90 protein-coding genes, 1 tRNA gene and 1 riboswitch (2 of these 92 running past the window's edge) are annotated in these 115,343 nt (G+C 62.9%); of the genes, 43 read left to right on the top strand and 48 right to left on the bottom strand.

What is annotated here, in order from left to right; genetic code table 11:
* The 3 genes from YH3_RS06740 to YH3_RS06730 form a co-directional block, all read left to right on the top strand.
* Positions 1 to 2,546, top strand: partial view of a serine hydrolase gene (locus tag YH3_RS06740; protein ID WP_064443156.1) — the 3' portion only. It extends 823 nt beyond the left edge of the window; only the last 2,546 of its 3,369 coding nucleotides appear in the window; its start codon lies off the left edge, out of view; it ends in the stop codon at positions 2,544 to 2,546.
* A 20-nt stretch (positions 2,547 to 2,566) separates the two neighbouring features.
* The gene (locus YH3_RS06735) at positions 2,567 to 3,964 is read left to right on the top strand and encodes a serine hydrolase (RefSeq protein WP_042453531.1); all 1,398 of its coding nucleotides are present in this window, start codon (positions 2,567 to 2,569) and stop codon (positions 3,962 to 3,964) included.
* Positions 3,965 to 4,051: 87 nt separating this feature from the next.
* Positions 4,052 to 5,440 carry a HAMP domain-containing sensor histidine kinase gene (locus YH3_RS06730; RefSeq protein WP_064443155.1) on the top strand — a complete coding sequence of 463 codons (1,389 nt, stop codon included), beginning with the start codon at positions 4,052 to 4,054 and terminating at the stop codon, positions 5,438 to 5,440.
* A 3-nt stretch (positions 5,441 to 5,443) separates the two neighbouring features.
* On the opposite strand, the gene YH3_RS06725 is transcribed toward YH3_RS06730, so the two are convergent.
* A complete protein-coding gene (locus YH3_RS06725; RefSeq protein WP_064443482.1) occupies positions 5,444 to 6,118 on the bottom strand; it encodes a response regulator transcription factor in 675 nt (224 codons plus the stop codon).
* 117 nt (positions 6,119 to 6,235) lie between these two features.
* Between YH3_RS06725 and YH3_RS06720 the strand changes: the two genes are divergently transcribed.
* Positions 6,236 to 7,069, top strand: a complete 834-nt coding sequence (locus YH3_RS06720; protein WP_207624134.1) for a phosphatase PAP2 family protein — start codon at positions 6,236 to 6,238, stop codon at positions 7,067 to 7,069.
* Here YH3_RS06720 and YH3_RS06715 read toward each other — a convergent pair.
* Positions 7,005 to 8,087, bottom strand: a complete 1,083-nt coding sequence (locus YH3_RS06715; protein ID WP_231917208.1) for an ABC transporter substrate-binding protein — start codon at positions 8,085 to 8,087, stop codon at positions 7,005 to 7,007. The genes YH3_RS06720 and YH3_RS06715 overlap by 65 nt on opposite strands.
* Before the next feature lie 42 nt (positions 8,088 to 8,129).
* On the opposite strand from YH3_RS06715, the gene YH3_RS06710 reads away from it, so the two are divergent.
* Positions 8,130 to 8,642 (top strand): MarR family winged helix-turn-helix transcriptional regulator, encoded by a 513-nt coding sequence (locus tag YH3_RS06710; protein ID WP_231917207.1) that lies wholly within the window; start codon positions 8,130 to 8,132, stop codon positions 8,640 to 8,642.
* 74 nt (positions 8,643 to 8,716) lie between these two features.
* On the opposite strand, the gene YH3_RS06705 is transcribed toward YH3_RS06710, so the two are convergent.
* Positions 8,717 to 10,285, bottom strand: coding sequence for a GMC oxidoreductase (locus YH3_RS06705; protein ID WP_007734403.1), 1,569 nt, complete (start codon positions 10,283 to 10,285; stop codon positions 8,717 to 8,719).
* A gap of 242 nt (positions 10,286 to 10,527) precedes the next feature.
* Positions 10,528 to 11,784 carry a phosphoribosylamine--glycine ligase gene (gene purD / locus YH3_RS06700; protein ID WP_007734401.1) on the bottom strand — a complete coding sequence of 419 codons (1,257 nt, stop codon included), beginning with the start codon at positions 11,782 to 11,784 and terminating at the stop codon, positions 10,528 to 10,530.
* Between the two features lie 171 nt (positions 11,785 to 11,955).
* Between purD and YH3_RS06695 the strand changes: the two genes are divergently transcribed.
* From YH3_RS06695 to YH3_RS06670, 6 genes are all read left to right on the top strand, one after another.
* Positions 11,956 to 13,578, top strand: a complete 1,623-nt coding sequence (locus YH3_RS06695; protein ID WP_064443154.1) for an ABC transporter substrate-binding protein — start codon at positions 11,956 to 11,958, stop codon at positions 13,576 to 13,578.
* Positions 13,575 to 14,609: an ABC transporter permease gene (locus tag YH3_RS06690; protein WP_082920574.1), complete on the top strand. Its 1,035-nt coding sequence runs from the start codon at positions 13,575 to 13,577 to the stop codon at positions 14,607 to 14,609. The genes YH3_RS06695 and YH3_RS06690 overlap by 4 nt, the downstream gene beginning before the upstream one ends.
* Positions 14,602 to 15,423, top strand: a complete 822-nt coding sequence (locus tag YH3_RS06685) for an ABC transporter permease (protein WP_020906350.1) — start codon at positions 14,602 to 14,604, stop codon at positions 15,421 to 15,423. Before YH3_RS06690 ends, YH3_RS06685 begins: the two co-directional genes overlap by 8 nt.
* Complete coding sequence (locus YH3_RS06680; protein WP_064443152.1) at positions 15,420 to 16,337, top strand: ABC transporter ATP-binding protein; 918 nt, start codon at positions 15,420 to 15,422, stop codon at positions 16,335 to 16,337. The genes YH3_RS06685 and YH3_RS06680 overlap by 4 nt, the downstream gene beginning before the upstream one ends.
* Position 16,338: 1 nt before the next feature.
* Complete coding sequence (locus YH3_RS06675; protein ID WP_064443151.1) at positions 16,339 to 16,986, top strand: ABC transporter ATP-binding protein; 648 nt, start codon at positions 16,339 to 16,341, stop codon at positions 16,984 to 16,986.
* Between the two features lie 70 nt (positions 16,987 to 17,056).
* Positions 17,057 to 18,358 (top strand): HNH endonuclease signature motif containing protein, encoded by a 1,302-nt coding sequence (locus tag YH3_RS06670; protein ID WP_064443150.1) that lies wholly within the window; start codon positions 17,057 to 17,059, stop codon positions 18,356 to 18,358.
* 85 nt (positions 18,359 to 18,443) lie between these two features.
* On the opposite strand, the gene YH3_RS06665 is transcribed toward YH3_RS06670, so the two are convergent.
* Together YH3_RS06665 and YH3_RS06660 are read right to left on the bottom strand one after the other, a co-directional pair.
* Positions 18,444 to 20,591, bottom strand: a complete 2,148-nt coding sequence (locus YH3_RS06665; protein ID WP_064443149.1) for a glycosyltransferase family 39 protein — start codon at positions 20,589 to 20,591, stop codon at positions 18,444 to 18,446.
* Positions 20,588 to 21,829 (bottom strand): glycosyltransferase, encoded by a 1,242-nt coding sequence (locus YH3_RS06660; RefSeq protein ID WP_007734387.1) that lies wholly within the window; start codon positions 21,827 to 21,829, stop codon positions 20,588 to 20,590. The genes YH3_RS06665 and YH3_RS06660 overlap by 4 nt, the downstream gene beginning before the upstream one ends.
* Positions 21,830 to 21,916: 87 nt before the next feature.
* Between YH3_RS06660 and YH3_RS06655 the strand changes: the two genes are divergently transcribed.
* From YH3_RS06655 to YH3_RS06645, 3 genes are all read left to right on the top strand, one after another.
* Positions 21,917 to 22,345, top strand: a complete 429-nt coding sequence (locus YH3_RS06655) for an HIT family protein (protein ID WP_042449536.1) — start codon at positions 21,917 to 21,919, stop codon at positions 22,343 to 22,345.
* A gap of 238 nt (positions 22,346 to 22,583) precedes the next feature.
* Positions 22,584 to 23,219, top strand: coding sequence for a ScbR family autoregulator-binding transcription factor (locus YH3_RS06650; protein WP_064443148.1), 636 nt, complete (start codon positions 22,584 to 22,586; stop codon positions 23,217 to 23,219).
* A gap of 156 nt (positions 23,220 to 23,375) precedes the next feature.
* A complete protein-coding gene (locus tag YH3_RS06645; RefSeq protein WP_054188096.1) occupies positions 23,376 to 24,272 on the top strand; it encodes a serine hydrolase in 897 nt (298 codons plus the stop codon).
* 71 nt (positions 24,273 to 24,343) lie between these two features.
* Here the strand turns inward: YH3_RS06645 and YH3_RS06640 are convergent, their stop codons facing one another.
* The 7 genes from YH3_RS06640 to YH3_RS06610 form a co-directional block, all read right to left on the bottom strand.
* Positions 24,344 to 25,963, bottom strand: a complete 1,620-nt coding sequence (locus YH3_RS06640) for a CdaR family transcriptional regulator (RefSeq protein WP_003945928.1) — start codon at positions 25,961 to 25,963, stop codon at positions 24,344 to 24,346.
* A gap of 47 nt (positions 25,964 to 26,010) precedes the next feature.
* The gene (gene menC, locus YH3_RS06635) at positions 26,011 to 27,126 is read right to left on the bottom strand and encodes an o-succinylbenzoate synthase (protein ID WP_064443147.1); all 1,116 of its coding nucleotides are present in this window, start codon (positions 27,124 to 27,126) and stop codon (positions 26,011 to 26,013) included.
* Positions 27,123 to 27,995 (bottom strand): GNAT family N-acetyltransferase, encoded by an 873-nt coding sequence (locus YH3_RS06630; RefSeq protein WP_063836232.1) that lies wholly within the window; start codon positions 27,993 to 27,995, stop codon positions 27,123 to 27,125. The genes menC and YH3_RS06630 overlap by 4 nt, the downstream gene beginning before the upstream one ends.
* A 68-nt stretch (positions 27,996 to 28,063) precedes the next feature.
* On the bottom strand, positions 28,064 to 29,158 hold the full coding sequence (locus YH3_RS06625) for a M20 family metallopeptidase (RefSeq protein WP_003945833.1): 1,095 nt from the start codon (positions 29,156 to 29,158) through the stop codon (positions 28,064 to 28,066).
* A gap of 161 nt (positions 29,159 to 29,319) precedes the next feature.
* The gene (locus YH3_RS06620) at positions 29,320 to 30,177 is read right to left on the bottom strand and encodes a tryptophan 2,3-dioxygenase (RefSeq protein ID WP_003945883.1); all 858 of its coding nucleotides are present in this window, start codon (positions 30,175 to 30,177) and stop codon (positions 29,320 to 29,322) included.
* 14 nt (positions 30,178 to 30,191) lie between these two features.
* A complete protein-coding gene (locus tag YH3_RS06615) occupies positions 30,192 to 31,472 on the bottom strand; it encodes an MFS transporter (protein ID WP_064443146.1) in 1,281 nt (426 codons plus the stop codon).
* Between the two features lie 208 nt (positions 31,473 to 31,680).
* Positions 31,681 to 32,526 (bottom strand): M55 family metallopeptidase, encoded by an 846-nt coding sequence (locus tag YH3_RS06610; RefSeq protein ID WP_007734371.1) that lies wholly within the window; start codon positions 32,524 to 32,526, stop codon positions 31,681 to 31,683.
* A gap of 203 nt (positions 32,527 to 32,729) precedes the next feature.
* Between YH3_RS06610 and YH3_RS06605 the strand changes: the two genes are divergently transcribed.
* A complete protein-coding gene (locus YH3_RS06605; protein ID WP_064443145.1) occupies positions 32,730 to 34,205 on the top strand; it encodes an amidohydrolase family protein in 1,476 nt (491 codons plus the stop codon).
* Positions 34,206 to 34,252: 47 nt separating this feature from the next.
* Positions 34,253 to 35,563, top strand: coding sequence for an alanine racemase (locus tag YH3_RS06600; protein WP_064443144.1), 1,311 nt, complete (start codon positions 34,253 to 34,255; stop codon positions 35,561 to 35,563).
* A gap of 24 nt (positions 35,564 to 35,587) precedes the next feature.
* On the opposite strand, the gene YH3_RS06595 is transcribed toward YH3_RS06600, so the two are convergent.
* Complete coding sequence (locus YH3_RS06595) at positions 35,588 to 37,039, bottom strand: cell wall metabolism sensor histidine kinase WalK (RefSeq protein ID WP_003945873.1); 1,452 nt, start codon at positions 37,037 to 37,039, stop codon at positions 35,588 to 35,590.
* A complete protein-coding gene (locus tag YH3_RS06590) occupies positions 37,036 to 37,752 on the bottom strand; it encodes a response regulator transcription factor (RefSeq protein WP_007734368.1) in 717 nt (238 codons plus the stop codon). The genes YH3_RS06595 and YH3_RS06590 overlap by 4 nt, the downstream gene beginning before the upstream one ends.
* Before the next feature lie 164 nt (positions 37,753 to 37,916).
* On the opposite strand from YH3_RS06590, the gene YH3_RS06585 reads away from it, so the two are divergent.
* The 6 genes from YH3_RS06585 (at position 37,917) to YH3_RS06565 (ending at position 42,251) form a co-directional block, all read left to right on the top strand.
* Positions 37,917 to 38,417 carry a hypothetical protein gene (locus YH3_RS06585; RefSeq protein ID WP_064443143.1) on the top strand — a complete coding sequence of 167 codons (501 nt, stop codon included), beginning with the start codon at positions 37,917 to 37,919 and terminating at the stop codon, positions 38,415 to 38,417.
* Complete coding sequence (locus tag YH3_RS36595; protein WP_238592530.1) at positions 38,404 to 38,721, top strand: hypothetical protein; 318 nt, start codon at positions 38,404 to 38,406, stop codon at positions 38,719 to 38,721. Before YH3_RS06585 ends, YH3_RS36595 begins: the two co-directional genes overlap by 14 nt.
* A 179-nt stretch (positions 38,722 to 38,900) precedes the next feature.
* The gene (locus tag YH3_RS36590; protein ID WP_238592529.1) at positions 38,901 to 39,674 is read left to right on the top strand and encodes a hypothetical protein; all 774 of its coding nucleotides are present in this window, start codon (positions 38,901 to 38,903) and stop codon (positions 39,672 to 39,674) included.
* A gap of 43 nt (positions 39,675 to 39,717) precedes the next feature.
* Positions 39,718 to 39,783: riboswitch (guanidine-III (ykkC-III) riboswitch) on the top strand.
* A 14-nt stretch (positions 39,784 to 39,797) separates the two neighbouring features.
* Entirely contained in the window at positions 39,798 to 40,112 is a 315-nt protein-coding gene (locus YH3_RS06575) for a multidrug efflux SMR transporter (protein ID WP_007734365.1), read from the top strand.
* Positions 40,113 to 40,159: 47 nt separating this feature from the next.
* The gene (locus YH3_RS06570; protein WP_003945831.1) at positions 40,160 to 40,975 is read left to right on the top strand and encodes a hypothetical protein; all 816 of its coding nucleotides are present in this window, start codon (positions 40,160 to 40,162) and stop codon (positions 40,973 to 40,975) included.
* Between the two features lie 478 nt (positions 40,976 to 41,453).
* Positions 41,454 to 42,251 carry a GAF and ANTAR domain-containing protein gene (locus YH3_RS06565; protein ID WP_003945473.1) on the top strand — a complete coding sequence of 266 codons (798 nt, stop codon included), beginning with the start codon at positions 41,454 to 41,456 and terminating at the stop codon, positions 42,249 to 42,251.
* Between the two features lie 70 nt (positions 42,252 to 42,321).
* Here YH3_RS06565 and YH3_RS06560 read toward each other — a convergent pair.
* Positions 42,322 to 42,393 (bottom strand) — tRNA-Thr (locus YH3_RS06560).
* A 122-nt stretch (positions 42,394 to 42,515) separates the two neighbouring features.
* Between YH3_RS06560 and YH3_RS06555 the strand changes: the two genes are divergently transcribed.
* Positions 42,516 to 43,943 carry a threonine/serine exporter ThrE family protein gene (locus YH3_RS06555; protein ID WP_007734361.1) on the top strand — a complete coding sequence of 476 codons (1,428 nt, stop codon included), beginning with the start codon at positions 42,516 to 42,518 and terminating at the stop codon, positions 43,941 to 43,943.
* Between the two features lie 91 nt (positions 43,944 to 44,034).
* On the opposite strand, the gene YH3_RS06550 is transcribed toward YH3_RS06555, so the two are convergent.
* The 4 genes from YH3_RS06550 to YH3_RS06535 form a co-directional block, all read right to left on the bottom strand.
* Entirely contained in the window at positions 44,035 to 44,283 is a 249-nt protein-coding gene (locus YH3_RS06550; RefSeq protein ID WP_003945538.1) for an MbtH family protein, read from the bottom strand.
* Positions 44,280 to 45,626 (bottom strand): lysine N(6)-hydroxylase/L-ornithine N(5)-oxygenase family protein, encoded by a 1,347-nt coding sequence (locus YH3_RS06545; protein ID WP_007734359.1) that lies wholly within the window; start codon positions 45,624 to 45,626, stop codon positions 44,280 to 44,282. Before YH3_RS06545 ends, YH3_RS06550 begins: the two co-directional genes overlap by 4 nt.
* A 150-nt stretch (positions 45,627 to 45,776) precedes the next feature.
* Positions 45,777 to 62,486, bottom strand: a complete 16,710-nt coding sequence (locus YH3_RS06540; protein WP_064443142.1) for a non-ribosomal peptide synthetase — start codon at positions 62,484 to 62,486, stop codon at positions 45,777 to 45,779.
* 85 nt (positions 62,487 to 62,571) lie between these two features.
* The gene (locus YH3_RS06535) at positions 62,572 to 63,156 is read right to left on the bottom strand and encodes a bifunctional 2-polyprenyl-6-hydroxyphenol methylase/3-demethylubiquinol 3-O-methyltransferase UbiG (RefSeq protein ID WP_054188087.1); all 585 of its coding nucleotides are present in this window, start codon (positions 63,154 to 63,156) and stop codon (positions 62,572 to 62,574) included.
* A gap of 143 nt (positions 63,157 to 63,299) precedes the next feature.
* Here YH3_RS06535 and YH3_RS06530 point away from each other — a divergent pair, with 143 nt between their 5' ends.
* From YH3_RS06530 to YH3_RS06520, 3 genes are all read left to right on the top strand, one after another.
* Entirely contained in the window at positions 63,300 to 65,447 is a 2,148-nt protein-coding gene (locus YH3_RS06530; RefSeq protein ID WP_082920538.1) for an MMPL family transporter, read from the top strand.
* Positions 65,448 to 65,550: 103 nt separating this feature from the next.
* Positions 65,551 to 65,961: a DUF302 domain-containing protein gene (locus YH3_RS06525; protein ID WP_003945447.1), complete on the top strand. Its 411-nt coding sequence runs from the start codon at positions 65,551 to 65,553 to the stop codon at positions 65,959 to 65,961.
* 90 nt (positions 65,962 to 66,051) lie between these two features.
* On the top strand, positions 66,052 to 66,321 hold the full coding sequence (locus YH3_RS06520; RefSeq protein ID WP_007734349.1) for a metal-sensitive transcriptional regulator: 270 nt from the start codon (positions 66,052 to 66,054) through the stop codon (positions 66,319 to 66,321).
* A gap of 59 nt (positions 66,322 to 66,380) precedes the next feature.
* Here YH3_RS06520 and YH3_RS06515 read toward each other — a convergent pair whose 3' ends face one another.
* On the bottom strand, positions 66,381 to 67,184 hold the full coding sequence (locus YH3_RS06515; RefSeq protein ID WP_003945829.1) for an alpha/beta fold hydrolase: 804 nt from the start codon (positions 67,182 to 67,184) through the stop codon (positions 66,381 to 66,383).
* Between the two features lie 110 nt (positions 67,185 to 67,294).
* Between YH3_RS06515 and YH3_RS06510 the strand changes: the two genes are divergently transcribed.
* Positions 67,295 to 68,230, top strand: a complete 936-nt coding sequence (locus tag YH3_RS06510) for a methionyl-tRNA formyltransferase (protein WP_007734348.1) — start codon at positions 67,295 to 67,297, stop codon at positions 68,228 to 68,230.
* A 44-nt stretch (positions 68,231 to 68,274) separates the two neighbouring features.
* Here YH3_RS06510 and YH3_RS06505 read toward each other — a convergent pair whose 3' ends face one another.
* Positions 68,275 to 70,050 (bottom strand): ABC transporter ATP-binding protein, encoded by a 1,776-nt coding sequence (locus YH3_RS06505; RefSeq protein ID WP_064443481.1) that lies wholly within the window; start codon positions 70,048 to 70,050, stop codon positions 68,275 to 68,277.
* Between the two features lie 23 nt (positions 70,051 to 70,073).
* Positions 70,074 to 71,828, bottom strand: a complete 1,755-nt coding sequence (locus YH3_RS06500; protein ID WP_082654893.1) for an ABC transporter ATP-binding protein — start codon at positions 71,826 to 71,828, stop codon at positions 70,074 to 70,076.
* Positions 71,829 to 71,984: 156 nt separating this feature from the next.
* Between YH3_RS06500 and YH3_RS35960 the strand changes: the two genes are divergently transcribed.
* Both YH3_RS35960 and YH3_RS06495 read left to right on the top strand, forming a co-directional pair.
* On the top strand, positions 71,985 to 72,158 hold the full coding sequence (locus YH3_RS35960; protein WP_164490548.1) for a hypothetical protein: 174 nt from the start codon (positions 71,985 to 71,987) through the stop codon (positions 72,156 to 72,158).
* Positions 72,159 to 72,261: 103 nt separating this feature from the next.
* Positions 72,262 to 73,725: a trehalose-6-phosphate synthase gene (locus tag YH3_RS06495; protein ID WP_085989962.1), complete on the top strand. Its 1,464-nt coding sequence runs from the start codon at positions 72,262 to 72,264 to the stop codon at positions 73,723 to 73,725.
* 88 nt (positions 73,726 to 73,813) lie between these two features.
* Here the strand turns inward: YH3_RS06495 and YH3_RS06490 are convergent, their stop codons facing one another.
* The 12 genes from YH3_RS06490 to YH3_RS06435 all read right to left on the bottom strand — a co-directional run bounded on the left by YH3_RS06490 (position 73,814) and on the right by YH3_RS06435 (position 85,772).
* A complete protein-coding gene (locus YH3_RS06490; RefSeq protein ID WP_007734345.1) occupies positions 73,814 to 74,362 on the bottom strand; it encodes a hypothetical protein in 549 nt (182 codons plus the stop codon).
* The gene (locus YH3_RS34855; protein WP_082920537.1) at positions 74,359 to 75,162 is read right to left on the bottom strand and encodes a hypothetical protein; all 804 of its coding nucleotides are present in this window, start codon (positions 75,160 to 75,162) and stop codon (positions 74,359 to 74,361) included. Before YH3_RS34855 ends, YH3_RS06490 begins: the two co-directional genes overlap by 4 nt.
* Positions 75,162 to 76,556 (bottom strand): MCE family protein, encoded by a 1,395-nt coding sequence (locus YH3_RS06480; RefSeq protein WP_064443140.1) that lies wholly within the window; start codon positions 76,554 to 76,556, stop codon positions 75,162 to 75,164. The genes YH3_RS34855 and YH3_RS06480 overlap by 1 nt, the downstream gene beginning before the upstream one ends.
* Positions 76,553 to 77,800 carry an MCE family protein gene (locus tag YH3_RS06475; protein WP_064443139.1) on the bottom strand — a complete coding sequence of 416 codons (1,248 nt, stop codon included), beginning with the start codon at positions 77,798 to 77,800 and terminating at the stop codon, positions 76,553 to 76,555. Before YH3_RS06475 ends, YH3_RS06480 begins: the two co-directional genes overlap by 4 nt.
* On the bottom strand, positions 77,800 to 79,104 hold the full coding sequence (locus YH3_RS06470) for an MCE family protein (RefSeq protein ID WP_082920536.1): 1,305 nt from the start codon (positions 79,102 to 79,104) through the stop codon (positions 77,800 to 77,802). Before YH3_RS06470 ends, YH3_RS06475 begins: the two co-directional genes overlap by 1 nt.
* Positions 79,101 to 80,159 (bottom strand): MCE family protein, encoded by a 1,059-nt coding sequence (locus tag YH3_RS06465; RefSeq protein WP_064443138.1) that lies wholly within the window; start codon positions 80,157 to 80,159, stop codon positions 79,101 to 79,103. The genes YH3_RS06470 and YH3_RS06465 overlap by 4 nt, the downstream gene beginning before the upstream one ends.
* The gene (locus tag YH3_RS06460) at positions 80,156 to 81,175 is read right to left on the bottom strand and encodes an MCE family protein (RefSeq protein ID WP_007734337.1); all 1,020 of its coding nucleotides are present in this window, start codon (positions 81,173 to 81,175) and stop codon (positions 80,156 to 80,158) included. Before YH3_RS06460 ends, YH3_RS06465 begins: the two co-directional genes overlap by 4 nt.
* Positions 81,175 to 82,359: an MCE family protein gene (locus YH3_RS06455; protein ID WP_042449518.1), complete on the bottom strand. Its 1,185-nt coding sequence runs from the start codon at positions 82,357 to 82,359 to the stop codon at positions 81,175 to 81,177. The genes YH3_RS06460 and YH3_RS06455 overlap by 1 nt, the downstream gene beginning before the upstream one ends.
* Positions 82,360 to 82,370: 11 nt before the next feature.
* Positions 82,371 to 83,222: an ABC transporter permease gene (locus YH3_RS06450; protein WP_003945759.1), complete on the bottom strand. Its 852-nt coding sequence runs from the start codon at positions 83,220 to 83,222 to the stop codon at positions 82,371 to 82,373.
* Between the two features lie 64 nt (positions 83,223 to 83,286).
* Positions 83,287 to 84,051 (bottom strand): ABC transporter permease, encoded by a 765-nt coding sequence (locus YH3_RS06445; RefSeq protein WP_003945687.1) that lies wholly within the window; start codon positions 84,049 to 84,051, stop codon positions 83,287 to 83,289.
* A 502-nt stretch (positions 84,052 to 84,553) separates the two neighbouring features.
* Positions 84,554 to 85,471 (bottom strand): 3-oxoacyl-ACP reductase, encoded by a 918-nt coding sequence (locus YH3_RS06440; RefSeq protein WP_003945439.1) that lies wholly within the window; start codon positions 85,469 to 85,471, stop codon positions 84,554 to 84,556.
* A gap of 109 nt (positions 85,472 to 85,580) precedes the next feature.
* The gene (locus tag YH3_RS06435) at positions 85,581 to 85,772 is read right to left on the bottom strand and encodes a ferredoxin (RefSeq protein WP_007734330.1); all 192 of its coding nucleotides are present in this window, start codon (positions 85,770 to 85,772) and stop codon (positions 85,581 to 85,583) included.
* A 265-nt stretch (positions 85,773 to 86,037) separates the two neighbouring features.
* Here YH3_RS06435 and YH3_RS06430 point away from each other — a divergent pair, with 265 nt between their 5' ends.
* From YH3_RS06430 to YH3_RS06420, 3 genes are all read left to right on the top strand, one after another.
* Entirely contained in the window at positions 86,038 to 87,219 is a 1,182-nt protein-coding gene (locus YH3_RS06430) for an acyl-CoA dehydrogenase family protein (protein WP_003945878.1), read from the top strand.
* Positions 87,220 to 87,231: 12 nt separating this feature from the next.
* A complete protein-coding gene (locus YH3_RS06425) occupies positions 87,232 to 88,353 on the top strand; it encodes an acyl-CoA dehydrogenase family protein (protein WP_064443137.1) in 1,122 nt (373 codons plus the stop codon).
* Between the two features lie 61 nt (positions 88,354 to 88,414).
* Positions 88,415 to 90,046: a long-chain-fatty-acid--CoA ligase gene (locus tag YH3_RS06420; RefSeq protein WP_064443136.1), complete on the top strand. Its 1,632-nt coding sequence runs from the start codon at positions 88,415 to 88,417 to the stop codon at positions 90,044 to 90,046.
* 9 nt (positions 90,047 to 90,055) lie between these two features.
* Here YH3_RS06420 and nagB read toward each other — a convergent pair whose 3' ends face one another.
* From nagB to YH3_RS06375, 9 genes are read right to left on the bottom strand one after another with little or no spacing between them, the layout of a single operon-like run.
* A complete protein-coding gene (nagB, locus tag YH3_RS06415; RefSeq protein WP_042449513.1) occupies positions 90,056 to 90,835 on the bottom strand; it encodes a glucosamine-6-phosphate deaminase in 780 nt (259 codons plus the stop codon).
* Between the two features lie 11 nt (positions 90,836 to 90,846).
* Positions 90,847 to 92,028 (bottom strand): N-acetylglucosamine-6-phosphate deacetylase, encoded by a 1,182-nt coding sequence (locus YH3_RS06410; RefSeq protein ID WP_064443135.1) that lies wholly within the window; start codon positions 92,026 to 92,028, stop codon positions 90,847 to 90,849.
* On the bottom strand, positions 92,028 to 92,720 hold the full coding sequence (locus YH3_RS06405; RefSeq protein WP_047269587.1) for a GDSL-type esterase/lipase family protein: 693 nt from the start codon (positions 92,718 to 92,720) through the stop codon (positions 92,028 to 92,030). The genes YH3_RS06410 and YH3_RS06405 overlap by 1 nt, the downstream gene beginning before the upstream one ends.
* Positions 92,717 to 93,424 (bottom strand): N-acetylmannosamine-6-phosphate 2-epimerase, encoded by a 708-nt coding sequence (locus YH3_RS06400; RefSeq protein ID WP_064443134.1) that lies wholly within the window; start codon positions 93,422 to 93,424, stop codon positions 92,717 to 92,719. The genes YH3_RS06405 and YH3_RS06400 overlap by 4 nt, the downstream gene beginning before the upstream one ends.
* The gene (locus YH3_RS06395; RefSeq protein ID WP_064443133.1) at positions 93,421 to 94,350 is read right to left on the bottom strand and encodes an ROK family protein; all 930 of its coding nucleotides are present in this window, start codon (positions 94,348 to 94,350) and stop codon (positions 93,421 to 93,423) included. Before YH3_RS06395 ends, YH3_RS06400 begins: the two co-directional genes overlap by 4 nt.
* Before the next feature lies 1 nt (position 94,351).
* Positions 94,352 to 95,281: a dihydrodipicolinate synthase family protein gene (locus YH3_RS06390; protein WP_064443132.1), complete on the bottom strand. Its 930-nt coding sequence runs from the start codon at positions 95,279 to 95,281 to the stop codon at positions 94,352 to 94,354.
* Positions 95,282 to 95,327: 46 nt separating this feature from the next.
* Positions 95,328 to 96,386, bottom strand: a complete 1,059-nt coding sequence (locus YH3_RS06385) for a Gfo/Idh/MocA family protein (protein ID WP_064443131.1) — start codon at positions 96,384 to 96,386, stop codon at positions 95,328 to 95,330.
* On the bottom strand, positions 96,383 to 97,378 hold the full coding sequence (locus YH3_RS06380) for a Gfo/Idh/MocA family protein (protein ID WP_064443130.1): 996 nt from the start codon (positions 97,376 to 97,378) through the stop codon (positions 96,383 to 96,385). Before YH3_RS06380 ends, YH3_RS06385 begins: the two co-directional genes overlap by 4 nt.
* The gene (locus YH3_RS06375) at positions 97,375 to 98,433 is read right to left on the bottom strand and encodes a Gfo/Idh/MocA family protein (protein ID WP_058227629.1); all 1,059 of its coding nucleotides are present in this window, start codon (positions 98,431 to 98,433) and stop codon (positions 97,375 to 97,377) included. Before YH3_RS06375 ends, YH3_RS06380 begins: the two co-directional genes overlap by 4 nt.
* 274 nt (positions 98,434 to 98,707) lie before the next feature.
* Between YH3_RS06375 and YH3_RS06370 the strand changes: the two genes are divergently transcribed.
* The 6 genes from YH3_RS06370 (at position 98,708) to YH3_RS35955 (ending at position 105,250) form a co-directional block, all read left to right on the top strand.
* Positions 98,708 to 100,333 carry an ABC transporter substrate-binding protein gene (locus tag YH3_RS06370; protein ID WP_064443478.1) on the top strand — a complete coding sequence of 542 codons (1,626 nt, stop codon included), beginning with the start codon at positions 98,708 to 98,710 and terminating at the stop codon, positions 100,331 to 100,333.
* A 43-nt stretch (positions 100,334 to 100,376) separates the two neighbouring features.
* A complete protein-coding gene (locus YH3_RS06365; protein ID WP_003945671.1) occupies positions 100,377 to 101,336 on the top strand; it encodes an ABC transporter permease in 960 nt (319 codons plus the stop codon).
* Positions 101,336 to 103,414 carry a dipeptide/oligopeptide/nickel ABC transporter permease/ATP-binding protein gene (locus YH3_RS06360; RefSeq protein WP_064443129.1) on the top strand — a complete coding sequence of 693 codons (2,079 nt, stop codon included), beginning with the start codon at positions 101,336 to 101,338 and terminating at the stop codon, positions 103,412 to 103,414. The genes YH3_RS06365 and YH3_RS06360 overlap by 1 nt, the downstream gene beginning before the upstream one ends.
* The gene (locus YH3_RS06355; protein WP_042449495.1) at positions 103,411 to 104,229 is read left to right on the top strand and encodes an ABC transporter ATP-binding protein; all 819 of its coding nucleotides are present in this window, start codon (positions 103,411 to 103,413) and stop codon (positions 104,227 to 104,229) included. The genes YH3_RS06360 and YH3_RS06355 overlap by 4 nt, the downstream gene beginning before the upstream one ends.
* Before the next feature lie 60 nt (positions 104,230 to 104,289).
* On the top strand, positions 104,290 to 105,027 hold the full coding sequence (locus YH3_RS06350; protein ID WP_007734278.1) for a FadR/GntR family transcriptional regulator: 738 nt from the start codon (positions 104,290 to 104,292) through the stop codon (positions 105,025 to 105,027).
* A gap of 67 nt (positions 105,028 to 105,094) precedes the next feature.
* Positions 105,095 to 105,250 (top strand): hypothetical protein, encoded by a 156-nt coding sequence (locus YH3_RS35955; RefSeq protein WP_003945810.1) that lies wholly within the window; start codon positions 105,095 to 105,097, stop codon positions 105,248 to 105,250.
* 55 nt (positions 105,251 to 105,305) lie between these two features.
* Here YH3_RS35955 and YH3_RS06345 read toward each other — a convergent pair whose 3' ends face one another.
* Complete coding sequence (locus YH3_RS06345) at positions 105,306 to 106,421, bottom strand: nitronate monooxygenase family protein (protein WP_003945863.1); 1,116 nt, start codon at positions 106,419 to 106,421, stop codon at positions 105,306 to 105,308.
* On the bottom strand, positions 106,421 to 108,094 hold the full coding sequence (locus tag YH3_RS06340) for an acyl-CoA synthetase (protein WP_039973409.1): 1,674 nt from the start codon (positions 108,092 to 108,094) through the stop codon (positions 106,421 to 106,423). Before YH3_RS06340 ends, YH3_RS06345 begins: the two co-directional genes overlap by 1 nt.
* Before the next feature lie 79 nt (positions 108,095 to 108,173).
* Between YH3_RS06340 and YH3_RS06335 the strand changes: the two genes are divergently transcribed.
* Entirely contained in the window at positions 108,174 to 108,998 is an 825-nt protein-coding gene (locus YH3_RS06335) for a crotonase/enoyl-CoA hydratase family protein (RefSeq protein ID WP_007734275.1), read from the top strand.
* 180 nt (positions 108,999 to 109,178) lie between these two features.
* Here the strand turns inward: YH3_RS06335 and YH3_RS06330 are convergent, their stop codons facing one another.
* Together YH3_RS06330 and YH3_RS06325 are read right to left on the bottom strand one after the other, a co-directional pair.
* Positions 109,179 to 110,138: a hypothetical protein gene (locus YH3_RS06330; protein ID WP_007734274.1), complete on the bottom strand. Its 960-nt coding sequence runs from the start codon at positions 110,136 to 110,138 to the stop codon at positions 109,179 to 109,181.
* A 205-nt stretch (positions 110,139 to 110,343) separates the two neighbouring features.
* On the bottom strand, positions 110,344 to 111,381 hold the full coding sequence (locus tag YH3_RS06325) for an LLM class F420-dependent oxidoreductase (protein WP_064443128.1): 1,038 nt from the start codon (positions 111,379 to 111,381) through the stop codon (positions 110,344 to 110,346).
* Positions 111,382 to 111,454: 73 nt separating this feature from the next.
* Here YH3_RS06325 and YH3_RS06320 point away from each other — a divergent pair, with 73 nt between their 5' ends.
* The 4 genes in view from YH3_RS06320 to YH3_RS06305 are tightly spaced (at most 36 nt apart) and all read left to right on the top strand, a layout consistent with a single transcriptional unit that may run on beyond the window.
* A complete protein-coding gene (locus tag YH3_RS06320; RefSeq protein WP_019746979.1) occupies positions 111,455 to 112,432 on the top strand; it encodes a Zn-ribbon domain-containing OB-fold protein in 978 nt (325 codons plus the stop codon).
* Between the two features lie 10 nt (positions 112,433 to 112,442).
* The gene (locus tag YH3_RS06315) at positions 112,443 to 113,513 is read left to right on the top strand and encodes a thiolase domain-containing protein (RefSeq protein WP_007734273.1); all 1,071 of its coding nucleotides are present in this window, start codon (positions 112,443 to 112,445) and stop codon (positions 113,511 to 113,513) included.
* Positions 113,513 to 114,694 (top strand): thiolase domain-containing protein, encoded by a 1,182-nt coding sequence (locus YH3_RS06310; RefSeq protein ID WP_007734272.1) that lies wholly within the window; start codon positions 113,513 to 113,515, stop codon positions 114,692 to 114,694. Before YH3_RS06315 ends, YH3_RS06310 begins: the two co-directional genes overlap by 1 nt.
* Before the next feature lie 36 nt (positions 114,695 to 114,730).
* Positions 114,731 to 115,343: the 5' portion of a TIGR03619 family F420-dependent LLM class oxidoreductase gene (locus YH3_RS06305; protein WP_019746978.1), read on the top strand. Its footprint extends 251 nt past the window's final position; 613 of the gene's 864 nt are visible here — the first part of the coding sequence; its start codon is at positions 114,731 to 114,733; the stop codon falls past the right edge of the window.

Here is a 115,343-nt window from a genome sequence, read left to right as displayed (position 1 = left end):
ACGTCACCCTCACAGCTCATCTCGATCGCAACGTGATGCCCGGTGCACCCGGTTACCCCGGCGGCACACCGGCACTGTCGAATACTCGCGACGAAATCGTGTTCTGCCTACGCGATCGTGGATGGACGCATCTGTACGCGGCCGACATCGAAACCGGCACCTCTCGATCCCTCGTCGCCAATCCCAACGAGGTCGTCTCGGCGCTCTCCGTTGCCCGTGACGCCCGCGTCGCCTCCGTCATCGTCACCACCCAGCAGTCCTTCGGCGAGGTCGCACTCGTCGATCTCGACAGCGGCGCGGTCACCACGCTGACGAAATTCACCGCAGAAGCACTCCCCGAGGTGACACTGTTTGCCGCCGAGGAACGCGAGTTCACCATCTCCGACGGCCGCACCGTGCATGGTTGGTTGCTGTCCGCTCCCGAAACCAGTGGCTCTGCACCCCTTCTGCTCGACATTCACGGCGGACCGCACAACGCGTGGACCGGCGTTGCAGATACCTATCACCCCGCCCACCAGGTTCTCGCCGCCCAGGGTTGGCGCATCCTGACCCTCAATCCACGTGGGTCGGACGGGTACGGCGCAGACTTCATGTACGCCGTCAACGGCGCCTGGGGTACCTCCGACCAAGCCGACTTCCTCGAGCCGATCGACGCGCTTGTCGCCGAGGGACTTGTCGACGGGGACCGTCTGGCGATCACCGGGTACAGCTACGGCGGATACAGTACGTGTCACCTGACGTCCGCGACGGATCGTTTTGCCGCTGCGGTTGCCGGCGGGCTGATCTGCGATTTCAACGCCATGGCCGGAGTCTGCGATTTCGGTCCGCACCTCGCGTCACTCGCCACCGGCACGACTGTTCCCGAGAACTCCGCCAAGCTGCTGGCAGCCTCACCGCTCGCCGCTGTGAAGAACGTGGTGACCCCGACGCTGATCCTCCACGGAAAGTCGGACGAGCGGTGCCCGCTGGGTCAAGCCGAGGCCTGGTTCGCCGCACTGCGCCAGCAGCATGTACCCACCCGCCTGGTGGCGTATCCCGGTGCAAGCCACGGGTTCCTCGTCAACGGCTCGATCTCGCACCGAATCGACTACAGCACACGACTCATCGAATGGGTCAAGCGATACACCTCCGCGAAGCTGCCCAAGACCGGCCTGGCCAACGCGTCTGCCGGAGCCGACGCGTGGAAGCGTTCGCTGGACGTACTGTGTGAGCGTTACGGCGTCACCGGTGCTCAATTCGGTATTCTCACACTCGATTCCAACGGCAAGGAAATCACCCGTACGACGGTGGCTTCCGGCGTGATCAATGCAGACACCGGGGTCGAGGTATCCACCGACTCCCTGTTCCAGATCGGATCCATCACCAAGGTATGGACCGCGATGCTGGTCATGCAGCTTGTCGACGAAGGCTTGCTCGACCTGGACGCGACCGTCCGGTCGATTCTGCCCGATTTCGCACTGCAGGACGAGGAAACAGCTGCCCGCATCACGGTTCGCGCACTTCTGAACCATCGCAACGGAATCGACGGTGACCTGTTCATCGACAAGGGTCGCGGCGACGACGTCGTCGAACGCTACGTCGAGGGCCTGCGTGACTTCCGTCAGGTTCATCCACTCGAGGACGGCTTCGCGTACTCGAACTCCGCGTACGTCCTTGCAGCTCGTATCGTCGAGGTTCTTCGCGGCGGCATCTGGGACGACATCCTCAAGGAGCGGATCATCGATCCGCTCGGCCTCGCGCACACACTCACGTTGACCGGAGATACACCGAGATACTCTGTGGCAGCGGGTCATACGGGGAACTCCGTCGTGATGCCCGTCTGGCCGATCACGCGCTCGATGGGGCCCGCGGGTTGCATCACTGCCAGCATCGGAGATCTACTCACGTTCGCGGAACTCGGTCTTCTCGAAGGACAGAGCGTCGACGGCGTACGGATCGTGTCGGAAAAGTCAGCCGCCGCGATGCGCACACCCGAAATCGACATCAGCGAACTGTTCCCGGACAAGTCGGGTTGGGGCTTGGGCTGGTTCCACGAAACCTGGTCGGGCGAAGAGATTTTCGGGCACGACGGCAGCACCATCGGCCAGCACGCGTATCTGCGCATCTTCCCCCGCCACAATGTCGCGATCGCACTGCTGACCAGCGGCGGCAAGGCCGACGGCCTCTACCGTGATCTCTTCACCGAAGCCGCGGCCGCGTTGGTCGGACTCGAACCTCCGCAAGCCCTCGCCCCGAACCCCGCGAGTGTGGAGTCGATTCCGGATTCGGTTCTGGGAAAGTACAGCTCGGGCGGAATAGCAATCGAGTTCCGTCGTGGAGAGTCCGCTGACGAAGCCGTGATCACCGTCATCGGCGACGTAATCCCGAATCCCGAGGAAGACGAAACAGCTCCGAAGAAGCCTGCAACGGTGGCCACTCTCGTACCGTCGCAGATCCCGGGGACCTGGACCACCCGTCAACCCGGGGCCGCCGGTTGGACGACGGTACGGCCGCACCGAGACGGAGTGTACGTCGGATTCCGCTTCCTACCACGGGTTAACGCGTGACGATGACCGATACACATACGATGACGGAAACACAGAACGCCGAAACACAGAACGCCAGCGAACTCGAGGAATCAAAGATGCAAGAACAGCTTCAAGAACTCGTCGATCAGTGGAGGGTCGAGGCAAACATCCCCGGCGTCTCGGTCGGCATCGTTCACGGCGACAAGGACATCGTCGTCACCAGTGGCATCGAGAGCGTCGAAACCCAACTCCCGGTCACCGACAAGACGATGTTCATGATCGGCTCCACCACAAAGGTGTTCGCCGCAACAGCCGCGATGGCACTCGTCGAGGACGGCCTACTCGATCTCGACACCCCGTTGGTCGAGTACGTCCCCGAACTGACCTTCGCCGACGAAACAGCCACGCGCACAGTCACGATGCGTCATCTCCTCACCCACACCGGCGGATTCACCGGCGACGCGGGCCTCTCGGCAGGCTGGGGCGAAGACGCCCTGGGACGCTCGGTTTCACGGCTGAACGAACTGCGACAAGAATTTCCCGTCGGAGAAGTCTTCTCCTACAGCAACTCCGGATTCGTTCTCGCCGGACATGTCGTGGCCAAGATCAGCGGACTGACCTTCGAAGAGCTGGTCAAGCAGCGCGTGCTCGACCCCCTCGACATGAAGAACTCGGCCTTCCTGCCCTGGGACGTGATGACCCACCGGTTCGCACTCGGTCACTACATCCGCGACGGTGTGCCGTTCGTGTCCAACGAAACCGGACTGGACCGCGGCATGATCCCTTGCGGCGGAATGTGGTCCTCGGTGCGAGACCAACTCGTCTGGGCACGTTACGCACTGTCTGGCGAACACCCCGGCGAAGGACAGCCGCTCGACGAGTCCACCCGGTTGTTGATGCAGAAGCCGCAGCGTCCCGCCGCGATGATGTTCGAGGAAGTCGGCCTGGGATGGCTGTTGACTCGGTACGGAACCACGCAGGTAGTGCGGCATGGCGGAAACGTGAGCAACCTCCAGGTCTCCGAGTTCATGACAGTGCCCGAGAAGAACTTCGCCGTCACCGTGCTGACCAACGCCCTCGGCGGCGGAATCGGCAAGAAGATCGTCGACTGGTGCATGGCCAACCTCACTGAACTACCCACGCCGGCATCCCTGGACGTGGTCGAGCCCGAACCCGCTGCCGTCGACGCAGTCCTGGGCAAGTATCAGGCCGGCTCACTGACGATGACCGTCGCCCCCGGTGACGAGGGAATCGGCATCCGGATGGGCAGCGCGCAGGATCTCGGTGAATACGAGGACATCGTCTGGCCGCCGGCAATCCCGATCGCCTTCCTCAACGACCGTGACTTCGCTGCGCGCGCCGACACCACCCGGGCGTTGGGACGCTTCGTCACCGACGACACCGGTCGCGCCGTGATGCTCGAATTCGGCGGCCGCACCGCCAAGCGAGTGGCCTGATCCTCTAGACGGGTGACGCGGTCCGATTACGGGACCGCGTCACCCGTCTTCGTAAATGCACAGCCGAGAAGGTACAGACTGGACGCCATGAACTTCATCGGCGAGTCGATTCTGCACCCCTCCCGGTGGAGCGTGCGTGCCCGTTCGACCGTGGCTTCGACACTCGTGATCGCCTTCTGCCTGGTGATCGCCGGGCTTGCACTGGTTTTCGTGCTGGCAAACTCCCTGCATCTGTCCGCGCTGAACGGCTCCGAAGCTCGCGCCACGCAATTGGTCCAGCAGCTCAACGGAAAAAACCCGGCCGATCTCGACCCTTCGCTTCTGTCCACAGACAGTCAGATCGGAATCGTGCAGATCGTCGACGCCGATCACCGAATAGTCGCCCAATCACCGGGAACCGACAGCGACCTCCTGTCCGAACGTTTTCTCGGCCCTGACGAGTCGGACGCTCTCGGAAGGGTCAAGAAGTCCGACGACGAGGACTACTGGCTGATCGGGCGAGGCGCTCAGACGGCGACCGGACCAGTCACCGTCTTCGTCGGCGCCGACCGCGAACCGGTTGAAACCGTGGTGACGACCGTTGCCGTTCTGCTGGCCATCGTCGGACCCCTGGTCCTGGGGCTGGCAGCGTTTGCCACCTACCGCCTCGTCGGTTCGGCCCTCGCTCCCGTCGAACGCATCCGCGCTCGGGTAGCATCGATTTCGAGTGGGCGTCAAGGTGAACGAGTGCCTGTCCCGTCAGGGAACGACGAGATAGCCCGACTGGCAACAACAATGAACGACATGCTGGCGCGCCTCGACGAAGGTGCGCTGGCCCAGCAACGATTTGTCAGCGATGCCTCACACGAGTTACGCAGTCCGCTGTCCACGATCACGACGGCCCTCGAACTGGCACACCGACGCCCGGATCTCCTCGACGACGCGCTGATCGAAGACGCACTACTTCCCGAGGCGCGCCGGATGCGGCAGTTGATCGAAGACCTGTTGATTCTCGCGCGCTCTGACGAAAGCGAACTCGAAAAGTTCGGCATCGTCGTCGACGTCGACCTCGATGACATCTTGTTCGCCGAGCAGAAAAGGATCGACGGTATCTCCGCAGTTACGGTCGCCGCTGCCGTGGCTCCGGTTCGGGTCTCCGGAGACCCGAGAGCATTGACGCGGATGGTGCGAAACCTCGTGGACAATGCAGTGCGGCATGCGGAGACCCTCGTGTATCTCGAGTGCTCCGAAGCCGGAAACGAAGCCCACATCGTGATCGAGGACGACGGGCCCGGAATCCCTGCAGCAGAACGCGAACGAATCTTCGGACGCTTCGTCCGCCTGGACCAGCCGCGGTCGAGGCAGGGAGGCGGGTCCGGACTTGGACTCGCCATCGCGTCGGAAATAGTTGCGGCGCACCACGGAACCATTTCCGTCAGCGAGAGGGCGGGCGGTGGAAGTCGATTCGAGGTGACGATTCCGGTACCGAACGACTGACGATCAGGTAGTGCCGACAAAGCGGTACCCGACGCCTCGGACCGTTTCGATGCTCTGAGTTCCGAACGGGAGGTCGAGCTTCTTACGAAGGTAACCGATATACACCTCGACGATGTTCTCGTCACCTTCGTAGTTGGTGTCCCAGACAGAGCGAACGATCTCGGTCTTCGTGACCACCACACCATTGTTGCGCATCAAGAATTCGAGAACGCTGTACTCCCTTGGCGTCAGGGTCAATTCGATTCCCGCTCTGCTCACCTGATGTTTGGCCGGGTCGAGGGACAGGTCTCCAACGGAGAGTATCGCCGGACGTTGTGGAGCGCCGCGACGCACCAGTGCGCGCAGCCGAGCGAGAAGCACGACAAACGAGAATGGCTTGACCAGGTAGTCGTCGGCGCCGAGATCGAATGCATCAGCCAGGTCGTATTCGCCGTCCTTTGCCGAGAGCATGAGGATCGGCGTCCAGATCTCCCGGGCGCGTAGATCCCGCACGATGTCGTACCCGTGTTTGCCCGGCAACATGATGTCGAGAACGATCACGTCGAATTCGTCACTGCACGCAGTCGCGAATCCGTCGTCACCGTTGAGTTCGACGGCGGTCACGAATCCCTCGGCCACCAATCCCCGCCGGATCGTCTCGGCCAGGCGCACTTCGTCTTCGACCACCAGTACTCGCACCACCGGCCCCGTTTCGTCGCCACGCAGTTGTTCGGATGCACCCAGTAGAGCAGACGGTAGACCCAGAGCCGAGTTCCGTTCAGCGTTTCTTCAGCTTCGGCTCGTCACACTGCATTCATGCCTGCAACTGTGTCGACCGTGCGAAACGTGGTCACCGAAGTCCTGACCGAGAGCACCACCGCAGAGATCGCGGTTGCCGCAATCGTGGTGGCCGCAGCTCTGTTCGCGTTCGGTTCGATCTACCGAGCTTCCGGCGTTCGGTCTACAGCCCTTCGCACGTGCGGACTCGTGCTTGCACTGGTGACGCTGTCGATCCAGGTGTATGGAAGCGGGTGGTTGACGAGCTTCGACGGGCCGGTGACCGACTGGATGGTCGATCATCGGAGCGGCGCCCTGAACCAGATCGCGGTCGCCGTCACAGATCTCGGTAGCCCGGTCGCCACCGCGCTACTCGGGATCACCTGCGGAGTGCTCATCTCCTGGCGAGCGCGTTCGGTCGTTCCGGGCTTGATCGTGATCGGAACCGTTGGCGGGGCGGCGGTCGCCAGCACGGTAATCAAAGCGCTCGTCGGTCGCGAACGTCCGCCGACCAACATCCAGGTTCTTCTCGAGACCGGCCACTCGTTCCCCTCCGGTCACGTGACGGGCACAGCAGCGCTGTTCGGCATTGCCGTTCTCGTTGTGAGCGTCGACCGAACACCGGCCGTCAAACGCCTTCTGATGCTCCTCGCCGTGACGGTCACCGTCGTCGTCGCGCTGACTCGCCTCTACTTGGGTGCGCACTGGCTCACCGACGTCATCGCCGGAGCCATTCTCGCGACGCTTGCAGTCACGGTGGGTGGAGCCCTCTTCCGATTCGTCGGCACTCACAACCAAGCTGAATCGACTACTGCTGCAATGCGCTCTGCAGAACCTTCAGCACTTCACGAGCCGCAGTCGGCCCGGTATTGAGGTAAAAGACGTCATCGTCAACAGCGACGGCGTGGTTGGCGACCACACCACGTAACTGCGCCCACAACGGCGCGTTCGTCAATGTCGCCGGGTCCCCGCCCTGCACGCCGTAGAAGATCCAGTCGGCGTCCGCCACGTTCAACTCTTCTTCACTGATGTCTCGGGAAGTGTCGTCGAACTGCTGCGACTGCGGACGGGTCAAGCCGGCATCCTCGGCGATACTGCCGGTGAACGAAGGAATACCGAAGATGCGCAGACGATTTCCGTTCTGGCGCGTGAACGACACCGTCGGCGGCGACGAGAGGGAAGCACCGAGGGCCGCGGCATCGGTATTGAAGGTATCCAGCAGTACCGTCGCCTGCTGCGTCTTACCTACCCCGTCGGCAACCAGCAGGAAGTCCTGCTTCCAGTAGACGCCGGTTCCCTGTGTTGCCACCGTGGGTGCGATGGCAGAAAGCTGGTCGTACAGCGAATCAGCGTCCTTTCCTGCAACATTCATCAAGATCAGGTCAGGATCGAGCGTGACGATCGCTTCGAAATTCGGTGTGAAGCGTCCACCTGCGTCAACGACATCACTTAGCTGAGTACGGAATTCGGGGTATGCAGACAACAAGTACGGAGGCACCAGGTCCGCACCGTCACCACGCGTCGAACCTGCGGGCACGACACCGAGCGACAGGAGAGCATCTGCTTGCCCGGTCGAGATGACGACAACCTTTTCGGGCTGCGATTCGATCGTGGTGTCCCCTTTGAAGTGTGAGACGGTACGAGGGAACTCGCCGTCCGACTTTCCGCTCCCCATTCCAACCGGGACTTCTCGCGGAGCGACAAACGCAGAGTCCGCCGGAGCCGACGCACTGATCTCGGCATCTGTGGGCGACGCGTCCTCGCTCGAGCAGCCACTGAGAGCTGCCACCAATGTCAGTGCGCCGATCAGCATTACACTGCGTGACTTCTTTCGAAAATTCATGATCGTGTCCCGTACGTCGTGAAGCATGACAGCTTCATCTTCCGTCATGGTTAGGTGACCCTACCCTTTGAAGAACTGTAAACTATATCTGTGTCAGATACAGTTCCAGGGCGTGGATCACACGAGGTCGATCGCTACTCCGATCGCGTGCCCACCGCGGAGGAAGCATCGAGATCACTCATCGCTGCGGCGTTCGAATTGCGTCGAGCGCTGCGGGAATACATGGATACGTCGGGTACCGACGCGACTCTGCCAGAGGCACAATCCGAAGTACTTCACGATGTCGCACACCATCCGGGCACTCGCATCGGGGCCGTGGCCGATCGCCTCTCCAGACGCCCGAACACCGTCAGCACGCTGGTGCGCATCCTCTCCGACAAAGACCTGATCGAGCGGCGACCCGATCCCACGGACGGCCGAGTGAGCACACTTTTCGTGAAGGACGAGCGAAGCGCGCGACGAGACCGTCGATCCGAACTACGCATCGGCGTTCTCGCCGAAGAATTGGCGGCCCTCGACGAGGGCGACCTCGACACATTGACCACTGCCGTCGGTATCCTCGACCGAGTCAATCGATCATTGCGAGATCACGCACCGCGGTGACACTCCGGGACATACAGAAGCGGTGCGGTGCAGCCCCTGCCGCACCGCACCGCACCTGCTGACGAGTTACCGCCCTAGTTCATGTCGTTCGCAATGATGTTCTCGATATTCCGTTCGGCCAGAGCGGTGATGGTGACGAACGGATTGACTCCCACATTGCCCGGTACGAGGGATCCGTCCATGACGTACAGACCCGGGTACTCCGGCAGACGACCGTAGCCGTCGGTCGCCTTGCCGAGCACACAACCGCCGAGGGGGTGGTACGTCAACTGATCGCCCCACGTCTGCGTCGGGCCGAAGAGGTCGGTCCGGTAGATCGTGCCTTCCTTCTTGTTGATCTTGTCGAAGAGCTTCTTCGCCATGTCGATCGACGGCTGGTTCTGCGAGCGCTGCCAGTTCAATCCGACTTTGCCTGTTGCCGAGTTGAATTGGAACTGAGCACGTTGCGGATTCTTGGCAATCGCCAAGTACAGGCTGACCCACAGTTCGGTACCGGCCGGGAAGGGTGCGATTTCCGCAAAGACGGGAGCGGATGTGTCGGCCCAGTTGTCGATACCCATCACGGGGATCGCGGACTGCTTCGCACCGGTGGCGTCCCACATGTGATTGGCGCGGCCCACCATCACGTTGCCGTTGTGACCCCATTCCTGTCCAACTGCACCCGGCAAATTCGCCAGCTGCCCTTGCGCTTTCATCGCGACCAGGAGCTTGCTGGTCCCGATACTGCCGGCCGCGAAGAAGACCTTGTCCGCCGTCACTGTCTTGGTGCCGACGGTATTGCCCTGCTCGTTGATCTGGTTCATCACCACTTGATAGCCACCGCCGGTCGCGGCCGGGGCAACCGAGGTCACGACGTGCAGAGCTGAAATGGTGAGCTTGCCGGTGGCGGATGCCGCAGCGAGGTACGTCTTGTCCAGAGATTTCTTTCCGGCATTGTTGCCGTAGATGACCTCACTGACCAGAGCAGACTTGGTGACCTGGCCGGCAGCTTCCTGCTTCATGTAGTTGAAGTCGTAGACATTCGGCACGAACGTTGTTGTGTAACCGGATCTCTCAGCGGTCTTTCGCCCCGTCCGCGCGAACTTGTAGTACTCGGTCGATTCGAACCAGGCCGGGTCGATGTTGTTGACTCCGAGCGCAGCGTTCGCGCGCGGGAAATACGTCGAGTACATCTCGTTGGAATCGACACCGGGCAGGATCTCTTCGAAGTAGTTACGCTTGGGTGTGACGGCCATACCGCCGTTGACCAGCGACCCACCGCCGACCCCTCGGCCCTGGTAGACCTTGATCCCGCCGAAGTCCTCGGCGTCGAGAACACCGACGTAGCGGCTGATGTTCTTGTCCACCGAGCCGCCGGAGAAGTGTGAAACCGGTTGAACTGTACGGTCTCTGAGCCAGAAGGACCGACCGTCGGGCGAGAGCATCGGGCAGAAGATCTTGCCGTCGGACCCTGGTGTGGTCCACGACTTCCCCATCTCGACCATGTGCGTGTCGATACCGGCCTGTGTCAGGCGAAGTGCCGCAACGGCACCGCCGTATCCACTGCCGATCACGAGCGCGGGGACACGGTCACCGTCGTTCAATGCTCGTCTGGGCGCAGCGGCCGCCGTGGTCCACGAGGACGAGAGTGCGGCGGCCCCCACAGCTAATCCTGTTGCTGCCAAGAAGTTTCTACGCGAGAGCGTGGAATTGGTACGTGCGTGCCGTTCGTTGGATCCAGCGCGAATGCTCAAGTGTGCCCTTCTCTTTCCGTGACCCCCGCGCTGAGATATACCGGGAGAAACCGAACGAGAAGTCCATACTCGTGGGTAACTTCGAGGAACCGTTGATTTTCCATGAAAAGGGCCGATGAACAGAAAGTTCACCGGCCCTCCGAAAGAACGAGTCAGGGAATTGAGATGCGACCTTCGACGGCGCCGAGTCCGATGTCCTTGCGGAAATGACCGCCGGGAAGCTTGACGTCGGCGATCTTTGCGTAGGCGTCGTCGCGAGCTTCGGTCAGATCCTTGCCCACTCCGACAACACTCAGCACACGCCCGCCGGCCGAGACGACGGCACCGTCTTCACGCTTCTTGGTACCGGCGTGCAGGACTCCGTCGGCGTCGGCTCCGGTGATCACGTCGCCGGTGCGTGGGGTTGACGGGTAGTTCTCCGCGGCAATCACGACCGTGACAGCGGAACCGTCGCGCCACTGCAACGGACCGACCGAATCGAGTGTTCCGGTCGAGGCTGCATTGAGTAGACCGCCCAGCGGCGTTTCGAGGAGAGCAAGCACGGCCTGAGTTTCGGGGTCACCGAACCGGCAGTTGAATTCGACGACGGCCGGGCCGTCGACACCGATCGCCAGACCGGCGTAGAGAAGGCCGGAGAAACTGCTACCGCGCGCGACCAACTCGGCAGCGACAGGCTTGACGACGTCGTCGACAATCTGCGTGACCATCTCGTCGGGCAGCCACGGCAATGGGGTGTACGCGCCCATGCCGCCGGTGTTGGGTCCGGAGTCTCCGTCGCCGACTCGCTTGTGGTCCTGAGCCGGGAGCAGCGGGATCACGGTTTCGCCGTCGACGAGGCAGAAGAGCGAAACTTCCGGACCGTCGAGGAAGGACTCGAGGAGAACCGGGTGTCCGGTCTCGAGCAGTTCTGCGGCATGATCGCGCGCGGCGAGACGATCCGTCGTGACGACTACGCCCTTACCCGCGGCCAGTCCGTCGTCCTTGACCACCCAGTTGGGACCGAAGCGGTCGAGTGCTTCGTCGAGCTTGGCCGGATTGTCGACGATCTCGCTGTGAGCGGTCTTGACGCCGGCGACAGCCATCACGTCCTTGGCGAAAGCCTTCGATCCCTCGATGCGGGCGGCGTCGGCCGAAGGCCCGAAGCAGGCGATACCTGCTGCGCGCACCGCGTCTGCGACACCGAGGACCAGCGGAACCTCGGGTCCGATGACGACGAGGTCGGCTTCGACCTTCTGGGCCAGCGCGGTAACCGCGTCACCCGAAGCGACGTCGATGGGGTGCTGCTCGGCGATTTTTGCGATCCCGGCATTGCCAGGCGCGCAGATCAGGGCCGTGACACCTGGATCGCGAGCAAGAGAGAGAAGGAGGGCATGTTCACGGGCTCCGGAGCCGATTACTAGTACGCGCACGGTGAACAGACTACGGCCTGCGATAACAGGGCTCTCGGAGTGCCACTGGCGGGGCCAAGGTCCCAGCGTTCGGCCTTTGTGCGAAATATCCGTTTCGAGATGAGATCATATGAATACCTGAATAGGTGAACAGATGTTTTCGTACACCTGTCCACCAAGGAAAGGACACCCGTGAAACTCCACAAACCAGGCGTTCTGACGCTCACCGCAACCGCCGCAATCGGCGCACTTCTGATCACGTCGTGCAGTAGCCCGACTGGCACCGACTCCTCGGGCAACAACGACGGCCTGGTCTTGGCCGACGGCTACGAGCTGGGCGGCTACAACCCGGTCGCAGGCTTCGGCGCTGCCGGTGAGGCCAAGATGTACGACGGCCTCGTCCGGCTCACAGGAGGGACCGGCATGCCGGGATTCGAGCCGTCTCTGGCCGCGGAGATGCCCACTGCCAATGCCGACGCGACAGTCTGGACGGTCAAGCTACGTGACGGCGTCACCTTCTCCGACGGATCGACCTTCGACGCCGACGACGTGGTTGCCACGTACAAGGCGATCCTCGATCCGGCTTCCGCCTCCGAAGCGCGGTCGTCGTACGACATGATCAGCGACGTCGTGGCCGTCGACGACAGCACAGTCGAGTTTCGTCTCGCCTACTCGTATGCGCCCCTGCTGACGAAGATGCTGATCGGCATGGTCCCGTCGGAATCCCTCGCGACACCCGGACTTGCCGCCGAATCGCCGTTGAACACCGCGCCTGTCGGTACGGGTCCGTACACACTCGTCGATCTCTCACCGGATCGAGCGGTCTTCGAGGCGAACGAGAACTACTGGGACGGTGCACCGGAGATCAAGAAGCTCACTCTCCTCTACGTTCCGGACGACAACACCCGCGCCCAACGTATGGTGTCCGGCGAGATCGACGGAACCAATCTCCCTCCACTGCTTGCCAATACGTTCTCGGGCAAAGACAACATGTCGGTGACTGCCCATCAGTCAGCGGACTGGCGCGGTCTCTCACTTCCGACGAACAATCCCGTGGCAGGCGACAAAGCCGTACGGATGGCGCTCAACCTCGCCGCCGATCGCCAGTCGATGATCGACAACGTCCTGGGCGGACACGGCCGCGTCGCCGCCACTCCGATCCCCGAGGTCTACGGCGATTCGTACAACCCGAACGCAACCTTCGCCTACGACCCGGCCGAGGCCGAGCGAATTCTCACCGAAGCGGGCTGGATCGAAGGTGCCGACGGAATCCGTTCGAAAGACGGTCAGCGGGCGCAGTTCACGATCATGTACAACTCCGTCGACACCGTTCGACGTGATCTCGCTCAGGCATTTGCCTCCGATGCTCTCGCTGTCGGCATCGAGGTGGATCTCGAAGCGCTCTCCTGGGACCGCATAGACCCTCGAATCAACCAGGATTCGACGCTTCTCGGTGGTGGAGACGAACCTTTCGATCCAGACACGCAGGCGTACGACGCGCTGAACTCGAAGTACATAGCGCCCGGGGTCGGCAGCATCTACGACAACGCCAGCGACTACTCCAATCCAGCAGTCGACGCAGGCCTGGAAGTAGGACGCCGCAGCCTGGATCAGGAAACGCGTGACGCCGCGTATCGCGACGTGCAGCAGGCGTACGTCGAGGATCCCGGATTTGTCATCCTCGTATTCCTCGACCATACGTACGTTTCGAAGGATTCCGACTGGCAGATGTCCGGACCTGTACTCGAGCCACACTCACACGGTGTGACCTGGGGCCCGTGGTGGTCACTGCAGACGTGGGCCAGAGGGCAATGACAGCGGTCGACGTTCGGGTAGACGCGCGGCAATCGCTCGACCACCGTGGCAACTCCCGCCGAAAGGCCATCCTCACGATGGTCGGTCGGCGGGCGTTGTTCATCGTGCCGGTGATCGCCGTGGTGTCCGCGGGACTCTTTGCCGCCGCCGCGGTCTCACCGTTCGATCCACTTGTCGGCTACCTGGGCACGCGATACATGACGACCAGCGACGCGGACAAAGCGTTGATCGCCGATCAGATGGGTTTCGACAACCCCTGGTACAGCACGTACTGGAATTGGCTCCAGGGCGTGTTCACCGGTGATCTCGGGATCTCCAGATCGTTCAATCAGCCTGTTTCCCAAGTTATCTCCGAGCGTCTGCCATGGACCCTGCTGCTGGTCGGTATCTCACTCCTCATCGCGATTCTCGCCTCGCTGACACTCGGTGTTCTCGCCGGAATACGCAGTGGAGGATTCTTGGACAAGACCGTGTCCGGGCTGAGCGTCGTGGTCCAAGGACTTCCGCCGTTTGTCTTGTCGCTGGGTGCCATCGCGCTCTTCGCGTTGACTCTCGGCTGGCTCCCGGTCGCCGGGTTGACCGACGGGGGTGCCGATCCCACACCGGGACAGGTGATCCGGCACTTGGTCCTACCGGTGACGGTCCTTTCCATCTCGCAGATGCCGTGGCTCCTACTCGCGGTCCGAGAATCCGTCGTGGGTTCGAAAAGTGAGGGATTTGTCGCGGGCGCCGTAGCACGCGGAATCCCGGCGCCGACCATCACGAAACGCCACATACTGCCGACCTCACTGGCGCCTTTCGTGAACATCGTCGGCGTGCGACTGCCCGAGCTGATAGTCGGGGCAGTGCTGGTGGAAGAGGTCTTCAGTTGGCCAGGGATCGCCGGCGCCATCGTCTCGTCAGCCCGTGACCTCGACATGGCACTGCTCGCGTTCCTCACCGTCGGTACGACATTGACGGTCATGCTCGGCTCACTGCTTGCCGACGTCCTCGTTGCAGTACTCGACCCGAGAGTGAGTACCGATGGCTGAACGACGCTTCAAGATCGCCCTCGGCGTGCTGATCCTCGTTGCGCTGTACGCGGCGTTGGTCCCATGGTTGGCCGACGTCGACGACCGAGTCACAGACTTCTCGGCGGCTCGCCTGGCTCCGTCGTTCGATCACCCCTTCGGAACGGACTCGGCGGGCCGAGATCTGTTCGTGCGCATAGCTGCAGGCATTCGAACCTCACTTCTGATCGCACTCGCCTGCGCGCTGCTCGCCACGGTGATCGGCGTCGCCGTCGGCACTACGGCCGGACTGGTCGGTGGCTGGGTGGACAGGTTCGTCATGCGCGGCACCGATGCCGTCAACGCACTCCCCCACCTGTTGCTCGGCATCGTCATCGTCGCGATGTTCCGTGGAAGCATTGCCGCCATCGTGCTTTCGATCGCACTGACCCACTGGACCCAAGTGGCCCGGATCATCCGCTCCGAGATCTTGAGTCTGCGCGAGCGTCCCTACATCGACGCCGCCATTCTCGCGGGAGCAAGTCGACGTCACGTGATCATGCGCCACCTCGTGCCGGCGACGGCGCCGCAGGCTTTGATCGCAGTCGTTCTCCTGCTGCCCCACGCCGTCTGGCACGAATCGACGTTGTCCTTCCTGGGATTCGGCCTTCCCCCGCACAAGCCCAGTCTCGGGACGCTTCTCGAAGAGGCACGCAGTTCTCTACTCCTCGGCGGTTGGTGGACGCTGGCATTCCCCGCCGCAGTTCTCGTGATCGCCACCGTCGCAGTTGCCGTCGCCGGTTCGGCCCTGCGGTCGATGCTCACACCACCTCGACCTTCGGAGTTGCGACTGTGAACCACGGCCTGCGCATCGAATCTCTCACCGTCAGGATCCCTCTACTCGGAGGATCGGTAGTTCACGCTGCGAGCGACATCGACCTCGACGTTCCAGCCGGCACGGTGACCGCACTTGTCGGGGAATCGGGGTGTGGCAAGTCGATCATCGCCACCTCGGTCATGAACATGTTGCCGCCGAATGCTTCTCGAACCGGAACGGTCACCGTCGGAACACCGGACCTCGAGATCGACGTCTTCTCCGGCACCGCGTTCCGTGGGCGGCACGTGGCTCTCGTTCCACAATCCGCCGCAACACATCTCACCCCCGTCCGGACTGCGCGATCGCAGCTACAGGAGACGATCGACGCACTCGGCAGCGATCACACTTGCGATGCCTTGGCACTTCGCGTCGGACTCGAACCGTCGGCCCTGGACTGCTACCCGCACGAACTGTCGGGCGGCATGGCGCAACGCGTGGCCATTGCCGGTGCGCTGGCCGGGAATCCGTCGGTGATCGTCGCAGACGAACCCACCGCCAACCTCGACCGCGAACTCACCGACCACGTCATGGGATTACTTCGAGAGTGCGCGGACGCCGGAGCGGCGGTCCTGCTCGTCACCCATGACCTGGCATCCCTTACCCGCAACGGTGTCGCGGATCGACTTGCCGTCATGTACGCATCACGCATCATGGAGACCGGTCCGGCCGCGCTGGTGTTCCAAGATCCGCTTCACGATTACACCCGAGACCTTCTCGGCGCCTTACCTTCCAGAGGTTTGACTCCCATGCCGGGATCGCCACCGCAACTCACCGATCTCCCCGAGGAGTGCGTCTATCACCTACGACGCCCGGAGTCGAAACAATCCGGTGGCCCGACCGAACTGGTCACATTGGGTGACCGCACGTACCGAACGCTGCGGAAGGTGGGCTGACATGAGTCTGCAAGCTCTGGGAATCACCAGCGGTTACCGTCGCAACCGGCCAGTTCTCGAGAACGTCTCGCTCGAGATTCCGTCGGGAAAGCTGATCGGCCTGACCGGGCCTTCGGGCACCGGAAAATCAACACTTGCAAGGATTCTCGCTTCGCTGGATGCACCGTGGTCAGGCGAAGTGCGGATCGACGGATCACCCGTTGTGGGTACCAAATTCTCGGTACCCGCGGCACTACGCGGCACGGTGTCCATGCTGTTTCAGTCACCTCGCGCATCGACCGACCCTCGGCAGACGCTCGCCTCGATCATCGGCCAACCCGGTGACATTGCCAGTAGGTCAATCGATGTGGCCGCGCTGGCAGCAGAAGTGGGCCTCACTCCCGATCTCTTGTCGCGCAGACCACACCAGGTGAGCGACGGCCAACTACAGCGCGCCTGCCTGGCGAGATCGCTGGCGCAACAACCGAAATACCTCATCTGTGACGAGGCGACGGCGATGCTCGACGCCGCCACGACGGCCGCGCTCATTCGGTTGATCGAGAGTCGCGCCGCCGAAACCGGCGTCGGTGTATTACTCATCAGCCATGATCGCGAATTACTCGGCGCCTGCTGCGACGTGGTCCACGACCTCGACGGTATCAGCGCTTAGCCCCTGCGAAATCGACCCTTGACCCGAACGTATGTTCGAGTATGATTTGGGCAGGGGATCGGGGGATTCAATGAGTGTCTTGTTGTCGGATGTGGTGTCTGGTTCTGCGGTGGGTTTGCGCGGACGCCTGTGGCAGTTGACTGCTGCGGAGTTGCGTGAGGCTGCTGTCGAGGCGAGTGCGGAGATTCTGCGCCTCGAGGCGGTGCGTGTGGCGGTGGTGGACGAGTTGTCGTTGCGCCCGGATGATCAGGTGATTGCGAGCCGCGGGGTGGGTGCGTGGTTGGCGGCTAACACGATGCTGCAGGTTCGGGACGGGAAGAAGATCGCCGCGTTAGGTTCAGCGTTGCGGCCGTTTCCGGCGGTGGCTGCTCGGTTCGATTGCGGGGATTGCTCGTTCGATCATGCCGTGTTGATCGTGGCGTTCTGTGAGTCACCGCCGAAGGGGATGCCGGAGGAGGCACTCCCGCGCTGTATCGATTTGTTGTTGGCTGCTGCGTCGGGTGTGGAGGCGACGACGACGAAGGTGCGGAACGTGATCGCGACGTTGGAGCGGTTGTTCGAGTCCGATGAGATCCCGCCCGCCGAGGATGTCGATCTCAACGAGTTGCGGATCGCGTCGACCTTGAATGGTCGGGTGGTGGTGCGTGGTGATTTCGACGCCCTGACCGGTGAGATGTTGTTGTCGGCGTTGTCGAGTCTGACGATGCCGACTCCGGCACCGGACGGGACGCCGGATTCTCGGTCGGCGGCGAAGCGGACTGCGGATGGGTTCACCGAACTGATTCGCCGCTATCTCGATTGCGCCAAGACCGGTACCGATGGTGGTCAGCGTCCGCATGTAAACGTGCACATCAATGCTCGGGATCTGGCTGAGCATCGGGACTGCGCCGCCACACCAACTGATGGTGGTGGAGTGGCTGTGTCTGATCTTGATGTCGGGCACATGCCGTGGCTCGGACCGCTGTCCGTTTCGCAGACAAGGCTTCTCGGGTGTGATTGTTTCCTCTCGACCGTGCTGCTCGACGATCACGGCGCGCCCTTGGATGCGCAACCAGGAAAGAGGTTGGTCACCGCCGAACAACGGACTGCGTTGATTGCCCGCGACAGAGGCTGCGCGTTCCCGGGTTGCACATGCGTGCCCGCCTGGACCGATGCGCACCATATCCGGCACTGGGCGAACGGCGGCCCGACGGTGATGAACAACCTGGTCCTGCTGTGCCGTTCACACCACCGACTGATGCACCGGAAATCAGGGTTCGTCGGGAAATGGGAAATCCGCATCGGCGCCGACAACAAACCCTGGTTCATCCCGCCACCCTCGATCGACCCCGGGCAGCAACCCAGGCCGGCGAACACCACCTTCAAAACCTGAGGACGAACCTCAGGCATACAACGTCACGCCAGGTCCGCATCGGAGGAAGCACCTCCGATGCGGACCTGGCGTGCGTTCCTGTTGGTCAGCCTGCAACCGTCAAGTCGTAGAGGGTTACTCCGTCCACCGTTGTGGCGGTGAAGTTTTCGGTCACCCACGTCGAGATGGCGGTAGCGGTGCCTTCGGCGTTCATACCTCCACCCATCCCACCGCCGGCGATGAAGAAGTGAATCTTGCCCTCTGCCACGTACTGCTGGAACTGCGCGAGCGTCGGCGACGGATCGCTCCCGTTGAACCCTCCGATAGCCATGACCGGTGACTGCGTCGCAAGCTGATAACCCGATGCGCTGTTGGACCCGATTGCCGCGGCTACCCACGTGAACTGGTCGGAGTTCTCTTCGAGAGCGGACACAACAGCGGCTCCCGGCGTGCTGCCCTGCAGTAGACCACCGACACCGCCTCCCATTGCGCCTCGCGTCCCGTCGGCGGTCGGCGTGGTACCGCCCGGAACTGTTGCACCACCGGGCATCTGACCCATTCCTACAGGGGGCGTGCCCGGCATTCCGGTCCCAGCCCCGTCAGTCCGACGGTTACCGCCATCAGCCGTGCCACCGAATCCACCGAAGCCTCCGCGGCCACCGCCGGGCCCGCCCATTCCACCTTCGACGCTCGGTCCGGCCGAAACTATGGAACCGGTATGCGGAGTGTTGATCGTGTCGATCGCGTATGCAGTCGGACCTGCCAGACCGGTGAAGATCGCTGCGAGAATCACTCCCACAGCCAATCGACCTCGCGTCACTGCCGGCATCAGCACTGCCACGGCGCTGACGATGCCGACCACCAGAATGGTCCAGCGAAGCCACGGTACGAACGAAGGCGAGCGTCCGAGCAGTACCCACGCCATCGCGACGGTTGCGGCCAAGGACACCGCCAGAATGATGCGAACCCAGAGGACGTCACGATGACGCCACGCCACTACCGATCCTGAACCGATCAGCGCGGCGATCGCCGGCGCAAGCGCAACGGTGTAGTAGGCGTGGAAGATTCCCGCCATGAAACTGAAGGTCAGTCCGGTCACCAACAGCCACAGTCCCCAGACGATGAATGACGCGCGCTGTGTATCAGCGCGGGGTGCCCTGCCTCGCAGCACGATTCCAGCCACCAGAAGTATCAGCGCAGCAGGAATCAACCAGGCGATCTGTCCGCCCTGGGCCGATTCGAACAGTCGGGTAATACCGGTACTCCCCCACATACCACCGCCGGCCGCACCACCTGGTGCCATACCTCCCCCGGCCATACCACCCGCGGCCTCGCCCATACCTGGGAAACCGCCCGCAGCAGCGCCGGCCGCGGCATCACCAGCACCGCGCATTCCGCCGCCGCCGACGCTTCCGGTCTCGTTGCCGCTCAAGCGCCCGAGCCCGTTGTAGCCGAGCGTCAGTTCGAGAATCGAATTGTTCTGTGAACCACCGATCCACGGACGCGAGTCGGCCGGCCACAGTTCGACGATTGCCAACCACCATCCGGCGGAGACGATCAGTCCGCCCAGTGCCGCGAACAGTTGGAGTACGCGCTTACCCAGTTTCGGCGGTCCGGCGATCAGATAGGTGAGCGCCAGCGGTGGAACCACCAACATGACCTGTAATTGCTTTGTCAGGAAACCGAATCCGCAGAAGATACCGACCAACACGAGCCAGCGGGTGCGGCCGTCCTGCACGGCGCGCATCATCGCCCACACTGCTGCGATCATCAGGAGCACCAGCAGAGCATCCGGGTTGTTGAACCGGAACATCAGCGCCGCTACGGGTGTGAGCGCAAGTACCAGGCCTGCGAGGAGGCCGGCGGCCGCACCGAAATACCGTCGAACCGTTCCCCACAACAGTGCAACCGATCCGACCCCGAGGAGTGCCTGCGGCACCAACATCGCCCAGGAATTGAGTCCGAAGATGCGAACCGACAGCGACATCAACCACAGGGACATGGGCGGCTTGTCGACGGTGATCGAGTTTGCAGCGTCCGAGGAGCCGAAGAAGAAAGCCTTCCACGACACCGAACCTGCCTGTACCGCAGCGGCATAGAACGAGTTGGCCCATCCGGACGCGCCCAGGCCCCAGATGTAGGCGACTCCGGTGCCCACCAACAACACTCCCAGTGCCCACGGTTCCCAGCGCACCTGACGTTGCGGTTCCGGCGCTGGCAGCGGCGCGGCGAGTGTCTCTGCAGTGGCGGTCATCGATTGGCTCCTACGGATTGTGCGGTGCGAAACACCCAGCGCAGTGCGATGAATCGACTGACTGTGGCAACAAGATTGGCGATGACGAGTACGGCAAGCTCCACGTGCTTGGAAGCATCGGGCGCCATGACGTCGAGCACGAACAACGATCCGCTGGTGAGCAGTAGACCGAACCCGAACACGAGCAGGCCCTGCATCTGGTGACGAGCGGATCCTTCCGACCCTCGGATCCCGAAGGTGAAGGCCCGGTTGGCGGCGGTGTTGAATACCGCGGTCACCAGCAATGCGACGGCGTTGGCCCACTGCGCACCCATGATCGAGTGCAGAGCGAGGTAGAGCAGCGCGTACGCGAGCGTCGAAATGACTCCCACCACGGCAAAGCGTGAGAGCTGCCCGACCATTCCTCGTGGAACTCCGGGAACCAACGGTTCACGTCCGAAACTAGCCCTGAGCTCGGCCAATGGAAGGGAACCAGTAGACAGTGCTCGCCCGACACGGACCACACCTTTGAGGTCGGCAACTGCCGTGGCAATGATGTCCACCCGACTGTCCGGGTCGTCCACCCAGTCGACAGGGACCTCGTGAATCCGCATGCCCGCTCGCTCGGCCAGCACCAGCAATTCGGTATCGAAGAACCACCCGGTGTCCTCCACCAGCGGAAGTAGTTGGCGTGCAACATCGACGCGCATGGCTTTGAATCCGCACTGGGCGTCGGAGAAGCGAGCATGCAGTGCGCTTCGGAGGATGAGGTTGTAGCTACGTGAGATGAACTCACGCTTGGGGCCGCGCACCACGCGGGACGATCGTGCCAGCCGGGAACCGATGGCGATGTCCGAGTGTCCGGAGAGCAACGGAGCAATCAACGGCATCAGGGCGTTGAGGTCGGTCGAGAGGTCGACGTCCATGTACGCGACCACGTCGGCATCGGAGTCGCTCCATACCTGCCGCAGTGCTCGACCACGACCCTTCGCATCCAGGTGGACGACCCGGACGTCGTCGAATTCTTCGGCGAGGGAACGGGCGAGTGCCAACGTGCCGTCGACACTGGCGTTGTCCGCGATGGTAATTCGTGCAGAGAATGGCACCTGCGTGCGTAAATGCCGGCGCAGGCGCCGCACGCACGTCTCGAGGCCTGCCTCTTCGTTGTATACCGGGACGACCACGTCCAGCACTACAGTCGTCGCGGAGACCTCCTCTGCGTCCGTGCTGCCCGCGGTCTGCATGGCTTCTGTCGTCATGCGTCCTAGATTTGTCGGGCCGGCTCCGACGAACCTGCGTCCAGCCTGGGAGTTTCCTGGCAACCGGACGCGGGCTAATCTCGGGGTATGCCTTCAGTCTTCAGTGCCATCATCAACGGGGATCTACCAGGACGTTTCGTGTGGGAGGACGAGGACGTCGTCGCGTTCTTGACCATCGCGCCGGTAACGCAGGGCCACGTGCTTGTGGTTCCGCGAGCCGAGGTCGATCAGTGGCAGGACGTGGATCCTGAACTCTTTGCCAAGGTCACCGCTGTTGCCCGCAACCTCGGCCAAGCCGTGCGTAAGGCGTTCGACGCGCCTCGGTCGGGTCTCCTCATCGCAGGTCTGGAAGTTCCGCATCTTCACGTTCATGTTTTCCCCGCATACGACATGGGGAACTTCGACATCAGTGGCGCCGACACCTCGCCGTCACCCGAATCTCTCGACGAGGCACAGACCAAACTCAAGTCGGCGCTACGCGACCTCGGCTTCGAGGCAACTGTCTCGACTCGTTGATCGCATACCTTCGACCGAATTTCGCTGGCCGATAACTGGACTCCCCGCCGCAGCCTCCAACGGAGGTTGCGGCGGTCGCATTTGTCGCTCCTACCGACCGTGACCTGCGATTGCACACCGAACAGTCCGTTTCGCGCTGTCGCGCGAGCACGAGATTCGCTGCTACCGTGGGTCGCTGGTCCGGGACCTAGGGCCCTAAAACTGGTTCACGTGTTAACAGTCGGAGGACAAGGGAGCAATGCAGGAACGTGCCAAGATCAGTCGCCGACAGATTCTTCAAGGTGCTGCTGATCGGTTCGAAGTCACGGGGTACGGCAGCACGAGCATGAATGACATCGTGTCCGCGGCGCAGATGACCAAGGGCGCGGTCTATTTTCACTTCTCGTCCAAAGACGAACTGGCTCAGGCGGTGATCGAAGAACAGCACCAGATCTCGATCAGTGCCTTCACCGCAGTTGCAGCCACAGGCGCACCGGCACTGGAACAGCTCGTCATGGTGTGCCACGAGATGGGCCGCCAACTCGTCGCAGAACCTATTGTTCGTGCGGGAATCCGACTTACCCTCGAGTTGGCCTCTGCCGACGGTTCGCAAGGCCCGTACGTCGCGTGGATCCGCGAGCTTCGAAAACTGGCCGAGGCCGCGAAGCTCGAAGGCGACATCCGCGACGATGTGGAGCCGGAATCGGTGGGTCGCGTGGTGATCTCGGCATTCACCGGCGTTCAACTGGTTTCGAACGTGCTCACCAGACGAAGCGATTTGAACGACCGTATCGACGAATTGTTCGCCCTCCTGTTGGCAGGCGTGGTCTCCGACAAGCGACGCAGCGCCGTCGCCGAACTGGTCGGATGTCGCCTCGAAACTTATGTGTCCTGATCCGGAGAACACCCCGACGCCCGGATGATTCGGCGCATCAGCACCGAACCGTGCGCCAACCTTCGTCGATTCGTACAAGACCCCCCGTCGTCGACTCACTATCGTCAGATCCACGAATAACCCAGATACATGGATACCGACGAAAGGGCTTCTCGAATGACCGAAACCGCCACGTACGTTGAGAGCGCACAGCAGGAGATCGCTGCTGTACTCGCCGAAGCGAAGACCGATGCCTACGTCCACGCACGCGACATCGATTCCGGCGAAGAGTTCGGCTACGGCGCGGACGAAGGTGTCATCCTCGCCTCCGTTTTCAAGATTCCTGTTGTGCTTCAGTACGCCCGTGAAGTAGCGGCAGGCACCCTTGATCCGACCGAGCACGCCACGGTGACCTCCGAGTTCCGCTCCGGCGGCATCGGTATCGGCGGCTGCGCCGACGACGTGACTGCAAGCTGGCGAGACCTCGCTCTGCTCATGATGAGCTTCAGCGACAACGCCGCCACGGATTTCTTGTACGAACGTCTCGGACTCGACAACATCGTCGCAACGCTGCGCGGGCTCGGTTTGGAGAAGACCAACTTGGTCCGTGACTGCCGAGGCCTCTTCAAGACGGTCTACGACGACCTCGGCGTCGACAAGGGCACCTTGCTGGAAATGCCCCCCATCGAAATTCTTCGGACAATTTCCGTCATGGATCCCGCCCGCTCCAATTCCAGTACTCCTCGTGAGATCACAATGTTGCTGGCTGCAATCTGGAGGGACGAAGCCGGCCCCGCATCGGCTTGTGAAGAGGTCCGAACCATCATGAGCAAGCAGGTCTGGCCGCACCGCCTTTCGTCCGGTTTCCCCGACGAGGTCACTGTCGCCGCCAAGACCGGAACGCTGGGACTGGTACGAAACGAAGCCGGCGTCGTGGCGTACCCGGACGGCAAGCGTTACGCCGTCGGTGTCTTCACCAAGTCCCACGAGCTCACCCACCGCGCCCCGAAGATCGACGCCTCCATCGGAACCGTCGGCCGCATCGCTGTCGAAGCACTTCGCAACAACAGCTGATCCGAACCCACTGACAAAGAATGCGGGTCGCGCTGAGAAATCAGTGCGACCCGCATTTTTCGGCTTTCGAGCTAACGTGGACCGCGCAGACGAAGATGCACCATCAACCGGAAGCGGACGTTGGGGTCGTCGAGATCCAACGCGGCCATACCCTTCAACTTGCTGAGGCGATACCGAAAGGTGTTGGGGTGCACGTGCAATGACGCCGCGGCGTCACCGACATCACCGAACGCGTTGAGCCACGCATCGAGAGTGTCCACGAACGAGGTCGCATGAGCGGCGTCGTGGCTGGCGATCGCCTCGATCGGTCCGAGGTCCGAGAACCCTTCGGCTGCAGCTTCCGACGCGATCTCCAACAGGATGGCATCGACGTGGACGCTACTGAAGGTGGCGACGCTGCCCGACGCTCGTCCCGCCAACAACACTTCGAGGGCATGTTCGGCGTCGCGCTTCGATCGGCTCAGCTGCGCCGGTCTGGTCACGACCCGGCCGATCCCGATGATCGTGTCGCCGGACGCTCCGGTGCGGTCCAGGAAGTCCGAGGCCACACGGAACGCCTGCAACTCGGCCTCGGCCGGGGAATGCCCTCGCACAGACAGCACCGCGTAGCCGGTTCCGTTGACCAAGGCTGCCGCCGACTGCGAGTGGACGGCGCCGAGGTGCATGGCCAGAGCGTCGGTCAGTCGCACCACGTGGGCGGCATCGTCCGGCTTCGACGATCCTTCGAAAGACCTACGACCCAAAGCCATCACGAGTGCGGGGCCGGTCCCGAGACCGAGGCGATTCATCGCGTCGACCGCACCTGACCCACCGTCGAGAAGGGTTGCGATCAGGTCTGCGCGCAGTCGGCGCTCGGCGTCGGCGCCGCCGCGCAACCGCAACATCTGCAGCGCGATCAACCCGGCAGAATCGCGCAACGCACGCATACGGTCGTCGGACATCGGCTCACCGGTTGCCACCCACATGGAGCCGAGGAACTCGTCGCCGGCTCTGATGGACACGGCGATACGACCCATTTTCGTACCGAGGGTCTCGGCCGAGACCCACACCGGATCGTCGCTGCGATAGAGCCGGTCGAAGACCCCGGCCTCTTCGAGCACTCGAATGTACTGGTCAGGAACTTGCCGCTCCAGAACGGTCGCGATACGTGGACCGTCTCCTTCTTCCTGGCGGCCGGAGAAGGCGATGACCCGTGAGCTGCGGTCCTCGATCGTGATCGGCGCATCGAGAAGTGCGCTGACAGCGTTGGCGAAGGCGAACAGATCGCCGGCCGGGCCACCTCCGCGTGAATGGATGTGCCCGACTTCGTTTCGGGCCGAGAGCACCGAATGAAGCAGGCTTGTCAGCTGAACCCACGAGACTCCACGCGCCAAGGCCAACAGCACGACGCCCGAGGCGATGACGGATTCGCGGTCCGCATCGCTGACCTCGGTGGTCACTCGCGCGACCACCACGCGTACTCCGCGCTCGGCCAGGCCGGCCACGGACTCCGCGATACGTTCGCCTCCGGTGACGCCGACGAGCAGCACCATGGAGTCCGGTGTCGAGGGTGAGTCGTCGTCGGGGTCGTGAATGACCACCGAGGCGATCTCCTGGACCGCCTCCGGGTCGCCGACAACCGGATTCAGCACCGTAGTTCCCACGTCTTCGAGAAGCCGCACCAAACTGATGCGAGGTCGTACGGTGCCCACGTCTATCACTCCTTCGTCCGGTGAACGAAGTGTGTCATAGTGATTCGTCAAAGCCGATCCATGCCGATCCATTCGACCGACGTGGTAATTGCTTCGAGCAGGGCGGGGATCGGTTCGACGCCGATACCCGGTCCTTCCGGAACCTTCACGTAACCGTTGTCGAGTACGAACGGCTCGGTGATGTCTTCGGCGAAGTACCGGTCGGAAGCCGATGTATCGCCTGGTAGGACAAATCCGGGGAGCGCGGCAAGCGCGACGTTGGCGGCCCTGCCGATTCCGGTCTCGAGCATTCCGCCGCACCACACGGCAATTCCGTTGGCCTTGCAGACGTCGTGGATACGACGCGATTCCAGATAACCGCCCACACGTCCCGGTTTGATGTTCACCACGCTGCACGCACCGATGGCCAGCGCGTCGGCCGTGACCTTCGCGGAGGTGATCGACTCGTCGAGGCAGACCGGCGTCCGCATCATCTCGGCCAGCCTGGCGTGGCCGCGCAGTTCCTCTTCGGGAAGCGGCTGCTCGATCAGCAGGAGGTCGAAGTCGTCGAGCCGCTGGAGATGGCGGGCGTCAGCCAGGGTGTACGCGGTGTTCGCGTCGACCTGGAGGAGTACGTCGTCGCCGAACCTCTCGCGGACTGCGCGAACCGGCTCGATGTCCCAGCCCGGTTCGATCTTCAGTTTGATGCGCAGGTATCCGGCATCGAGGAACCCGCCTACCTCCTCTAGCAGCTCATCGATCGAATTCTTGATACCCACCGAGACACCCGCGGGTACGCGATCGACCACCGCGCCCAGGTACGAAGACATGCTCGTCCCGGCAGCCCGTAACTCGGCGTCGAGAAATGCGGTTTCCAGTGCCGCTTTGGCCATGGGGTGCCCGGCGAACTGTTCCATCGTCGCGCTCAGTGCGTGCACGTCGGGATCGGTGAGTTGACCCAGAGACGGAATCAGGAACTTACGAAGGACTTCGGCGGCGCCGTCCGTGTATTCGGAGCAGTAGCGAGGCTCGGACATCGCCACGCACTCGCCCCAGCCCTCCGACTCCGAGGTGACTACCTTGACGAACAACACGTCCTTGGTGGTCTCGGTGCCGAACGAGGTACGGAACGGCGCTTTCAACGGCATTGCCGCCCGGCGTAATTCAACTCCGTCGATCTTCACGATGTAACCTCCGCTGTTGTCCTGCCTGCCTGTGTTCCCGGCGCACGGTCCAGCACGTACTTTCCGGTTCTGGTAACTGCGAGAACCACTCCGTTCTCGGCGAGCACACCACCGAGAGTCTCGCGGACTGCCAGGCGCCAGTCGTTCGCCGCCGCCGGGTCCGACTTACGCAGTGTGTACACGTCATTCGGTGTAGCCACCGTGACGAATCGATTCTTGGTCGACTTCAACACGGGCAGGCCGGCTTCGGAGACGGACAGCAGTTCGCTCGCCCCCAAGGACTCGGGAGTCGGGACTTCTCCCGAACCGGCGACGACGTCGGAAACCTTGCTGCTACCGATTTCCCAGTCGATCAGCAATCGGTCGCTGTCTGCGCCGCCGTTGAGACTGTCGTTCATCGGCGCGTAGAAACGCGGCAGATACTGGATCGGGAGCGCACCGAGTTTCGAGACGTTGAAGTAGGCATTGCGTGCGACGAGCGGGTCGAAAGTCCACCGCACGTGGAGAATTCCCCGTTCCAGTGCCCACGCTCGCTGGAACAGTTTCAACGCGAGGCCGATGTGCCCGTTCTGCACGTTCGGGAGGATCCCCGTGATGTGCGAATGCAAAGAACGATGTTGCGGTTCCTCGAAGAATGCAACCGAGCCGCCGATCAAGTCGCCGCCACGAAACGCGCCGGCGACGTAGTTACCGGAGTGTGCGAGCGCTTTCATCATGTCCCGATGGACGGGAGGGTTACCGCTCTCCGGCTGCCATACCTTCTCGAACAGACCGAATACCTGTTCCAACTCGGCATGCCCGGTGACGGTTTCGATAGTCACACATGCAAGCAGGGCGGCCTGCTCGGCCTGGCTGATTGCTTGCCGCATCCTTGAAGGCGATACACCTCCGAATGGTTGAACGGTCTTGCGTTGGACATTGTTCGGCGACGTCATAGTCACAGTCCTCCCTCCAGGATTCGAGTCACCAGACCGGCCAACAAGGTGGCGCGCGGGATCATCTGATCTATCTCTACGTGTTCTGTCGCTGCGTGGGCGCCACCGCCGACGGCACCGAGGCCGTCCAACGTGGGAGTTCCTACTGCGGCAGTGAAATTTCCGTCCGATGCACCGCCGACGGCGCAGTCGCGCAGCATCCCCAAACCGCTCTCACTGCTGACCTGGTGAGCGAGAAAGTACAGCTTCTCCGAAGACACTGATTCCAGTGGTCCACGGTTGGGGCCTCCGGACACCGAAATTCGACTTTCGGCCAGCGCCGGTGTCAGTGCACGGATCGAACGGTCGATGCGTTCCTGTTCCTTCGCCGACCACATGCGAACGTCACACCACAGTTGCGCTTGCGCTGCAACAGTATTGGTGGTCGTGCCGCCACTGATCACGGACGGCACCACCGACGTTCCCGCCGCCGGGTCCGCGAGCTCCACCACGGCCTGAATCTGGTGTGCGAGCTCCACTACAGCGTTCACACCTCGTTCCGGTTCCAGTCCGGCGTGTGCAGCGCGTCCCTCGATGTCGACGCAGTACAGCGACATACCCTTGCGCGCGGTCTTCACTGCGCCGTCGGCTGCGGCTTCGAGGACCAGCACCGCGTCGACCTGACGTGCTTGCTCCTCGATCAGTGCGCGCGAGGTCGGGGAGCCGATTTCCTCGTCGGAATTGAGGAGCACGACCACCCCGTCGAGCGACGGAAGCGATGCGAGCGCGTGGAAGAGCTGGACGATGCCGGCCTTCATGTCGAAGACTCCGGGTCCGGTGGCGATGTTGTCGGTGACAGACCAGGGCAACTCCGCGAGCGTTCCGAGCGGCCAGACGGTGTCGAAATGGCCCAGGAGCATCACCTTCGGCTCCGCGCCGAACGACCAACGCAAGTGCTGGCGCCCGTCGATGCGGATACGTTCGGGGGTGCTTCCGAGGTGGCGTTCGCCGATTTCGGCCACCACGTCCGCACATGCATCGACTGCGCCGAGATCGGAACTGGGCGACTCGGCGGTTACCAACGCCGCCAGGTCTGCCACCATTGATTTCTTGTCCACTCCGACGCTCTCCTGTCACCGACTTGCAACTTCGCAGTCAAGCTTGGTCGAAGCGACCCTGTCGGATCTTGTCCAAGACTCCTGTCCTTCGGGCTCGGATTCGTCGTGTGTCACGAACAGCTGGGTGTCATCAAGCAGCTGGGTGTCATCAAGCAGGTGTGTCAGGTACCGATCTCTGTTCGGGCGGCAAACAGCTCGGGAAAGAAGCTCAACTCCAGCGCACGTTGCAGGAAGCCGGCACCACCACTCGAACCGCCGGTCCCCTTCTTCATGCCGATCACCCGCAGCACGGTCCGAAGGTGCCGGAACCGCCACAGCTGAAAGCTCTCCTCGAGGTCGACCAACTCCTCGAACGCCTCGTACGCCGTCCAGTGCTGTTCGACGTTCTCGTAGATTGCTTTGACCAGCGGAATCAGTTCGTCGTTTCGCACGTAGGGCGCGCTGACGTCTCGTTCGAGAGCCGACGCCGGAACGTCGTACCCCTGCCTGGACAGGTACCGCCAGAACTCGTCGTACAGTGTCGGCTCCCCGAGCAGGGTCTCCAACAATCGATGGGCGGACGGATCCGATTCGAACACCTTCAGCATGCCCGCGTTCTTGTTTCCGAGCACGAATTCCACGGCGCGGTACTGGTACGACTGGAACCCCGACGAGTTGCCGAGAACGCCCCTGAACTCCGCATACTCCGCCGGCGTCAGTGTCGCCAACACCGACCACTGCTCGGTCAAGGTGGCCTGAATATGTTTGACACGTGCGATCCGCTTGAACGCAACCCGAATGTCGTCGGCAGCGATCGCTGCTCTGGCCGCCCGAATCTCGTGGAGAAACAGCTTGAGCCACAACTCGCTGGTCTGGTGCTGAATGATGAACAAGAGTTCGTCGTGGTGTTCCGGCTCGCTCACCGGGTGCTGCGAATCCAGGAGGGTGTCGAGTCCGAGGTAGGCCCCGTAACTCATCTTCCCGGAAAAATCGGTGACGACGTCGTCTTCGATCTTTCGTGTGCCGTCCGTTGCCGACATCTTCGGTCTCCTTGTCAGAATTTCGCCGGGGTCTGAGGAACGATCATGGCCACCAATGCGGCAGCGCTCGTCGCTCCGACCAGGACTCCGAATGCAGCCATGCACGAGAACTGGTCCACCATCCATCCCATCACGAGCGGGGTGATGAAACCGGCGAACTGACCACAACCGTTGATCAAACCCATTCCGGAACCGAGGAATTCGGCCGGAAGTGCCCGCAACGGCATCGCGAAGATCGACATCGAACACAGACCGCTGATGCCTAGAGCCAACGTCTCGTAGAACGTGAACATCGCGACGGTGTCAGCGGTGGTCATCAGGAACAAAAGGACTGCCGACGTGGCCATACACGGAACCAGAAGGATCCTGGCCCGGTCGTGGAAGTACTTGTCCACCAACCGCCCGCCCACAATCGTGGCCAGCGCCGTGACGATGAAGGGGATTGCGGCAAAGATTCCCGTGTCGATCAGCGAGAGTCCCTTGTCGTTGAGCAGATAACTCGGCACCCAGGTCATCAGCCCGTACGCGGACATGTTGGCCAGGCAGAACAGAATCGCGAACTTCCACACCGACGCGGACTTGAACACGGCGGCGCGAGAGTGCTCGCTCGCCAGAGGTTGCAAGGCTGCCTCGGGATCTTCCGAGATTTCGGTGTCCAGCGGTGCGGGCAGCACCAACCACACCACCGTGCCGATCACTGCGCCGACGATCGCCACCAGCCAGAACGCGTCACGCCACCCCACGGCCATGAGGACCGGCGCGATGATCAGCGGTGCGATACCGGGGCCGAGGTTGTTGGCGCCGAGCATGAAACCCATCGCGGTCGCTCTGGTTTTCGGACGCGTCCGCTCAGCCAAAGCCTTGAACGACGCCGCTGGAAAGAGCCCCTGGCTGATGCCGAACATCGCACGCATTACCATCAGCGAGACGAGACCCCACGCGAACCCTGTCAACGCTGTGAACACCGACCACAGGATCAAAGCAACGATCAACAGGGGCCTGGGTCCGAAGCGGTCGGCCAACATTCCGCCGGGGACCTGCCCGAGCATGTAGAAGATCGCGAATACCGAGACCACGCCACCCAACTGCGTACTGCTGAGCGAGAATTCGTCGCCGATCATCGGAAGCGCAAGCCCGATCATGACGCGATCCACCATGTCGATCAACCAGATGGTACTGAGCAGCCCCACCGTAACGGTGGTCGTGCGACGAATCGACTTGTTGTCCATCATTTTTCGAACCGAACCGTCGCTCACCCGCGACGGTGCTTCCACTGTGACGCGTTCCGCCTTCATCAAGCCTCCCGAATTGTCTTGTGTCGCATGGACTGGAACATTGAAAAGACTGATGAAGTGTGACAGCGAACACGTCTACCGCATTGGTCCGTTTCACCAATAGCCGAAGCAACGTTTGGTCGGTCGGAACATGTTCTGCCCCAGGAGATGACAAATGCCGCCGGCGCACACGGCGTCGGCGGCATTTCGCGATGGAGTCGCTACTTCATCACGTGCGATTGGCGACTGCCACGATCGTCGAGACGCCTGCGGCTGCAAGCCGGGCATTGACAGTGATCAGACCGAGAATGTCGTCGACGCTGCCGAGTGTGTGCGAAATCGTACGATCCGAAATCCGTCGCGAGCCGGGAACAGCCTCGGCGAGTTCAGCTCCCGTGGTGGTGGGGTGAACGATCTCGAGGGTCCATTCGTCACGCAGCTCGACCGGCTTCAGTGTGTCGGCCTTACGCACTGCGCGCTCGGCTCCTGCTCGGATCTGCTCGCACGCCAGCGACGGCGGCAGCGAATTGGTTGCCGACCATCCATGTGCCTTCTTGACCTCGACGGTCTCGGTTGTCGGCGAGGCCGCGTCGACCAAGCCGCAGATGATGTCGTCACCCGTCACCAGGCCGACGGGAACGCCCTGGGTGGCAGCGTAGAGGGTGTTGACGTCGGTCTCCGAGACGGACTTGCCGTCGAGGCGGACGTCGGCGAACAAGCTCGAGAACGTGTGCGCCAGGACGCCGGGCCCACCGGCTGGTGCGTGATAGCCGACAAACAGAGCGACGTCGTGATCGGACGTCAGTCCCTCCGCCATGCACTGCATCTTCGGTGTTCCGAAGATCAGACGCGCCCGTGGATCCAGGTCGGCGTGAAGCAGATTGTCCATCGTTCCGTGGCTGTCGTTGACCAGGACGCTCGTCGCACCGGCGTCGAACGCACCGGCGATCGCGGCATTGGTCTCGGCGGTCATGAGCATCTGCGCACGGTGGTAGCCGCCACCGCCGCGGATCGTCTGATCGAGCGTCGCGATACCCGCGATACCCTCCATGTCCACCGAAATATAGACGTGCATTCCTGTCCTCCATCGATCTCAATCGGCTGAATTGATAACTTCGCTTTCACCTTCACACTCGAGCGCATCCGTTTCTTGTCCGCTCGAACGGTGAGTCGGCCTCCATTTGGGACGTTCACACCAGAATCCGATACCCGAGCCGTGAAACCATCGGGACATTCGCCGGGCCAGGCGGTTCGACCAACGACAGGAGTGCAGCGCTGATGCAGGTCCACGACATCGTGTTCACCGGCGGCCGTGTCGTCGATCCCGCATCGGGGACCGACGAGGTTCGGGGCATCGCGATCACCGACGGCAAGGTCTCGGCGTGGGGTCGCGACGCGATCGAAGCCCGGCAGACGATCGACGTGACCGGTCAGGTCATCTGCCCCGGATTCATCGACCTGCACAGCCACGGACAGGAAATCGCCGAGCAGCGACTTCAGGCATTGGACGGAGTCACGACGGCCCTCGAACTGGAAGCCGGCGTCATTCCTGTTGCAAAGGCATATGCCCGGGCCGGCGCCGAGGGCCGCCCGATCAACTACGGCTACGCGACGTCGTGGGCGCACGCCCGAATGATCGAACTCTCAGGGGCCGATCCCGACGGCGACATCAGAACGCTCCTGCACCATCTCGGTTCCCCGAGCTGGCAGGGCGAGCCCACCGCCTCCCAGCGCGCCCACATTCTCGAACTCCTCGAAAACGATCTGGCCGCAGGCGCTCTCGGCATCGGCGTGGTGGTCGGGTACGCGCCGAAATCCGATCCGGTGGAGTACCTACAGGTGGCGGATCTCGCGGCCCGAGCCGGCGTTCCCACCTATACCCATGCGCGCCCGCTCATCTCGGCCGATCCGTCGAGCCCGGTGGATGGTGCCGTCGAAATCGCCCGTGCAGCAGCCGAAACCGGCGCACACATGCACTACTGCCACGTCAACAGCACCTCGGGAATGCACGTCGACCACGCGCTGTCGGTGGTGGCACAGGTTCAGGCAGCCGGATCGCGCGTCACGACGGAGGCGTATCCGTACGGTTCCGGGTCGACGGCCGTCGGAGCTGCGTTTCTCGATCCCGACAAGCTGCACCTGATGAATCTGACACCACGGTCGCTGACATTCGTACCCACCGGTGAACGTATCGCGGACCGCAAGCAGCTGGAACATCTTCGGGCCACCGACCCCGGTGGGTTGGTGCTGGTGGAGTTCCTCGACGAGAACGACACCGTGCAGCGCGAATTCCTCGAACGGGCGATGACTTTCGATCGCGCCGCCATCGCGAGCGACGCGATGCCACTGACCTGGCCCGGCCGTTCGCCTGCCGACGCATTGCAGTGGCCACTGCCGAAGAAGGCGCTCGGCCACCCCCGCGGCGCCGGCACCTATGCACGTGCGATTCGTACGCTGTACCGCGAGCGTCGGCTGCTGTCGCTGTCGGAGATCATCGCGCGCTGCTCGTTGATCCCTGCGCAGATTCTGGAGGAGTCGGTTCCCTCGATGGCGACGAAAGGCCGGATCAGCCCCGGTAGCGACGCGGACATCCTCGTTTTCGACCCCGAGCGAATCACCGACAACGCCACGTACATCGACGGCACCCGCCCCTCCACCGGTATCAGCCGCGTGCTGGTCGGCGGAGTACCCGTCGTCGAAGACGGTGTCGTGGTCCAGGACGCGTTGCCTGGTCGCCCGGTACGCCGCTCGTAGCCGGATCTCATTCTGACCTGCATAGTTCTGACAGAAAGTCACCACACATGAACACATCGTCTGCAATCAACGGCACAATCGATGCCATGACGGATTTCGCGAACCCCCCGATCGGTTGGCAGCACAAGGCCTTCGGCACCGACCTCGAAGGTCGCGACGGTTCCGACCTCGAGCCGCTGGGGATCTCGGCACTCGACGGCAACCTCCTGCTACCCGTGATGACACTCAACCGTGCAGCGATCGCGCACAATGTCGACCTCATGGCGCAGTTCTGCTCCGACCACGATGTGGATCTGGCGCCTCACGCGAAGACCACGATGAGCCCCGAACTGGTTCGACGGCAGCTCGACGCCGGGGCTTGGGCGATGACGGCGGCAACCGTTGCGCAGGCACGCATTCTGCGTGAGTTCGGTGTGGACACCATCATCATCGCCAGCCAGGTTCTCGATCCCGCCGGTATTCGGTGGATCTGCGACGCCCAGGCCACCGACCCCGATTTCTTCGTCACCACCCTCGTGGACTCGGTCGAGAGCGTCCGCCTGATGGAACAGTTGATCGCAAAAGTCTCACCGGCCAGCCGTATCCGGGTTCTCGTCGAACTCGGCTACGACAGCGGACGCGCGGGCGCTCGCACTGTCGAGCAAGCACTCGACGTCGCACGCGCAGCATCGCAGGCACCTTCGTTGATACTCACCGGAGTCGAGGGGTTCGAGGGCATGATGCCCGGAGCCTCGGTAGCAGCCCGCCGTATCTCCGTCGATTCGTATCTCAAATCCGCGCGGGTTTTCACGGAAATCTGTGTGGCCGAGAACCTGTTCGAGAACAACTCCGCGAAGGCTCCCCAGCCACTGGTCACTTTCGGCGGCAGTGCGTTTCACGATCTCGTTGTGCGCGAACTGGCCGGACGGTGGGCACTCGACAACGGTGTACGCATCGTGCTGCGCAGCGGTTGCTATATCACCCATGATCACGGTCTCTATGCCGAAACTTCGCCGTGGGCTGACGGTCCGCGAACTCTGCAGGGAGCCGCAGAGGTCTGGGGTGTAGTGCTCTCCATACCTGAACCCGGACGGGTGATCCTGGGCTTCGGCCGCCGCGATGTCGGTTCCGACGCAGGCTTTCCCATAGTCCTGTGGCGCCGACGCGACGGATCCAACCGATCAGCACGAGAGCTGACGATCACCGCACTCAACGACCAGCACGCGTACGTCGACGTTCCGGCTGCCTTCGACGTGAAGGTCGGCGATCTGCTCGGTTGCGGAATCTCGCATCCCTGCACCACATTCGACAAGTGGTCACTGATTCCCGAGGTCGATTCGGATTACCGCGTCGTCGGTACGGTGCACACCTACTTCTGAGGGGCCGGTTGCGGTAATCCGGCGTCAGTCGTCCTTCGGGTCACGCGGCAATTCGACGCGGAACGTCGTCCCCTGCCCGAGGGAGGTCTCGACGCTGACGGTTCCGTCGTGCGCTGCAACCAAAGCCGAAACGATGGACAGGCCGAGACCGGCGCCCCCGGTCTCACGGGTGCGAGAGGTGTCGGCGCGGTAGAAACGCTCGAAGATCCGCGCGGCATCCTCGTCACTCAAACCCTGACCGGTATCCGAAACCTCGACCACCGCGGAGTTCTCGGTCGTACCGACACGAACGGTGACCTGCGCATCCGGCGGCGTGTGTTTGATCGCGTTGCCCACCAGATTGGCGACTACCTGACGCAGCCTGGCCTCGTCACCATGCACTTCGGGCAGGCCTGGGCCGCCGGTCATCTGAAGTTCGACAGTTCGATCCGGTGCGATCGCTCGTGCCGCCTGTACCGAATCCGCCGCAACTGCAAGCAGATCCACAGGCTTGTTCTCGAGTGGACGCTGTTCGTCGAGTCTTGCCAGCATGAGCAGATCTTCGACCAGAAGTCCCATCCTCGACGCCTCGCCCTCGATCCGGTTCATCAGCGTTTCCGTATCAGTCATGGCGCCTTGGCGATACAACTCGGCGAACCCACGAATAGTCGTCAAGGGTGTGCGCAACTCATGGCTCGCGTCGCCGACAAACCTACGCATCTTCTCCTCGGAACGCCGGGCCGATTCCTCCGAAGCCTCGGTCGCGGCAAATGCGTGTTGAATCTGCGCGAGCATTCCGTTGAGCGCCACGGACAGTCGACCGACCTCGGTGCGGTCATCGCGCTCCGGAACACGTCGATGAAGGTCGCCGGCGGCAATGGCAGCGGCGGTCTCCTCCACCTCGACAAGCGGACGGAGGCTCCGACGAACCACGAAATACGCTGCGCCGCCGAGGATCAGCAGGACAACGAGGCCGATGCCGAGTTGCAGGCCGACCAAGTCGTCGACGGTCTGCTCGTTATCTGTCAGTCGCACACCGATAGTCGTGGTCGTGCCGTCGCGGACCGTCGTGAGAACCCGCCAGTTCACGTCCGAACCGTCGCTCGATCCGACGGTGATCGGGCCGTTGGTGGAATCTTTCGACAGGTCGGGTTCGGTCGTCGTCGACTTGTCGTTCAGGATGATCACCCGTCCGTCCGGGGTCACGGTCCGAACGAAGAAGGGGCTGGGTGGGCGGGTGCCCGGGCCGACGTCACTGGGCGGCTGCAGGTCTCTGCTGTGCGGCTTTGCCCAACCGTCGACCGCTTCGTACAGCGTTTTGTCGGTTCGCTGGGTCAGTGAATTCTCGAGAGCAGAAGTGACCGCTACACCCGACGCCAACAGACCCAGCGCGGCCAACACCAGCAAGGCCGCAACCAGGGTGAAGCGCAGCGGCAGTGAATGGAGACGGAAACGACCCCGCTTCGGAAGCTGATCGTTTTCCGCGGCGGCGATCATTGCCGCGGTTCACGCATCACGTAGCCGACCCCACGCAATGTGTGAATCAGCGGTGTCTCCCCCGTGTCCACCTTGCGCCGCAGGTAGGAAACGTAGGACTCGACAACTCCGACCTCCCCACCGAAGTCGTAATTCCAGACGTGGTCGAGAATCCGCGGTTTGCTGAGAACCGTCCCGGCGTTGACCATGAAGTATCGGAGCAGTGTGAACTCGGTGGGCGAGAGTGCAACCAACTCGCCCTTCTTCCAGACCTCGCGGGTGTCGTCGTCGAGTTCGATGTCGGCGAACTTCACCCGCGGCGACTGCTCCGGCGCGACACCGCGACCGGCGCGGCGCAGGATGACCCGCAACCGCGTCACGACTTCTTCGAGGCTGAACGGCTTGGTCACGTAGTCGTCCGCGCCGAGGGTCAGGCCGCTGATCTTGTCGTCGAGCGAATCCTTCGCCGTCAGAAACAGGACGGGCGCGTCCACACCGTCGGCGCGCAGGCGTCGAAGCAGACCGAAGCCGTCCATCCCGGGCATCATGACGTCGAGAACGATCGCGTCGGGACGGAATGTCCGTGCGACGTCCAGGCCTTGGGCGCCGCTCGAAGCAGTTGCCACCTCGAAACCCTGGAATCGGAGGCTCACGGAGAGCAACTCCACGATGGTGGGTTCGTCGTCGACAACGAGGATGCGGGCTTCGGGGGTCTTGTCGGTCACGAGAACCATCCTCTCCCCTGCCACTGGATTCCCGCTGTATGTTCCCTGGGAGCTTCCTGTGAACGGCCGAGTGCATGTGATGGACTAGGTACAGGTGAAAAGCCGGGTGCAGGTGAAAAGCCGGGTGCAGCTGAAAAGCTGGGGTGCAGGCCCACGAATCGGAAGGATGCGGCATGTCACTACCCCCACTGTGGAACATGGGGTGCTTGACCTGGCGTATTCCTCTGTTCACCAACAACTCCGATACCGGCGAGGATCCCGGCTTCGCGCCACCGGAGTCTTGGGCACAGGCCCTCGCAGGTGTTGCCCAAGATCTGCGTTGCCTGCGATTCGGACCTGAAGTTGTTGTCGACCGTTTGATCTGGGAATTTTCGATCAACAGCGACTACAACGTCACGATCGGCTGGCAAGGCACACGTGACATCAGCGGATTCAGCTACTTCAACGCACTGTCGATGGAGACTGCATTCGCGGACGCTGCGGTGTGGGTCGCCGACGCAGTTCAGACAAATTTGGCCGGCTACGACTTCGTTCAGTGGCCGAGTCGAGGACGCCATCTGCTGGTTCCTCGACTTCGGGACGGGGAACCGGTGTGGATTGATCCGCACGGCGATGTGACGATAAGTCGTATAGGCGAGTTGTGCAAGAATTCGACGAATTATGCAGCAACGTAGCCCAGTTCAAATCGCTCAGCTCTACGGTCCTGTGGCGTCCGCGCTGGTCGGCGGTGTGGTAGCCGCGTACGCAGTGGCCGAGTCCCGAGTTGACGACTTCTCCTTCTCCGACGCCGGCGTTATCTCGGTGGTGATCACGCCGCAGTGGGCGGGAGCAACTGCCGCGGTGGTTGCGGCCGTCGGCGTAGCGCTACTGCATCGCTGGGGACGTGGCGGTCTCGCGAGTGTCTTCGCTGTAGTCGGCGCCCTCGCCATCGCGCTACCTGCATTCGTCCCCGTCTCCGCCCAGATTTCGGTGACCTGAACGCAGTCGGAGCAGGCGCTTTCCTCGCGGCAGCGGCATTTCCGACGAAGGGGCACCGCGGAGCACAAACCGCTCTCGGACTCGGCGTAACCACGACGACCCTGTACTTCGGCGCAGCGGACTTGTGGCGCGATCGCGTCCCCAGGTGGTCGCTCACACTTCCGGGCGATTCCTACCCCGTGCCGTCCACGGTTCCCGTCTGGATTCTGCTCGCCGCAACTCTTCTCGTGGGTGGAGTCGCCGCACTCGCACGACCGAATCAGGAGCCGGGCGACATCGACGCACGCCTGGTGAAGCTGGGAGTTGTTCTGCCCCTGGTATTCACGGCCCTCTATGTGTGGTTGGGCTCGACGACATCACCTGGGTCATGGGTGATCGCGGTGGTATCGGCGGTTGCCGTTACCGTCGCACTGGCTTGGCGGCTGCCGCCACACGACGGTCGTTTCGTACTCGTCGGACTGGCAGTCAGTGCGATTTCGGTCAGCTCGATTTCCTTTCCATCCGACTGGACCTGGGCGATGCCCGCGGGAGCTGCTGCCCTGGCGTTGGGCGTCGTCGTCGGCTGGAGAAGACCGATGCCGCAACTCGGGCTGGGACTCCTTGCCGTGACTGCACTCTCGAGATTGCTGGATGCCGCCCCGACCACGGTTGCCTACGTCCTCGTCCTCCCGCTTGCGCTGGGACTGGCCGTCACGTCATGCATGCCTGTTGCCGTCGAAGCAGTCTCGAGCGGGGCGATGCTGCCCGTCGCTTTCACGTTGTTCTCGGTTTCACCGACCTTCTTGGACCCGGGCTCGCGGGAATTCGGGTGGTCTACCGGTCCGCTCGTCGAACACGGACCGGCCGCCGTGAACACGCCGATTCCTCTGACTGTTCTCGCTGCGACGGCGACGATCGTGGTGGCCGTGACGAGCATCCATCTGAAGCGAGTTCGAACGGCGGTGGTGACCTAAATCGCCAGCTGATCGGGTCGGAACGCAGAATTCTGTTGCTATGGTTGGGTGGTCAACGACGACATCCGGACGAGCGCACCGTACCCGGCCAGCGAAAAGACGGTGCCTTGGGAGTTGTTCACCATGGCATGGATCGTGCTCGTCATTTCCGGACTTTTCGAAGCTGTCTGGGCTACCGCACTCGGTAAGTCCGACGGATTCAGCAAGATGTCGCCCACCATCGTCTTCGTCCTCGGCCTGATCGTCAGTATGGCCGGCCTCGCGTATGCAATGCGTACCCTTCCCATCGGGACTTCCTACGCGATCTGGGTCGGCATCGGCGCCGCCCTGACCGTGGGATATGCGATGATCACCGGCGCGGAGTCCACCTCGATCGTCAAGATACTGCTGATCCTGGGCATCGTCGGCTGTGTCGTCGGTCTGAAGGTCCTCCACTGACCGGCGATCCTGGTGAGTGTTTGTGTGTTACCGGTTACAGTTAACGCATGAAACTGCTGGAGATGCTCACGCTTCCCCTACGCGCGGGCATTGCAGCCGCAGAGATCAGTTTGGGAATCGCCGAGCTGACGGTCACGACAGTTCGTATCGCCGTCGGTAATACCGGCGCCGTGACGGCGGGTGCTGCCGGCTTGGCAAGCCCCCGCGGACCCATGCAGATGATCCAGCAGTTGTCATCACTCACCGCTGACGATCGGCCCATCGGGCAGGCCTTGGCCCCCGGTGGGCCACTCGATCGACTTCTCTCTCCCGGCGGCCCGGTCGACAAACTGACTGCACCCGACGGCACTCTCGAACGACTACTCGCTCCCGGCGGACCACTCGAAAGACTTCTTGCCCCCGGCGGACCGCTGGATAGGGTGCTCGCCGAGAACGGCGCATTGGAACGCTTGCTCGCGCCGGACGGTCTCCTCGACCGAATGATGGCGGAGGACGGTCCGCTTGAACGCCTGACAGCGCAAGACGGTGCCGTCGAACGCCTGACTGCCAAGGACGGTGTCATCGATCGCGCACTGGCCGAAAACGGCATCCTCGAAACACTCCTGGCAGAGAACGGCGCCTTCGAACGGCTCATCGCCGAAGGCGGCCCGCTTGACCAGATCGTTGCACTGTCCGACACCTTGACTTCCCTCGCCCCCAACCTCGAGCGGATGAGCGCGAGTATCGAGGTCCTTCAGGAAACCGTCGGAATCCTCAGCGCTGCAGTCGGTCCACTCGGAGAACTTGCCGGCAAACTTCCCAATCGGTGGCTCAAGAGCAAGAGCGACCGCCCAGGGCCGGACCTTCCGATCGAATCGGCATAACAAACGGTTACTCGCCGATTACGCGGTCAGTTGTTGATCACGATGTTGAGGTTGATGATGATTCCGCCGAAAGTCAGGATCGTGTTGGCCAAGCCAACGGTCATTCCACTGTTCAGAGCCGCGATCAGTCCGTTCATCGTCGTATCCCCTTCACTGTCTACGGGTTACGCGTACAAGATTGTGCGCTGGCGCTGACAATAGGCCAAGTTCGTGACCTGCGCGCCATTGCGGAGAAAACTTGTACCCCGGTCGCAGTTTCCACGTTAACTGTTGCAGGACAACATAATTCCAAGATCGGCGCGCTACCCGCTAACGGCCGAATCAAACATCACGATTGGGCATACGCAGACCACTTCACATAACCGTCCGCCCCATCAGACACTTGTCCACCGAAACAGAGTGCACAACAGTTAGTCCGGTGCAACAATGAGACGAATCGGACATGCCTGCGACGTGATGGGGAAGGGTGGTTGAGACAATGACGGCGCCGCGCATCGCCAGAGGACACCGCGGCCCCACCGGGGGCCGAAATTCCGCGTCGCAGGACAGCCTGGACGCCGCCTCGGACGCCCTGCAATCGCTGTACGCGCACCTCGATCCACATGCCCAGGCCGAGCAATTTCTCGAACAAGTCTGCAGGCATGCCGTCGATCTCATCGCCGACGCCGACATGGCCGGAATTACCATCGGCGGTTCGGACACGACATTCCGAACCGTCGCCGCCACCCACCAACTTGTTCGCACCGTCGACTCGATCCAATTCCGACTGGACTACGGACCGAGTGTGACGTCGTCACGCACGGGAACCGTTGTCCGCGCACATGCCAGCGAAGCCCACAGCCGGTGGCCTCAATTCGCAAGCGCGGCAAAGGCAGTCGGCGCCGTCAGCTTCTTGTCCATGCCACTGCCTGGCCGGGAACGCCCGCTCGGAACCCTCAATCTCTACAGCCACGACCTCCGAGGTTTCACCGGCGCCGACGTGGCCTTGCTCCAACTGTTCGCCGTGACCTCGGCCTACGCGCTGCACAGCTCGCAGCGCCTCGACATCGCCAGAAAGCACGCAATGGACCTCGAGCGAGCACTCGAATCGCGAGGCGTCATCGAACAGGCCAAGGGCATCATCATGGGCACCCACCACGTCGACGCCGACCGAGCCTTCCGCATTCTCATCCAGGACTCGCAGCGCAGCAACGTCAAACTGCGAGTGATCGCCCAGCAGTACATCGACGGCGCGATCGACCCGCGCCAGGCTACGAACAAGCCCGAGACCAACTGAACCGGGCGCCTATCGGCACCTCAGCAAATACAGAGGCACCCACCACATTGGTGAGTGCCTCCTCTTTCGGAGCCTCCTGTCGGGATTGAACCGACGACCTTTCGCTTACAAGGCGAGTGCTCTACCACTGAGCTAAGGAGGCGAAGACCGACGCGTTGCCGCGACTGACTTTGCGGAGCCATCATATCCAAGCCGTCACGGTGGCCGCGCGCGGGTCACGTTAGATAGCGTGGGCCCCATGCGCAACTCCCACTCCGCCCCCTGATGGCGAAATTCACCGAAGTACTCACACGCCTGACGGGAAACCGGCAAGCCACCGTCGACACGGTCACGTCGGCTCCCGCACCGCTTCAACCGATCGACCTGACAGACGACGCCGTCGTCGCAGAGGTCCTGGACCTCGCGGTTCGGGTGGGCGAAGTCCTCCTCGCATCCGGAACCGCGGCCATGGACACCGCTGAGCAGGTGCAGTTCATCGCCGCCACGTACGGCCTTGCCCAGTGTGACGTCGACGTCACTTACAACTCGATTGTGCTCTCTGCCTATCGCGGCCCGACGCGACCGCCGGCGAGCACGATGCGCATCGTCCACTACCGCTCGATGGACTTCACGCGGCTGGCGGCCGTCGACCGTCTGACACGTCGTATCCGCCGTGAGGCGATCACACCGGACCAAGCGCACGACGCGCTCACAGCCATCACGACGGCGCCGCACCCGTACAACCGATGGACCGCGACCATGGCCTGGGCTGCGATGGCGGCTTCGGTCTCCGTCCTGCTCGGGGGTGGGTTCCTCGTTGCCACAGTCGCGTTTCTGACGACGATGGTCATCGATCGAGTCAACCGCGTACTGAACCGGTTCGGGTTGCCGTTCTTCTTCCAGCAGGTTGTCGGTGGTCTCATCGCGGCTGCGCCCGCCGCCACGCTCTATACATTTCAGGACCAGCTGGGGATCAGTATCCGGCCGTCGTTGGTCATCGCGGCCGGAGTGGTCGTTCTACTGTCCGGGCTGTCGTTGGTGGGCTCGGTCCAGGACGCGATCATGGGTGCACCCATTACAGCTGTCGCGCGATTCTTCGAAGTGGTGATGATGACGGGCGGCATCATCGCGGGCGTCGCAATCTCGTTGAGAATGACCGGGATGTTGGGTTCGACGCTTCCACCGATCAATGTGGAAGTCTCCACCATCACGCAGTTGCCGATCCTCATGCTCTCCGGTGCGTGTGCGTCGGTGTTCTACGCGCTCGCCTGCTACGCCGAGAGGCGTGCACTCACCGCGGCGTTCCTGGGCGGTGCGGCAGGCAGTGGTGTGTCGATCTTCGTGCAGACACTCGACGTCGGTCCCGTGATCGCCGCCGCAATCGCCGCAACCGTGGTCGGTCTTGCCGGTGGTCTGATGGCTCGCCGCGCACTGACGCCTCCGCTGGTTGTCGCGGTCGCAGGCATCACTCCGCTGCTCCCCGGTCTGTCGCTGTACCGAGGCCTGTACGCGCTGCTCAACGACCAGGTACTGATCGGGTTGACTGCCTTGCTGTCGGCGTTCGGTATCGGCTGTGCCCTGGCCGCGGGCGTCACGCTCGGCGAATGGGGAGCGCGCACGCTGCGTCGTCCACGGATTCTGATGCGCGTGGACTCGCTACGTCGCCCGATGGTCCGCAAGCGCAGGCGTCGAGTTCCCGTCACCGAGAAGTAGGCGTCGTTCAAGCAGAAAGAGCTGGGCACCTGACGGTGCCCAGCTCTTTTCTGTTCACTCGGGGTCTCTGGGGTTCCGAGCGGTGAGAGAATCAGCTCTCGACTGCGTGCTTTCCACCGGCAGCCTGATCGGCTTCCATGGCCTCACGCAGGCTCTTCGGACGCATGTCGGTCCAGTTGGCCTCGACGTATTCGAGGCACGCCTTGCGGCTGTCTTCACCGAACACCACTCGCCAGCCGGCGGGGACCTCGGAAAACGTGGGCCACAGCGAGTGCTGGTCCTCGTCGTTCACCAGCACGTAGAAGCGGCCGTCTTCGTCATCGAAAGGGTTAGTGCTCATCTCGCCTCACTCGTTACGTACGTGTCTTGTGCGCCCAGACTAGCAAGCGCACCAGTTCGGTTCTGGTGGCTCAGCACCGACGCCAGAATCTCCCCCGCCCGCACTGCCACGTTCGACAGCAGCGACGACGTCAATCCGTGAGTCTGTTCTGTCCCACCCTGCAGATAGATACCGCCTGTCACGTCCTCCGTTACAGCCAGTCGATAATCCCGACTGACGTTACGCGGAACGGACGAATCCGGCACGAGTTCACCCAACAAATCGTCCAGAGGTGCCGGGGTGAAACCCGTGGCCAGAATGAGTGCGTCGCACGCCAGCGTGTCGGTCAAGCCGTCGAGATTGCTACGGACAGCCAGTTCGATGCCGGATTCGGTCTCCACGGCACTCGTGATCTCCGAGGCCCGACGCATGAACAGTCGCCGCGGCCCACGAACCATCTCCTGATACTCGGTGGCATACAGCTTGTTGATCAGTTCGATGTCGACGACCGAGTAATTGGTACTGCGGTGCAAATCGAGAAGTCGGCGTCGTTCCGCGGCGTCTGCACCGTGCAGCTGATCGACGGCTTCGGGATCGAAGATGCGGTTCGCGTACGGGCTGTCGTCTGCCGGGCTGTAGCCGTAGCGGGCAAAAACGCTGTGAACTTCGGCGTTCGGGTAGTTCGCGTGCAGGTAGTCCACGATCTCCGCGGCACTCTGGCCGGCACCGAGAACGACGAACCGGTTGTGTACGGGCTCCGGCATTGCTTCGAGATGGAAGAGGAACTGGTGATTGTGGAAGCACCGCGACGAAGGCGTCGCCCACTCCGGGATCCGCTCTTTCAGGCCGGCTCCGACAACGATGTTGCGCGCGATCACCGTTTCACCGTCGGCGGTGCGAACCGCAAAGCGATCGACAACGCCGTCGGAGTTCTTGATGCCCTCGACCCCGTCGACGGTTGTACCGAACTGCACGTCCGCGTCGACTCGTCGAGCTGCCCAGCACAGGTAGTCGTTGAATTCGTGGCGCGTGGGGAAGAAGGTCTGGTGGTTGACGAAGTCGACCAGTCGACCCTGCTCGAACAGATACGAGAAGAAGCTGTATCCGCTCTGTGGATTCCGGAACGTCACCAGGTCCTTCGGAAACGCGATCTGCATGGTGGCACCGTCGAGCAGCATCCCGGGATGCCACGCGAACTGAGACTGCTTTTCGAAGAACCGCGCGTTCACCCGATCAACGGCCGCACAATTTGCATTGTGTTCTTCGACAGCAATGGCCAACGCGAGGTTGGCCGGACCGAACCCGACGCCGACGATGTCGACAATGGCAGGTTCGGCGCTGGAGTCTCTTGGTGATTCACTCATTACAGGTAGTCCATCCCCGACGGAACGACCTGGTACGGCCGCCAATCGATGTCCCGAAGTAAGTAGCAAAGGCTACCCTTAATGAGGTGAGGGTATCAACACTGTGAGCCCCCGTATAGCGGTCGACCCCACGGAGCGATGCGACGTATGTCATAGTTTCGCCCCCTCGCTCGCGTCATCCCCTTCGGCGGCGACTGCAGCCTCGATCACGTCGACCAACTGACCTGCCCATACGCGGACTGCACCCGCATCGACGCGGTCGGCACGGAACCCGAGAGTTGCAAAGACAGGCCCATCGCCCACCGGCTCGTAAAAACTCAACGTCACATCCGCATGGGGCACTCCCACCGGAATCGGTACGAGAGAACCGAAGTCGCCGAGCCCGTCCAAATCCGCCTGCTGGTGATGGATCACCATCACCTGAGGTCTCATGGACGCCGGATTACCCAGCGCCTGCTCGACATACACATATGAGACATCCTGATTGTTCAGCGCCTCCAGATTTCTTTCCCTCACTCGGCCCAGCAATTCTGCAAACGTCGGACTACCGGACGTATCCGTGCGCAGGAGAACAACATTGAAGAAGGACCCGATCATCGGTTCGAGACGAGGATCCGACCTGCCCGCAACCAATGAACCGATGGGAAGATCAGTACCCGCGCCGGCCTTCGTGAGAACGCTGGCCAGTGCGGCCTGCAGGACCATGAACATACTCGTGCCGGTGCGCGCAGCCAGGGCGTCGATTCCGGCGTGCAGACCCGCGTCGATGTCGACGGCGATCACGTCACCTCGAGGCTCCGAGTCACCTTCCGGCAACGGAAGATTCACACTGGTCGGTATTCCGTCGAGCGCATCCCGCCAATATGCAAGTTGCTTCGACGCTCGGCTGTCGACGTCTCGGGGGTCTCCCAACAGCTCGTCCGACCACACGGTGTAATCGGCGTACGTCAATGCAAGCTCGTCCCAAACCGGTTGATCTCCCTGCGACCGGGCTGCATAAGCAGAGACCAGATCTCCCAACAGCGGCACTACTGACCACTCGTCGACGGCGATGTAGTGCATGACGAGAAGCAGTGTCCTAGAGCCGTCTTCACCAAGCACCAGATGAACCCGCAACGGTGATTGCTCACGCAGATCCATCGGAAGTTGAGCCAGTTCGAACACCACTCGACCCACATCGCCGGCGCCGACATCGACCACATCGACAGTCGGACGCACCGATTCTCTTGCCACGACGATGCCGTCGACCTCGACGAAGGTGGTCCGCAGGGGTTCGTGCCGCGAAGTCACATCGTCCAAGGCGTGCCCGAGAATCTCCGGATCGATCTTCGATTTCAGGGTCAGCGCCAGAGCGTGGCTTGCTTGCGGTTGCGCGCCGGACACGCGGAACAACTCCCATTGACGACGTTGCGGCGCAGACAGACCCATCGTCTCGGGACGTTTCACCGCCGGCGCCAGGATCGGACGCCCACCTTCCGAACGCGCGACGACGGCCGCCAACTCCGCAACACTCGGCGCGTCGAATACGTCTCGAATACTGACGTCCACGCCGAACGCTTCCCGAATGCGACCGACCAGTTTCATCGAAGCCATCGAATGGCCGCCGAGTTCGAAGAAACTGTCGTGGACTCCGACGCTCGGTAGCTGCAGGATTTCCGCGAACGCAGCCGCAACCGTGGACTCCACTGCCGTGCGAGGAGCAACATCACCCGCCAGCTCCGACCAGTCCGGAGTGGGCAACGACTTGCGGTCGAGCTTTCCGTTGGGCGTCAACGGCAGCGGACCGTCAAGGGCGACAACCATGGTCGGAACCATGTAGTCGGGCAACGACAGTGCCGCGAGGTTCCGCACTGCCGTCGTGTCGACGACGACACCGGGTTCCGGTGACACGTAACCGACCAGGCGCGTGATTTCGCCCTGCCGATCCGCGACGACCGTTGCCTGCTTCACCGAAGGATGGGCACTGAGAGCTCCGATGATTTCGCCCAACTCGATTCGGAAACCGCGGATCTTGACCTGATCGTCGACGCGGCCGAGGAAGTCGATGTTCCCGTCAGTGCGCCACCGCGCGCGGTCCCCGGTGCGATACATGCGATCGCCCGCGGTGAAGGGATCGGCGATGAATCTCTGTGCCGTCAGATCGAATCGGCCCAGATAGCCTCTCGCCAGGCCGCGTCCCGCGATGTACAGCTCGCCGGATACTCCCGGCGGAACCGGACGCAGTTGATCGTCGAGCACGTACGCCTGTTCGTTGGGGTCAGGGATTCCGATGGGCACGGGACCGTTCCAACCGGGTTCTGCCTGCCACAGTGTGTTGTTCACCGTGGCTTCGGTGAGTCCGTACGCGGCAAGCAAATTCAGCCGCTCCGCCCATCGCCCGATCAGCTCCGGTGGCACCGTCTCGGTTCCGACCAACACGGTGCAGCCCTGCGGCACTTCACATCCTGCCGGCAGAGCGGCCAGCAACGAGGGAGGGATGATCGCGTGGGTGACACGATTGCTCGTCATGAAATCGGTCAGCGCCGGACCGGCAACTCGTGCATTCTGCGGCACGATCACCAGGGTGCTGCTCGTGCACAGTGCCATCGCCAGCTCGAATACCGCGACGTCGAAGCCGACCGAAGCGAACTGCATCACCACCGAACCCGGTACCAGTCGCATCCGAACCTCAGCTGTGGCAACAAGACTCGGAATACCGTCATGGGAGAGGACGGCTCCCTTCGGCTTTCCGGTCGATCCCGAGGTGTAGATGACATAGGCAGCGTGGCTGACGCCAACTGGTGGCCGGGGAGTTTCGACGATCACTGCCTCGTCCAGTTCCGCACGGATCAGCGGATCGTCCAGGAGAATTCGCTCGACGCCGACCACATCCTCGATCCGCGAGCTTTCCTCCGCAGTGGACAGAAGTACCGAGGCGCGGGAATCGGTGAGCATGTATGTGATGCGCTCGCTCGGGTGACTCAAATCCAGGGGTAGATACGCGGCCCCCAGCTTGAGCACGGCGAGGACCGACGCGACCATTTCCACCGAGCGCGGGACGGCAAGCCCCACCACGTCTTCGACCGACACTCCGCGGCGATACAGCACGCCGGCGATCCGATCACACTGCTCGGAGAGTTCGCGGTACGTGGCCTGCCCCGCCTCGTCGCGCACCGCAATCGCCTCGGGCGTAGCAACGACTCCACGCGCGAAAGCGTCGTAGAACGTCTCTTCCGGCACGTCGACGGCGGTGTCGTTGAACGAGGTGACAACTTGCTCGAGTTCGCCTGGCAAGAAGATGTCGATGTCGCCGATCTCGATGTCGGCCGATTCCACGACGGCCGCGATCACCGATTCCAATCGGTTCGAAATTCGCTGTGCCGTTTCGCGATCGAAGAGGTCGCTGCCGTACTCGAGCCGGACGTCGATGCAGCCTTCGTCGCCGAGGTACTCGGTGAAGTTGAACACCAGATCGAACTTGGCTGTGTACTCCTCGAGTTCGAACGAATCGCCGCCCGTCTCCTCCCGGCTGTGATAGCCGACCATGACCTGGAACAGCGGATTACGTGCCAAAGTACGCGACGGATTGAGGCGCTCCACCACCGTTTCGAAGGGAACGTCAGCGTTGGCGAAGGCCTCGAGATCTCCCTCGCGAACGCGATCCACCAACTCCCGGAACGTCGGATTACCTGACGTATCCGTGCGCAGCACAATCGTATTGACGAAGAAGCCGACCAGTTCGTCGAGTCCCTGCTCACTACGTCCGGCGACGGGAGCGCCGAGGGGAAGGTCCTCACCCGCTCCGAGCGCAGTCAGCAACGCCGCCGACGCCGCGTGCAGAACCATGAACATCGAACTCCGGCTCTCGCGCGCCAGATCTCGCAGTGCAGCAGTTGTCTCCACGCCCAACCGTGTCACCACTGCACCACCGGAGAAACTCGGTCTGGCCGGTCGACTCCGGTCGGCGGGAAGCAGCAGTTCTTCGGGGGCTCCGTCCAAACTCTTCGCCCAGAAGTCCAACTGCGTGCTCAGGATGCTCGACGGATCGTCAGGGCTGCCCAACAATTCCCGTTGCCACAGAGTGTAATCCGCGTACTGAACCGGAAGCGGTTCGAAAATTGGATCTTCGCCCTGGATCCGAGAGGAGTATGCCGACATCAGATCGCGCAGGAATGGCCGATCGGACCATTCGTCCGTAGTGATGTGATGCAGGACGATCACGACCACTACGGCACCGTCCACCTCGTCGCCGTCCACCCGGATCAGACGTGCGCGGATCGGAATCTCGTCAGACAGGTCGAACGGACGACCCACTGCCACGGCAATTTCACCGGCGACACCGGATTCGTCTCGATGAACTGTCTCGACCGGAATCGTCGCCGATTCGAGAATTATCTGCTCCGGCGATCCGTCCACCAACCGGAACACCGTACGCAGGGATTCGTGTCGTTCCACGACGTCGCCGAGCGCCGCGGCGAAGACGTCCGCGTCCAGTGCGCCGTCCAAACGGAGCACGATCGGGAAATTGTAGGCCGCGGAGTTCTCCTCCATCTGTCCGATCAGCCACAATCGCTGTTGAGCGGCAGAAAGAGGAAGGTGGTCCGGCCGCGGCTTCGCTACCAGCACCGGTCGCGTCGATCCCTGCTCGGCCACAATACGTTCCGCAAGTTCCGCCACCGTCGGCGCTTCGAAGAGATCACGCATGGTCAGACTGTTCGGAATGGCGATCCGAGCTCGACTGATCAGCTTGGTGGCCAGAAGCGAGTGCCCACCGAGGTCGAAGAAGTTGTCGTCGACCCCGATATCGTCCACATCGAGTACGTCGGAGAAGAGGTCGCAGAGGACCTCTTCCGTGTGGTTACGCGGTGCGATCGACTCCCCACTCCGCTCCCCCAGCACCGAATCGGCGGTGGGCAGTGCCTTGACGTCGAGCTTGCCGTTGACGGTCATCGGTAGTGTCTCCACCTCGATCACCACGGCCGGAACCATGTAGTCGGGTAGGAGAACTCGCGCCTGCGCGCGGTAGTCGTGCCCGGCGCCGAGTCGCACGGGTGTCACGTAGCCGACGAGCCTCTTGACTCCACCTGCCCCGACGTCGACCACCACTGCCGCTTGCCGCACATGTTCGTCGGATTCGAGAACGGAGACGATTTCGCTCGGCTCGATGCGGTGACCTCTGATCTTCACCTGATCGTCGGTGCGGCCGAGGAAGTCCAGGTTGCCGTCACCGCGTCGCCGCACGAGATCCCCGGTGCGGTACATACGTCCTCCGGTCCCAGCCGGATCTGCGACGAAGCGCTCGGACGTGAGCGCGAAGCGTCCGAGGTAGCCGCGAGCCAAACCGGCTCCGGCAATGTACAGTTCGCCGGCAACTCCATCGGGGACCGGACGCAGCCAGCCGTCGAGAATATGCGCGGCGGTGTTCCAGATCGGTTTGCCGACGGTCGGGGTGTCACTGTCGAACGTTCCGCCACCGAGCGTGTTGATCGTGTATTCCGTCGGACCGTAGAGGTTGTACCCCACGGTTCCCTCGGTGTCGCGCAGCCTGTTCCACACCGAATCCGGAACGGCTTCACCGCCGAGCAGGACCAACGGCGGGCGGTGGTGTCCCACACCGTCGTCGAGAAGCCCGCTGTCGATCAGGTGCGTCGCGTAGGTCGGTGTCACGTTGACGACGTCGATGTCCAGTGCGTCGCAGTATCCAACGAGTGCCTCGGCATCACGACGCAGATCCTCGTCGCAAATGTGCACCTCGTGGCCTTCCACGAGCCACAGAAGTTCCTCCCACGACATGTCGAAGGCAAAGGACACGGTGTGCGCGATCCGCAGGCGCCGGCCCGCCGCGGCGATCACGGGTTCGAAAATCGCCTCGCGGTGGTTGAACTGCATGTTCGTCAAGCCGCGGTAACCGGTGACCACGCCCTTGGGCTTGCCGGTCGAACCGGAGGTGTAGATGACGTACGCGGGGTGGTCGAGTCGATGCGGTGCCCCCGGAGCGAATGCTCCGAGTTCCGACGCGGAGAGTGCCCGCGCCGAGATCGTCAGTCTCCTTGCTGCTGTATCGGGTTCGTCGATCACGATAGTGCGGACGTCGGCACCTTCGAACCTCGGTGAGGCCGAAACGGTTGTCAGCAACACGACAGGATCCGCGTCGTCGATCATCACGGCCAACCGTTCGGCCGGATGGTCGAGTTCGAGGGGTAGGTAGGCAGCACCCGTGCGCAATACCGCGAAGAGCGCGACGACCATGTCCACCGAACGTGGTAGGCCAAGAGCGACAATCTTTTCCGGGCCGGCGCCCCAATTGATCAGCAACCGCGCCATCCGGTTGATCTCGCCGTCGAGATCGGCGTAGGTCATCCGGCGCTTCCCGAACACGAGTGCCGTGTCGTTCGGTTGCGCCGACGCGACTTCTTCGAACAGGTCGGCAATGGTGCGCTCTGGCAACTCCCGGATCTGCGTCTGCTGCGCTACTGCGGGAACCGGAGACGCAACAACCGATCCCGTCATGTCCTGCGACCAACTCTGCAGCAGGTCGACGAAGTGACCCAGTAGGTCCTCGGCCCGGCGCGCGGTCACCAGACGCGGATGGAACTCGAACTTGACGTTGACGGTGGCACCCGGTGTGACCACGACGGTCAGCGGATAGTGCGTGTGATCGATACTGTCGCTTCCACTCACGTCGTGAGCGGCGTTGAGCGCGTGGACTTGCTTCTCGTCCACGAAGTTCTGCAGGACCATCAGCACGTCGAAGAGTTGACGATGCTCGGAAACACGCTGGATCGATGCCAAACCGAGGTAGTCGAAAGGCATCAGCGAAAGTCGATCCGCCTGTGTCCGACGAAGAAGTTCCTCGACGCTCTCGTTCGGATCCAGTTGCAGCCGAACGGGAACGGTGTTGAGGAACATGCCCACCACGGTGTCGATTCCCGGTACCTCCGGTGGCCGTCCGGCAACCGTGGAGCCGAAGACGACGTCCTGTCGACCGGTGGCCGACGCCAGCACGAGGGCCAGCGCTGCATTCAGTACCGTGTTGAACGTGACGCCGGACGCGGCAGCGCGCTCACGCAACGCACGCGAAAGCGTTTCCGACAGAACCGCATCGCGGCGATCCGGAAGCTGAACTTCGACGCCGGGCATCGGCTCGGCAACAAGCGTCGGCTCCTCGAGTCCTGCGAGCGCTCCGCGCCACCCCTCGTCGGCGGCTGCACCGTCGCGATCGGCCAACCAGGCGAGGTATGTCTCGAACGACCCCTCGGGTTCGCCGAATGCGCTGTCGTCGCCGCCGGTATCGTAAAGCGCCAGAAGCTGACTGACGACAAGGCCGTTGGACCAGCCGTCCCACAGCAGGAACTGCCTGTTGATCACCAGACGATCCTGGCCGCCAGGCAGATGCAGCACACTCATACGCCACAGCGGCGGCGCGGTCAGGTCGAATGGCGTCACTCGGTCTTGGGCGGCGACGGCCTCGGCACGCTCACGAGCAACCGAGTCGTCGAGTTCACGGAGATCGTGGACGACGACCGGAACATCGAGTCCAGCGCTGAAGAACTGCACCGGCTCGTTCAGCCCTTCGCTCACGAAACCCGCTCGCAACGTGGGATTTCGTCGTTGAAGTGTCCGGGCGGCCGCAGCCAACCTGTCGACATCGAGGGTGTGCCCGAAGTCCATCGAGAACTGTGCCGTGTAGATGTCCCCACCACTGCTGCTGTCGCTGCTGCCCGCGTAGCCGGCTTGGAAGTACAGGCCTTCCGGCAACGGTGAGAGTGGGAGGATGCTGCTGACACCTGCCGGACTCGCATCGGCTATCGCGTCGATCTCGGTCTGACTCAGGTCGAGCAACGTCACATCGGACGGGGTCAGAATGGGAGGCCCGGCGTGACGCGCGGCCGCAGCCGCCAGATCGCCGAGGGCCGAAACCCAGCCGTCGGAGAGTGACTGCGCGTCCTCCTCGGACAAATCTTCACTTGCCCAGGCAAACTCGGCGCGGAGCCCCGAATCCACGCTGACGACATTCACGATCAGTCGGTACGGGCCTCCCATGTCTGCGTCGGGATCGGTGGACAAGGCTTCGGATTCCGCTGCCAAGGACCATGCTGTCGATCCTGCTGTCGTCGTACGTCCGAGATAGTTGAACAGGATCTGAGATTCGGAGCGCCCCGCCAATATCGATGCCGTGCGGGCATTCACGTATCGCAGCATCCCGTAGCCGATACCGCCGTCCGGAGCCGCCCGCAGGCTCTCCTTCACCTCGCGTAGCGTGTCCACCGGGTCGATTCCGCCGTGCAGCCGCATCGGGGCAATCGTGGTGAACCAGCCTACTGTTCGCGACAGATCGATGCCCGCCACCAACTCCTCCCGGCCGTGCCTTTCCAGATCGACCAGCAATTCGTGCTCACTGCGGCCGGTGGAGCGGCGCCAGCGATCGACGGACATCGTCAGCGCTGCCAACAGAACATCCGTTCCCTCGGCACCCACCATTGCCGCAACCGATCCAAGTGCTGCCTCGGAGATTGCTCCGTCCACCGTGACCGTGCGCCTCGAGCCTCCGGATACGACGGCATCGCCCGCGGCGTCGGGGATCAACTGCGCGCCCGGAGCGGTCACGGTCAGCCAGTGATCGAGTTCGGCGAATCGATGAGCACTGTATGCGTGTTCGGCCACCGTACGGGAGAAGGTACGCAGCGAAGTTCCGACGGCATCCAGTGCGGCGGGCTCTCCGGCTTCGACTGCCACCCAGGCCATCGCGAGATCCTCGAGCAGGGTTCCCCAGGAAACCCCGTCCACGACCAGGTGGTGCGCGACTATCGCGAGTCGGCCCAGACTCTCAGCGCCGCAATCGAACCAGACCACCGAGACCATCCGCCCTGCAGACGGATCCAATCGACTGGTCGCAGTTTCAGAGTGCTCAGTGACGAGTCTTCGCAACTCGGAGTCATCCAGTCCCCGAGCATCAACGCGTTCGACCAGGTTCGCTGCCCGGACACTACCGGGTTCCTCGATCCGCGCCGACCACATCCCGCGGTCATGTCGGATCAAGGTTTGGCGAAGTCCGTCGTGGTGATCGAGCACGGCCTGCAAAGCGCCGGTGATCGAACCGAGAGATGTTGCCGGAGAGTGGATCAGAACTGCCTGGTTGAAGCGGTCGGTACCACCCGTCCATTCGGACAAGCGGTGAACCACCGGCAGCGGAACCAGCTTACCCACGCCGATGTCGGCCGTGACGGTGGCATCCGAGGTGGCGACATCACCCACCGCTGCAGCGATCGCAGCGGGAGTGCGCAATTCGAAGATCTGACGCGGGGTCAGCACTACCGAATCACGACGAGCCAGGTTGACCAGTCGGATCGCCAGGATACTGTCGCCGCCGAGAGTGAAGAAATCGTCGCGCACCCCGACACGGGGCAGTCCGAGAACCGTCGCGAAATGCCCGGCGAGGAGGTCTGCAACGCCCGAGGAAACCACTCCCGTCAAGTCGCCCACCTGTGCCGCAAAATCCGGTGCAGGTAGTGCTTTTCGGTCGAGCTTGCCACTCGGGCTCAGCGGCAGCGACTCGAGCCGCACGAAGGCACTTGGCACCATGAACTCCGGTAGCACTGACAACAACTGAGCTCGAACCGCAACATCATCAGCATCTCCGACCAGGTAGGCGACCACCTGTGCGCGGTTGCTCGGACCGTCGGTTCGGACGATCACGGCACTTGCCGTGACTCCGGGGCACAGCGCCAATTGCGCGTCGATTTCGCCGAGTTCGATTCGGAATCCACGAACCTTCACCTGCTCGTCGGCACGGCCGAGGTACTCGAGAACGCCGTCGGCATTCCACCGCACGATGTCACCGGTCCGGTACATCCGCGAGCCGCCGTCGCTGTACGGATTCGCCACGAATCGTTCGGAGGTCAATCCCCCACGTCCGTGGTAACCACGCGCCAGTTGTGGCCCTGCCAGATAGAGCTCACCGGTGGCACCGGCCGGGACGTTCTGCAGGTAGGGATCGAGAACCAACAGGCCGGTGTTGGCGGCAGGTGCGCCGATCGGGACGCTGACGGCGTCTGCCGGAGTTTCCTGCACCGACGGCTGCCAACTGACGTCGACGGCGGCCTCGGTGGGGCCGTAGAGGTTGTCCACCAGAGTATTCGGCAGGATCTCGGAGACCTTGCGTGCAACGTGAACGGGCAGTGCCTCACCGCTGCAGTTGACGATCTCGAGCGAAGAGCACAGTGCTGCTTTCGGCTCCGCGAGAAACACGTCGAGCATCGACGGAACAAAATGCACTCGGGTCACGGAATGTTCGACGATGACGTCGGCCAGATAGCCAGGGTCCTTGTGCCCGTCCGGCTCGGCCATCACGAGAGTTGCCCCCACCAGGAACGGCCAGAAGAATTCGGGAACGGAGACGTCGAAGCTCGACGGGGTCTTCTGCAGCATCCGGTCGGAGACGTCCATCGGACGTATCTGCTGTGCCCAGAGCAATCGGTTGACCACACCCTCGTGGTTGACCACAACGCCTTTGGGGCGACCAGTCGAACCCGAAGTGTAGATCATGTACGCGGCATCCGCGGGCGATCCTGGGACACTCAGCGGATCGGCGGGGAACTGCGCCGACTCCGATACCGTCACCCGCGGAACCGAACCCGAATCGAGTGAAGAGTCTTCCGACACCACGACGCACACAGGATCGGCGTCACCCAGCATGTACGTCAGCCGCTCCGCCGGGTAGCCGGTGTCGAGGGGAACGTATGCTCCCCCGGCCTTCCCGATGCCGAGTATCGCGACCATCAGATCAAGAGAGCGAGGCAAGGCCACCGCTACCAACGATTCGCGTCCGACGCCACGTTCGCGCAGCAGATGCGCAAAACGATCAGCGCGAGAGTGAAGTTCGGCGTAGGTCAACGACTCTTCACGGAAGATCACTGCGGTGGCTTCGGGCGTACGCCCGGCTTGATCCTTCAGCAGCTCGGTCAGCGTTGCGCGCGGCCGATCCAAGGCCGTGCCGACGCTCCCCGGCTGTGCGGGTGCCAGCGCGATCCGGCCGATGACCTGATCGAGATCGCGCGAGAGCTCGGTGAGTACGACTGCGAGAGTTTCGGCCAGCGACGCAGCGGCGTCGCCGTCCACCTGAGCAGCGTCGTACTTGAGCTCCAACGCCAATCGATCGCCGGGGACGACGATCAGGGTCAACGGGTAGGCCGGTCGCTCGTCGAATCGAATTCCCGTCAGTCGCACCGAGTTCGTCGGATCAGCGATTGCCGTGTCACCGAGTGGATAGTTCTCGAACACGACGAGTGATTCGAAGTCCTGCTCCAGTCCGCCGGTCCGTCGCAGTTCGGGTAACCCCAGGTACTGATGGTCGAGTAGTTCCGATTGTTCCCTCTGCCAACGGGAAAGCGCTTGCGCGGCTGTCTCTGCCGGATCGAACCGCAACCGAGCCGGCACGGTGTTGATGAACAAGCCCACCATGGACTCGATCCCGGGCAGGTCTCCACCGCGTCCCGATACGGTCGATCCGAACAGCACGTCTGTTCGGCCGGTCATTCGGCCGAGCACCAGCCCCCAGGCGCCGTGCACGAGCGTGCTCAGCGTCAGGCCATGGGAGCGTCCGTTGATCGCCAGTGCGCGAGTATCACTGTCGGACAGCTCGACTCGGGTGGCACAGACGCCGCTGCTGCCCGCGCTCGGCGCGGGAAGTTCGACCGCGGGCCCGGGAGAGTTCAGCGCTTCTCTCCACACCGCTGCCGAGGCCTCGTGATCGTGGCCGGCCAACCATTCGAGATAGCTGCGGTACGGCGCCGGAGTCGGGAGCACCACGCCGGAGTCGCCAACGCTGTACGACGCCATCAGCTCCCGCAGCATCACCGGAACCGACCATCCGTCTGCGACCGCATGGTGAATCGACTGCAGCAGAAGGTACTTCTCCGAAGAGGCACGGACAAGCGTGTAACGGACGAGCGGCGGTTGCGCCAGGTCGAACCCGCGCGCGCGGTCGGCGGAAAGCAGTTCATCGACATCGGCGCCGGCCACCTCGACTACCGCCATCTCCACGACAGCGCTCGGGTGCACCACCTGCACGACCCGGCCGTCACCCAGGACCGAGAATCCGGTGCGCAGCGCCTCATGCCGATCGACGACGGATCGCAGCGCGCGGCGCAACGCCGCACTGTCCACGGCTCCGGTCAGTTCCACAACCTGTTGCACGACATACTGATCGGCCCCCGGATCGGCAAACGCCGAATGGAAGTAGATCCCTTCCTGCAGCGGAGTGAGTGGGAGAATCTCTTCAGCCTTCGGTAACCCGTCCACGTCTGCCTGAGCGAGCGCCACCAGAGGGTAGTCCGAGGGTGTGGCTCCGCCGAAGGCTGCGAGCCCGGACACGGCCTCGAGCGAGTCCAGCCACAACCGCGCAAACCTGTCGATGTCGCTACGCAGGAAGATGTTCGACGCCCAGGTCAGGGTGGCTCGCAGTCGTGGTCCACCGGCGGCGTCCTCGGCTACGACGTCGACAGACAACGCGTGTCCCAGCGGCATGGACGGATCGGCAGCACCGTCCATCGACACCGGGAACCAGTCCCCCTCCGCTGCAGCAGTACGTCCCAGGTAGTTGAGCACCACCTCCGGCGCTGCGACGCTACCCAACTGATCCGAGCTGCCCAGGTATCGCAATGCTCCGTACCCGAAGCCGGCGTTGGGGACGCGTCGAAGTTGCTCCTTGACGCTCTTGAGAACCCCCGCCAACTCGCCGCTCGCTTCGAGATCCGGAGCGGCTGTACCGATCTCGAGCGCCACCGGGAACACTGTGGTGAACCATCCGACGGTACGAGTCAGGTCGACGTGCGCAGCGCCGTCACCGCGAACGATGTCCTCGTCGCGTCCGTGCCCCTCCAGGTCGATCGTCACCGATCCGGCACCGCTCCAACGGGTCAGCGCCACGGCAAGTGCGGTGACCAGCACTTCGCTCACATCGGCTCCGAACGCCCGTGGGACACTGCCCAACAGCTGATCTGCAAGTTCTGGAGGTAGGGTGATCGACCGCGCTGCAGCGGTGCGCGCGAGGTCAACTGCCGGGTCGAGTGCCCGACGGCCGAGAGATGCCCGTTGTGCGGACGTCACCGAGTCCCAGAACTCGATTTCCGAGTCCAGTCGCCCGGCTCCGACCGCATCCGAGACGAGTTCGGCGTACCTTCGCACCGACGTGCCGACCGGAGCGAGTGCGGGTTCGTCGCCATTCATCGCTGCGATGCCGGCGCGCGCGAGGTCCTCGAGGATGATGCGCCACGAGACGCCGTCGACCACCGCGTGGTGGATGACAAGCAACAGCCGTCCGGGACCGGTCACAGGGCGGAACAGAACAGCGCTGACCATCGTGCCGTCGGCCGGATTCAGACGGCCGACAGCTCGCTCGGTCTCGGCGACGATCAGCGGTCCGCATTCTTCGAGCGGTGCCGGTAGTGCACGGGTCTCGAAGACCACAGCCACTTCGTTTGTCTCCGGGACGAGCAGTCTTCCTTCGGGCGTCAACGTCGCACGAAGTGCATCGTGGCACGCCACCAGGGCGTCGAGCGCCGCCTGGACATGCTCGGACGTCAAGGCTGACGGCGTCTGAATCAGCGCTCGCTGGTGGAAGGTTCGTACTGCGTCCGACACTCCGAGAACCCTGGCGGCAATCGGCGTCGTGGCTACGTGGCCGATCGGTTGGTCCGCGTGGTCGACGATCTCAGCCACTCGGGAGGACTGGGCACGCGCCATAGCCTCGGCGGTGCGCAGTTGGAACACCTCGCGAGGACTGATCGACAAACCGGCAGCACGAGCCGCGGTCACGAGTGAGATCGCGACGATGCTGTCGCCGCCCAGTGCAAAGAAGTCGTCGGTAACGCCGACCGAATCGAGGCCGACTGCCGACGCGATCAACGTGCAGAACTGTTGTTCGACTTCGTTTCTCGCGGCGACATGTGCACTCAGTTCGGCGAGATCGGGCTCGGGTAGCGCGCGACGGTCGAGTTTGCCGTTTGCCGTGAGCGGAAACTTGTCGAGGACGGTGACGGTGGTCGGGACCATGTAGTCGGGCAGCTTGCTCGCAGCCCACTCGCGAAGCTCACGTGAGTCGATCGCGAGGTTCGTCCCCGACGCTGCGCTCACGTAGGCGGCGAGATACTTTGCACCTGTTGGTGCTTGGCGCACCAGAACTGCCACGTGACGCACTGCGGGGTGCGAAATCACGGCGGCTTCGACATCCTCGAGTTCCAGGCGCATGCCGCGGATCTTCACCTGATTGTCCGTGCGTCCGAGGAAGTCGAGGGTGCCGTCGTCGGTCCATCTGGCCAAGTCACCGGTGCGATACATCCGGGATCCGGCCAGATCACCTGAGACGAAGGGATCCGCGACAAAGCGAGATGCGGTCAGCGCCGACGCGCCGACGTATCCGCGTCCCAGCAGGAAGCCCGCGGCGTAGAGTTCGCCGCCGGTGCCGATCGGAACCGGCTGCAGGTCGCCGTCCAACACGTACAGACGAGTGTTGGGGTTCGGGCGACCGATGGATGTGGCGATTCGTTCCGCGTCCTCGCGGTAGATCACATGGGAGACACCGATGGTCGCTTCGGCCGGGCCGTAGCCGTGATACAGCGTCGTGGACAGTTGATCGCGGAACCGATCGAAGAGTTCAGGCGTGAGAACCTCACCGCCGCACCACACGTGCTTCAACGAATCGAGCTGATCGGTCCCGTTCGCCAGATCCAGAAGGATGTCGAGCATCGACGAGACCAGGTAGACGAAAGTGACCGATTCTCCGGCGATCAGGTCGAGCAGGTATTGCGGGTCGCGTTCCCCCTCGGGCTTCGCGATCACCAATCGACCGCCGGAGACGAGCGGGAGCAGGATCTCGTTGATCGAGATGTCGAACGAGAGTGGGGCTTTGAACAAGGAGGCATCGCCGGACCCGAACCCGAGAATCCGCTCCCGCTGCCACAGCAACCTTGCGCAGATTGCCTCGTGGCGGATCATGGCGCCCTTCGGACGTCCGGTCGAACCGGACGTGAAGATGACGTATGCGAGTTGGGCACCGTGAATACGAATGTCGGAGGTCATCGTCTCGGACAGGTCCGAGGGCCAGTCCTCGTACGCCCACGCGGAGAGATCGACCGGAACGGAGTCGTCTACACCGTCCGAGGTGAGCACCAATGTGGCACCGGCATCGGTGAGTACCGATTCGCGGCGCTCTGCGGGCCAGGACGGATCCAGTGGCACGAAGGCGCCGCCGGCGCACATGACGGCCAACAACCCCACCACCATCTCGGCGGATCTCGGAAGGCCGATCGCCACAACGGTTTCGGGTGCGACACCGCGCGAGATCAAGTGCGCGGCGAGCTGCGATACCCGACTTTCGAGTTCGCCGTAGGTCAGCCGGATATCGCCGTCGACCACGGCGACGGCGCCCCGATCGGCAGAGAAGCTGCTGCGCAACAAATCCGGCACCGTCGTGACGGGCTGCGGCTCTGCGGTGTCGTTCCACCCGTGGAGCACGAGTTCTCTCTCCGCGAGCGACATGGGGTCGAGTGCCGAGATCGGAAGCTGCGGCTCGGCTACGAATCGATCGAGGAACTGTTCGATTCTCGCGGTGTGATCGGCCAACTCCCTGTCGAATCCGGCCGGGGCGCGGACGTCGATCTCGATCGGCTCCCCGTCCTGACCACCGCGCACACTCAGATCCAGGTCACTGACTCGACCGGTTACCGAATTACGCACGCGCACCGGGCATCCGCCGAAGGTGAGTGTGTGTTCGAACATCATCGAGTTGATGCCGGGACCGAAGACCTGACGGTCGGGATCGATCGCCCGAATGTCGCGAGCGAGATCCTCTCCCCGGTAGCGCCCGTGCTTGAGAATCGAGACCAGGGCGGTGTCGAGACGAGTTGCCAACTGGCCGATGGTTTCCGAGCGTTCTACCCGAATACTCAGCGGCAAAATCGTCGACGCCATCGAAGGAGTGCGACGCATGTCGCGCCCCACCCGAGCGGCCATCGGTACCGAGACGACAACGTCGTGCTTTCCGGTGGTTCGTGCGATGTACGCGATCAGCGCGGCCATGGGCAGGCGAGTTCGTCGAATCCCGGCGTCGGCCGCATAGCGGTAGAGCTGTGCCGCGCGATCAGCGTCGAGCGTGAGTATCGCCGAGATCGGCGGCAGCGAATCATCCACCTGCCCATGCAGAATCCGCGTCGCTTCCGGTCCCGATTCAACGCGTTCGACCCAGTACTGACGGTCGGTCTGGAATCGCGGAGAGTTCCGGTAATCCAGATCGGCTGCAACCACGGCGTCGAGTGACCACCGCGGCGCGGCAGTCCCGAGATTCGGATCGTCGTATCGCTCGGCGACGTCGGCGACGATGAGCGAGATGCCGTACCCGTCGACCACGCTGTGGTGATAGCGCTGATACCAGATGACTCGGTCGTCAGCGGTCAGCAGAAGCACCTGGCGGAACAGCAGATCGTCCGGACCGAAGACCCGAGCCATGTCGGTGTCCATCCACGACTGCGCAGTCGAATCGGGATCCGCCTCGGCCCGAAGGTCGAGAATTTCCACGTCCCAGCGCGCATCCGGAATCGGCACCTGGATCAGCTGGTTGTCGGCATCGACCTCGAAGTGCACGAACAGCGCTTCGACGCGTCCGACGCTGGCCTCGATCGCCGCTGCCGCGCGCTCGATGTCGATCGTGCCGTCGACCTCGACGACAAGTCCGATGTTGTAGACCGGACTGCTCGGATCGACGTTCTGAGCAACCCACACCTCACGCTGAGCGGCCGTCGCCGGGAGCGCTGCGTCCAGATCGGCACCGCCCGATACCGCCGGGTGAGCTACCTGAGAGTGGTCAGACATCAAGAATCCGATCATCGTCGTTCATGCTCATCGAACGACGAACACCCTCGCAAGTTTAGGGTAGGCTACCCAGGAACGTGAAGGTGCGCTCCCGCCCTGGTCAGACCTGTTCCCACGGACCGAATTCGAGCAAAACGTCAATTGCTGTCTTACCGTCCTGCGGCCGAACGACATGTTCGAGGGCATAGACCCTCGATCCCTCCGCAGCGCGAGCGAGATCGGAAATACCGGGCAGAATGGTCGGTTCGGGTGGACCGCCCACACCACGATGGAAGTTCTCGATGGAATGCCCCAAATAGAGGACCCGTCCGCCGGGCGTCAGCCACTCCCCGACGCGATTCAAGGTTGCGGCCAGATGGTCGACCTCGAGGTGAAGAAAGCTGACCAACACCAGGTCGACCAGCCCTTCCGGCTGCCACTCGGTCGCGTCGCCGACCTGCCAGTCGACAGCCTTGTCCCCGTCACTCGCCCGTGCCAGATCGATCGCCACCGACGAGTAGTCGACCGCAGTCACCGACCAACCTTGCCCAGCCATCCACCGCGCGTGACGGCCGTCGCCGCAGGCCAGATCGATCGCGGTGCCCGGTCTCAGATCGGAAATTCTTGTTGCGACGGTTCCCGCCGGGTCGACTCCCCATGGCTCCGTCACCGCTCGGTATCGCTCGTCCCAGTCGCGTGCGTCCATGATTGCTCTCCCATATCCGTTTCACCGTTTCAGATCGGACGGTGCCCCCAGCAGCATAGAGAACCCTCGAATGTGACAGATCGATACCCCTGGGGGTATACAGGTGACGGACAGGAATACCCCCACCCGTATCAGGAGTGAAGATGTCAGCGACCAGAACAGTCACCGCGGACCCACCCACCCGAGCCGACGGCATACTTGCGCGTCTCGGTCGATCGATGGCGACTCACACCCGCCTCGTCGTCGGCGTCTGGTTGATCGCGTTGATCGCACTCGGCGCCGCAGCACCCAGCGTCTTCACCTCCCTGGCCGGCGCGGGTTGGCAGGCAAACGGATCCGAATCCGTGCAAGTTCGCGAGTTGGCCGAGCAGCATTTCGGTGGAAATTCCTCCGCCGCAGTACAAGTGGTCGTTCACTCGGATTCTCTACCCATCACGGATCCGTCGATGCAGCAAACCCTGGCCGCGGCAACGGAAATCTTTTCCGCGGACCCTCGCTTCGGCGAAGTGATCGCCCCGCAGCCCGGTATGACCATCAGCCCGGACGGACATACCGGCATCATGGTCGCGGGCGCCAACGCGAGTACCGACGAGATGGTCAGCGCGGTAGACGAACTCGGCAAGAAGCTCACGGGCTTGTCCACCGACACGATCGAGGTGTGCCCGACGGGTGCGTCGGCGTTGTGGAGCGATTTCAACAAGGCCAATCACGAAGCCATGATCAAAGCCGAAATGATGTCGTGGCCCGTCACTCTCGCGATCATGGTGTTGGCCTTCGGCTCCCTGGTTGCCGCGGGTCTACCACTACTGCTGACGCTTGCGGGCCTGGTCGCTTCGGCGGGTGGGCTTGTAATCCTCAACGAGATCACGCCGATTTCCGTGTGGGCCATGAACTTCGCGATGATGTTCGCTCTCGCGCTGGGCATCGACTACGCACTCTTCCTCGTCGCCAGGTTCCGGGATGCATTGCGAGCCGATCCGGATCCAAGGGCCGCCGTGGCTCAAACCATGGACACCGCCGGCAAGGCTGTGGTCCTTTCCGGCCTCACAGTTCTGGTCAGTTTGTCTGCGGTTCTCATCGTTCCAGCCCCGGCCGTACGCACGATGGCTGTCGGAATCATGCTCGCTGTGATCTTCGTTCTCGCCGCAACACTCACCCTGTTGCCTGCCGTGCTCGGCAGGATCGGCGCGAAGGTCAACGGCGGTTCTCTACCGTATGCAAAGCGCCAGCAGCACCGCTCCCCGATGTTCGCAGGTTGGGCATCATTGCTGCACAAGCACCCGTGGCCATTCGGCTTCGGCGCCTTACTCATCCTGATCGCACTCGTTGTTCCGGTCTTCGGACTGAAGGTGGCAATGCCCTCCATCGCCGTGGTTCCCGAGGACGCCCCGGTTCGCCAGGGCTATGAACTGGTGCAGCAGCAATTCGGGGACGGCGCCCCGGGGATGTTGCAGATCGTCACGTCCGCCGACGATGCAGCCGACACCTCACGTCTTACCATGAGCGTTGACGGCGTGGCCATGGTCACCCCAGCGCAACAAGCTGCCGACGGGTCCGATCTTGTTATGCTGCAAGCAGTTCCCACCGTCGACCCGTCAGATCCTGCGATGGAAACCATCCTTGCCGACCTTCGGTCGCAACTGCCGGAATCGGCGCTCGTCGGCGGCGCTCCGGCCGAAAATCTCGACCTTCAGCAGGCACTCGACGACTACCTTCCCATCGTCGTGGTCGTGATTCTGACGCTCGGATTCCTGTTGCTGCTGATCGCCCTCCAGGCGCCTTTGATCGCCTTGATCGGCACGCTGGTCAGCCTGCTGTCCACTGGGGCCGCATTCGGAATCGCGAAGCTGATCTTCCAGGACGGTCACGGAGCAGGCCTACTCGGCTTCACCCCCCAGGGTTTCCTCAACGGGTGGGGTCCGGTCTTCTTCTTCGCCATGATCTTTGCGATCGCGATGGACTACACCGTATTCCTGCTTTCGAGTGCCAAGGAGCACTACGAACGCACAGGCGACCCCGCGATCGCACACATCGACGGCCTCGCGCATTCGGGTCGGGTCATTGCGGCGGCAGCAGCGGTGATGGTTGCGGTCTTCTTCACTTTTGCGCTCGCAGATCCCTTGCCACCCAAGGAAATGGGCATCATTCTCGGCGTAGCTGTCCTCCTGGACGCAGTGCTCGTCCGCTTGGTGCTGCTGCCCGTTCTCCTACGCCTCACCGGCCGGGCAGCCTGGTGGGCGCCGGCATGGCTGCGTCGCGTCCTGCCGAACATCAGCTTCTCGCATGGCTGATCGTGTACCCGACATCACTGTCCTACTGATACCCCCAGGGGTATGATGGGGACAAGAGAAATCAAAGCCGGCGACAGTGACAGCCCACGACGAGGAGTGCGCAATGACAACACCCACAGAACCGATAGCGATCGCAACCAAGGTCACCGGAACCTTCGACGACGTCGTCACCCGCACGCGTGGCGCTCTCGCCGAGCAGGGCTTCGGCATCCTGACCGAGATCGACATGCAGGCAACACTCAAGGCGAAGCTGGACGAGGACATGGAAAAGTACCTGATCCTGGGTGCCTGTAACCCGCCGTTGGCCCATCGGGCAGTTTCGGTGGATCGTCAGATCGGCCTCCTGCTGCCGTGCAACGTCGTCGTCCGCGAAGATACGACTACCGAGAATTCGTTCTTCGTCGAAGCGATGAACCCTGCTCTCATGGTTCAGGTTTCCGGCGAACCCGGCCTCGAGTCCGTGGCAGCCGACGCAGCCGTCAAGTTGCGCGCGGCCGTCGACTCGCTGATCTGACACCGCAGTCGGATCAAACACTGAATCAAGCAGTGACATGCCCCCAGGGGTACCCTTGACCGCAGCACGAACACTCGAGAAGGGGCCACCATGACCGGCGACGAAGAGAGCATTGCGCTCGTATTGAACAGACTGCGTCGTGCCCACGGCCAACTTGCCGGGGTCATCTCGATGATCGAGAACGGCCGCGACTGCAAGGACGTCGTCACGCAACTCGCCGCCGTGTCCAAGGCGCTGGACCGAGCAGGGTTCAAGATCGTCGCTTCCGGGCTGCGTGAATGCCTGAGCGGTGACAGCGCGGAAGGTCAGGAACCGATGACCGAGGCCGAACTCGAGAAGCTGTTCCTGGCACTGGCCTGAAACATGAGAAGGGCCTGACCTGCAGTTAGCAGGTCAGGCCCTTTCTCGCGTGCGGAAAACTACTTCGCCAGGAAGTCGATCAGCACCTTGTTCACGGCCTCCGGACGCTCGAGGTAGCCGTAGTGCCCGGCGTCGGGAATCTCTTCGTACGACGCCGTCGCGATGCAGTCCGCCACCTCGCGGGAGAGGTAGGGCGGGATCATGCGGTCGTCGGCGAAAGCGACGGACAGGCACGGGCGCATGATCGACTTGTACGCACCCCGTCGATCGAAGGCGCGGTCCATACCGAGCTGTGCGCGAACACCCGGTGACGTTGCGCCGCCGGTGAACTCGAAGATATCCATCCAGTCGCGCGCCGAGTGATCGTCTGCCAGCGTGGCCGGCGAAAGGTTCATCACCGCGGTCACTGCGGCACGGTACTTGGCCGGCAGAGCGACGCCACTGTCGAACAACTGGCGCTCGCCCTCGGTCAGGACCTGCTGGAAATGATCCATCCGGGCGTGACCGGCGAGGAACACTGCTTTGCGAACCAGATCGGGCCTGGCGAGCGTCAGTTCCTGCGCCACCCGGGCGCCCATCGAGGTTCCGATGACATGGGCCGGACCGCCACCGAGGTGCTCGATCAGTCCGGCGGTGTCCGCGACCATGTCGGGCATCGTGATGCCGCCGAGGCTCTCGCCGGACGGTGCGATTCCGCGGTTGTCGAAGGTGCAGACTCGGTAGCCTGCGGCCACTAGTGCCGGGGTCTGGTGCAGATCCCAGACGCGGCCGGGGCTGCCGGTCCCCATGATGAGCACCACCAGATCTCCATCACCCTTGACCTGGTAATTGATGGGGATTCCGTTGATTGTGGCGACCGTCATGTCAGCCTTCCTCCTCGTACGTGTGATCAACAATTTTGGTTGGATAGCCTAAGCTGATGGGCGGTCGTGTGACCGCAACCCCAGCCCATGCTCGTCCAGGAGGACCCCCGTTGAGAGTCGCTACGCTCGGATACCAAACCTGGGGCCACCGTACCCTGCAGGCCTTGATCGACTCCGATCACGAGGTCGTGCTGGCAATCACACACCCGAAGAGCGAACACGTCTACGAACAGATGTGGGCGGACTCGGTTGCAGATCTGGCGGCCGAGAACGGTGTACCCGTTCACGTGGCGAACAAGCCTGACGACGCCTTCAAGGCCGCGCTGGCGGAAGCGGCTCCCGACATCATCGTCGCCAACAACTGGCGCACCTGGCTGCCGGCGGAGGTCTTCGACGCACCCAAGTACGGCACCCTCAACATCCACGATTCGCTGCTGCCCAAGTACACGGGCTTCTCCCCGCTCATCTGGGCTCTGATCAACGGCGAAGAAGAAGTCGGCCTTACGGCGCACCTGATGGACGAGGAACTCGATGCGGGCGACATCGTGCTGCAGCGATCGACGACGGTCGGCCCGACCGACACCGTCACCGATCTGTTCCACCGCACGATCGACATGATCGGCCCCATCACACTCGACGCCCTGGATCTGATCGCGTCCGGCCGTACCGACTGGACGCCGCAGGACCGATCGCAGGCCACGTTCTTCCACAAGCGTGCACCGCAGGACAGCCACGTCGACTGGTCCTGGCCCGCCGAGGTCATCGAACGTTTCGTCCGGGCACAGTCCGATCCGTACCCCAACGCTTTCGCCGAGTTCAAGGGCCAGCGCATCCGCATCCTGAAGGCGTCCGTCTCACGCGGGCACTACGGCGGAACCCCCGGCCGAGTGTTCATCCAGGAAGACGACGGCATGGTGATCGTCGCGGGCCCCGACGCGTGGTCGGGCAAGAACAAGGGACTGCGGATCGAGCGCGTCCGACTCGACGACGGCAGCGAGTACACCGCCGCCGAGTTCTTCCCCCACGGCGGCGGGTACCTCACCTGATCGCCGGATCAGACCCCCTCAGTACAAAACCCAGTACAAACCCCTCAGTCGCGACCTTCCCAGGCCGCCCACAGTTGTGCGTAACGCCCGCCCGCGGACACCAGTTCGCGGTGCGGGCCTTCTTCTACGATCTGACCGTGTTCGAGCACGATCACTCGGTCGGCGCCCGCGGCCTGGGTAAGCCGGTGTGCGACAACCAGAGTGGTGCGGCCCTCCGTAGCGGCGTCGGCAGTCGCTTCCAGTTCCCGCGCTCCGGCGCTGCCCGCCTCCGCTGTTGCCTCGTCCAGTACGGCGACGGCGGGATCGGCCAACACCAGTCTCGCCAAAGCCAACTGCTGCGCCTGCGCCGCTGTCATCTCGTGCCCGCCTTCGCCGACTACGGTCAGCATTCCCTCGTCGAGAGCCTCCACCCACTCGTACGCACCGACCGTCCGCAGTGCCGCGGCAACGTCCTCGTCCGAGGATTCGGGAGCGGCCAACCTCAGATCCTCGATCAGGGGCCCGGCAAAAACATGAACCTCCTGGCTCACGATCGCGATGTGGCGTCGTAGGTCATCGAGGTCGGCAAGCGGGACACCGCCGATCGACACCCGGCCCGACGTCGGAGTGATCGAACCGGCAGCGATCGCCGCGAGCGTCGTCTTTCCGGCTCCGGTCGAACCGACGAGCGCCACGCGCTCCCCCGCTCGCAGTGTGAGGCTCACTCCGTGGAGAACCTCATGACCACCGTCGTAGCTGTGCCGAACGTCGTCCAGACGCAGCGAACCGTCAGCCGGAACGGAACCCGCATCCGTCGAAGGCTCGGTTTCCTCGATCTCGACGACGCCGACCAGTCGCGCGAGGCTGGCGCCGGCCGACTGCACTTCGTCGAAGGTGTAGAGCAGCGAGCCGATCGGGTTGAACAGGCGGTGGAACAGCAGGGCAGCAGTCGTCGTCTGGCCGACTGTCACGACGTCCTCACGGACCAGCAGGAATCCGACGACGAGAATCATGGACAGGCCCACGAATTCGGCGCGGTTACCTCGACCGGCGAACCTCGTGAACAGGCCGAACACTCCGACTGCCAGATCGCGCGCTTTTGCCGACGCCGCATCGATCTGCCCGAGGTGTTCCTTCTCGAGGCTGTACGCGCGGACCGTCTTCGCACCCTGGAGACTGCTGATCAGCGCTTGTGAACGAGCGCCCATCGCTACCCGCTCGGCTGCGTAAACAGGAGCCGAGCGTGGCAGGTACCACTTGAGCGCCAGCGCGTACATCGGCAGCGCGACCATTCCGGCCAGACCGAGTCGCCAGTCGAGTCCGAGCATGGTCACCATGCTCAAAGCCACGAGCAGAACCGCCGCGATCATGCCGGGAACCACGTCGGACACGGCCTTGGCGATCACCGACACGTCGTCGCCGACACGCGAGAGCAGATCGCCCTTGCCGACCTTCTCGACGGTCTGGATCGGCAGTCGCAGTGCCCGGTCCACGGCCCGCTCTCGCAGATCCGCCAGGATCGTCTCACCGAGCCGCTTGATCAGATAGGCAGCCACACCGGTGAACACACCGCCCACGATTGCGGCAGCGGCGATGATCACGACCACCCCGACGATCGTCGACGTGGGCGCGTTGTCCCGGACCCGGTCGACCAGGACGCCGAAGACGTAAATCGGCACCAAGGCCATCGCCGACGCCGAAGCCGCGACGATCAGGACCAGCAGGCTCTGCATCCGGTGTTCGGTCAGCGCCGCCCGCAACCACTTCCAGGTCTGGCGACCACTCGCGATCGGCAACAACTCGCGCTCTGTCACCTTCTCTGCGTTCTCCCCGGCCGGCATTTCGGTTGTCGTGTCCGTGGCCGTCACCGCAGCACCGCTCCTCGGTAGTTCGCGTCGCCGCGAGAGAGTTCGGAATGTGTGCCCGTCGAGGCGATCACTCCGTCGTTCAACACGATCACCCGATCCGTCACGGCCAGCAAGGCGGGGCTGCTGGTGATCAATACCGTCGTGTGGATGCCACTGGCACCCTCGTGCCGCAGTTCTGCGATTCCTTCGGCGATCGATGCCTCGGTAACCGCGTCCACCGCCGTCGTCGGATCGTGCAGGACCATCACGGGTGCCTGTGCCACCAAGGCGCGCGCGAGGGCGACGCGTTGCCGCTGGCCTCCCGACAAACTGGCGCCCCGATCGGTCACTTCGAGGTCGAGACCGTCCGGATGTGCGTCGACGACATCCGCCGCTGCCGACGCCACGAGAGCACTCTGGATGTCGAGAGCAGCGGCATCACCGGCGCCCGCGGTGACGTTCGACGCAAGCGACCCGGAAAACAGATCGGTGATGTGCGGCTCCACCAACACCGTCCGACGTGCCAATCGCAAGTCCATGTCGGACAGGCTGATTCCGCCAACCCTCACCACTCCGCGATACGCGTCCTGCGCCAGCTGACCGGACAGGACCGCGACAAGAGCGTCGGCGTCCTGCGGCTGGTAAGCCACGACGCCCAGCAGTTCTCCCGCAGGCAGGTGCAAGTCGATGCCCTTGAGCGACTTGTACTCGACTCCGTCGAGGGTCAGGTCGGTGCCTTCGAGTTCGGTCTGCGAACCCGCGCCCCGCAGTGGCTCCGCGTCCAAGACCAATGCCAGTCGATCCGACGACGCCCGCGCCACCGCGAAGTATCCAGGGATGGACGCAAGCAATCCGAGCGGTTCGATGATGAACTGCGCAAGCCCCACCACGGTGATCAGTTCACCGACCGTGATCCGGCCCTGCAAAGCGAAGTATCCGGCGAAGCCCGCAACACCGACTGCGAGCAACGCACTGACGGTCGCGGCAACGCCGGTGTAGATACCGGTCGCCTTGGCCGTGCCGATCGTCGACGCGAGCGCCTGACGGCTGACTGTGCGATAGCGAGCCGACGCGGTCTTCTCACCACCGATACCGCGCAGTGGACGCAATCCGCTGACCAGATCCGTAGCCATCGCCGACGCCCGAGCGATCGACGCCTGCTGACCGGTGGCCCTCGACGTGATGAGAGGCGCCGCCAACTGCAGCAGACCGAGAATGACCGGCGTTCCGATCAGAACGGCCAGCCCCAGCCAGAGGTCGATCCACACCAACGCCACCGCCGACGCCACCGCAGCTGTCAGGGCCGCAGCGGCGCGCGGGACGATGTCCGCGATCCACGAAGTCTGCTCGGCATCGGATGTCGAGACTGTCAGCAATTCACCCGAACGCAGATCGGTGCGCACCCCACGCGGATCGAGGACGCGGTGCGCCACCTCGAGCCGGAGGCGATGAGCCTCCTGCTGCATCGCGGTGACGATGAAGCGTGCGCCGAAGCGCCAGGCGGCCGTCAGAACGAGAAAGAGAGCCGCGAGACCGACGATGGAGACGATCAGGGCCGTGGTGTCCGAAGTCTCCACCGCACGGTCGATGATCACACCGATGGAGATCGGCACCGCCGTCTCGGTCAGTTGGTGCAGACAGACCAGAACCGTGCCGATGGCGAGCGGGCCACGGTTACGGACGAGGACGCGTCGCAAAATCGCAGCACCGCTGTGATTGCCACTATCCGGCTCGTCCGAGTCGACGGTCACACTCGAGGGGGTCGAACTCATGGAACTCCAAGCATCGATGGAAGCGATAAAGTTGAGTACAGAGATAAGTAAGTCGACCCTAATACATGAGCAACTAGCGTCGACACGCCCAGTTCTCATAGAGTCGCGAGTAAGAACCATTGCTTGCGCCGTGCAGGCAAGCACGAGAGGAACATGATGGCTGAGAACACGACCGTCGAAACCGAGATCGCGGACGAGGACCTCGAGCCCGTAGCGGACGAAACTGCTCGTCAGGCACAGCGCGTCGTCGCTGCCTACGCGGAAGATGCCGACGAGTGCAGGATGCTGCTCTCGATGCTCGGTATCTCCCCCGCCGCCAAGCTCGACTGAATCTTTCCCTCACCGACCGAGAAGGAACCACGTGCCTGTCAGTCCGGATTCGACCAGTTCAACCCTTTCTGACAGCGCACCTGCTTCTTCGACCGGTGAAGCCGTGTCCGGGCAGGCTGAGTTCGTTGTCGTAGCGAACCGCCTGCCCGTCGACTTGGAACGGCTTCCCGACGGCACCACCCGCTGGAAGCGAAGCCCCGGCGGACTGGTCACCGCTCTCGAGCCGATCCTGCGCAGCAATCAGGGCGCGTGGGTGGGCTGGGCGGGGGTGGCGGACGCCGAGCTCGACCCCATCGTCGAAGACGGACTCGAGCTCTACCCCGTGCCGCTGAGCGCCGAGGAGATCAACGAGTACTACGAGGGATTCTCCAACGCCACCCTCTGGCCGCTCTATCACGACGTCATCGTCAAACCCGAGTACCACCGCGAATGGTGGAACGCCTACGTCGAGGTGAACCGGCGATTCGCCGAAGCCACCTCCAAGGCAGCGGCACAGGGCGCGACAGTCTGGATCCAGGACTACCAGCTGCAGTTGGTACCGAAGATGCTGCGGATGCTGCGCCCCGACCTGACCATCGGCTTCTTCCTGCACATTCCGTTTCCCCCGGTCGAGCTGTTCATGCAGATGCCGTGGCGCACCGAGATCGTCGAAGGCCTCCTCGGCGCCGACCTCATCGGCTTCCACCTTCCGGGTGGCGCACAGAACTTCCTGTACCTGGCCAGACGCCTTGCCGGGCAACAGACTTCACGTGGAACCGTCGGCGTCCGCTCCAAACTCGGTGTGGTGCAAGTAGGTTTCCGTAGCGTCCGCGTCGGCGCCTTCCCTATCTCCATCGACTCCGGCAAGCTCGACGAGCTCTCGCGCACCAAGGCAATTCGAGACCGCGCCAAGCAGATTCGCAAAGAACTCGGAAACCCCAAGCACATCATGCTGGGCGTCGACCGCCTCGACTACACCAAAGGCATCGACGTCAGGCTCGCTGCGCTCCACGAACTTCTCATGGAGAAGCGCATCGACCCCGCCGACACCGTCATGGTGCAGTTGGCGACCCCGAGCCGCGAACGCGTCGAAAGCTACGTACAGATGCGCGGAGACATCGAGCAGAAGGTCTCCCGAATCAACGGCGAGTTCAGCGAAGTCGGCCGCCCCGTCGTCCATTACATCCATCGGCCGATCCCACGCGACGAACTGGTCGCGTTCTTCGTCGCCGCCGATCTCATGCTCGTCACGCCGCTGCGTGACGGCATGAACCTCGTCGCCAAGGAGTACGTCGCCTGCCGAAGCGATCTGGGTGGTGCATTGCTGCTCAGCGAATTCACCGGTGCCGCAGCAGAACTCCGCCAGGCATTTCTGTGCAATCCCCACGACCTCGACGACGTCAAGGATTCGATGGAGAAGGCCCTCAATCAACCGCGCGAGGACGGCCGGCGCCACATGCGTGCGCTACGTCGTCAGGTCCTGACGCACGACGTCGACCGCTGGGCGCGCTCGTTCCTCGACGCGCTCGCACACGGCGGTGCCGCAGGCCCGGCGCTGATCGCCCCGGCCGAAGCCCAAGACCACTGAGGACAGTGCACAAAGGCTGAGGCCGCGGAGAGTGAATCTCCGCGGCCCCAGCCTCTTTCGTACCCGACTCCAGCCTTCGTGTGTTTGATCAGAAGGGTTGGACGTTGTTCACGAGCCAACGCCCGTCCTGCTTCTCCAGACTCATCTTCACGCGACTGCCACTGGCAACGGCTTCGGGCGATTCCGAAGACGTCGTGATCTGATTGAGGAACAGCATCGTCGTCGCGCTGTCCGCCTCCGCGTCGAGAACCGCGGCGCCCTGGACGACTACCTGAACGGTCAGCGACTTTTCCTTGGCTCCCGGAATGATCACCGATTCGATCAGGTTGGTGAACGTGCCCTGGAAATCGCCCGTCAAACCGTCTGTGGCCGCGTGCAACTGCTGATCGACGTTGTTGTAGTCGTACTGGAACATCGCAACCGCCTGATCGGAAGAGGCCTGTGCCACTTCGTCTCTGGTCTGATCGATCGCTGCGGTGTCACGCGTTCCGTCCGGACCGAAGTAGAGATACGCCGACACTGCCGCCAACGCGATGGCCACTGCACTGATGACGCACAGGATGATGGCGAGCGGTGAGGCGCGCTTCGGCTTCGGCGAAACTTGCTTGGACGTCTCGGGGTTCACTTCTGGGGTCATGGCACAAACTCCACATTCGAGGCAAGCAACTGCCCGTCGACGTCGCACATGGTGATTCGGAGTCGGTAGTTGCGTTCGGCGGGCGCTTCGTCGCCGTTCTTCTGCATCGCGCGCACCGCGACCAATGAAGTCCCGCAATTGCCGTCGGATTTCTCGAACCCGGCCTCGAGCACCTCGCCGTCGGTTTGAACTCCGGCCTGCCCGAGGACGTTGACAAACGAATCCTTGCGTCCGTCGAACTGCGACTTGAACTCGTCGGTGGTGCCGGCGAGGAACTTGTCGAGGTCGGCAGCCGCTGTATCCGCGTGCAGTGTCGTCAGATTCAGTGCGGTGGTCCGGGCACCGGCCACGTAGCGGGCTCGGTCCTCGTCGGCATTGGACGCCTTGTTCCGGTCGACGAGAAGAAACACCGTCAGGGCCGCAAGAGCAACAGCGATCACCGAAGCAATGGCGATCCCGACTACCAACCCGGCCTTGGGCTTCGAACGAACAGGGGTGTCCACAGCAGTTTCTGCGGGGGTTTCGGCGGTACCGGTCGGCTCAGCCTCGGTCGTGACCTGATCACCGCTGACGACCTTCTCAGGTGGAGTATCGGGCTTGCCCAAAGCAACTGGCGCCGCCGCCTTCTGCTCAGCCACCTTCTGCTCAGCCGCCTTCTGCTCGGCTGGCTTCTGTTCGGCCGACTTCTTTTCGGTGGGCACTACTACCGCGGCAGCGTCTGCATCCGCACCCGTGGGTCCGGCGCTGCGGGACGCGCGACGGCGCACCCGCTGCCCGGCCTGTGGATCTTCGTCTGTCATCAACCCTGCTGACCCTTCATGAACTGTTCGAGACTGACGTCGCCGCCACCGAGGTTCGGTTGCGAGTACGTCCTTCCGTCCGGCCCGATGTACGTGCCTGTAATCGGATCGTACCGACGAGCCGAGACCGAAGGCGTCGACGTGTACGAGCTCGGGGTCGCGGTAATCGGTTCCGGAGGCCCGGATTGCGGGTTCGTGCCCATCGGTACGTAGCCGGAACGGCACTGTTCGACCGTCGGCGCACGACGTCCCGGATACTCCTCGCAGGGAAGGTTTCTCGCGCCGCGCACGGCGATCGGCGAATCCTGGGCAACCTGACAGAAGAGATCCGACGGCGTCTCGATCGGTGATTCGTCCTTCGGACTGCGCCACTGCTCTGCGGGCAGGAATCCTGTAGTGCACGGCGGCGGGTCGTTGACCTCCATGTGGAAGTCCACCAGTGCACCATCCGCAGCCGGGCCGGAGCCTGCCACCGTGACCAGCGCTGCGGCCAGCGGCGGGTAGATGACCAGAATCTGCTCGATCGCGTTGTTGTAGATCACGCCGACCTGTCCGACGGACACGAGGTTCGCCAGAAGAATCGGCAATGTCGGCTGCATGTCTTGCAGAAGAGCATTCGCCTCCGCCGCTGCCGCCGGCCCCTTCTGGATGACGGCACGCAGATCAGGGTCGCTGGCTCGGAGCTGATCGGTGAACGTCACCAGATTGCCTGTCCAGGAACGGATGGCATCGCTGCTGACCACCTGAGTGTCCAGGAGTGGACCGGCCTGCTCGATCAGGGTCTTGGTCGCGTCTGAGTTGTTGTTCGCCTCCTCGACGAACAGCCGAGCCGAGTCGATCAGCTTCTGCAGATCCGGGCCGGCACCGTTGAACGCCTTGAAGGATTCGTCGATGACGGTCTTGAGCTTGGTGTCGGAAATGCTCTGCAGCAACAGATCTGCCTGATCGAGCATCGCGCCGACATCCTGGGGAATGCTGGTTCGGTCTTCGGGAATCACCGATCCGTTTTCCAGATGCCCGTCGACCACGATCGCTCCGGAGCTGTCGGTGTGCGGAATCAGATCGACGAACTGCTCGCCGATCGCCGACACACTCTTGACCGCAGCGTCGACGTCCGAGGGCACCTTGACGCCGCTCTCGAGGGACAGACGCGCATTCACGCCCGTTTCCGACAACTCCACCGCGTTCACGACGCCGATGGTCTGACCGCGGTAGGTGACGTTCGAGTTCTTGTACAGCCCACCGGTGGCGGGCAATTCGACGGTGACGTCGTATCGGCCGATACCGACCATAGCGGGAACACGCACGTACTGAGTGGCCATCACGATCAAACCGACGACCGTCAAGACGGCGAAGATGATGAGCTGGATGCGGACGAACTTTGTGAGCATCATGGTGCCGGTGCCCCCTGAGGAAGTCCTGGAATGTTGATCGGCGGAAGTCCCGGAATCTGAATGGTATTCGGATCCGCTGCCGGAGCCTGTCCTGCGGGAGCCTGTCCGGCAGGGGCCTGTGCGGGCGGTGCGGCAGGCTTGAGCGGATCGCTCAACGGGTTGCCTGTCTGTCCGGCCAGCCCAGCCTGCTTACCCAACACGCCTTCTGGTCCGGAGAGTGTTCCGGCCAACGGAGTTCCGGTGAGGAAGTTCGCGTCCAGTCGGGGCAGCGAGATGTCGATGGTCATGGCCAGGTTGGCGTAGTCACCGCGAATGACGTTGTCGATTCCGTTCTGTGGGAACGGGAACGTCAAGAGGACTCCGAGAACCTGCGTGAGAGCGTTGCCCGAATCCGCCAACGCTTTCAGAGTCGGCGACAACGCGCGAACGTTGGTCGCGAAATCGTCACCGCTCTCCTGGATAACGCGACTGGACACCTCGCTGAGACCACCGAGGGAGGTCAAGGCGTTGGTGATGTCCTGACGCTGAGCGACAAGAACCTCGAGTGCCGGCGGAATACCTTCGAGCGCTTTGTTCAGGGTGTCGTGCTGGGCCTGGACCGTCGAGGACAGTCGATCGAGTCCCTCCATCGCCGAAACGATGTCGCCCCGTTGCTTGTCCAGACTGCCGACCAGCTGATCGAGCTGAGGCAGGAGGTCGCGAACCGAATCTTCACGCCCACCGAGAGCGGCGTTGAGTTCCTTCGTGATGTCCTGAACCTGAGCGAGACCGCCGCCGTTGAGAACAACCGACAGCGACGACAGCGTCTGTTCCGTCGTCGGGTAAGCGCCCGCCCGCTCGATCGGAATCAGGTCACCGGCTTCGAGTCGGCCCTCGGGCTCCTCCCCTACCGGCGGCGCCAACTCGATGTGCTGAGAGCCGAGCAAGCTGGTCTGACCGATTTTTGCCGTCGCGTTGGCCGGCAACTGAACCTCGGGATTCAGCGACACCGTCACCAGAGCGTGCCAGCCTTGAACCTCGATGTTCGAAACGCTTCCCACTGCCACGTCATCCACCCGGACGGGCGAATTCTGCGACAGTGTAGTCACGTTCGGCATCTCGATCTGAACCTCGTATGCGCCTTCGCCCCGGCCTTGAGTGCCTGGCATCGGCACCGAGTTGAGACCGTTCCATTCACAACCGCTGGCGCCGAGTGCCACTGCCGTGGCCAACACGGCAACCGTGGTCTTGCGAGCTACCCGCATCAGTTCCCTCCGCCCATGTTGAAGAGTTCGGCGAGATCCTTGGGAACACTCGTCATGGGAGCACCCGACATCGGTCCTGCGACGGTTTCCGGCTGATTCTGACTTGCCGCTTCCAATCCCGGTTCGGTGTAGACGATCTGATCCGGGAAAGCCTGCACGCCCGCGACCGGGTTGAACAGGAATCCGGGGTAGTTGCCGATCATCGTGCTGAGCACCGGCCCGAGGTACTGCTTACACAGGTCGGCACTGTTCTGGGAGTTACCACTCTCGATACCTTCGATGGAACCACAGATCCACTGGATCGGATTCTTGAAGTTACTCAGTGCAATTGCGCCGGTCATACTGCCCTGAGCCGGCTTGTAGATCTGATAGAAGTTGGCAAGCGACGTCGGTCCGGAGTGCAGAACCTGCTCGATCTCCGGGCGCTTGTCAGTCAGTACCTGAGTGGCATCGGCGAGACGCGCAACCGATTCGCTCAGTCCCTCGCTGTTGTCCTTGACGAACCGCTGGACGTCGCCGACGGCCAGGTCGAGATCACTGAGGGCGGTACCCAACTCGTCGGAGCTGCTTGCGAGAACGCTTGTCACCGAAGCGAGGTGACCGCTGAACTGCACGATCTGCTCGTTACTCGAGGACAACGCAGTGACAAATGCCTGCAGGTTCCGAATGGTGGAGAACAAATCGGTCCGGCCTTCGGACAGCGTGTGCATCGTGGCCGAGAGTTCGCGCAGCGTCGACCGAATCGACTCACCGTTACCGTCGAGGTTCGTTCCCACGGTGTCGATGAATCGACCGAGGGAACCCTGATCGTCCAGACCCTCCGGTCCGAGTGCGTCCGACAGTTTGGTCAGTTCGGTCTTGATCTCGTCCCACTCCACCGGAACGGCGGTGCGCTCGATCGGGATCTCGCCGCCGTTGGGCATCTGTTCCCCGCCGGAGTACACGGGGGTCAATTGCACGAAGCGTGCGGACACGAGGCTTTGAGCAACGATGAGCGCCTTGGCATCTGCCGGAACGTCGACGCTCGAATCGATCTTCATCTCGACGTAGGTGTCCCGATCACGCGGTTCGATCTTGGTCACCTTGCCGACGTTGACACCGAGCACTCGCACGACATCGCCCTCGTAGAGACCGGTGGTCGAGACGAAGTGCGCGGAGATCTTGGTCTTGCCCAGGCCAGGGATGAAGAGGTAGGCCGCACCCGCCATGAGCAGCGCGACCAGCACACCCGCTCCGATCAGCACCCACTTCTTGCGTGGGTTGGTGGAGCCCTGTGGATCCTGTGAAGTCATGGTCTCGGTCATTCTCCCGGCCCCCTGATCGTCGGTGGAATGCCGGGGAAGAAGTCTTCCAGGTCGCCCGGAACCTGCTCGGGCGCGACGCTGGTGTCCACCAGGGTCTTCCACCAGTTGCTCGGCAGAATGTTGATGATGAAGGCGTCGAAGAACGGGCCGCTGGCCACGGTCTCACCGAGCGCGGTGATGTACGGTCCGAGTCCGTCGAGCGCTCCCGCGATGTTGTCCTTGTTCTGCTGGAGAACCTCGGCGACCGAATTCAGCTTCTCGAGGGTCGGCCCCATCTGGGCCTCGTTCTCCTGCACCAGCGCTGACAGTTGACGTGAGACTGCGCCGGTGTTGACGATCAGTTCGCTGATCGCGTCACGCCGCAAGCTCAGTTCGGCAAACAACTTGTTGCCGTCGACCAGCAACGAATCGATCTGACCGCTTCTGTCGGAAAGGATCTTGGTGACATCTTCGGCCCGCGAGAGCAATTGGAGCAGGCTCTCGTCGCGTGAGTTGATGCTCTGCGAAAGCCGCGTCATTCCGTCCAATGCGGTGCGAAGTTCTGGCGGAGTATCGGCCAGGGTGTCCGAGATCGCGTTGAGCGAATCGTTGATCTGTTCCGTGTCGAGTTCGGACACCGTTGTCCCGAGGTCACCCAGAGCGTCGTTGAGCGAGTACGGGGAGTTGGTGCGCTCGATAGGAATCGGCGTGTCCGTCCGCAGCAGTCCGGATCCTTCCGGCCGCACCGCTAAAGACTTTCGGCCGAGAACCGTGTTGGTCTTGATATCGGCCGCTGTCTGCTCGCCCAGGGCGACGCCGTCCTGAACGGTGAAGGTGACCAGTACCTTCTGGTCGTCGAGTTCGACGTCGCTGACCTTGCCGACATTCACGCCGGCCATGGTCACGTCGTCGCCGGTGACCAGGCCGCCGGCATCTTGGAAGTACGCCGAGTAGCGAATGCCACCGTTGATGAACTGGAGTTGATCGTATTGAAGCGCGGCACCGACGGTTGCCACCGCCAGGACGAGACCGATGACACCGATCTGTACCGGATTACGTTCACGGGTCGGGGTCATGAGACTTTTGCGCACCTTCCCGTGTCCTGAACTGCCGTGGGCAAGATGATCGTCGTCCCGTCGGGTCCGGAGAACTTGAAAGTGTTGGCGCACAGATAGAACTGGAAGAATGCTCCGTACGTGCCCACTCGGATCAGCTTCCGGTAGTCGGACGGCAGACGATCGAGAGCGGTATTGATGTCGTCCTTGCCCAGGTCCAGCTGCGTCATCGTTCGGTTGGTCTCCCCGATCAGCGTCTGGATGTCCGGACGTGTCGCCTGCAGCAACGACGCGAGATCTCCCGTGGCACCGGCGATCTCGGTGATCGAATTACCGATCGGGCCACTGTCCTTCGCCAATCCACTGACCAACTGCTGGAGCTGATCGATCGTGGTGGAGAACTGATCGCCCTTGTCGTTGATGGTGCCGAGTACGTCGTTGAGATTGGTGATGACGTCCCCGATCAGCTGGTCTCGGTCCGCCAACGTGCTGGTGAACGAACTGGTGTTTCCCAGCAACGAAACCAGCGTTCCGCCCTGGCCCTGGAGTACCTGCAGCAGGGCCCCGGAGAGGTCGTTGACCTGCTGCGGGTCGAGCGAACGAAGCAGCGGCTTGAATCCGCCGAGCAGCAGATCCAGATCGAGAGCGGGCGACGTCTGATCGACCGGAATGGATCCTCCCGACGGAAGCGTCTCGGTGGAACCGGCGCCCTCGAGCAGTTCCATGTAGCGATCGCCCACCAGGTTCTCGTAGCGCACAGTCGCTTTGGTGCTCTTCATCAGCGAGTACTTGGTGTCGACGTCGAACTCGACCTCGGCCTGGTTGGAGTCACCGATGGACACTCCGGTGACCGACCCGACCGGAACACCGGCGATGCGGACCTTGTCGCCGGACTTGAGTCCCGAGACGTCCGAGAAGGTGGCGTGAAATCCGTTGCTGCTGCTGAAGCGCACCTGACTGAAGACGATCGCCAGTCCGGCGAAGATGACCGCCATGACGACGGTGAAAATCAGCAGCTTGACCGTGGTCGGTCTCATCACTTCCCGTCTTCCTGCTCGTAGGAGTCACCGAAGAGATACTGGAAAATGGTCGGCACGGTAACGCGCAGTTCGGTGTTGGGAACGAAGGGCACGTTGCCGGTGTTGGTGACTGCGAACGGTGCATGCCCGTCGACCTTCGGATCGAATTCGGGCAGACCATAACAATTGGGTCCGCCGGAGGCCGCGACCTTGGGGAGAGATTGCGGATTCTGGTACGCCTCGGCGCCGTACATGAAGCTCGCACTCAGCATCAGCGCCGCTTTGTCCCCGGTGCCTGCCAGTGGCTCGAACTTGATCCGGCCGTCGTTCAACCCGACGATGAAGCACGTCAGACCCGACGAGTACTTGTCGAGCAGGGTCGTCGTCGCGGTCAGAGTGTCGAGGGCGGTGGTCAGGTTCTGCTCGTTGTCGGTCAACAACGCGTTGCCGGTGTCCGCGAGGCCGGTGACGTTGAGCAACAGCAAGTCGAGGTTTGCCTGCTCGGCCACGATCGATCCGCTTGTCGCGGTGGCATTGTCGAGAATGCGCATCAGATCCGGTGCCACGTCGGCGTACAGATTGGTGACATCGGCGGCGCCGACCAAGTCTTCCTGGAGCTGCGGCAGAACCGGATTCATCTTCTTCAGATAGGTGTCACCGAGCTCGAGAACCTCACCCAGCGACTCGCCGCGCCCGTTGAGTGCGGTGGAGATCGCGCCGAGTGTGGCGTTGAGCTTTTCCGGTTCGATCTTCGCGAGTACGTCCGAAAGATGTTCGAAGACACTGTTGAACTCGACGGTGACGCTGTCCGAAGCGATGACAGCACCCTCCTGGATCGGCTGGGTCGACGGATCGTCGGGGATCACGATGTTGACGTACTTCGCACCGAACACCGTGGTGGTCTTGATCTCCACCCGGGCATTCGACGGAATCTTCGACATCTGGCCCGGGTCCATCGCCAACTTCAGGTTTGCCTGGTCCCCGTCGAGGGAGATCGATTCGACGCGGCCGACCTGCACTCCGCGCAACTTCACCTTGGCATTGGGTTCCATGACGAGGCCGGCACGCGTGGACGTCACGGTGATGGGCGTGCTCTTGGTGAACCCACCCGAGAACATGGTGAGAGCAACGGCGACGATCGCCACGAGTCCGAGGACCAGGCCGGCTGCGGCCAACTTCTTGTGCCATCTGGGTACGGTCATCGCTTGCCCGCCTATCCCGACAGGTTGAAGTTGCCGGACCCGCCGTAGATGGCGAGTGAGATGAGCAGGGTGACCGTGACGACCGCGATCAACGAGGCGCGCACTGCGTTACCCACCGCGACACCGACGCCGACCGGGCCACCGGTTGCGTTGAAGCCGTAGTAGGTGTGGATGAGCATGACGGCCAGCGCCATGACTATCGCCTGGGCGAACGACCACAGTATGTCCGTGGGTATCAGGAAGGTCGTGAAGTAGTGGTCGTACACGCCGCCGGACTGGTTGTAGAGGAACACCGTCGCAAAGCGGCTGGCGACGAACGACGCGATCACCGCCAGTGAGTACAGCGGGATGATCGCGATCATGCCGGCCATGACGCGGGTGCTGACCAGATACGGAATCGACGGGATCGCCATCGTCTCCAGCGCGTCGATCTCTTCGGAGACGCGCATCGCACCGAGCTGCGCGGTGGAGCCGGCGCCGATGGTCGCGGCGAGGCCGATTCCGGCGATGACCGGCGCTGCGATGCGAACGTTGATGAAGGCGGCGAAGAAGCCCGTCAGTGCTTCGACGCCGATGTTGCCCAGCGAGCTGTAGCCCTGAACGGCGATGGTGCCACCGGTGAACAGTGTCAGGAATCCGACGATCACGACGGTGCCACCGATGACGGCGAGCGCACCGGTGCCCATGCTGATCTCGGCGATCAGTCGCAGAGTTTCACGTGGATAGCGCATCAGCGCCTTGGGAGCGTGACCGAGAGCCTTCGCGAAGAACAGCGCTTGATCACCGATGCTGTCGATACTGCGAGAGATCGAGCCGATCTGTCGACGTGTGCGCGGGAAGCGTCCCGCTGCGGCCAACGCCATCAGATCTCCTCCCGTCTGTCGTTTGTCGTTCTGTCCACTTCGATCTCTCCGACTGCCGTGGGCCTCATCCGGCCGTCAACTTGATACCGATGGTCGTGATGAGCACGTTGACGACGAAGAGCGCCATGAATGCGAACACGACGGTCTGGTTGACCGCGTCACCGACGCTCTTGGCGCCGCCTTTGACGTTGAGTCCGAGGTAGGCCGCAACCAGGCCGGCGATCATGCCGAACAGCCCTGCTTTGACCATGGAGAGCATGAGCTCACCGAATCCGGTGAGCAGTGTGATGCCGTTGACGAAGGCGCCGGGGTTCACGTCCTGGATGAACACGGAGAAGACGAAACCGCCGAGGATGCCGATGGTGCAGACCAGTCCGTTGAGGAGCAGCGCCACACCTGTCGACGCGAGCACTCGGGGAACGACCAACCGGTGGATGGGATTGATCCCGAGCACCTTCATGGCGTCGATCTCTTCGCGGATGGTTCGGGCCGAAAGATCCGCGCAGATGGCGGTTGCGCCGGCGCCGGCGACGATCAGCACGGTGACGATGGGCCCGACCTGCGTGACGGTGCCGAGGGCAGCTCCGGCACCACTGAGGTCGGCTGCACCGATCTCGCGCAAGAGAATGTTGATGGTGAAGCTGACCAGCACAGTGAACGGGATTGCGACCAGCACCGTCGGCACCATCGAGACTCGGGCCACGAACCAGGCCTGATCGATGAACTCTTGCCGCTGGAAAGGGCGGGAGAAGACTGCCCTCAAGGTTTGGGCGGACATCTGAAAGAAGCCACCGACCGCTCGTAATGGCACCTCGACGAGGTCTACCATTCGCCCTCCTCGTCCTTGGTTGCCGCAGTACTGTCTGTTCTCATAGTCCAGCCCCCGACAGCTTGTGACTCAGGTCATATTAACTAGAACGTGTTCACCTGTCAAAAACAAGTGTCCAACTCTGAGGAGTAGCCTCACGGCGCCGATCCGAAACCGGAAGATCGGAGACATGGGAAGCATCCCTTTTCGATGTGATTTTCGCCGAAATATCCTGGAAATTAATACTTTTGAATGATCGGCGCCTTTCGGCGCCAGGTTCGCAATTCAGCCATGCGAGAGCCTTGACTGGGCACGCCGATCGAATATCGCATCGTTCGCAGGAATGCAAAAGTGGAACACAGTCCAGTTTTTTCGAGACCGTTGGTCTCGTTACAGAACGCAAGCAAACTGCCGCGCCCACCGACTCGTGAACACGCTATTTCTACCAGGAAGTGGACACGTAGACCGCCTGAGTGTGAACAACGGTTCTACGTGTCGCGCACCCGAGAATCAGCGCCGTCGATCAGCCCAACGCGCGCAGGGCAGCCGATGCCGAGAACATCTTTGCCGGGTCACGGCCCGCGAAGTAGTCACCCATCACTGCGGACAGCGTTTCCGGCGACCAGGAATCTCCCTCTGCGTCGAACCTCTGCTCGACGACGGGCGCCGCCATCAGCGCAACCATCGGTCCGTACACCACGAATACCTGACCGTTGACGGCGTCGGCCGCTGGTGATGCCAGGTACGAGACGAGCGAAGCCACGTGCTCGGGCGAGAGTGGATCCATGCCGTCGGCCGGCGCGTCGCCGAACACGCCTTCGGTCATCGACGTCCGTGCCCGCGGGCAGATCGCGTTGGCCCGTACGCCATAGCGCGAGAGCCCACGTGCGGCCGACAACGTCAGTGCCGTGATTCCGGCTTTTGCAGCGCCGTAGTTGGGCTGCCCTTCCGGTCCGAGGAGACCCGCCTCCGAAGAAGTGTTGACGATGCGCCCGTACACCGGCGCCCCGGCTTCCTTGGATTTCGCCCGCCAGTAGGCAGCGGCGTTGCGGCACAAGAGGAAATGGCCGCGAAGGTGCACTTCGAGTACGAGATCCCAGTCTTCGTCGGACATGTTGAACAGCATCCGGTCGCGTACGACCCCTGCATTGTTGACGACGATGTCGACACTGCCGAACTGACCCTGCGCTGCTTCCATCAGCGCGTCGGCAGTAGAACGCTCACCGACGTTGCCTGCCACGAATTCGACCTTGGCACCGAGACCACGGATTTCCTCGAGCGTCGCTTCGACGGCCTCGTTCGGGGCCAGATCGTTGACGACCAACGAAGCACCGGCCTTCGCCAGACCGATGGCCTCGAACTTTCCGAGCCCCGATCCGGCACCGGTCACGATGGCAACCTTGCCTTCGAGACTGGTTTCTGGGCTGTTCACAGCATTCATCGAAGCGCTCTCCCGGTTCTCTGCGGTCGTGTGTCGAGTTACCCGGCTCGATTGCCGTGACCCACGAGTTCGCAACTTTAGAACGTGTTCTTGTTTTGGGCAACCATCGTCACGGATGTTCGGTCAGTGCCGCGCGCGGGCACTGAGCGATCGCGGAACGGACATCCTCCCAGCGATCCTCCGGTGGGCGCACAGAACTGATCACGAGCTCCTCGTTGTCGTCGAGGTCGAAAATATCGGGCGCGATCCCGACGCACACACCGTTTGCCTCGCAACGGTCCAGATCAACCCTGACCTCCATGGCGATTCCTCTTCTCTACTCACAACTGCTCACACGAACACGGATACGAAACGAATGCCGCAGGGCTGTGCCGCACACCGTTCCTGGCGATAACACTAGAACCTGTTTCAGTCGTGTGCAATGATTCGAAAAAGTACCGAGAACGGACGTCGAACGATCCGCCGGCGACGGCGAGGGCGCCCCTTGTCGCCGATGTACGCATCGATAGAACCTGTGTCAATCGAATGGTTGACGCTTTGATTCGTATCTCTATGGAGAGGTAACCATGCACATCACCTACACCCCTGAGCAGCAACAGCTCCAGGAGGAGTTGCGTGCCTACTTCGCACAACTGATGACTCCCGAGCGGCGTGAAGCGCTCGCCGCCACGACGGGTGAGTACGGCGAAGGCAATGTGTACCGCGAAGTCGTCGCGCAGATGGGCCAGGACGGCTGGCTCACCCTGGGTTGGCCGAAAGAGTACGGCGGACAGGAACGCTCCGCGATGGACCAGCTGATCTTCACCGACGAAGCCGCCATCGCCGGTGCGCCGGTGCCGTTCCTGACGATCAATTCGGTAGCGCCGACAATCATGCATTTCGGTACGGACGAGCAGAAGGCCTTCTTCCTGCCCAAGATCTCTCGCGGTGAGCTCCACTTCGCGATCGGCTACTCCGAGCCCGAGGCCGGCACCGACCTGGCCTCTCTGCGCACGTCGGCGGTCCGTGACGGTGACGATTACGTCATCAACGGGCAGAAGATGTGGACCAGCCTGATCCAGTACGCCGACTACGTGTGGTTGGCGTGCCGCACCGATCCGGAAGCCAAGAAGCACAAGGGAATCAGCATGCTGATCGTCCCCACCACGGCAGAAGGCTTCTCCTACACACCGGTTCACACCATGGCCGGCCCCGACACCAGCGCCACCTACTACCAGGACGTGCGGGTCCCGGCGTCGTCGATCGTGGGTCAGGAACACGGCGGCTGGGCACTGATCACCAATCAGCTCAACCACGAGCGCGTTGCCCTCACCTCGGCCGGACCGATTCTGACCGCGCAGCGTGAGGTCCGCGAGTGGGCACAGAACACCAAGCTGCCCGACGGCCGACGCATGATCGACCAGGAATGGGTGCAGATCAATCTGGCTCGCGTGCATGCCAAAGCCGAGTACCTGAAGTTGATGAACTGGGAAATCGCCTCCGCAACCGATCACGCTCCCGGCCCCGAAGCTGCGTCCGCCAACAAGGTGTTCGGTACCGAATTCGCCACCGAGGCTTACCGCTTGCTGATGGAAATCCTCGGATCCTCCGCCACGATCAGGCAGAACTCCCCCGGAGCCCTTCTGCGCGGCCGCATCGAACGTATGCATCGTTCTTCGCTGATCCTGACGTTCGGCGGCGGTACCAACGAAGTGCAACGCGACATCATCGGAATGACAGCTCTGCGGCTTCCCGCATCGAAGCGATAAGGACCCACGATCATGGAATTCACCCTTACCGAGGCCCAGCAGGACCTGTCCGGCCTGACACGATCCGTAGTCACCGAACTGGTCACCAACGATCGCCTTCGTGAACTCGACGCCGCGGAAGACCGCTTCGACGCCATCTTGTGGAACGCTCTGGCCTCGGCCGGCGTCCTCGGTGCGGCCCTTCCGGAGTCGGTCGGCGGAGACGGATTCGGGGTCCTCGAGCAGTGCAGCATCCTGGCCGAACTCGGACGCGGTGTTTCAGCCGTTCCGTTCCTGACGTCCATCGTCGGATCCGCCGCAGCGATAGCGGAATTCGGCTCGGACAAGCAGCGAGACGAATGGGCGAGCGCCGCCGCCGCCGGCGAGAAGATACTCACCGCGGCCCTCGCCGAGGAATACAACGACGACCCGGCCCACCCCGTCACGCGTGCCGAGAAGACCGCCGAAGGTTGGCGCATCGACGGAGCCAAGATCACCGTCGACAGTGCACCGCTCGCAGATCTGTTCCTCGTCCCCGCCATCACCGAGGACGGCGTCGCGGTCTTCCTCGTCGAACCGTCGGACGCGGGCGTGAGCATTACCAGGCAATCGACCACAGATTTCTCGAGCGCGGGTCTCGTCGAATTCGATTCGGTGCAGATCCCGGCCGATCGTGTTCTCGGCTCGGTTGCCCAGGGATCGGACATCGCGGCGTGGATCGTCGAGCGAATTCAGCTCGGTTCGACCGCCTACCAGTACGGAGTGCTCGATCAAGCGTTGAAGCTGACCGCCGAATATGCCACCGAGCGTGTGCAGTTCGGTCGACCGATCGGTAGTTTCCAGGCCGTGGCCCAGCGCCTCGCAGACGGATACATCGACGTCAAGGGTGTCCGTCTGACTCTGTGGGCTGCCGCGTGGCGTCTGAGCGAAGGACTTCCTTCCGACGGCGCTGTACAGACGGCCAAGTTCTGGGCTGCAGATGCGGGACACCGTGTCGGGCACACTGCGGTTCACGTTCACGGCGGTGTCGGTCTGGACGAGGACCATCCGGTTCACCGCTACTTCCTCGCGGCCAAGCATCACGAGTTCCTGCTCGGCAACGCAACGGATCAGCTTCGCGCGCTCGGCAAGGTACTTGCCGCAGTCCCTGCCTGAGTGCGTCCCACCGAGTGGAAATCCATGACCTGGTCCGAGACGAATCGATGATGATGCAGCTATGAGTCAGAGCCCCACTGTTTCCGATCTACTCCTCGGAGTCAGCGAGATCGACGACCGCGGTCTCCGTTTCGAGGACCAGGTCATCACCTGGCGCGAGCACGTTCAAGGCTCGTTCGATCGAGCAGCGCTGCTGGACACGCTGCTCGATCGACCGCGCCCCAGGCATTTCGGACTTCTGATGGAGAACGTCCCCGAGTTCTCGTTGCTGCTCGGAGCGGCATCGTTCTCGGGTTCGGTCGCCGCCGGGCTGAACACGACTAGGCGCGGCCCGGCATTGGCGCGAGACATTGCGCTCTCCGACTGCCAGGTCATCTTCACCGAGAACAACCAGGCACATCTACTCGACGACATCGATCTCGGCGACGTCCGGGTGATCAACGTGGATTCTCCGGCCTGGGCGGAATTGTTGGCGCCCTTCGCCGATACGCCGGCCTACGCGTCGACGGCGCAGCCCGACGATCTGTTGATGCTCATCTTCACTTCCGGAACCAGCGGTGATCCCAAAGCGGTTCGGTGCACGCACCACAAGTTGGCCTCTCCCGGCGTCATGCTTGCCGATCGTTTCGGGCTCGGCGCCGACGACGTCGTCTACATGGCGATGCCCATGTTCCATTCCAACGCGATGATGGCGGCGTGGACGGTCGCGCTGCACGCTCGTGCGGGAATTGCCATGCGACGCAAGTTCTCCGCTTCGGGTTTTCTACCCGACGTTCACAAGTACGGAATCACGTACTCCAACTACGTCGGAAAGCCGTTGTCCTTCATCGCTTCCACCCCCGAGGTGCCGAACGAGCGGGACAACACCTTGAAGATCATGTACGGCAACGAGGGTTCGGCGCCCGCCGTCGCCACCTTCGTCCGGCGCTTCGACGCTCGCGTCATCGACGGGTTCGGTTCCACCGAGGGCGGCATTTCGATCTCCGCGGCACCGGTTCCCCGGCCCGGCGCCCTCGGACTGCTCCCGGACGGCGTCAAGATCCTCGATCCCGAGACCGGAGCGCCATGCCCGCCTGCAGTCTTCGATGCCGACGGCCGGATCACCAACGCCGACGAGGCAACTGGTGAACTGGTCAATGTCACCGGCCCAGGCACATTCGCCGGGTACTACAAGAACCCGGAAGCCGACGCCGAGCGAATGCGCAACGGCCAGTACTGGAGTGGCGATCTGGCGTACACCGACGTCGACGGTTACGTCTACTTCGCGGGACGCAGTTCCGGTTGGCTGCGAGTGGACGGCGAGAACATCGGTGCCGCACCCATCGAACGCTCCCTGGTCGGTTACCCGGGCTTCGCGCAGGTGTCCGTGTACGCAGTCCCCGACAGCGACGTCGGCGACCGCGTCATGGCGTCGGTGATTCCGGTCGGCGATGTCGACAACTTCGACCCGGCAGCCGTCGCCGAATACATCGATTCCCGGCCGGAACTCGGGCCGAAGCAGAAGCCGACCTTGATCCGAGTGTGCAGTGAGTTCCCGAGAACGGCGACGTTCAAGGTGGTCACTCGAACGCAGAGCGCCGAACGCTGGAACACCTCCGATCCGGTGTGGATCCGTCGGCGTGGGGAATCCGACTTCCAATTACTCACTCCCGAAATGGCACTCGGACTCGAGAAAACGCGAGAGCCCGTCTAGTCCGATGTCTCAGTAGTGCTGAGCAAGCGGTTTGTGCGCCGACACCGTCTTGTAGAACTCGGTGAGCCGAAGCTGTGACGCCGCTGCCTCGTCGATCACCACTGTCGCGTGTGGATGCAGTTGGAGGACCGATGCCGGGCACACCGCGGCCAGCGGCCCCTCGACGGCAGCGGCAATCGCAGCGGCCTTGTGCTCGCCGGTCGCGATCATCACCAGATGCTTTGCTTCGCAGATAGTTCCGAGGCCCTGGGTGATCACGTGCCGTGGTACGTCGTCCGGACTCTCGAAGAATCGGGCGTTGTCGGTTCGAGTCTGTTCCGTCAGCGTCTTGACCCTGGTCCTCGAATTCAGTGAGGACGTCGGTTCGTTGAAACCGATATGACCGTTGCCGCCGATGCCCAGAAGTTGAACGTCCACCGGACCATTCGACGCAATCGCCCGGTCGTAGGCCGCCGCGGCGGCAAATGGATCCGGCGCGGTTCCGTCGGGGCTGAATACCCTTGCCGCGTCCAGGTCCAGGTGATTCACCAGCTCGGTGCGGATCACCTGGGCATACGACTCCGGATGGCCTTCCGGCAGGCCGACGTATTCGTCCAACAGGAACGCCTGCACGCCGGCAAAACTCAACCCTTCCTCGCGGTGACGGCGCGCGAGTTCGCGGTACACCGAGAGCGGTGAAGATCCTGTCGCCAGGCCCAAAGTCCGTGCACCTGAATGCACCGCGTGTTCGAAGACGTCGGCAACAACGGTGCCGGCCGCCTCCGCACTGTCGACAATGACAATTTCCATCGGTTGATTCCTCAGCTTTCGGTGTAGTTCATGAGCCAGTTCCCAGCGGCCATGACGGCGCGCGTTTCGAGTTCTGGACCGGTGACGATCAGATCGGCCCGGCAACCCGGCACGAGATCGCCGACTATTCCGGCCAGCCCCATCAGCGCAGCAGGCGTTGCCGTCGCTGCGATGACAGCCGAAAGCAGATCGACGCCCGCGTGATTGACGGCTCTGCGGACAATGTCCATCAACCGACTCGTCCCGCCGGCAATGGCCGTGTCCCCCTGGCCGGCCAGCCGCGCCACGCCACCGACCACGTCGACGTCGAGAGGTCCGAGTGGGTAGCGCCCGTCGGGCATTCCCGCCGCAGCCATCGCGTCGGAGACCAACGCGATCTGATGCGGACCGACCAGATCGAACACCGCCGCCACCGTCTCGTCGGCGAGATGTACTCCGTCCCCGATCAACTCGACCACCATCTGTCCTTTCGCGGCCGCGGCAAGACACGCCGCCACTGCGCCGGGAGCGCGATGATGCATCGGAGCCATACCGTTGAACAGGTGAGTGGCACTGAGCGGTGCATGCGCCGAGTGTGCGATCGAACGTGTCGCAATCGGGTTGGACGCATCGGTGTGTCCGATACTCACGACGGCCCGGTGACGCTCCAGCAATGAGGCAAGTTCGCCGAAGTGTGCTGTCTCCGGAGCGATCGTCATCGAGCGGATGTGCCCGCGGCCGGCTTCGAGCAGCGACTCGAGCAGAGCCGGGTCGCCGTCGAGAATGCTGTCGGGATCCTGGGCGCCACAACGGAGTACCGACAGGAATGGACCTTCCAGGTGAATTCCGGCCAGCGTGCCCTCGTCCACCAGTCCTGCCAGGAGCTCGATGCGACTGCGCAGGATCTGCGGCGGCGCGGAGACGAGCGAGCCGATCACCGAGGTCGTGCCGTTCGTCCGGTGGTGATCGGCAGCCACGGTGGATCCGAACTCGTCTGCCTCGGGGAAACCGAATCCGCCGGCGCCGTGGCAGTGAACGTCCACCAACCCCGGGATGATCGTTGTCCCCGCAGCTGCCCGTTCGGGTAACGGGTCGGTTCGCTGCGACGCGGGCCCGGCCCACACCACACGATCACCGGAAATCTCGACGACACCGTCCGGAAGCAGTTGCCCACCGGTCACCAGTTGTCCACGAAGAATTTGTCTACGATGCATCACGACATCACCTGCGGTACAACGGGAACTTCGGTATCCGCGATCGACAACTCACGGAGCACGGCGTCCGCGAGCACGTAGTGCCCTTGTTCGTTCGGATGGAATGCGTCAGCCAGGAGAGCCGGCGGTGGGCCCTCGGGAGAATGGGCCGTCCACTGCGCGTAGTGGTCGACGAACACCACGCGCGTCGAGGCGGCAACCTGCCGCACGACCTCGACGTACTGAACCAATCCCGCTCTGGTGGGCGCATTCTCGACGTCGATCGGTGGCGGCGTCTGCAGGATCGGCACCGCACCGATCGCTCGTGTCCGGAAGATCGTGTCCAAGAGGTCGTCTCGAAACCGCTCCAGTCCTTCTTCGCCATCCAATGCGTCATTCGTACCGAGCATGATCAACACCACCGAGGGTTCGAACACCTCGATGCGGTGTGCGAAACCCGCACGCACATCGGAGGATCGATTGCCGCTCACCCCGGTGTTGACAAGGACGTGGTTGAACAAGGAAAGCTCACCACGGATGCGCTCGGCGCAGTGTTCGACGTAACTTCGATGACCGTCGGTGTGCGTCAATCCCTGAGTGATGCTGTCGCCGGTGAAGACCCACCGTATCGGCGTCGAGGAGTCTACGAGCAAAGTCTCCAGTCGAATCCGTTCAGCAGTCCTGGACTTCAAACCCTTCGACGTCGGGGTCACACCCTCTGCCTTCCGGCGCCCGATACTGCGGCTGCAAATTTCGACGTGATGAACGCCGGATCCGTGATTGCGGTTCCGACAACCACCGAGTCTGCACCCAGGGCGATGGCGCGTGCCGCATCCTCCGGGCTGTGGTACCGCCCCTCGGCGATGAGGACTGCATCTGGAAGTGCCTGCCGCAGTTCCGAGATCAGCTCCAGGTCCGGGCCGGCCAGCCGTCGGCTGTTCTCGGTATATCCCGCCAGTGTGCTGGAGATGACGTCGGCGCCCGCCGCGGCGGCAGCGACGCCGTCCTCGAGTGTTCCACAGTCGGCCATGACGAGGCCGCCGCGATCATGGACCGCGTCGACGGTGTCGGCAAAGGTCAGCCCATCCGGACGAGGTCGCAGCGTGGCGTCGGCAGCCACGATCTGCGCACCCGAATCCACGACTTCGAGGGCTGACTCCCTTGTCGGCGTGATGAACACGCCCTCCGAGCCGATCTTCGTCAAACCGATCACCGGTACCTTCACTGCCGACACGACTGCTGCGACATCCGGGGTTCCGCCCACACCGCCGCAGCGGATAGCCACCGCTCCCCCGTCGACCGCAGCGCGGGCCATCCTCTCGATGGTCCCGGTGTCGCGCAGGGCATGGCCGTGTCCGGCCTGACAGGACACGATCAGCTTCCCGCTGATGATCGTGAGCAATTCTTCGACAGTCACGGTGTTACCTCGATTCGTGTTGCGGCGGCCAGGAGCGCAGCGCCGACGAGCGGCGCATCGGTGCCCAAACGAGCAGGAAGAATGGCGGTTTCGGCAATGGGGCCCATCGCTTCCACCCGGAAAGCGGACGTCAGCGGAGACAGGAGGTCGGCTCCGATCTGGGCTGCGCCGCCGCCGATGACGATCACCTCGGGATCGAATGCAGTCGCGATGCCGGCCAGGACGCGGCCCAGCAGAGTACCGGCGTCGGAGACCACGGCACGGGCGATCGGATCGCCCGAGTGCATGAGCGCCACCACTGCCTGTAACGGTTGAGTGGGCACACCCACCCGCGCTGCGTACTCGGCTGCCATCGCCGGGCCAGACGCGACTGCCTCGAGGTGATCGGTTCTGCCGCAACCGCAACCTATCGCCCCGGAGACCGGAACCAACAGATGCGCGAGCTCGCCGGCTGTTCCGTGGGCACCGTGGTACAGCTGACCGCCCACGGTCAACGCGCCACCGATTCCGGTACCGATCGAGACGAACAGTGCAGAGGTTCGACCGCGACCGGCGCCGATCATGTTCTCGCCGTGAGCCATCGCGCGCACGTCGTTGTCCACCGTCACCGGTAGGCCTGAGTGTGCCTCGAGTTCTCCGCGAACCTCGGCGCCACTCCATCCGGACAGAATGTCGGAGGCGAAGACGACGCGGCCACGCACCCGATCGATGATTCCCGGTGCACCGACTCCGATTCCGGCTACCGTGTGATTCGCCCTCAGACGGTCGATCAACGCGGTAGCGGTCCCGAGAACGGCTTCCCTACCCGCCGTCGGTGTTGCCGCACGAACGGTGTCGATCACGTCTCCGTCGGACGTCACCACCGCGGCAGCCACTTTGGTGCCGCCGATGTCGATACCGATCCATCGCTTCTGCCCAGATGTCATGTCAGAGGAGCCCGGCCTGTTCCAGAACGACCTTGATCGTTGCGGTCTCGGACTCGTCGAGCGAGAGCATCGGCGCGCACATCGTGTTGCCGGTGATGACGCCGCGCAGGGCCAGAGCCGTCTTGAACGCGCCCAGACCCGCGGCACCGGCACTGACGCGACCCGGTGTCGGCGCCTCGACGATGGAGAACAGATCGGTGAGTCGATCCTGCTCGGCCTTCGCTGCGGCCCAGTCTCCTGCCTGCGCAGCGCGCCACAGTCGTACGTAGCCGTGCGGGTCCACGTTGGCCAGGCCGGGCACTGCGCCCGAAGCACCCATCAGCAGGCATCCGTCGACGACTACCTCGTGCCCGGTGAAGACGGCGAAGTTTTCGAGCCCGGCCGACTGACGGAGCAACATACGGAAACTGACGTCGTCGCCGCTCGAATCCTTCACGCCGGCGATGACTCCCTCGCGACCGAGCTCGACCAGCATTGCCGGGCTGAGCTTGCTGTGGACACGAACCGGGACGTCGTAGGCGAACAACGGAAGATCCACTGCGGCGTGGATGGAGCGGAAATGCGTTGCCGTCTCGGCTGCGTCGGTGATCGCATAGAACGGCGCCGTCGCGACGATGGCATCCGCACCAGCCTCGCGCGCCTGCTCGGCGACGGCGATGACCCGGTTGGTGGTCATGTCGTTCACTCCGACGAGGACCGGTACCTGGCCGCCGACGTGACCGATGGCCGTCTGCACCACCTGGGCGCGCTGAGCGTCGGTGAGGTAACCGACCTCACCCGAGGAACCGAGGACGAACAAGCCGTCGACTCCGGCTTCGATCTGCAGTGAGAGCAGGCGTTCGAGCGACGTGGTGTCGATCTCGCCCTCGAGCGTCAGTGGTGTGACGATCGGCGGGACGATTCCGCTGAAGGTGGTGGTTTCCGTGCTCATGGGGTCTCCATATGTTGGTTGTCGGATTGAGTTGTGGGTGCGACTGTCAGGGAGAAACGGAGACCGGCTGACCGCTCGACGCGGACAGATAGACAGCATCGATCACGCGCATCGACGCTCGGGCGTCTGCCACGGTGTAGTCGGGTTCGGTCCGTGTGGGAAGTCGATCGAGCACGTGAGAGAGAAAGCTCGACACCGCGTTGTCGGAACCGAAGCCGCCGATGGGTAGTGCGGTCACGTCTCCCGAGGATGCGAAGTGGGTCACCGCTGGTTTGTCGTCGTCGGAACTCGCGTATCCGTGGGAACCGAGGACCCGAACCGTCGCGGTATTCGCGCCGAAACCCGGTGCTGCGGGGATTCTTCCGACGGTCACCGTCGCGGTGACTCCGTTTTCCAGGGCGAGCGAGATCAACCCCGTGTCTTCGACGCCGAACTGCTGGTGGGCCCCGCCGTACAGTGTGCTCGTCTCGGCGTACACCTCGGTGACGTCCAGGCCGGTGAGGTATCTGAGGTAGTCGGCGGCGTAACCGGCGAAGTTCACTACTTCTCCCCCGCCGGAAAGCGCGGGATCCACCACCAGTTCGGGACGCTCGACGGACGTCGCGAAATGTGTTCCGCTTGCGAGGAACTCGATGTCCACGTGGCGCGGGAGTCCGAGATTTCCGGCGTCGATCCAGCGGCGCAGTCGCCGGAGCGCAGGTGAATGAGTGCGGTTCACCACCGTACAGATTCGCCCGTTCGACCGTGCCGCTTCCTCGACCGCCGCGGCCTCCGACTCGTCGATACCCACCGGCTTGTCCACCAGGACGTCGAGTCCCGCGTTCAGTGCGGAAATCGCAAGCCGTGCATGCCTGGTCGGCTCACTGCAGATGATCGCCAGGTCTATCCGTTCGGGGTCGAGCAGCTCGCCGAGTTCGTCGATCCACTCGATGTCTGCGGCCTTTGCCATCGCGATTCCGTCCTCACGAATCCAATCGGGGACCGAGGATTCGTCGGAGGCCCCGACCAGGCTCACTCGAGGATCGGAACGCAACAGGTCTGCATAGGAGCCGGCATGCCTTACGCCGCTGACAAATCCGACGCGGATCGAAGCGGTGCCGGTCATTGGTGTTCTCCGATCGAGATCGCGCGGCCGGTGTCGAGTGATTGCTGTGCAGCGATGGCCGTAGCGAGAGCTGCACGCACCTGCCAGTTCTCGACTATCGGGGCCGCTGAACCGTCGAGAGTGGCGATCCAGTGGCGCATCTGATGCGACATCGCGTCCTCGATCGACGACGGCGGCGCGTTGGTCGTGTCCGTCATCAGTCCCGGGTCGTCGCCGGTGTCGTGCGCGAGCGTGCCGGAAGTCCCCGACACCACGATCCGGCGTACCATCTTTCCCGATTGTGGTAGCGCGTAGGCCAATTCGATGAGAGCCAGCGATCCGTCCTCGAAGCGAACGGTCAGATGGAAGCTGTCGTGCACGGGCATCCCCGCCGCGAAGGTGGGGAAACTACGAGCGAACACACGGGTCGGACGACGACCGATCAGCCACGTCACCAGATCGAGTGCGTGGGTTCCGTTGTGAACGGGGTGACCACCCGAACGTTCCTTGTCGTGTTGCCAGCCTCGCCAGCCCCCTGGCCAGACATGGCCGGTGTACCAACTGAGATGGATCAACCGGGGGTCGCCGATGGCACCTTGTGCAACCGAGTTTCCGATCGAGGTGATCGACGGCTGGAATCGTACGGTCTGTCCGACCATCAGTGAGGTGCCGCCACCTTCGGTGGCCTCGACCATGGCGTCGAAGTCCGCGACTGTCAGCGCGGCCGGCTTCTCCACGTGCACATGCTTTCCCGCGCGGCCCGCGGCTATCGTCACGGGTGCGTGGTCGGGAGTGGCCCCGACGACGTTGACCGCCTGCACGCTCGGGTCGGCGAGAATCTTCGCCAGATCGGTACTGGCCTTCGCGCCCGGCGCCAACGCCGCAACCGATGCGGCCCGGTCCAAGTCACTGCCGAATACGTAGGCGACTTCGACGGACGGGATGCGCGCCAAGGCGCTGACGTGGTCCCGCGCGATTCCGCCACTACCGATGACGGCTACACGCACCGTCACTTGGCACTTCCCGAGAGCGCTGCCGGTTCGCCGCCACCGAGTCGCACCTGTTCGGCGACGACGAGTGCGCGTTCACGTGCGTACGTCAACGGCGAGTCGGGATCAGCCTTGCCGTCGAGAACTGCTGCCATCTCGTCGATTTCGTGACGAATCGCAGCCTGCATCCACAGCGAGGATCCTCCGTTTCCCGAGTTGTACTTCTGCGTCCTGCTCGCAGCGTCGATCAACGATTGGTTCTCGGCGTCGACGTCGAAGATCGGCCACGACTCTACGACCCGTCCCCCGCGCAGTCGGCTGACCCGGCCGGTGTGGAAGTCCGCGTGGACCGAACCTTCGGTGACATCGACGGTCAGCTGCCACGACGAAGTGTGTGAACGCGTCGAGATGGTGTGTCTGCCGATCGCGCCGCCGGCGAACGACACCACTGTGTTGCGGAAGCCGTCGTCCGCGGTGGCGATGCTCGACACGGCAGTCACCTCGCCGCCGAGCCAGCACATCAGGTCCAGTTCGTGAATCTCGTGAGTCAGTTCTCCACCCGTTCGGCTCTTGTCGAGCTTCCACCACTGTGGATCTGCGCCGTCGGTGTCGATCCAGCGTGAGCGAGACGTTTCGATCGCAGCGACCTCGCCGAGCTCCCCCGACGCCAGCAGGTCCGCCAGACGTCGTACACCCGGCATCATCCGCATGATGTGCCCGACCATCAACGGCGAACCGCTCGCGTCAGCGCTCGCGATCATGTTCTGCGCATCGACCAGTTCGACGGCGAGTGGCTTCTCGACAAAAACTGCCTTGCCGTGTTCGAGCGCCGCGATGGCAGGTTCGGCGTGCGCGTGATTGGGCGTCGCGACGACGACGAGGGCCAACTCCGGGTGAGCGGCCACCGCGTCGTGATCGTCTGTCGGGGTTGCCGAGAACTCTGCGGCGACGTCCTTGGCCCGCTCGAAGTCACGGTCGCACAGCATCGTCAGTTCGAAACGTGGATGGGCAGCCAGCTCGCGAGCGAGGGAACTACCGAAGAATCCGCAACCGACCACACCGACTTTGTATCGGGTCATGAAGTCTCCAAAGATTGGATGAGGGATGTCCTATGTTATACGGCCAGCGTCATCGCTCGTCAATTCGACGCCGGTAACACAGTCTTCATCTATGCAGGTGAGCGCACTATTTTTGGCTCGAATCCGGCAAAACGTCGAAGTTCGGCGCCGCCAGTTCCGAAGATTCTCTAGACGCTTTCTGATCCACAATGTAAGTTACGCAACATCGGACGTCGAACATAGGACATCCCCTATCCACTCCCTTGATGTCCCGCTCCCCGCCTTGGAGGCCGCCTTGAAGAACGAACGACCGCTGAGCTCCGCGTTCACCCGCCGAGACCTGTTCCGGTACACCGGGCTACTGGGAGCTGCAGCAGGTATCACCGCGACTCTCGCGGCCTGTGGCGGCGGGCCGTCGTCGACCTCGGTTGTCGGCGGTTCTGCGAGCACCGGGGATCTGACCACCGCCATCGGATACGGCAACGACCAGAGCTTCGACCCGATGCAGACTGCATCCGGTTTCCTCATGGCAGCGGTCAACCACGTCTACGAGGGACTGCTCGAAAACAATCCAGGCACCGGTGAGACGTATGCGGCGCTCGCACAGGCCGTCCCGACCGACGCCACTGCCTCGAGCTGGACCATGAAAATCCGCGAGGGAGCAACCTGGCACGACGGCACTCCGGTCACCTCGGACGACGTCGTCTTCACCTTCGATCGCATCCTCGATCCACAGCAGAACGTACTGATCCGCTCCTTCTTCTCCTCCTGGCTGCAGTCCGTCACCAAGGTCGACGACCAAACGGTGACCCTGAACTTCAACTACCCGTTCAGCGCTGCCGCACAGCGTCTCTCGATCGCCAAGATCATGCCCAAGCACGTCTTCGACGGCCACTGGGACGAGGCCAAGTCCGGAGCGCTGGTCGTCGGTTCCGGTCCGTACAAGCTCAAGAGCCACACCCCCAAGAGCAACACAGCTTTCGAGGCCTTCGAGGCGTACAACGGGCCGCGTCCGGCCAACTTCGCGACCATGAACTGGCTCTCCATCGTCGACACCTCCTCACGCATCGCGCGCGTCTCGGGCAACAATGCCGGTGCACAACTCGCCGACAACATCCCCGTCGCCAACGTCCCCACTCTGACCTCCGGTGGGCGCACCGTCGAGGGCAACCCGGGCATGAACCTCATGTACCTGCTCTTCGACACGACTCAGGCACCGTTCGACGACGTTCGTGTTCGCCAGGCGATGTTCTATGCGATCAACACCCCGAAGATGATCGAGATCGCCCTCGGCGGCAAGGCAGCACCGGCCACGAGCTACCTGTACGAGCGCAACCCCGACTACGCGCGAGCGTCCACCGTCTACTCGTACGATCCGGACAAGGCCCGCTCACTCCTCGCTGCCGCCGGCGTCAGTGGCCTCGACCTGACACTGCTCTCCACCAACGTCAGCTGGCTGGCCGACTGCTTGCCGACCATCAAAGAGTCTTGGGACGCAGTCGGATTCAACACGACGCTCGAACCGCAGGACACCAGCGCCATGGTGAGCAAGCTCAACAGCGGCCAGAAGTTCCAGATCGCCGCCGGTACGTCCAACCCGCAGGCATTCGGCAGCGACGTCGACCTTCTCGTCCGCTACACGTACAGCAAGGGCGGCTTGTGGACGAAGACCTACGCCAAGTGGGACGACACCCCCGAAGCGCAGAAGATCTACGCCACCATGGACGAAGCCACCCGCGAGACCGACCCGGCAAAGCGCAGCACCCTCGTGCAGTCGTACCTGAACCAGATCGCCGAAAATGCTGTCTACTACCCGGTTCTCCATCAGGAACTCCTGACTGCGTGGGATCCGAAGAAGATCGCCGACGTCACTCCGCTGCCGTACCCCGGCGTCAACCTGCTTCAGGCGAAGCCGGCCTGATACCCGCCCGCTCGGCCGTTTCCCACAACTGAGAGATCCCCCGATGGCAAGAGTCCTCCCCATGCTGATCAGGCGATTACTGATACTGATCCCTCTGATCCTCGGCATCATCGCGTTCGTCTTCATCGTGATGCAGTTCGCGCCCACCGATCCCGCAACCGCGGCGTTCAACGGTGGCAACCCGACTGCGGAACAGTTGCAGCAGTTCAAGGAAGAGAACGGACTGCTCGATCCGCTTCCGCTGCAATACGTTCACTTCGTGACCGATCTGGTCAGCGGCAACATGGGTGACAGTCTGATTTCCGGTACCCCGGTGTTGGATTCGATCTCCACCGCTCTGCCACTGACCATTCAGCTCACGGTTCTCGGACTGGTGATCGCCATCGTGCTCTCGCTGATCTTCGGCGTCACCAGCGCACTGTTCCGCGATCGTTGGCCGGATCAGGTCATCCGAGTGATCTCCCTCGGTGGTGTGGCGGCACCGTCATTCTGGTTGGCACTGCTGATGATTCAGTATCTGGCTGTTCAACTCGGATGGTTCCCCACCGGTGGCTACGTCAATCCGAGCGACTCCGTCAGCGACTGGCTCTGGTACATGGCGCTCCCGGCGCTGTCCCTGTCACTGCCCGTCGCAGCACAACTCACGCGCATCATCCGCACGTCGATGGTCGAGGAGTTGGACAAAGACTACGTCCGGACCGCGATCGGCAGCGGCCTGCCCTATCACGTGGTGATCGGACGGAATGTGTTGCGTAACGCACTGATCAACCCGCTCACCGTCCTGGGTCTACGAGTCGGTTATCTCCTCGGTGGCGCTGTGGTCATCGAGCAGATCTTCGGCCTGCCCGGCATGGGTCAGCTCATGATCAACGGCGTCACCAACGGTGACCCCGCAGTCGTTCAGGGTGTTGTCATCGTCATCGCGGTCGGCTTCGTCGTCGTCAACCTCGCCGTCGACATCCTCTACCTGCTCGTCAATCCACGACTTCGGAGCGCAGCATGATGAGAAGAAAACTCACCGAGAAGCTTTCGCGACCCGGCATCACCTTTTCTCGCTTCCCCCTCTCGGCCTGGCTGTCGATGGCGGTTCTCGCGATCATCGTGCTCGCCTGCCTCTTCGCGCCGCTGATCACGCAGTACACCCCGCTCGAACAGGCGGTGGGTACCGCGGGCCCCAGCGCCGAGCACTGGTTCGGTCAGGACAGTCTCGGTCGAGATCTGTTCAGCCGCTTGCTCTACGGCGGACGCTGGTCGCTGACCATCGGTCTCGGTTCCACCTTCCTCGCACTGTGCGCCGGCGCTCTCATCGGATCGGTGGCCGCAACGAGCCGAAAAGGCGTCGACGAGACCATCATGCGTGTGCTCGACGTGGTCATGGCGTTCCCGGGCATCGCGCTCGCTGCCGTACTCGTCGCAGCCTTCGGTGGTTCGATTCCAGTTCTGATCGTCACTATCGCGTTCCTCTACACACCGATGGTGGCTCGCGTCGTTCGCGCGAACGTTCTCGCTCAGTACGGCGAGGACTACGTCGCGGCCGAAAAGGTTATCGGCGCAAGAACTTCACACATCGTCGTCAAGCACGTCGTAGCCAACTGTGCTGCGCCCGTTCTCGTCTTCTGCACTGTCATGGTCGCCGACGCCATCGTGCTGGAAGCCAGCCTGTCGTTCATCGGCGCCGGTGTGCGTCCCCCGGATCCGTCGTGGGGATCGGTGATCGCCGACGGCAAGAACATGGTCCTCCTCGGTGGTTGGTGGGCAACGGTGTTCCCCGGCCTGCTCATTCTGCTGACGGTGCTCTCCCTCAACGTGCTCGCCGAGGGCCTGACGGACGCGATGGCCGATCCGAGTCTGAAGAAGACCAAGAAGACGCCCTCCGCGCTCCAAGCAGCGCAGACCGCTGCAGCGGAGGAGACCTCCAACGAACTCATTCTGGAGGACGAAGCCGCATCGGTCACCGACACTCCGGAGTTGATAGACGACTTCGCCGATCCGAGCGTCGTGAAAGATGTTCTCGAGCCGGCCGCCGAGCCGACTCCTCTCGAAACGCACCTGAAGATCCTGGCGGAAACCGAGCGGTCCCGCTCCGATCGTCTTGTGTACGAGGGCGATGCCGCGCCACTCCTCGAGGTCCGCAATCTCACGATCCGGTTCCCGGAACGCTACGGAGACACGGCGATTGTCGACAACGTGAGCTTCACCGTCCGCCCGAACGAGACGATGGCACTCGTCGGCGAGTCCGGTTGCGGAAAATCGCTCACGTCGCTGGCGATCATGGGTCTGCTACCCAAGACGGCAGTGGTGACCGGCGAGATCCTGTTCGACGGAGTCAACGTCCTCGAGCTGAACAACCGAGAGCGAAACAAGCTGCGCGGGCACGACATGGCCATGATCTACCAGGACGCGCTGAGTTCACTGAATCCGGCGATGCTGATCCGCGCGCAGTTCAAGCAGCTCACCAAGCGCGGCGGTACCCGCACAGCCGAGGAACTGCTCGAACTCGTCGGACTCGATCCGGTGCGCACTCTCGCCAGCTACCCACACGAGCTTTCCGGTGGTCAGCGCCAGCGCGTTCTGATCGCCATGTCGCTCACCCGCAGTCCACGGTTGATCGTCGCGGACGAGCCCACCACCGCCCTCGACGTCACCGTCCAGGCCCAGGTCGTGGACTTGCTCAACGATCTTCGGGAAAAGCTGGGGTTTGCAATGGTCTTCGTCAGCCACGACCTGGCTCTGGTAGCCTCCCTGGCCCACAAGATCACGGTGATGTACGCCGGTCAGGTCGTCGAGTCGGCGCCCACGAGTGATCTGCTCGTCGATCCCCGCCACGAATACACCCAGGGCCTTCTCGGTGCCGTTCTCTCTATCGAGGACGAAGCGCCGCGACTGCATCAGATTCAGGGAACTGTTCCCTCGCCCGGAAACTTCGCGCCGGGTGACCGTTTCGCCGAGCGTTCCACTCGCCCGGACTCCGACCCCCTCCGTAAGCCGGAGATGGTCCGAATCGACGGGACCGAGCATTGGTTCGCCAACCAGTCCGCGACTCCCGTACGTACAGAATCGGAATTGGAGAGCGTGCGATGACTACAGCTGAAGCACCCATCCTGGAACTGAAGAACATTCACGTCGTCCACAAGACCCGTTCGGGATCACTGTTCAAACCGGGCACGGTTCACGCGGTCAACGATGTCAGTATCGACGTACGACGAGGGACGACGATCGGCATCGTGGGCGAGTCGGGTTGTGGCAAGTCCACTCTGGCCAAAGTCATGGTCGGACTGCAGAAACCGACGTCGGGCGACGTGGTCTTTCGCGGCCGAAGCGCTCTGACCCGGTCGGCCGGCGTGCGCAAGGAGTTCGGCCGGGCGATTTCGATCGTCTTCCAGGATCCGGCTACCGCGCTCAATCCCCGAATGACGGTGGCCGACATCCTCACCGATCCACTCGACGTCCACGGCATCGGCAACCGCGCGAGCCGAACCGCCCGAGTTCGCGAGCTGGTCGGTTTGGTCGGACTCCCCCAATCTGCGCTCGAAGTCATCCCGAGCCAGATCTCCGGCGGTCAGCGGCAACGTGTCGCGATCGCGCGTGCACTCGCGCTCGAACCTGACGTCATCGTGGCCGACGAGCCGACGTCGGCGCTCGACGTCTCGGTGCGAGCGCAGATCCTGAATCTGCTCAGCGACATCAAGGCTCGGTTGGGGCTCGGCATGGTATTCATCTCGCACGACATACAGACGGTGCGGTACGTCTCCGACACCATCGTCGTCATGAACGCCGGGCGGATCGTCGAGCAGGGGACGGCCCAGGAAGTATTCGACAACCCGTCGGATGCGTACACGGCCAAACTGCTGGGTGCGGCGCCCAGCCTCCTGCAACGCACCGTTGACGTGGGTTGACCAATGGAGCGGATGACCGGACATAGGATGAAGGACGTTCGTATCAGAAAAGGGGAATCGATGTCTGTCCGGAGTGGCACACAGGGCGCTCGTTTCAGCGCGCAAAACCGCATGCGCGCACTTCAGACGGACATCATGAACTTGATCCTCGAACGCAGGCTCTCCCCCGGCGACCCGATGCCCACCGAGGCCGAACTGTCCGAGGAATTGGGTATCGGCCGAAACACGCTCCGGGAGGCGCTCAAGGTTCTGCAGGCCTTGGGTGTCGTCGAGATCCGTCACGGCTTCGGAATGTTCGTCGCCCCTAGCAACTTCGACGCTCTCGCCGACGGCCTGACCTTCCGTGGCCGGTTGTCCTTGCAGGGCACCGGGCACGAGGCGATGGAACTGGTCGACATTCGTCAGGCACTCGAGACCGGACTGATCGGTGCGGCGATGGCCGAGATGACGTCGGCCGACCACGCCGACCTCGACGAACTCGTCACCGGCATGGAGGTCCGTGCCGCAGCCGGGAAGAACTTCTCCGACATCGACGCGACCTTCCACTCCCGCCTGTACTCCCCGCTGGACAACCAGGTCCTCGCTCAATTGATGGACGTCTTCTGGCAGGTGTACAGCGAGATCCAGCAGGCCATCGGGCATTCGGATACGCCACTGATCGACATCGCGTCGAAGCACCGTGCGATTCTCGACGCGATCCGTACGGGTGATGCAGTCGAGGCGGCGCACACTCTCGATGTGCACTTCGGTGGCCTGCGCGAGCGGATCGCGAGTCTCCATGCGTCCGAAGCGCAGTAATTTCGAAACACGTGATTTTGCTCCGCTGGCTCACCATCGCGCCCGTTCTTCCGGCAAAATTACAGGTATGAAGAACCCGAACCTGACGCCTTCGCGCGTTCTCGCAGTTGTCCTCGCTGCCGCCCTGGTCATTTTCGTGATCGCACGCCGCCGCGACGACGGCGCCCTCAGTCGCGGAGAATGGTTGTCGGACACCGTCGGACCGGACGACCTCGCCGGCTGAAACGACGTGTGCCCTCGGCCGAAACTCGGCCGAGGGCACACGCACGTGTCATCTACTACTTCATCGAATCCAGTCGGGTTCGCGCGTCTTCGAACCCGGACACCAGCTCTGCCATGACCTCGGCGACCGGGCGGATCTCGTTCATCCGTCCCACGATCTGACCGACGGGCATTGCCACAACTTCCGGGTTCTCCGATGCAGCGATTCTCTGATGAGCGTCGCTGACCAGAAGGTTCTGCAGCGGCATCGGCAATGGCGCCGGTGCTCCCGGGTTCGACCAGGCTTCCGTCCACTTGGTCTTGAGCAACCGAGCGGGCTTACCCGAGTAGATGCGCGAACGAACGGTGTCGGCCGACGTCGCGCCCAACAGTGCACGCTGAATAGCGGACGGGCCCTCGCCCGATGCACTGCCGAGTTTGTATTCGGACGTGGTGAGCCAGTACGAGCCCATCCACACTCCGGACGCACCGAGTGCAAGTGCGGCAGCCACCTGACGGCCGCTGCCGATACCCCCGGCAGCCAGTACGGCAGCTGAATCACCCAGTGCATCAACGATTTCCGGAACGAGAACCATCGATGCGATTTCGCCGGTGTGACCGCCGGCCTCGTAGCCCTGCGCGATCACGATGTCGACACCGTTCTCGACGTGACGACGTGCATGCTCGACGGCGCCGGCCAGCGCTGCTACCGGTACGCCCTTCTCGTGTGCCTGATCGATGACGTCCTTCGGTGGTGATCCCAGTGCATTCGCAATCAACGCAATCCGGTGTCCCAGAGCAACATCGACGTGTGACCGCGCCACCGAGTGAAGCCATCCCAGTACGCCGGTCGCATGCTCGACGTCGTCGGAAAGCGGCGGCACGCCGAGCTCGTCGAGCGTGCGGTTGACGAAGGCGCGGTGCTCCTCCGGAATCAGCTTGTCGAGATCGACGGCGCCGCCCTCGGTCGGCACCTTGGCCGGCATGACGATGTCGACGCCGTACGGCTTACCGTCGGTGTTCTCGTCCATCCACGTCAGTGCGGCTTCGAGCTCTTCCGGGTCGTTGAACCGGACGCAACCGAGCACGCCCAGACCTCCCGCGCGGCTGATCGCGGCCGCGACGTGCTCGGAAGGAGTGAATCCGAAAATCGGGTATTCGATGCCGAACTTGTCGGCGAGATCCGAACGCATCAGGCTTCCACGCTTTCGTTTGCGGACGCCACAGGAGCGCCGTTTCCGTTGTGATCATCGGCCTCGCGCGATTCCGTTTCGGCCTTCGCCCAGCGGTAGTCGGGCTTGCCTGCCGGGTTGCGCTTGATCTGGTCCACGAACCACACGCTGCGCGGAACCTTGTATCCGGCAATCTCTTTGCGTGCTGCGGTGGCGATGTCGTGCAGCGTCGGCGACGTGCCTTCGCGTACCTGGACCACTGCGGCAACGCGCTGACCGAAGCGCTCGTCGGGGATACCGACCACCAGGACGTCGAAGATGTCCGGGTGCGCCTTCAAAGCGCCTTCGACCTCTTCCGGGTACACCTTCTCGCCGCCGCTGTTGATCGACACCGAACCGCGGCCGAGCATCGTGACCGTGCCGTCGGCTTCGACCTGCGCATAGTCGCCGGGGATCGAGTAGCGAACGCCGTTGATGGTGCGGAAGGTTTCGGCGGTCTTGACCTCGTCCTTGTAGTAGCCGAGCGGGATGTTGCCCTTGCGAGCGAGCATGCCGCGCTTGCCCGATCCGGGTTCGACCTCGTTGCCGTCGTCGTCGAGAACCGTTGTGGAGGCGTCGATCTTGACCGTCGGACCGCCAGTGTGCTTCTGGCCCTTGCTCAGCACGGCGAGTCCACCGAAGCCGGTCTCGGATGCTCCGATGGAGTCCGTCAGCAGGCGGTTGGGCAACAGTTCGAGGAACTGCTCCTGGATACTCGGCGAGAAGAGTGCAGCACTGCTGGCCATCACGTAGAGCGTCGAAAGATCGTACGGCTCACCGGTCTCCGGGTTTCCGGCGATGAGTGCGTCGAGCATCGGACGGCCCATCGCGTCACCCGTGATGAAGATCAGGTTGACCTTGTGCTTGTCGATGTTCTGCCACACCTCGTGGGCGTCGAATTCCGGGTGCATCAAACAGGTTCCGCCGCCGAAGAGGCTGTGGAATACCGCCGACTGCGAACCGCCGTGAATCATCGGGGGGATCGGGTAGCGGATCATGCTCGGGTTGGCGGCGCCGACCTTCGCCATCTCGTACTCGTCCTCGACCGGAACTCCGGTGACGAAGTTGATGCCTCCGCCGAGAACACGCCACCAGTCCTCGTGACGCCACATGACGCCCTTGGGACTTCCGGTGGTGCCGCCGGTGTAGAGCATGAAGATGTCGTCGTTGCTGCGCTCTTCGAAATCACGCTCACCCGAACTCTGCGCGAGTGCGTCCTCGTAGCCGATGCCGAAAGCACTGAAGTCCAGATCGGTGCCGTCCTCGACCACGATGACGGACTTGACCTTGGGAGTGTTCGGCAGGACGTTCGCGACCTTGTCCGAGTAGCGGCGCTCGTGAATGAGCGCAACCATGTCGGAGTTGTCGAAGATGTACTGCAACTCGTTCTCGACGTACCGGTAGTTGATGTTGACCATCACGGCCCGGATCTTGAAAACCGCGACCATGGCCTCGATCGCCTCGATGACGTTCCGGCAGTAGATGCCGACCTTGTCACCCGGCTGAACGCCATGTTCACGCAGGTAGTGACCGAGGCGGTTTGCTCGGTCCTCCAACTGTGCATAAGTCATCTCGCGGTTGTCCGAGACCAGCGCAACGCGGTCCGGAACGAGGTCGATTGCGTGCTCTACGAAGTCTGCGATGTTAAGGGCCACGAGTTCAAAGTAGAACGTGTTACCGTTTCTGGCAAGACCCAATTTGAGAGCCAGCTCACAGACCCGCCAGGAGCCATCAGTGTCCACTTCGACGACCGAAAAATCAGACATTTCGGAAACCGCGCCGCATTGCCTCGTGGAGAAGCGTGGCCACGTTCTCATCGTGACCATGAATCGCCCCGAGCGTAAGAACGCCATCACCGGCGAGATGATGGCGATCATGGTCGACGCCTGGGATCAGGTCGACAACGACCCCGAAATTCGTGTCGCCATCCTCACCGGTGCGGGCGGCGACTTCTGCGCCGGCGCCGACCTCAAGAACATGTCCGCCAAGCCGCCGGGAGATTCCTTCGCGGGCGGTGGCGTCGACATGTCCAAGATCGAAGGCCTCCTCAAGGGCCGTCGGTTGACCAAGCCACTGATCGCCGCCGTCGAGGGTGCAGCTATCGCCGGCGGAACCGAAATCCTGCAGGGCACCGACATCCGCGTCGCGGGTGAGAGCGCCAAGTTCGGCGTCTCCGAAGCCAAGTGGGGGCTCTTCCCGCTCGGCGGTTCCGCAGTGCGTCTGGTGCGACAGATTCCGTACACGATCGCGGCAGACATCCTGCTCACAGGTCGTCACATCAAGGCTCCGGAGGCCAAGGAGATCGGGCTCATCGGCCACGTGGTCCCGGACGGCCAGGCCCTCGACAAGGCGCTGGAGCTCGCGGACCTGATCAGTGCCAACGGCCCCCTCGCCGTGCAGGCGATTCTCAAGACCATCCGCGACACCGAGGGCATGCACGAGGAAGAGGCCTTCCAGATCGACGCACAGCTGGGCATGAAGGTGTTCATGAGCGCCGACGCCAAGGAGGGCCCGCGAGCCTTCGGTGAGAAGCGGGCGCCCCAGTTCAAGGGTGTCTGACCCACCCCTGTCTGAGCCACCCCCCTTTCCCGTCCCCTCTCGGTGCACCCGTGCCCTATCCCGTCCCACTCTGCACAGCACCGCTCCCCACACCACCGCTCTGCACACCACCGCTCTGCACACCACCCCCCGATCGCGTGAACGTATCGCTCCCCTTCTCTGACAAGGGGAGCGATACGTTCACCCTCCGGGTCTGGCACTGATTGACACCCTCGGACGCGGCCGTGACGCGGCCAGCGCAAAATGCGCACGCAGGTCGCTTATCACGCGCTCGGGCTCTGCGCGCAACGCGCTCGGCACAGTCGGAAGCACGATGATGCCCGCGTTCTGCATACGAGTCCGACGCTCGACCGTCGCCCGGTAGTCCCCAGGTGACAGATGCCAGTCCAGTGAATCGATGTCCCACGCAAAAGCCACAGAATCGATCCACCCGTCGGGCATTGCAATGAATTTCCCGTTTGCGTCGCAGATCTCACGGTTGAATACCATTTCGGGCAGCCCGGTTCTCCTCCACAGCTCGCGGGCCTCTGCCTCCGGCACCGAATGCACGTTGGCATCCACCTCCCGCAAAACTTTGCGGGGCAATGCGCTACCGCGAATACTTCCGGCTTCCAACTCTTTGGACAGATCACGAACCACAACGTCACCTCGTTGAACGACGTCTGCAATCAACGCGCGAGCACTATCCAAAGTCTTGCATCGCCGTGCAGCATCGAGTACCGCCCGAACCAGTGGCGCGCAATCAATTCCGCTGCGTGTCAGTGGCGTCGGCAGCCTTACAGTCCTTTCGACCACGACGAATCCGGTCGATTGCACCCTGCGATGCATGGGCATCAAGATTTGAACCTCGCCGGAGTGCGGACGATAGCCATGCTGCGCCATGGCGGCTTTTCCAGTGACCATCGATCCGCGGCCGCAGAACATCAATGCAGCGATCGTGCGCTGGCGCGGCGTCGGATAACCGTTCCCCAGCAGAACTATGCCGGGAAGCATTCGCTGCCAAGTACCGCCCGTGCGGCATCGCCCGGCAATCGCTGTGTCCGACACACCCAGTCTGGTCAGCTCTGCCACGCGAATTACGCCATCCGTGCTCGCAACGATCAGCAAACTCGGATCGTCTCCCCATTCGCCCCTTCTCATGGAGACATCATGGGCTTTCCCGGCCGCGCAGGCCCTTGCCAATCAGGCATTTACACCGACCTGTGGATAACCCTCCGCCCTGTGAACGTATCGCTCCCCCTGTCAGAGAAGGGCAGCGATACGTTCACGCGATGCGGTAGATGGCTGGCGACGGCACCAGCGCTCGAAAAAAGGGGGGTACCGCTCGAAAATGGGGGTGCCCCGCTCAACCACCCACCGCGGCCGCGAGCTCTCGCACATGGTCGGCGTCGCGGCAGGTCACCAGCAGCATCGTGACTCCGGCTTCCTCCCAACGCTTCACGTCTGCGCGCACCTCGTCGACGTTGCCGATGATCATGGTCTCGGTGACCATCTCGTCGGGGACGACGGCAGCAGCTTCGTCCTTGCGGCCCGACATGAAGAGGCGACCGATCTCGTCGACCTCCTTCTCGTAGCCCATCCGCTTGTAGACCTGCGCGTGAAAGTTCAACTCCGGGGCGCCCATTCCGCCGACGTAGAGGGCGGTCATCGGCTTGAGAGCGGCGATGGCAGCGGCGCGATCGTCAGTCACGATGACCTGGCACGTGGCGGCCACCTCGAAGTCTTCGCGACTACGACGGGCCCCGGCGCGCGCGAACCCTTCGTCGAGCCACTTGTTGTACATCGGGGCCAGGCGCGGGGTGTAGTAGATCGCCAGCCACCCGTCGGCGATTTCACCGGCGAGCGCGACGTTCTTCGGCCCTTCGGCGCCGAGCCAGATCGGGATGTCCGCACGCAGCGGGTGCGTAATGGGCTTGAGCGGCTTGCCAAGTCCCGAACTGCCCGGTCCCGCATACGGCAGAGGGTAGTGGGGACCGGGACTGGTGACGGGCGCTTCACGGGCGAGGACCTGGCGCACGATCGAGACGTATTCGCGGGTGCGCGCGAGCGGCTTCTCGAACGGCTGGCCGTACCAACCTTCGACGACCTGCGGTCCGGATACGCCGAGCCCGAGGATCGTTCGCCCACCGTTGAGGTGATCGAGAGTGAGCGCGTGCATGGCACAGCTGGTCGGTGTTCGCGCCGAAATCTGTACGACGGAGGTGCCGAGACGGACGTTCTCGGTGCGCGATCCCCACCAGGCGAGCGGGGTGAATGCGTCCGAGCCCCACGACTCCGCCGCGAAGACCGCGTCGAATCCCGCGCCTTCCGCGGCATCGATCAGTTCCGGGGCGTTTGCCGGCGGCTGTGCGCCCCAGTATCCGAGTTGCAACCCAAGCTTCATCGCAGGCCTCCACATTGCCGGTGATCAGAAGTGACTCTTGCCACAATCTCTAGAACCTGTTCTACTCGATCTTGTGACCATCGGAAAGAGCGGGGTGGCCGACAAGCCCCTGAGCGCACCATTGAATCTCCATTTCGACTACACCAGATCGACGGGACCGACCATCGGCGCGTTCGTGACTGCCCTGCGTGATCGCAAGGTGATCGGCGCACGCGGGTCGAACGGTCGTGTCTTCGTGCCGCCACCGGAATTCGATCCGGACACGGCCGAACCACTGACCGACTTCGTCGGAGTCTCCGACGGCGGAACGGTCGTGAGTTGGACGTGGATGCCCGAACCCATCGAGGGTCAACCCCTGACGAAGCCTTTCGCGTGGGCCCTGATCAAGCTCGACGGCGCGGACACGTCCATGCTCCACGCAGTCGACGTCGACTCCCCCGACGACATCAGCACCGGCCTGCGGGTTCGTGCTCGCTGGGCGTCGGAGCGGATCGGGCAGATCAAGGACATCGAGTGCTTCGAACCAGGTGAGAGCGAAAATGGAATCGCGACAGTCGATTCCAGCGCCGATCCTGTCACCATGATCACGACGCCTGTCGATCTGCACTTCATGCATTCCGCTTCGGCCGAGGAGAGTTTCTACCTCCGCGGTCTCGCAGAAGGCAAGCTCATCGGTGGTCGCAGCGGACCCGAAGACAAGATCTACATCCCACCGCGCGGCGCGAATCCCACCAACGGGAAGCCGACGAGCGAGCAGATCGAACTGCCGGACAAGGGAATTGTCACCACCTTCTGCATCGTCAACGTCCCGTTCCTCGGGCAGCGAATCAAACCGCCCTACGTGGCCGCCTACGTGCTTCTCGACGGGGCTGACATTCCGTTCCTGCACTTGATTCTCGAATGTGATGCCGCGGACGTACGCATGGGCATGCGCGTCGAAGCCAAGTGGAAGCCTCGCGAAGAGTGGGGTTACACCCTCGAGAACATCGAATACTTCCGGCCGACAGGTGAACCCGACGCCGAGTACTCCACCTTCCAACACCACCTGTGAGGCTCCTGAAATGACTTCTGCAGACATCGCAGTCGTGGGCTTTGCTCAGGCACCCCACGTCCGCGAAACCAACGGCACCACCAACGGCGTCGAGATGCTCGTCCCGTGCTTCCAGCAGCTCTACAGCGATCTGGGAATCACCAAGTCAGACATCGGCTTCTGGTGCTCCGGATCTTCCGACTACCTGGCCGGACGAGCGTTCTCCTTCATCTCGGCCATCGACTCCATCGGAGCGGTCCCGCCGATCAACGAATCTCACGTCGAGATGGACGCTGCGTGGGCCTTCTACGAAGCGTGGATCAAGATCTTGACCGGCGAGGTCGAGACCGCGCTGGTATACGGCTTCGGCAAATCCTCCGCCGGGCACCTGCGCAAGATCCTGTCCATGCAGCTCGATCCGTACCTCGTCACTCCGCTGTGGCCGGACTCCGTCTCGATCGCCGGACTTCAAGCCCGACTCGGACTCGACGCGGGTAAGTGGACGCACGAGGACATGGCGGAGGTTGCCGCTCGTAGCCGTCGTCACGCGCTGAGCAATCCGAAGGCTCAGCTCGCAGGCGAGGTCGACATCGAGGCCCTTCTCGCCAGCCCCTTCCTCGCAGATCCGTTGCGCGCACACGATTGTGCGCCCATCACCGACGGCGCGGCAGCAATCGTCCTGGCCTCGGGTAACCGCGCCCGCGATCTCTGCGAGCGGCCGGCGTGGATCACCGGACTCGAGCATCGCATCGACTCCCCCAACCTGGGTGCACGTGACCTGACCACCTCACCGTCCACTACGTCCGCAGCCAAGGCGGCAACGGGCGGCGAGGTCGGCAACATCGACGTCGCCGAACTGCACGCACCGTTCACTCACCAGGAATTGATCTTGAAGGAAGCGATCGGCCTGACCGACGCCACCACGATCAACCCGTCCGGCGGTCCGCTCAGCGGCAACCCACTGTTCGCCGGTGGTCTGGAACGAATCGGCCACGCCGCCAAGGCAATCTTCGACGGCCAGGCGAATCGCGCTCTGGCCCATGCAACAAGCGGCCCTGTGCTGCAGCAGAACCTGGTAGCAGTCTTGGAGGGACGGAACTGATGGCCGGAACGCCTCAACTCGCGGCCGTGCTCGGCACCGGCCAAACTCACTACGTCGCAAAGCGTCACGATGTCTCGATGGCGGGCTTGGTCCGTGAAGCCATCGACGCCGCGATGCTCGACGCCAACGTCGGCTGGGACGACATCGACGCCGTCGTCATCGGAAAGGCCCCCGATTTGTTCGAGGGTTCGATGATGCCCGAACTCGCCATGTCGGATGCTCTGGGCGCAAACGGAAAGCCGTTGCTGCGTGTTCACACTGCCGGATCGGTGGGCGGTTCGACGGCTATCGTCGCCTCCAGCCTGGTCAAATCCGGTGTCCACAAGCGGGTTCTGACGGTTTCCTGGGAGAAGCAGTCCGAGTCGAACGCCATGTGGGCGCTGTCCGTACCGGTTCCGTTCAACATGCCGGTCGGCGCCGGTGCCGGTGGATACTTCGCCCCGCACGTCCGTTCGTACATTCGTCGATCGGGCGCACCGGAGCACATCGGCTACCTCGTCGCGGTGAAGGATCGGCTTAACGGCAGCCTCAATCCGTATGCGCACTTGCGGCAGCCGGACATCACTCTCGAATCGGTACAGGCATCTCAGATGCTCTGGGATCCGATCCGATACGACGAGACCTGCCCGTCCTCTGACGGCGCGTGCGCTCTGGTGATCGGCAACGAGGAAGCGGCCGCACAGGTCGAGGCCGAGGGTCGTTCGGTCGCGTGGATCCACGCGACGGCCATGCGCACCGAGCCGACCTTCTATGCCGGACGCGATCAGGTCAATCCGCAGGCCGGCCGTGACGCTGCAGCAGCACTGTGGAAGTCAGCGGGAATCACCGATCCGCTCAACGAGATCGACTGCGCCGAAATCTATGTCCCGTTCTCGTGGTTCGAGCCGATGTGGCTCGAGAACCTCGGCTTCGCGGAGGAAGGCCAGGGCTGGAAGCTCACCGAGGCGGGTGAAACCGCGATCGGCGGCAAGCTCCCGGTCAATGCCTCGGGCGGTGTTCTCTCCTCCAACCCGATCGGCGCCTCGGGCATGATCCGTTTTGCCGAGTCGGCGATGCAGGTCATGCACCGCGCCGGCGATCACCAGGTAGCCGATGCTCGCAAGGCTCTCGGCCATGCCTACGGCGGTGGCTCGCAGTACTTCTCGATGTGGGTCGTCGGCTCCGAACGTCCCACCACGTAAGCAGCAGCACACACGCCGATCAGGAAGAGGCCGAAGATGAAGTACACCGTCGGGGTTGCCATGAACCCCTTGGACCAGTTAGCCGGTATCGCCAAAACTGCCGAGGAATGCGGCTTTTCGTCGATCGCTCTCCCCGATTCACTGTTCTTCATGGAAACGCAGGCGGCGGATTACCCGTACACCCCGGACGGGTCTCGGATGTGGAATGCCGAGACCCCCTGGGTCGATCCGCTCATCGCCGCGGCTGCAATGGGCGCGGTGACCGAGAAGATCGAGTTCTACACCCAGGTGCTCAAGCTGGGTAGCCGCAATCCCGTCCTGCTCGCGCGGCAGGTCGGTTCCGTGGCCGCATTGACGAACAACCGTTTCGGCTTCGGCGTCGGAATCGGTTGGGCTCCGGAAGAGTTCGAGTGGTGCGGCGCTCCGTACAAGCGTCGGGGCGCACGTGTGGACGAGATGATCGACGTCCTCAAACTGATCCTCGGCGGCGGCATGGTCGAGTATCACGGTGAGTTCTTCGATTTCGATCGCCTGCAGATGAGCCCGGCCCCCACCAAGCCGGTTCCGTTCTACGTCGGCGGCCACACCGAGGTCGCACTCAAGCGTGCTGCGCGAGTCGGCGACGGTTGGACCTCGGCGATGATCAAGT

It is taken from the genome of Rhodococcus sp. YH3-3, from assembly GCF_001653035.1.
GTDB classification, from domain to species: domain Bacteria; phylum Actinomycetota; class Actinomycetes; order Mycobacteriales; family Mycobacteriaceae; genus Rhodococcus_F; species Rhodococcus_F qingshengii.
This window is presented reverse-complemented; position numbering and strand designations above follow the sequence as displayed.

Excerpts from the sequence above, each read along its gene's own strand:
- YH3_RS06655 (WP_042449536.1), top strand. The coding sequence starts at position 21,917 with ATGCCTTCAGTCTTCAGTGCCATCATCAACGGGGATCTACCAGGACGT.
- YH3_RS06465 (WP_064443138.1), bottom strand. The coding sequence starts at position 80,159 with ATGACCCCGACCCGTGAACGTAATCCGGTACAGATCGGTGTCATCGGT.
- YH3_RS06475 (WP_064443139.1), bottom strand. The coding sequence starts at position 77,800 with ATGCGGGTAGCTCGCAAGACCACGGTTGCCGTGTTGGCCACGGCAGTG.
- YH3_RS06445 (WP_003945687.1), bottom strand. The coding sequence starts at position 84,051 with ATGGTAGACCTCGTCGAGGTGCCATTACGAGCGGTCGGTGGCTTCTTT.
- YH3_RS06365 (WP_003945671.1), top strand. The coding sequence starts at position 100,377 with ATGGCAAGAGTCCTCCCCATGCTGATCAGGCGATTACTGATACTGATC.
- YH3_RS06675 (WP_064443151.1), top strand. The coding sequence starts at position 16,339 with ATGAGTCTGCAAGCTCTGGGAATCACCAGCGGTTACCGTCGCAACCGG.
- YH3_RS06460 (WP_007734337.1), bottom strand. The coding sequence starts at position 81,175 with ATGAGACCGACCACGGTCAAGCTGCTGATTTTCACCGTCGTCATGGCG.
- YH3_RS06310 (WP_007734272.1), top strand. The coding sequence starts at position 113,513 with ATGGCCGGAACGCCTCAACTCGCGGCCGTGCTCGGCACCGGCCAAACT.
- YH3_RS06450 (WP_003945759.1), bottom strand. The coding sequence starts at position 83,222 with ATGGCGTTGGCCGCAGCGGGACGCTTCCCGCGCACACGTCGACAGATC.
- YH3_RS06315 (WP_007734273.1), top strand. The coding sequence starts at position 112,443 with ATGACTTCTGCAGACATCGCAGTCGTGGGCTTTGCTCAGGCACCCCAC.
- YH3_RS06620 (WP_003945883.1), bottom strand. The coding sequence starts at position 30,177 with ATGTCGGCAACGGACGGCACACGAAAGATCGAAGACGACGTCGTCACC.
- YH3_RS06435 (WP_007734330.1), bottom strand. The coding sequence starts at position 85,772 with ATGGAGGTCAGGGTTGATCTGGACCGTTGCGAGGCAAACGGTGTGTGC.
- YH3_RS06715 (WP_231917208.1), bottom strand. The coding sequence starts at position 8,087 with ATGACGGAAGATGAAGCTGTCATGCTTCACGACGTACGGGACACGATC.
- YH3_RS06730 (WP_064443155.1), top strand. The coding sequence starts at position 4,052 with ATGAACTTCATCGGCGAGTCGATTCTGCACCCCTCCCGGTGGAGCGTG.
- YH3_RS06605 (WP_064443145.1), top strand. The coding sequence starts at position 32,730 with ATGCAGGTCCACGACATCGTGTTCACCGGCGGCCGTGTCGTCGATCCC.
- YH3_RS06595 (WP_003945873.1), bottom strand. The coding sequence starts at position 37,039 with ATGATCGCCGCCGCGGAAAACGATCAGCTTCCGAAGCGGGGTCGTTTC.
- YH3_RS06520 (WP_007734349.1), top strand. The coding sequence starts at position 66,052 with ATGACCGGCGACGAAGAGAGCATTGCGCTCGTATTGAACAGACTGCGT.
- YH3_RS06575 (WP_007734365.1), top strand. The coding sequence starts at position 39,798 with ATGGCATGGATCGTGCTCGTCATTTCCGGACTTTTCGAAGCTGTCTGG.
- YH3_RS35960 (WP_164490548.1), top strand. The coding sequence starts at position 71,985 with ATGGCTGAGAACACGACCGTCGAAACCGAGATCGCGGACGAGGACCTC.
- YH3_RS06530 (WP_082920538.1), top strand. The coding sequence starts at position 63,300 with ATGTCAGCGACCAGAACAGTCACCGCGGACCCACCCACCCGAGCCGAC.
- YH3_RS06455 (WP_042449518.1), bottom strand. The coding sequence starts at position 82,359 with ATGACCGTACCCAGATGGCACAAGAAGTTGGCCGCAGCCGGCCTGGTC.
- YH3_RS06585 (WP_064443143.1), top strand. The coding sequence starts at position 37,917 with ATGTCACTACCCCCACTGTGGAACATGGGGTGCTTGACCTGGCGTATT.
- YH3_RS06720 (WP_207624134.1), top strand. The coding sequence starts at position 6,236 with ATGCCTGCAACTGTGTCGACCGTGCGAAACGTGGTCACCGAAGTCCTG.
- YH3_RS06470 (WP_082920536.1), bottom strand. The coding sequence starts at position 79,104 with ATGACCGAGACCATGACTTCACAGGATCCACAGGGCTCCACCAACCCA.
- YH3_RS06440 (WP_003945439.1), bottom strand. The coding sequence starts at position 85,471 with ATGAATGCTGTGAACAGCCCAGAAACCAGTCTCGAAGGCAAGGTTGCC.
- YH3_RS06410 (WP_064443135.1), bottom strand. The coding sequence starts at position 92,028 with ATGCATCGTAGACAAATTCTTCGTGGACAACTGGTGACCGGTGGGCAA.
- YH3_RS06590 (WP_007734368.1), bottom strand. The coding sequence starts at position 37,752 with ATGGTTCTCGTGACCGACAAGACCCCCGAAGCCCGCATCCTCGTTGTC.
- YH3_RS06515 (WP_003945829.1), bottom strand. The coding sequence starts at position 67,184 with ATGACGGTCGCCACAATCAACGGAATCCCCATCAATTACCAGGTCAAG.
- YH3_RS06685 (WP_020906350.1), top strand. The coding sequence starts at position 14,602 with ATGGCTGAACGACGCTTCAAGATCGCCCTCGGCGTGCTGATCCTCGTT.
- YH3_RS06425 (WP_064443137.1), top strand. The coding sequence starts at position 87,232 with ATGGAATTCACCCTTACCGAGGCCCAGCAGGACCTGTCCGGCCTGACA.
- YH3_RS06555 (WP_007734361.1), top strand. The coding sequence starts at position 42,516 with ATGGCGAAATTCACCGAAGTACTCACACGCCTGACGGGAAACCGGCAA.
- YH3_RS06615 (WP_064443146.1), bottom strand. The coding sequence starts at position 31,472 with ATGAAGGCGGAACGCGTCACAGTGGAAGCACCGTCGCGGGTGAGCGAC.
- YH3_RS06565 (WP_003945473.1), top strand. The coding sequence starts at position 41,454 with ATGACGGCGCCGCGCATCGCCAGAGGACACCGCGGCCCCACCGGGGGC.
- YH3_RS06540 (WP_064443142.1), bottom strand. The coding sequence starts at position 62,486 with ATGATCGGATTCTTGATGTCTGACCACTCTCAGGTAGCTCACCCGGCG.
- YH3_RS06395 (WP_064443133.1), bottom strand. The coding sequence starts at position 94,350 with ATGACATCTGGGCAGAAGCGATGGATCGGTATCGACATCGGCGGCACC.
- YH3_RS06735 (WP_042453531.1), top strand. The coding sequence starts at position 2,567 with ATGACGGAAACACAGAACGCCGAAACACAGAACGCCAGCGAACTCGAG.
- YH3_RS06630 (WP_063836232.1), bottom strand. The coding sequence starts at position 27,995 with ATGCGGCAAGCAATCAGCCAGGCCGAGCAGGCCGCCCTGCTTGCATGT.
- YH3_RS06500 (WP_082654893.1), bottom strand. The coding sequence starts at position 71,828 with ATGAGTTCGACCCCCTCGAGTGTGACCGTCGACTCGGACGAGCCGGAT.
- YH3_RS06345 (WP_003945863.1), bottom strand. The coding sequence starts at position 106,421 with ATGCGTTCGGATCTCGCCGACAAGTTCGGCATCGAATACCCGATTTTC.
- YH3_RS06420 (WP_064443136.1), top strand. The coding sequence starts at position 88,415 with ATGAGTCAGAGCCCCACTGTTTCCGATCTACTCCTCGGAGTCAGCGAG.
- nagB (WP_042449513.1), bottom strand. The coding sequence starts at position 90,835 with ATGGAAATTGTCATTGTCGACAGTGCGGAGGCGGCCGGCACCGTTGTT.
- YH3_RS06360 (WP_064443129.1), top strand. The coding sequence starts at position 101,336 with ATGAGAAGAAAACTCACCGAGAAGCTTTCGCGACCCGGCATCACCTTT.
- YH3_RS06645 (WP_054188096.1), top strand. The coding sequence starts at position 23,376 with ATGACCGAAACCGCCACGTACGTTGAGAGCGCACAGCAGGAGATCGCT.
- YH3_RS06350 (WP_007734278.1), top strand. The coding sequence starts at position 104,290 with ATGTCTGTCCGGAGTGGCACACAGGGCGCTCGTTTCAGCGCGCAAAAC.
- YH3_RS06330 (WP_007734274.1), bottom strand. The coding sequence starts at position 110,138 with ATGAGAAGGGGCGAATGGGGAGACGATCCGAGTTTGCTGATCGTTGCG.
- YH3_RS06650 (WP_064443148.1), top strand. The coding sequence starts at position 22,584 with ATGCAGGAACGTGCCAAGATCAGTCGCCGACAGATTCTTCAAGGTGCT.
- YH3_RS35955 (WP_003945810.1), top strand. The coding sequence starts at position 105,095 with ATGAAGAACCCGAACCTGACGCCTTCGCGCGTTCTCGCAGTTGTCCTC.
- YH3_RS06550 (WP_003945538.1), bottom strand. The coding sequence starts at position 44,283 with ATGAGCACTAACCCTTTCGATGACGAAGACGGCCGCTTCTACGTGCTG.
- YH3_RS06535 (WP_054188087.1), bottom strand. The coding sequence starts at position 63,156 with ATGGACGCACGCGACTGGGACGAGCGATACCGAGCGGTGACGGAGCCA.
- YH3_RS06570 (WP_003945831.1), top strand. The coding sequence starts at position 40,160 with ATGAAACTGCTGGAGATGCTCACGCTTCCCCTACGCGCGGGCATTGCA.
- YH3_RS06600 (WP_064443144.1), top strand. The coding sequence starts at position 34,253 with ATGAACACATCGTCTGCAATCAACGGCACAATCGATGCCATGACGGAT.
- YH3_RS06660 (WP_007734387.1), bottom strand. The coding sequence starts at position 21,829 with ATGACGACAGAAGCCATGCAGACCGCGGGCAGCACGGACGCAGAGGAG.
- YH3_RS06505 (WP_064443481.1), bottom strand. The coding sequence starts at position 70,050 with ATGCCGGCCGGGGAGAACGCAGAGAAGGTGACAGAGCGCGAGTTGTTG.
- YH3_RS06525 (WP_003945447.1), top strand. The coding sequence starts at position 65,551 with ATGACAACACCCACAGAACCGATAGCGATCGCAACCAAGGTCACCGGA.
- YH3_RS06690 (WP_082920574.1), top strand. The coding sequence starts at position 13,575 with ATGACAGCGGTCGACGTTCGGGTAGACGCGCGGCAATCGCTCGACCAC.
- YH3_RS06480 (WP_064443140.1), bottom strand. The coding sequence starts at position 76,556 with ATGATGCTCACAAAGTTCGTCCGCATCCAGCTCATCATCTTCGCCGTC.
- YH3_RS36595 (WP_238592530.1), top strand. The coding sequence starts at position 38,404 with ATGCAGCAACGTAGCCCAGTTCAAATCGCTCAGCTCTACGGTCCTGTG.
- YH3_RS06490 (WP_007734345.1), bottom strand. The coding sequence starts at position 74,362 with ATGACCCCAGAAGTGAACCCCGAGACGTCCAAGCAAGTTTCGCCGAAG.
- YH3_RS06375 (WP_058227629.1), bottom strand. The coding sequence starts at position 98,433 with ATGACCCGATACAAAGTCGGTGTGGTCGGTTGCGGATTCTTCGGTAGT.
- YH3_RS34855 (WP_082920537.1), bottom strand. The coding sequence starts at position 75,162 with ATGACAGACGAAGATCCACAGGCCGGGCAGCGGGTGCGCCGTCGCGCG.
- YH3_RS06545 (WP_007734359.1), bottom strand. The coding sequence starts at position 45,626 with ATGAGTGAATCACCAAGAGACTCCAGCGCCGAACCTGCCATTGTCGAC.
- YH3_RS06390 (WP_064443132.1), bottom strand. The coding sequence starts at position 95,281 with ATGAGCACGGAAACCACCACCTTCAGCGGAATCGTCCCGCCGATCGTC.
- YH3_RS06385 (WP_064443131.1), bottom strand. The coding sequence starts at position 96,386 with ATGACCGGCACCGCTTCGATCCGCGTCGGATTTGTCAGCGGCGTAAGG.
- YH3_RS06325 (WP_064443128.1), bottom strand. The coding sequence starts at position 111,381 with ATGAAGCTTGGGTTGCAACTCGGATACTGGGGCGCACAGCCGCCGGCA.
- YH3_RS06665 (WP_064443149.1), bottom strand. The coding sequence starts at position 20,591 with ATGACCGCCACTGCAGAGACACTCGCCGCGCCGCTGCCAGCGCCGGAA.
- YH3_RS06670 (WP_064443150.1), top strand. The coding sequence starts at position 17,057 with ATGAGTGTCTTGTTGTCGGATGTGGTGTCTGGTTCTGCGGTGGGTTTG.
- YH3_RS06430 (WP_003945878.1), top strand. The coding sequence starts at position 86,038 with ATGCACATCACCTACACCCCTGAGCAGCAACAGCTCCAGGAGGAGTTG.
- YH3_RS06355 (WP_042449495.1), top strand. The coding sequence starts at position 103,411 with ATGACTACAGCTGAAGCACCCATCCTGGAACTGAAGAACATTCACGTC.
- YH3_RS06610 (WP_007734371.1), bottom strand. The coding sequence starts at position 32,526 with ATGCACGTCTATATTTCGGTGGACATGGAGGGTATCGCGGGTATCGCG.